89 protein-coding genes and 1 tRNA gene (1 of these 90 running past the window's edge) are annotated in these 115343 nt (G+C 33.5%); 31 read left to right on the forward strand and 59 right to left on the reverse strand.

Annotated features, from left to right (window positions below; all coding sequences use genetic code 11):
• Window positions 1-299: hypothetical protein (locus tag DG508_RS01595; RefSeq protein ID WP_159090594.1), on the forward strand; the 299-nt coding region annotated here is incomplete at its 5' end.
• 273 nt (window positions 300-572) lie between these two features.
• The gene (locus DG508_RS21230) at window positions 573-2720 is read left to right on the forward strand and encodes a lytic polysaccharide monooxygenase (RefSeq protein WP_234418152.1); all 2148 of its coding nucleotides are present in this window, start codon (window positions 573-575) and stop codon (window positions 2718-2720) included.
• Window positions 2721-3118: 398 nt separating this feature from the next.
• Here the strand turns inward: DG508_RS21230 and DG508_RS01615 are convergent, their stop codons facing one another.
• Window positions 3119-4141 (reverse strand): PorP/SprF family type IX secretion system membrane protein, encoded by a 1023-nt coding sequence (locus tag DG508_RS01615; protein ID WP_108866474.1) that lies wholly within the window; start codon window positions 4139-4141, stop codon window positions 3119-3121.
• Between the two features lie 249 nt (window positions 4142-4390).
• On the opposite strand from DG508_RS01615, the gene DG508_RS01620 reads away from it, so the two are divergent.
• The 4 genes from DG508_RS01620 to DG508_RS01635 all read left to right on the forward strand — a co-directional run bounded on the left by DG508_RS01620 (window position 4391) and on the right by DG508_RS01635 (window position 9047).
• Entirely contained in the window at window positions 4391-5302 is a 912-nt protein-coding gene (locus tag DG508_RS01620) for a NifU family protein (protein ID WP_108866475.1), read from the forward strand.
• A gap of 262 nt (window positions 5303-5564) precedes the next feature.
• Entirely contained in the window at window positions 5565-5765 is a 201-nt protein-coding gene (locus DG508_RS01625; RefSeq protein ID WP_108866476.1) for a dodecin family protein, read from the forward strand.
• 156 nt (window positions 5766-5921) lie between these two features.
• Window positions 5922-7955, forward strand: a complete 2034-nt coding sequence (locus DG508_RS01630; protein ID WP_108866477.1) for a thioredoxin domain-containing protein — start codon at window positions 5922-5924, stop codon at window positions 7953-7955.
• A 384-nt stretch (window positions 7956-8339) separates the two neighbouring features.
• The gene (locus tag DG508_RS01635) at window positions 8340-9047 is read left to right on the forward strand and encodes a hypothetical protein (protein WP_108866478.1); all 708 of its coding nucleotides are present in this window, start codon (window positions 8340-8342) and stop codon (window positions 9045-9047) included.
• On the opposite strand, the gene tsaB is transcribed toward DG508_RS01635, so the two are convergent.
• The 15 genes from tsaB to cyoE all read right to left on the reverse strand — a co-directional run bounded on the left by tsaB (window position 9001) and on the right by cyoE (window position 22702).
• The gene (gene tsaB, locus DG508_RS01640; protein WP_108866479.1) at window positions 9001-9663 is read right to left on the reverse strand and encodes a tRNA (adenosine(37)-N6)-threonylcarbamoyltransferase complex dimerization subunit type 1 TsaB; all 663 of its coding nucleotides are present in this window, start codon (window positions 9661-9663) and stop codon (window positions 9001-9003) included. The two genes, DG508_RS01635 and tsaB, sit on opposite strands and share 47 nt — an antisense overlap.
• A gap of 99 nt (window positions 9664-9762) precedes the next feature.
• Complete coding sequence (locus DG508_RS01645; RefSeq protein WP_108866480.1) at window positions 9763-11034, reverse strand: efflux RND transporter periplasmic adaptor subunit; 1272 nt, start codon at window positions 11032-11034, stop codon at window positions 9763-9765.
• Window positions 11035-11107: 73 nt separating this feature from the next.
• Complete coding sequence (locus DG508_RS01650; RefSeq protein WP_234418153.1) at window positions 11108-12622, reverse strand: TolC family protein; 1515 nt, start codon at window positions 12620-12622, stop codon at window positions 11108-11110.
• Between the two features lie 56 nt (window positions 12623-12678).
• Window positions 12679-13803, reverse strand: coding sequence for an efflux RND transporter periplasmic adaptor subunit (locus tag DG508_RS01655; protein ID WP_108866481.1), 1125 nt, complete (start codon window positions 13801-13803; stop codon window positions 12679-12681).
• 38 nt (window positions 13804-13841) lie between these two features.
• The gene (locus DG508_RS01660) at window positions 13842-15107 is read right to left on the reverse strand and encodes an ABC transporter permease (RefSeq protein ID WP_328515261.1); all 1266 of its coding nucleotides are present in this window, start codon (window positions 15105-15107) and stop codon (window positions 13842-13844) included.
• A gap of 71 nt (window positions 15108-15178) precedes the next feature.
• Complete coding sequence (locus tag DG508_RS01665; RefSeq protein WP_108866483.1) at window positions 15179-16408, reverse strand: ABC transporter permease; 1230 nt, start codon at window positions 16406-16408, stop codon at window positions 15179-15181.
• The gene (locus DG508_RS01670; protein ID WP_108866484.1) at window positions 16398-17102 is read right to left on the reverse strand and encodes an ABC transporter ATP-binding protein; all 705 of its coding nucleotides are present in this window, start codon (window positions 17100-17102) and stop codon (window positions 16398-16400) included. The genes DG508_RS01665 and DG508_RS01670 overlap by 11 nt, the downstream gene beginning before the upstream one ends.
• 207 nt (window positions 17103-17309) lie before the next feature.
• Entirely contained in the window at window positions 17310-17549 is a 240-nt protein-coding gene (locus DG508_RS01675) for a hypothetical protein (protein ID WP_108866485.1), read from the reverse strand.
• A 74-nt stretch (window positions 17550-17623) separates the two neighbouring features.
• Window positions 17624-18166: a DUF420 domain-containing protein gene (locus DG508_RS01680; protein WP_108866486.1), complete on the reverse strand. Its 543-nt coding sequence runs from the start codon at window positions 18164-18166 to the stop codon at window positions 17624-17626.
• Window positions 18159-18893, reverse strand: a complete 735-nt coding sequence (locus DG508_RS01685) for an SCO family protein (RefSeq protein WP_108866487.1) — start codon at window positions 18891-18893, stop codon at window positions 18159-18161. The genes DG508_RS01680 and DG508_RS01685 overlap by 8 nt, the downstream gene beginning before the upstream one ends.
• Window positions 18894-18933: 40 nt before the next feature.
• Window positions 18934-19587, reverse strand: a complete 654-nt coding sequence (locus DG508_RS01690) for a hypothetical protein (RefSeq protein ID WP_108866488.1) — start codon at window positions 19585-19587, stop codon at window positions 18934-18936.
• A 136-nt stretch (window positions 19588-19723) separates the two neighbouring features.
• Complete coding sequence (locus DG508_RS01695; RefSeq protein WP_108866489.1) at window positions 19724-20083, reverse strand: cytochrome C oxidase subunit IV family protein; 360 nt, start codon at window positions 20081-20083, stop codon at window positions 19724-19726.
• A gap of 21 nt (window positions 20084-20104) precedes the next feature.
• The gene (locus DG508_RS01700; RefSeq protein WP_108866490.1) at window positions 20105-21088 is read right to left on the reverse strand and encodes a cytochrome c oxidase subunit 3; all 984 of its coding nucleotides are present in this window, start codon (window positions 21086-21088) and stop codon (window positions 20105-20107) included.
• 139 nt (window positions 21089-21227) lie between these two features.
• The gene (locus DG508_RS01705) at window positions 21228-21809 is read right to left on the reverse strand and encodes a cytochrome c oxidase subunit 3 (RefSeq protein WP_108866491.1); all 582 of its coding nucleotides are present in this window, start codon (window positions 21807-21809) and stop codon (window positions 21228-21230) included.
• The gene (gene cyoE / locus DG508_RS01710; protein ID WP_199912743.1) at window positions 21800-22702 is read right to left on the reverse strand and encodes a heme o synthase; all 903 of its coding nucleotides are present in this window, start codon (window positions 22700-22702) and stop codon (window positions 21800-21802) included. Before cyoE ends, DG508_RS01705 begins: the two co-directional genes overlap by 10 nt.
• Before the next feature lie 237 nt (window positions 22703-22939).
• On the opposite strand from cyoE, the gene DG508_RS01715 reads away from it, so the two are divergent.
• A complete protein-coding gene (locus tag DG508_RS01715) occupies window positions 22940-23818 on the forward strand; it encodes an MBL fold metallo-hydrolase (RefSeq protein ID WP_108866493.1) in 879 nt (292 codons plus the stop codon).
• A gap of 140 nt (window positions 23819-23958) precedes the next feature.
• Here DG508_RS01715 and DG508_RS01720 read toward each other — a convergent pair whose 3' ends face one another.
• The 20 genes from DG508_RS01720 to DG508_RS01820 form a co-directional block, all read right to left on the reverse strand.
• A complete protein-coding gene (locus DG508_RS01720) occupies window positions 23959-24705 on the reverse strand; it encodes an energy transducer TonB (RefSeq protein ID WP_108866494.1) in 747 nt (248 codons plus the stop codon).
• Between the two features lie 112 nt (window positions 24706-24817).
• Window positions 24818-25543, reverse strand: coding sequence for an energy transducer TonB (locus DG508_RS01725; RefSeq protein WP_108866592.1), 726 nt, complete (start codon window positions 25541-25543; stop codon window positions 24818-24820).
• 132 nt (window positions 25544-25675) lie between these two features.
• Entirely contained in the window at window positions 25676-26098 is a 423-nt protein-coding gene (locus DG508_RS01730) for a VanZ family protein (RefSeq protein WP_108866495.1), read from the reverse strand.
• Window positions 26070-26453, reverse strand: a complete 384-nt coding sequence (gene gcvH / locus DG508_RS01735; protein ID WP_108866496.1) for a glycine cleavage system protein GcvH — start codon at window positions 26451-26453, stop codon at window positions 26070-26072. The genes DG508_RS01730 and gcvH overlap by 29 nt, the downstream gene beginning before the upstream one ends.
• A gap of 289 nt (window positions 26454-26742) precedes the next feature.
• The gene (gene sov / locus DG508_RS01740; protein ID WP_464115333.1) at window positions 26743-33945 is read right to left on the reverse strand and encodes a T9SS outer membrane translocon Sov/SprA; all 7203 of its coding nucleotides are present in this window, start codon (window positions 33943-33945) and stop codon (window positions 26743-26745) included.
• A 4-nt stretch (window positions 33946-33949) separates the two neighbouring features.
• Complete coding sequence (gene ruvA / locus DG508_RS01745) at window positions 33950-34531, reverse strand: Holliday junction branch migration protein RuvA (protein WP_108866498.1); 582 nt, start codon at window positions 34529-34531, stop codon at window positions 33950-33952.
• A 574-nt stretch (window positions 34532-35105) separates the two neighbouring features.
• Window positions 35106-35669, reverse strand: a complete 564-nt coding sequence (locus DG508_RS01755; protein ID WP_108866500.1) for an adenylate kinase family protein — start codon at window positions 35667-35669, stop codon at window positions 35106-35108.
• Window positions 35670-35712: 43 nt separating this feature from the next.
• Window positions 35713-38013 (reverse strand): NADP-dependent malic enzyme, encoded by a 2301-nt coding sequence (locus DG508_RS01760; RefSeq protein ID WP_108866501.1) that lies wholly within the window; start codon window positions 38011-38013, stop codon window positions 35713-35715.
• Between the two features lie 247 nt (window positions 38014-38260).
• The gene (gene queG / locus DG508_RS01765) at window positions 38261-39184 is read right to left on the reverse strand and encodes a tRNA epoxyqueuosine(34) reductase QueG (protein WP_108866502.1); all 924 of its coding nucleotides are present in this window, start codon (window positions 39182-39184) and stop codon (window positions 38261-38263) included.
• Window positions 39185-39718, reverse strand: a complete 534-nt coding sequence (locus DG508_RS01770) for a mechanosensitive ion channel family protein (RefSeq protein ID WP_108866503.1) — start codon at window positions 39716-39718, stop codon at window positions 39185-39187. It abuts the gene before it with no gap.
• A 115-nt stretch (window positions 39719-39833) separates the two neighbouring features.
• The gene (locus DG508_RS01775; protein ID WP_108866504.1) at window positions 39834-41165 is read right to left on the reverse strand and encodes a cytochrome P450; all 1332 of its coding nucleotides are present in this window, start codon (window positions 41163-41165) and stop codon (window positions 39834-39836) included.
• Window positions 41166-41190: 25 nt separating this feature from the next.
• A complete protein-coding gene (gene ruvB / locus DG508_RS01780) occupies window positions 41191-42213 on the reverse strand; it encodes a Holliday junction branch migration DNA helicase RuvB (RefSeq protein WP_108866505.1) in 1023 nt (340 codons plus the stop codon).
• A 270-nt stretch (window positions 42214-42483) separates the two neighbouring features.
• Entirely contained in the window at window positions 42484-44310 is a 1827-nt protein-coding gene (locus DG508_RS01785) for a cytochrome c oxidase subunit I (RefSeq protein ID WP_108866506.1), read from the reverse strand.
• Between the two features lie 42 nt (window positions 44311-44352).
• Complete coding sequence (locus tag DG508_RS01790) at window positions 44353-45429, reverse strand: cytochrome c oxidase subunit II (RefSeq protein ID WP_103864506.1); 1077 nt, start codon at window positions 45427-45429, stop codon at window positions 44353-44355.
• 31 nt (window positions 45430-45460) lie between these two features.
• The gene (locus DG508_RS01795; RefSeq protein WP_108866507.1) at window positions 45461-46804 is read right to left on the reverse strand and encodes a quinol:cytochrome C oxidoreductase; all 1344 of its coding nucleotides are present in this window, start codon (window positions 46802-46804) and stop codon (window positions 45461-45463) included.
• A gap of 44 nt (window positions 46805-46848) precedes the next feature.
• Window positions 46849-47523 (reverse strand): c-type cytochrome, encoded by a 675-nt coding sequence (locus tag DG508_RS01800; RefSeq protein WP_108866508.1) that lies wholly within the window; start codon window positions 47521-47523, stop codon window positions 46849-46851.
• Window positions 47524-47528: 5 nt separating this feature from the next.
• On the reverse strand, window positions 47529-48068 hold the full coding sequence (locus DG508_RS01805; protein WP_108866509.1) for a DUF3341 domain-containing protein: 540 nt from the start codon (window positions 48066-48068) through the stop codon (window positions 47529-47531).
• Between the two features lie 4 nt (window positions 48069-48072).
• Entirely contained in the window at window positions 48073-49812 is a 1740-nt protein-coding gene (nrfD, locus tag DG508_RS01810; protein ID WP_108866510.1) for an NrfD/PsrC family molybdoenzyme membrane anchor subunit, read from the reverse strand.
• 35 nt (window positions 49813-49847) lie between these two features.
• On the reverse strand, window positions 49848-52973 hold the full coding sequence (locus DG508_RS01815; RefSeq protein ID WP_108866511.1) for a TAT-variant-translocated molybdopterin oxidoreductase: 3126 nt from the start codon (window positions 52971-52973) through the stop codon (window positions 49848-49850).
• 58 nt (window positions 52974-53031) lie between these two features.
• Window positions 53032-54354 carry a c-type cytochrome gene (locus DG508_RS01820; RefSeq protein ID WP_108866593.1) on the reverse strand — a complete coding sequence of 441 codons (1323 nt, stop codon included), beginning with the start codon at window positions 54352-54354 and terminating at the stop codon, window positions 53032-53034.
• A 224-nt stretch (window positions 54355-54578) separates the two neighbouring features.
• Between DG508_RS01820 and DG508_RS01825 the strand changes: the two genes are divergently transcribed.
• Window positions 54579-55034, forward strand: coding sequence for an SPOR domain-containing protein (locus DG508_RS01825; protein WP_108866512.1), 456 nt, complete (start codon window positions 54579-54581; stop codon window positions 55032-55034).
• A gap of 624 nt (window positions 55035-55658) precedes the next feature.
• Here DG508_RS01825 and infB read toward each other — a convergent pair.
• The 3 genes from infB to rimP are packed head-to-tail and all read right to left on the reverse strand — an operon-like array spanning window position 55659 to window position 60277.
• Entirely contained in the window at window positions 55659-58484 is a 2826-nt protein-coding gene (gene infB, locus DG508_RS01830) for a translation initiation factor IF-2 (RefSeq protein WP_108866513.1), read from the reverse strand.
• Between the two features lie 44 nt (window positions 58485-58528).
• Window positions 58529-59761 (reverse strand): transcription termination factor NusA, encoded by a 1233-nt coding sequence (gene nusA, locus DG508_RS01835; protein WP_103864514.1) that lies wholly within the window; start codon window positions 59759-59761, stop codon window positions 58529-58531.
• 15 nt (window positions 59762-59776) lie between these two features.
• Window positions 59777-60277 (reverse strand): ribosome assembly cofactor RimP, encoded by a 501-nt coding sequence (gene rimP, locus DG508_RS01840; protein ID WP_234418155.1) that lies wholly within the window; start codon window positions 60275-60277, stop codon window positions 59777-59779.
• A 194-nt stretch (window positions 60278-60471) separates the two neighbouring features.
• Between rimP and DG508_RS01845 the strand changes: the two genes are divergently transcribed.
• The gene (locus DG508_RS01845; RefSeq protein WP_328515262.1) at window positions 60472-61305 is read left to right on the forward strand and encodes a universal stress protein; all 834 of its coding nucleotides are present in this window, start codon (window positions 60472-60474) and stop codon (window positions 61303-61305) included.
• 65 nt (window positions 61306-61370) lie between these two features.
• On the opposite strand, the gene DG508_RS01850 is transcribed toward DG508_RS01845, so the two are convergent.
• Window positions 61371-62618 (reverse strand): hypothetical protein, encoded by a 1248-nt coding sequence (locus tag DG508_RS01850; protein ID WP_108866514.1) that lies wholly within the window; start codon window positions 62616-62618, stop codon window positions 61371-61373.
• A 230-nt stretch (window positions 62619-62848) separates the two neighbouring features.
• On the opposite strand from DG508_RS01850, the gene DG508_RS20920 reads away from it, so the two are divergent.
• Window positions 62849-62989, forward strand: a complete 141-nt coding sequence (locus DG508_RS20920) for a hypothetical protein (protein ID WP_159090596.1) — start codon at window positions 62849-62851, stop codon at window positions 62987-62989.
• Between the two features lie 69 nt (window positions 62990-63058).
• Here DG508_RS20920 and DG508_RS01855 read toward each other — a convergent pair whose 3' ends face one another.
• The 6 genes from DG508_RS01855 to DG508_RS01880 form a co-directional block, all read right to left on the reverse strand.
• Window positions 63059-63808, reverse strand: coding sequence for a creatininase family protein (locus tag DG508_RS01855; RefSeq protein ID WP_159090598.1), 750 nt, complete (start codon window positions 63806-63808; stop codon window positions 63059-63061).
• Window positions 63809-64165: 357 nt separating this feature from the next.
• Window positions 64166-65488 (reverse strand): DUF4374 domain-containing protein, encoded by a 1323-nt coding sequence (locus DG508_RS01860; RefSeq protein ID WP_108866516.1) that lies wholly within the window; start codon window positions 65486-65488, stop codon window positions 64166-64168.
• 120 nt (window positions 65489-65608) lie between these two features.
• Window positions 65609-67981 carry a TonB-dependent receptor gene (locus tag DG508_RS01865; RefSeq protein WP_108866517.1) on the reverse strand — a complete coding sequence of 791 codons (2373 nt, stop codon included), beginning with the start codon at window positions 67979-67981 and terminating at the stop codon, window positions 65609-65611.
• A 7-nt stretch (window positions 67982-67988) separates the two neighbouring features.
• The gene (locus DG508_RS01870) at window positions 67989-68633 is read right to left on the reverse strand and encodes a hypothetical protein (RefSeq protein ID WP_108866518.1); all 645 of its coding nucleotides are present in this window, start codon (window positions 68631-68633) and stop codon (window positions 67989-67991) included.
• Window positions 68634-68714: 81 nt separating this feature from the next.
• Window positions 68715-69239 (reverse strand): RNA polymerase sigma factor, encoded by a 525-nt coding sequence (locus DG508_RS01875; protein ID WP_234418156.1) that lies wholly within the window; start codon window positions 69237-69239, stop codon window positions 68715-68717.
• 421 nt (window positions 69240-69660) lie between these two features.
• The gene (locus tag DG508_RS01880; protein WP_328515263.1) at window positions 69661-70020 is read right to left on the reverse strand and encodes a class I adenylate-forming enzyme family protein; all 360 of its coding nucleotides are present in this window, start codon (window positions 70018-70020) and stop codon (window positions 69661-69663) included.
• Window positions 70021-70485: 465 nt separating this feature from the next.
• On the opposite strand from DG508_RS01880, the gene DG508_RS01885 reads away from it, so the two are divergent.
• Window positions 70486-72564 carry a hypothetical protein gene (locus tag DG508_RS01885; protein WP_108866521.1) on the forward strand — a complete coding sequence of 693 codons (2079 nt, stop codon included), beginning with the start codon at window positions 70486-70488 and terminating at the stop codon, window positions 72562-72564.
• A gap of 56 nt (window positions 72565-72620) precedes the next feature.
• The gene (locus DG508_RS01890; RefSeq protein ID WP_108866522.1) at window positions 72621-74120 is read left to right on the forward strand and encodes a cytochrome c family protein; all 1500 of its coding nucleotides are present in this window, start codon (window positions 72621-72623) and stop codon (window positions 74118-74120) included.
• A gap of 342 nt (window positions 74121-74462) precedes the next feature.
• Here DG508_RS01890 and DG508_RS01895 read toward each other — a convergent pair.
• Window positions 74463-74535 (reverse strand) — tRNA-Gln (locus DG508_RS01895).
• Window positions 74536-74743: 208 nt separating this feature from the next.
• Between DG508_RS01895 and DG508_RS01900 the strand changes: the two genes are divergently transcribed.
• Together DG508_RS01900 and DG508_RS01905 are read left to right on the forward strand one after the other, a co-directional pair.
• On the forward strand, window positions 74744-78052 hold the full coding sequence (locus DG508_RS01900; protein ID WP_108866523.1) for a glycosyltransferase family 117 protein: 3309 nt from the start codon (window positions 74744-74746) through the stop codon (window positions 78050-78052).
• A 56-nt stretch (window positions 78053-78108) separates the two neighbouring features.
• Window positions 78109-78768 (forward strand): polysaccharide deacetylase family protein, encoded by a 660-nt coding sequence (locus DG508_RS01905; protein WP_328515264.1) that lies wholly within the window; start codon window positions 78109-78111, stop codon window positions 78766-78768.
• Here the strand turns inward: DG508_RS01905 and DG508_RS01910 are convergent.
• Complete coding sequence (locus DG508_RS01910) at window positions 78749-79045, reverse strand: thioredoxin family protein (RefSeq protein ID WP_108866525.1); 297 nt, start codon at window positions 79043-79045, stop codon at window positions 78749-78751. The genes DG508_RS01905 and DG508_RS01910 overlap by 20 nt on opposite strands.
• Before the next feature lie 71 nt (window positions 79046-79116).
• Window positions 79117-80355 (reverse strand): metallophosphoesterase, encoded by a 1239-nt coding sequence (locus tag DG508_RS01915; protein WP_108866526.1) that lies wholly within the window; start codon window positions 80353-80355, stop codon window positions 79117-79119.
• Window positions 80356-80743: 388 nt separating this feature from the next.
• Between DG508_RS01915 and polA the strand changes: the two genes are divergently transcribed.
• From polA to DG508_RS21140, 3 genes are all read left to right on the forward strand, one after another.
• Complete coding sequence (gene polA, locus DG508_RS01920; protein WP_108866527.1) at window positions 80744-83563, forward strand: DNA polymerase I; 2820 nt, start codon at window positions 80744-80746, stop codon at window positions 83561-83563.
• A gap of 288 nt (window positions 83564-83851) precedes the next feature.
• Window positions 83852-84571, forward strand: coding sequence for a collagen-like protein (locus DG508_RS01925; RefSeq protein WP_108866528.1), 720 nt, complete (start codon window positions 83852-83854; stop codon window positions 84569-84571).
• Window positions 84572-84977: 406 nt separating this feature from the next.
• Window positions 84978-85691: a collagen-like protein gene (locus DG508_RS21140; RefSeq protein ID WP_199912744.1), complete on the forward strand. Its 714-nt coding sequence runs from the start codon at window positions 84978-84980 to the stop codon at window positions 85689-85691.
• Window positions 85692-85784: 93 nt separating this feature from the next.
• Here DG508_RS21140 and DG508_RS01935 read toward each other — a convergent pair whose 3' ends face one another.
• Together DG508_RS01935 and DG508_RS01940 are read right to left on the reverse strand one after the other, a co-directional pair.
• Window positions 85785-86984: a serine hydrolase domain-containing protein gene (locus tag DG508_RS01935; protein WP_108866530.1), complete on the reverse strand. Its 1200-nt coding sequence runs from the start codon at window positions 86982-86984 to the stop codon at window positions 85785-85787.
• Between the two features lie 69 nt (window positions 86985-87053).
• Window positions 87054-89771 (reverse strand): DUF5916 domain-containing protein, encoded by a 2718-nt coding sequence (locus DG508_RS01940; RefSeq protein WP_108866531.1) that lies wholly within the window; start codon window positions 89769-89771, stop codon window positions 87054-87056.
• A gap of 284 nt (window positions 89772-90055) precedes the next feature.
• Here DG508_RS01940 and rplM point away from each other — a divergent pair, with 284 nt between their 5' ends.
• From rplM to asnS, 10 genes are all read left to right on the forward strand, one after another.
• Window positions 90056-90511 carry a 50S ribosomal protein L13 gene (gene rplM / locus DG508_RS01945; protein ID WP_108866532.1) on the forward strand — a complete coding sequence of 152 codons (456 nt, stop codon included), beginning with the start codon at window positions 90056-90058 and terminating at the stop codon, window positions 90509-90511.
• Window positions 90511-90897 (forward strand): 30S ribosomal protein S9, encoded by a 387-nt coding sequence (rpsI, locus tag DG508_RS01950; RefSeq protein WP_108866533.1) that lies wholly within the window; start codon window positions 90511-90513, stop codon window positions 90895-90897. The genes rplM and rpsI overlap by 1 nt, the downstream gene beginning before the upstream one ends.
• 131 nt (window positions 90898-91028) lie before the next feature.
• A complete protein-coding gene (rpsB, locus tag DG508_RS01955) occupies window positions 91029-91874 on the forward strand; it encodes a 30S ribosomal protein S2 (RefSeq protein WP_108866534.1) in 846 nt (281 codons plus the stop codon).
• A 171-nt stretch (window positions 91875-92045) separates the two neighbouring features.
• Window positions 92046-93011 (forward strand): translation elongation factor Ts, encoded by a 966-nt coding sequence (tsf, locus tag DG508_RS01960; RefSeq protein WP_108866535.1) that lies wholly within the window; start codon window positions 92046-92048, stop codon window positions 93009-93011.
• A gap of 454 nt (window positions 93012-93465) precedes the next feature.
• Window positions 93466-94173, forward strand: a complete 708-nt coding sequence (pyrH, locus tag DG508_RS01965) for a UMP kinase (protein ID WP_108866536.1) — start codon at window positions 93466-93468, stop codon at window positions 94171-94173.
• 47 nt (window positions 94174-94220) lie between these two features.
• Entirely contained in the window at window positions 94221-94784 is a 564-nt protein-coding gene (frr, locus tag DG508_RS01970; RefSeq protein ID WP_108866537.1) for a ribosome recycling factor, read from the forward strand.
• A gap of 89 nt (window positions 94785-94873) precedes the next feature.
• Entirely contained in the window at window positions 94874-97315 is a 2442-nt protein-coding gene (locus tag DG508_RS01975; RefSeq protein WP_159090599.1) for a DUF5686 family protein, read from the forward strand.
• An 84-nt stretch (window positions 97316-97399) separates the two neighbouring features.
• Entirely contained in the window at window positions 97400-99823 is a 2424-nt protein-coding gene (locus DG508_RS01980; protein ID WP_108866539.1) for an efflux RND transporter permease subunit, read from the forward strand.
• Between the two features lie 143 nt (window positions 99824-99966).
• The gene (locus DG508_RS01985; protein WP_108866540.1) at window positions 99967-100461 is read left to right on the forward strand and encodes a hypothetical protein; all 495 of its coding nucleotides are present in this window, start codon (window positions 99967-99969) and stop codon (window positions 100459-100461) included.
• A gap of 704 nt (window positions 100462-101165) precedes the next feature.
• Window positions 101166-102608, forward strand: coding sequence for an asparagine--tRNA ligase (asnS, locus tag DG508_RS01990; protein ID WP_108866541.1), 1443 nt, complete (start codon window positions 101166-101168; stop codon window positions 102606-102608).
• 288 nt (window positions 102609-102896) lie between these two features.
• Here the strand turns inward: asnS and DG508_RS01995 are convergent, their stop codons facing one another.
• The 8 genes from DG508_RS01995 to DG508_RS02035 form a co-directional block, all read right to left on the reverse strand.
• Complete coding sequence (locus DG508_RS01995) at window positions 102897-103679, reverse strand: matrixin family metalloprotease (protein WP_108866542.1); 783 nt, start codon at window positions 103677-103679, stop codon at window positions 102897-102899.
• A 764-nt stretch (window positions 103680-104443) separates the two neighbouring features.
• On the reverse strand, window positions 104444-105025 hold the full coding sequence (locus DG508_RS02000; RefSeq protein ID WP_108866543.1) for a hypothetical protein: 582 nt from the start codon (window positions 105023-105025) through the stop codon (window positions 104444-104446).
• Between the two features lie 9 nt (window positions 105026-105034).
• Window positions 105035-105490, reverse strand: a complete 456-nt coding sequence (locus DG508_RS02005) for an ankyrin repeat domain-containing protein (protein ID WP_108866544.1) — start codon at window positions 105488-105490, stop codon at window positions 105035-105037.
• 174 nt (window positions 105491-105664) lie between these two features.
• Window positions 105665-107122 carry a catalase gene (locus DG508_RS02010; protein WP_108866545.1) on the reverse strand — a complete coding sequence of 486 codons (1458 nt, stop codon included), beginning with the start codon at window positions 107120-107122 and terminating at the stop codon, window positions 105665-105667.
• Between the two features lie 156 nt (window positions 107123-107278).
• A complete protein-coding gene (locus tag DG508_RS02015) occupies window positions 107279-108040 on the reverse strand; it encodes a LytR/AlgR family response regulator transcription factor (protein WP_159090601.1) in 762 nt (253 codons plus the stop codon).
• Between the two features lie 4 nt (window positions 108041-108044).
• Complete coding sequence (locus DG508_RS02020; RefSeq protein WP_108866547.1) at window positions 108045-109058, reverse strand: sensor histidine kinase; 1014 nt, start codon at window positions 109056-109058, stop codon at window positions 108045-108047.
• Between the two features lie 44 nt (window positions 109059-109102).
• On the reverse strand, window positions 109103-111472 hold the full coding sequence (locus tag DG508_RS02025; RefSeq protein ID WP_108866548.1) for a TonB-dependent receptor: 2370 nt from the start codon (window positions 111470-111472) through the stop codon (window positions 109103-109105).
• 180 nt (window positions 111473-111652) lie between these two features.
• Window positions 111653-112414 (reverse strand): helix-turn-helix domain-containing protein, encoded by a 762-nt coding sequence (locus tag DG508_RS02035; RefSeq protein ID WP_108866550.1) that lies wholly within the window; start codon window positions 112412-112414, stop codon window positions 111653-111655.
• 325 nt (window positions 112415-112739) lie between these two features.
• On the opposite strand from DG508_RS02035, the gene DG508_RS02040 reads away from it, so the two are divergent.
• The 4 genes from DG508_RS02040 to DG508_RS02055 form a co-directional block, all read left to right on the forward strand.
• A complete protein-coding gene (locus tag DG508_RS02040; RefSeq protein WP_108866551.1) occupies window positions 112740-113135 on the forward strand; it encodes a type III secretion system chaperone family protein in 396 nt (131 codons plus the stop codon).
• Between the two features lie 6 nt (window positions 113136-113141).
• Entirely contained in the window at window positions 113142-113858 is a 717-nt protein-coding gene (locus DG508_RS02045; protein ID WP_108866552.1) for a PspA/IM30 family protein, read from the forward strand.
• Between the two features lie 271 nt (window positions 113859-114129).
• Window positions 114130-114834 carry a hypothetical protein gene (locus DG508_RS02050; RefSeq protein WP_159090603.1) on the forward strand — a complete coding sequence of 235 codons (705 nt, stop codon included), beginning with the start codon at window positions 114130-114132 and terminating at the stop codon, window positions 114832-114834.
• Window positions 114835-114839: 5 nt separating this feature from the next.
• Window positions 114840-115343: the beginning of a flotillin family protein gene (locus DG508_RS02055; RefSeq protein ID WP_108866554.1), read on the forward strand. 1596 nt of this gene lie beyond the right edge of the window; the window shows 504 of its 2100 coding nt (coding positions 1-504); it begins with the start codon at window positions 114840-114842; its stop codon lies beyond the right edge, outside the window.

Genomic DNA, 115343 nt, shown 5'->3' on the forward strand with positions numbered 1-115343 from the left:
TCATAAAATATAATTTAGGATTTATCATAGGGGGAGGGGTAATTGGCATATTTGGGATATACTTGTATAGCACTAGTATAGAAGAAAAAAAAATTATGTATTTAAGTTTGCTAACTACCCTATATGCGGCTATACTGTATAGGATAATGTGGAATTTGTTTGTCAAATGGTTTGGTAGAGAGCCAGAAGATACTTCTTTTAAATATCACGTTAAATTCCCAGGTGCCATGTTTGGTATTTTATATGGAATATTGATAACTGTTGTTCCCTTTTTAAGTATTGTACTGATAGGAGATTAAGGGGCTGGTTTTAGCAAATTAGGCACTTTTGGGTCTTATGAAGATGATTTTCTTTTACGCTAAATTCAAAGTATAACTGGTATAACCTTTTTTATAGCCTTTATTTATTGCAAATTGATCAGGGAATTTCAGAGGGTTTTACCTCTTAGAAATATTCATTGCAACTCTTATTTTATTTACTTTCAAGATATAAACCCAAACAGCATTCTTTATAATATTTTGTCTATTAATGAGTTAACTCATTAATACATAACTTTTAAATACCATTAAACCATGTTTAAAAAAACAACAAACTCAGTAATTTTTAATACAAGTAGCTGTTCCTGGCAACAGTTGATTTGTACGACCTTATTTCTAGCAGTAATTCTCTCTGTTTTCCCCCACGGTACAGTAACATACCCACCAAGTCGTGTTTGGAATTGTTTTCAAGAAGGCCCAGAAAGCCCAGATTCTCCTCCTTGTATTGACGCGGTAGCCTCTCATGGTACTCAAGCATTATATGATTGGAATGAAATTAACCAAGCAAATGCTAATGGTAATCACAGGCAATATATTATGGATGGAAATCTAGCTAGTGGTGGTAGACCTGAAAAATATGGAGGCATGGATCAAATTAGACCTGATTGGGTATCCACACTTGTATCTCCTGGACCACTTACAGTTACCTGGACAAACCATGCTCCTCACGCAACAGCTTATTATGAAGTATATATCACCAAAGAAAGCTGGTCTCCTGATCAGCCATTAACATGGGACAGTCTTGTTCTTCTAGTACGAACACCTCCAAGCGGACCCGAAAGAATTGTTAATATCCCTGTAACGCTACCTGCCAGAACAGGTAAACATGTTATTTATAGCATCTGGCAACGATCTGATAGTGCAGAAGCATTTTACTCAGCTAGTGACATCCATTTTGATGGAGGAGGTTCTGATACACAGGCGCCTTCTACTCCTACTGGTTTAGGGGCATCAAATGCTACCCAAACTACAGCCGATCTTTCTTGGAGTGCTTCTACTGATAATGTAGCTGTAACTGGATACGATGTATACCAAGGAGATACTGTTATTGCAACTGTAACTGGTACTTCATACCAAGTAACTGGATTAACGGCAAATACCTCATATCCTTTTAGAGTAAAAGCTAAAGATGCTGCAAATAATCAATCTGGTTTTAGTAATACTGTAACTGTAACTACACTAGGAGGAGGTTCTGATACACAGCCCCCTTCTACCCCAGCCAGTTTAGCCACATCAAATGCTACGCAAACTACAATCAACCTTTCTTGGAACGCTGCTACCGATAATGTCGCTGTGACTGGATATGATATATACCAAGGAAATACCGTGATTGCAACTGCAACTGGTACTACATATCAAGCTACTGGATTAACAGCGAATACCTCATATTCTTATAGAGTAAAAGCCAAGGATGCTGCTGGTAATCAATCCGGTTTTAGCAACACTGCAACTGCAACTACACTTCCTGATACTGGAGGAGGAAACTGTGCTGGAATACCACAATATGCAGCAGGAACTTCCTATAGCCAAAACGAAGAAGTACAAAATGAAGGAGCAAAATATTCATGTAAAACTTCAGGATGGTGCTCTTCTTCTGCAGCTTGGGCGTATGCTCCAGGTACTGGTACTTATTGGCAACAAGCTTGGACAAAAACAGGAGATTGTAGTGGTGGAGCTTCTGATACACAAGCACCTTCTGTTCCTACAAGTTTAAGCACATCAAATGCTACACAAACTACAGTAAATCTTTCTTGGAATGCTGCTACTGATAATGTAGCTGTAACAGGATATGACGTTTACCAAGGAAATACTGTTATTGCTACTGCAACTAGCACTACATATCAAGCTACTGGATTAACAGCAAATACCTCATATTCTTATAGAGTAAAAGCTAAGGATGCTGCAGGCAATCAATCTGGTTTTAGTAATACCGCAACCGTAACTACACCTCCTGGTACTGGAGGAGGGAACTGTGCAGGCATCTCACAATATGTAGCAGGAACTTCTTATAGTCAAAATGAGGAAGTACAAAATGCAGGAGGAAAATATACATGTAATATCCCTGGTTGGTGTTCTTCTACAGCAGCTTGGGCATTTGCCCCAGGTACTGGTTCATCTTGGCAACAAGCTTGGACAAAAACAGGAGATTGTAGTGCAACAGCATTATACACCCTATTCCCTACAGCAACACAAGATATCATCAATCTTACAATAAAGGCTGAGAATGCTTCATCAGTAAAAATAAAGTTATACGATTTTACTGGAAAACTACTAAGGTCTCATAAGTACCAAAGAACTCAAAAATCTATAATACAAGATTTATCTAACCTTAAAGAAGGTCTATATATATTTAAAATATATATAGATGATAAAGTGTATACAGAGAGAATTCTTAAAAAGTAATCATTAAAAATTATATTCGGGTAGCTAGTTTTCTATAACTACCCGAATTTAAGCTACAATTGATAATAGTATAGTATTATCTATACATGTTAAAACACCGAAGATTTAAATCTTCGGTGTTTTTTTTAATTTTAAATGCTTTATAGTAATACGAGTTATGGATAAGAATTTCGTATAAAGAGCTTGAATTATTTTGTGCTAGATTAAGGCATAAAATTAAAGAATAGCCTTAGCTATTGTTGAATTTTATAACACAGATATAGTGCAAAAGAAACAAACTACATACAAATTTTTATGTGTAAATCGTATAAGAGGTATCGTTAAAAAGAAAATCGTCTAAAAATTACTTTTCAGACGATCCTTTTTATGATAGTTATTATAGTATCTAAACTTGTTGGCTAATTATTTGCATTAACCGCTGGGCAATTACAGTTCCATCTTTCTTTACGTTTTCCAAAATCATACCCTAAAGTAAGCTGGTGAAAACCACCATCACTAAGCACTACAGAATTAGATTGATAGCTATAGGTATATCCTACTAGCCATTTCTTATAGTTAACTCCTAAAAACGGGGTTACATATTGTAATTGCTGACTCTTTATTGAGCTTCCATCTTCAGAATATTCTGCTCCATCCAAACTACGTCTATACGATAATCCTCCCCATAGAGTAGCTGTTCCTAAATTATAATACACTTTTGCATTAGCATCTACAGTACTTTCTTTGGTTTGATCTGTAGCTTGATACATAAACGATGGCTCTATACTTAATGGTGAGTTTCTTATGCCAAATAAATACCCCGTAGAAAAGATATACCTACGCTGATTGTTTGATTCTTGTATTGGAGTATTATTATCAAAAATATCTCGAGTCGTTGGCAAAATATTTTTTACGGTAAAATGTGCATACCATTCTAAAAAATTATACGATAATCCAACATCCATATTATAATACGAATCTTTTTGCACTCTATCTAAGATAACAGGATCGGGATCAAATACATCATCAAGTCCTCTGAGATCAACATTGGATTGTATAAATCCTCCGCTAAGCCCAAAAGATAACATATTCAAATCTGTTCTATCTCTAGAAAATAACAAATGATATGCATAGGTAAGGTAAATACCTGTTTGAGAGAATCGACCATTCTCATCTCTGTACAAAATACCACCTAAACCAGATTTTTCTCCTGCTCTAAAATTTACATTCAACGTTTGTAAATTAGGTGCATTACTTACATCAAACCATTGTTTTCTGGCAGTAAGTCTTACTTTATTAGCATTTGATGCTCCAGCCATAGCAGGATGAACCAGATACAAATTATCAGAAAGATAATCTGCATATACTGGAATTCCTTCTTGAGAATAGACAAATGGAGATACTAGTACTAATACTACTACATAGATTTTTTTTAAGTTCATTTGGGTACTATTATTTACTGGGGCTAAATAGAATTAGTGAATTCAAGCTATTAAAAATAATGTTTCAATAATTAGAATCCCACTATTATTTTAAAAATAATTATTGTATTTCAATCTCTCCAAAGATATAAATTTTTAACAGAACAATAGATTTGCATACCCTTGATTGTATTCGTTAAAAAATACGAGCATTCTGCAAACGATTCAGATATCGTTTTGCTTTTTAGTAAATTTGCCAAAAACAAACACATGGAAAAGAAATTTGAAGTAAAAATAGAAGCTACTTCGAACCCTGGAATAGTCAAATTCGAAGCAAACTATTTTTTAACACAACATACGAGTTATGAGTTTGAAAATATAGATCAAGCAAAAAACTCCCCTCTTGCTCAGCAATTATTCTATTTACCATTTGTAAAAAGAGTTTTTATTGCCCAGAACTTTGTTGCTATAGACAAGTATGATATTGTAGAATGGTCAGATGTGCAAGAAGAAGTAGCAGAACAAATAGAAAACTACCTAAATAGCGAACAACCAATTATTCTGGAGACTGAAACCAAGTCTACAAAAAAAGTTCCGATTACTATCTATGCAGAAAGTACCCCAAATCCTGCCGTATTAAAATTTGTTGCTAATAAAAAATTGGTAACTGCTGGACATGAATTCAAAAACATAGATGATGCCAGTGAATCACCTCTTGTAAAAGAATTATTTCATTTCCCATTTGTAAAAGAAGTTTATATTGATGAAAACTATATCTCTATAGGCAAATATGACATGGCCGATTGGAATGATATTACTTTAGAAATCAGAGAATTTCTACGCAATTACCTAGAACAAGGTAAAGAAGTTTTATCTGCCAATGCCACTGCAACCAAAAAAGAAGTAGAAAATCAGGTTCATACTGATTTTGAAAACCTGGATGATATCTCAAAAGATATAATAAGTATTATTGATGAATATATAAAACCTGCAGTAGCTAGTGATGGGGGAAACATACTATTTGATTCGTATGACCCAGAAAGTAAAGCTGTAAAAGTTGTTTTACAAGGAGCTTGTAGCGGTTGTCCTTCTTCTACTTTTACGTTGAAAAATGGAATAGAAAATATGCTTAAAGAGATGTTGAAAGACAAAGTTTCTACTGTAGAAGCTATAAATGGATAAACAGTTTACCTTATCTAAGCAAATTATAGCTGGGTAAGCTTACAAAATTCTTATTTGAAAAAAATTGACATTTATTGACTATAAAAGAAAAAAAACAAAGGAGAAAAATATCGGTTTTATCTATCGACATACAGTTGATCGATAAATTCATAGTTACATCGACAATCTCTATAAAATAAAGCATCTCATTTTTTAGATAAAGCATCGGTTTATCGTATCTTAGAGTCTCTTTATTAGATTTTTAACTTAAAAAACTCACAAAATGGCAATTATTAAAGTTATTGAAGTACTGGCTAACTCTGAAACAAGTTGGGAAGATGCAACTAGAAATGCAATAAAGCAAGCTAGTAAATCTGTAAAAAACATTAGATCTGCATATGTAGCAGAACAAAGTGTAGTGGTTAATGATAATGATGTAGCAGAATTTAGAGTAAACCTAAAAATTTCTTTTGAGGTAAAATAATTACTTCATTTTCTATTTTATAAAAAGCATTCTGAATTATTCAGGATGCTTTTTATATTTTTAGACATTGCTTATAAATACACTTCTGTGAAACATTCTTATAGCATCTTATTAATACTCTTGTTCATCACATGCACAAGTCAAAACAAGCCTTCTATGCAACAACATACATATACCAATGATTTGATTCATGAAACTAGCCCTTACCTATTACAACATGCTCACAACCCAGTGAATTGGAAACCTTGGAACGAGTCTACACTAGAACAAGCTAAAAAAGAAAATAAACTTATCATTGTAAGTATAGGGTATGCCGCATGCCATTGGTGTCATGTTATGGAGCACGAGAGTTTTGAAGATCCAAAAGTTGCAGAAATTATGAATTCGAACTATATAAACATCAAGGTGGATCGAGAAGAACGCCCTGATGTAGATCAAGTGTATATGAGTGCGGTACAAATGATGACTGGTAGTGGTGGCTGGCCGCTCAATGTTGTCACTTTACCAGACGGAAGACCTGTGTGGGGAGGCACATATTTTCCGAAAGCAAATTGGGTAGATGCTCTAAAGCAAATTTCTAATTTATATCAAAAACAACCTGACAAATTAGAAGAATATGCATCAAAACTAGAGCAAGGAATCAAAGCTATTGACCTTATCGAAACCAATACAGATGAAATTCATTTTGACAATGATTTTATAGCTACCTCAATAAAGAAATGGCAATCAACTTTTGATCATCAAAAAGGAGGAACAAAGCGTGTTCCTAAATTCATGATGCCCAACAATTATCATTTTCTTTTGAGATATGCATACCAGACAAAAGATGAGAAACTATTAGATTTTGTAAAAAATACCTTGACCAAAATATCATTTGGAGGGGTATATGACCACGTAGGAGGAGGTTTTGCACGATATTCTACTGATGAGAAATGGCACGTTCCTCACTTTGAGAAAATGTTATATGATAATGCACAACTGGTCAGCCTATATTCTGATGCTTTCTTGGTTACAAAGGATCAATGGTATAAAGATGTAGTATACGAGACATTAGATTTTATATCTAGAGAGTTCACTACTACAGAAGGGGCATTTTACTCATCACTAGATGCTGATAGCATGACTCCTGAAGGTGAATTGGAAGAAGGCGCATTTTATGTCTGGACCAAAGAAGAGCTAAAAAAACTTCTACTTGACGACTATTCTCTTTTTGCTGAGTATTACAACATAAACACCTATGGTTTTTGGGAAAAAGGAAATTATGTGTTGATTAGAAAAGATAGTGACCACAAGTTTTGCCTTGACAACAACATTAATAATGAAGAGCTGGCAAAAAAAGTACTTAGATGGAAAAAAATCTTACTACATACGCGAGAAAAACGTTCTCTACCAAGATTAGATGACAAAACACTAACCTCATGGAATGCACTGATGCTAAAAGGATATCTGGATGCGTATCGGGTATTTGGAGAGAAAAAGTTTTTGGAAGCCGCAATTCATAACGCACATTTTATTAAAGACAAGCAATTAAAAAAAGATAATTCATTATTTCACAATTACAAAAATGGAAAAAGTACTATCAATGGCTATCTAGAAGATTATGCAATTGTAATTGAAGCTTTTATCACTCTCTATCAAAATACATTTGATACAACATGGTTAAACATATCCAATCAACTTACAGAATATACCTTGACACATTTTTTTAATAAAGATAAAAATCTGTTTTATTTCACTTCTGATCAAGACCCTAAACTCATCACTAGAACTGTTGAATATACAGATAATGTAATTCCTGCATCTAATTCTATTATGGCCAAAAATTTATTCTTATTATCACATTACTATGATCGCTCAGATTATAAAGAAATAAGTAAGCGAATGTTGCACAACATAAAACCACAAATTGGTTCTTATGCCTCTGGATATTCAAATTGGTTGGATCTTATGCTAAATTTTTCTTTTGATTTTTATGAACTGGTAATCATAGGCAAAGATGCCAAAACCAAATTAAAGGAATTAAACAAAACGTATATTCCTAATAAATTAATTGCAGGAAGTTTATCTGATTCTGACCAAATATTACTCAAAAATAGATTTGTTGAAAATAAAACTCTATTCTATTTATGCGTAAATAACGCCTGTAAATATCCTGTTGAAGAGCTGAGCGATATCTTGCCCTTAAATTAACTTTTTTATTTTATCTAATCTTTATTTACATTTTAACAAATTATATCTCTAAGATCGCTATTTCATTTATAGCTAGATCATTATAAATAACACTAAAACTTAATATTTGTTAAATAAATTTAATTGAATTTTACAGTTTAAAAAACCATTACACAACATAAATCACATATTAGCAACGATTTACACTACAATAAATGTCTTTTTTTACGGTTTTTCCTCAGTGAAATTATGTGAAATATATGTTAAAACGTGTTTTTTATTGCTAATAATGAATCATTCCTCTTATTGCTATTAAATAATTCGTAATAATTTGAACAAAAATCAATATTATTTGCATTAATTGTGTTATTTCTTTAAATTGTTAACACCTAAATAAAGAAAACTATGAGAAAAATACTACTTTTATTATGTTTAGTGATTTCATCTTCACTTTTTGCCCAATTGCCCAGAAATTTATTGACACCTACTTCTAGAATTCATATGTATGATGAATACAATGGCAGTGTTTATATGAAAAGCAGGTACAAAGAATCAAGTGTTATTGATGAAAAATCGGGAACTTTTGATGCCAAACTCAAATACAATGTTTTTTCTGATGCTTTAGAATATAATTCAAAATCAGATTTATTTGAAGTTATTAAATCTCCCACGGTACATGCACGAATAGATGGCGATTATTTCTACTATTGTGACTTCAAAAACCAAAGAAACAGTGACCGAAAAGGATACTATGTATTGGTTGAGTTATCAGACAGATATCGCATTTATAAACGTTTTACACTAAAAATTAAAGATCCACCAGTAAAAACAGGTATTATAGACGGAATTACGGAGCCTGGATCTATTAGAATGATTACCACCTACTATCTAGAAGAGTCTGGTATTATCATGGAGTTACCTATGAATAAGAAAGAGATGCTTGCTACATTTAGCGATAAGCATGATGAGCTAAAAGCATATCTAAAAAAGGAAAGTATTCGCCTAAAAAAAGAAGAAGACCTTATTAGATTAGTAGCACGATATAATGCTTTAAAAAGCACAGATGCTACCCCGTCACAAAGTCTTTTAAGTAATAGGGGTCGAAATAACTAACATCCTCAAAGTCTTGTCTCAAAAATTTAGGATAACTTAACATTGCCATCTCATTTGCAGATGGCAATTTGTTTTGTATAAAAACAGCATTAACATCGTTACAAATTTTTGAAAATTTATCTACTCCGTTACCTATAAAATATACTTTTTTATCCTTTAAATATGTTTGAAAAGAAGTCTCAGTAAGGATCTCTGCCTTTGTTTCTCGAACCTCATCATACCTCATACTTTCAAAAACTGCTGAATACACCTCCATCCTACGAGCATCTATCATAGGAACTACATAAGCCCCTTCTTCTGTTATCTGTATGGCTAATGATTCTAAGGTTGGTATCGAAATCAAAGGAATATCCAATGCGTAACACAATCCTTTTGCCGCAGAAACACCTATCCTTAGCCCTGTATAAGAACCAGGTCCTTTGCTAACAGAAATAGCAGAAAGATCACTTATATCAATCCCAGCACCTTTGATTACGTCGTTTATAAAATTATGTAATCGCTCTGCGTGAGAATATGAACTATTATAATCTTCTTTGAGTTGAATTATTTTGTCATCCTTGGCTAATGCCACTGAGCAATTTGTAGTTGAAGTTTCTATACAAAGAATATAAGCCATCTATCAAATATTTTGAGCAAAGATAACTTAATTAAAAACTATTTTTTTGAACTAATTCTGTCTTAGTATAAAAAAGAATATACAATGCTAGATGTAGTTCTACTGCTTTTTGGGATCAGAGATCGTTACTTTATCACCTGATTTTAATATTTTGGTAACTATATTATAAGGCCCTGTAATAACAGACTCTCCTACTTTTAAACCGCTTACTACCTCAATATTACCGTCATCTTGAATTCCTGTTTTTATTACCCTCAGCTTTGCAGTTTCTCCATTTTTTATAAATACACATTCAAATTTTTCATCTGAATTTGAAGTTATTTTTTTCTCAACAGTAGTTTCTGTTATAGCCGTTGTATCATTTTTGATTACTATCGAACTTATCGGAACCCCAATGATATTTTCTCTTTTTTCTGTGATAACATCAACGGTAGCCGTCATTCCAGGTCGAAATGGAGAATAATTATCGGGTTTACCCTCAATAAGATCGGCATATGATTCTTCAAGAATTCTAACTTTTACTTTAAAATTAGTTACTTGATCGGCACTCATGGTACTTTCTGCAGAATTTGCAATTTCTGTAACAATTCCTTTGAATTTCTTTTTAAGATATGCATCTACCTCAACAATCGTAGCATCATTAATTTCTACTTTAACAATATCATTTTCATTCACATCCACCTCTACCTCCATGTTGTTCAGGTTTGCCACCCTTACAATTTCTGTTCCTGCCATTTGTTGTGTACCTACTACTCGCTCTCCCAACTCTACAGATAGCTTAGATATTGTACCTGTCATAGGAGCATAGATAGAGGTTCTACTCAAATTATCTTTGGCTTCATTTACCGTTGCTTGTGCACTTCTTACATTATAATACGCTGATTGTTTGGCCGCCTTTGCTCCTTCATATGAAGATATAATTTTATCCCATTCTGCCTTAGATATCACCCCTTTTTCAAACAGACCTTTATTACGCTCATAATTTAATTCTGACTCTTTTAAACTTGCCTCTGCTTGTCGTAACCCTGCTCTTATATTCTCTAGAGTTGCTTGTGATCGATTGAGTCCTGATTGAATAATATCTGGATTAATACGAACCAATAAGTCTCCTTTTTGTACTTGTTGCCCTTCTTTTATAGGTAAATCTATAATTTCCCCAGATACTTCTGAAGAAAGTTTCACTTCTACTTCTGGCTGTATTTTTCCTGTAGCAGAAACAGTTTCTGTAATAGCTATTTTCTCAATTTTTGCAACAGAAACTTCCTTGTAATTTCCACTTTTACCGAACCAACCTGATTTTTTTCCATATACCAGAAGGATCATTAGCAGGACTACTGCACCTAAAACAAAAAGTAATTTCTTTGTACTCATAATCTAATTCAATGTTGGTTCTATTGTATTCATATAATTACCTATCCTTACTCAAGAATCAGAAAACTATACTTTATAATTTTATATCAGCGATCTTTATTCCAAAATAAAGTTCCAATACTTTTAGTTTAAAAATGTAATCAAATTTATTACGCACTTCTTGACTTTGTGCATTTTCTAATCTAAATTTTGATTGACTAAAATCAAATGCATTGGTCAATCCTACATCATAACGATCTTTTGCGTACTCATATGCTCTTTCTTGTGCTTTTACAGACACCTGTGCAGCTTCGTAGGCCTCTGCCGCCCCTTTTGCATCTAAATAAGCTTGATATACATTACTATCTAGGTCTAGCTCTGCTTGCTCCAATTGAAACTCAGTACGTTTTACATTTACTTTACTTCGTTTAACAGAACTTCTTACTGTAAACCCATTAAAAATAGGTACTGAGAGTGACAAGCCATAAGAAATACCATCATTGGTATACAACTGATCTATAAATGGTGCTGCATTTTGTTCTGCAAGAAGAAAATTTGGTGTTTGACTAATTACATTTTGCCCAGTTCCTTCTACTACCCCAATATTTTGTGTCAATACAGGATTGTTTGCATCTAAAACTCTAGCAAAAGGCTTTGCTCCTGATTCTCTGGTATTATAATTAAACGTACCATTTAATGTTGGGTAATATGCCCCTCTAGATATTTCAAGATTTTTTTCTGCAATCAATTTATTCTGCTCTGCTATCTGCACTTCATACCTAGACTCTCTAGCTTTTGCAATTACTTGATCTATAGGCTTATTTAATATTTCTGATGCAGGAACCAAATATTCTTGTTCAGCAATATCAAAATCTGCATAATTTTTGATCAGTAATCGTTGTGCTAATCCTATTAATGCTATTTGTACAGCATTCTCTGCTTGTACGATTCTTGTTAACTCATCTGCAGAGGTAGCTTCAATCTCTAATAAGTCTCCTTGCGGCAATACTCCAGCATCTACTAAATCTTTGGTACGTTGTAGTTGCTCTAAAGTAATCTCATGTTGCTTCTCTATCACTTTTAGTGATTCTTTATTCAACAACACTTGCAAATAACTATTTGCTATAAACAGTACTATATCATCTTTGGTCTTACCAAGATTATACTGGCTTAGTAATTGATTTAGCTTTGCTCTTTGAAAGGTTTTTATATTCCTTAAACCACTAAATAATGTTACCCCCATAGACACTCCATAATTTGAACTTCTAAATGTTTGTGTCTTATTTTCATTTGTAATTGGGTCTGGAGTTAAACCTGAACTCCAAAAATTTGATACATTCGCATTTAATGAGGGCAAAAAATTACCCATTGCATCTAGCTGATCAATCTTTGAAGCCTCTATATCTAGTGCAGATTGCTTTATAGAAATATTGTTTTCTAATGCATATTCTACACACTCTCTTAGTGTCCATTTCTTTTCTTGTGCTTGCATACTTGTAATTCCAAAAAATGCGATACACAAAATTAAAATCTTACTTTTCATAAGTTTAGAATTTAAAGCTTCTTTATATAATGACAACCTGCTTAAATCTCTTACTATTACTTTCATACTATGGTATTGGTATATGATTGACTGATGTTGTTACAGATTATTAGAAAATTATTTTAGTCTTGACTTTCTTTACTTTCCTTTTTGATAGGTTCTGTTTTATTCCAGACTTTAATATTTTCTTTTTCAGTTATTCCTGATAAGATTTCAACATTAATTCCATCAGAAAGTCCTATCTCTAAGTCTCTTCTTTCAAACTCTTGATCTCCTGTTTCTATCTCTACATAAGGATCTTCTGTTTCTTTATCGAATTGTAACAATGCTTCTTTTATAGCTAAAACATCTTGCTTTGTATCTAATACTATTGAGGCATTTGCACTATATCCTGCTCTAATAAAATATGATTCATCTAGAAATACCTCTCCTTCAATTTTAAATTGAACAGCCCCTTGTTCTTCACTTCCCTTGGGTGCAATAAATTTTAGTTTTGCATCAAATTCTTTATCTCTTATTGCTCCTAGACTCACATTGAGTGGCATATCTATTTTTAATTTATTTACCTCTGCCTCATCTACTTTTCCTTCAAAAATCATTTTATTTAAATCTGCTATAGTAGCAATGGTTGTCCCATCATTAAAATTATTACTTTCGATTACCTGATCTCCTTCTTTTACTGGTATCTCTAGGATAGTTCCTGATACAGTTGCTCGAATATTGGTGTTTGCCATAGAGGAGCCTCCTGCAGACCCTACTCGTATAATTTGAAGATCACTTCTTGAATTAGACAAATCCTGCTTTGCTTGATTGTATTGTAAATTTATATTATTAAAATCCTGACTAGAAATAACCCCTTTATCAAAAAGTGCTTTATTTCTATCATATTCAATTTTGGCATTATCCAAAACGATTTGGGAGTTTTTTACTCGACCTCTGGCACTGTTTAATGATTGCTCATTGGGCACCACTTTTACTTTTGCTATTAGATCTCCCGTTTTTATGGAAGCTCCTTCTTCGACATAAATTTTTTCTATAATTCCTGAAATCTGAGGTTTGATCTGTACTTCATCTTCTGGAACTACTTTTCCTGTTGCAACGGTTTTTTCTTCAATCGATGTTCTAAATGCTTTTTCGGTAGTAAATACAATTGGTGATTTACTATTAGAATCGATTAAGTATTTTCCTGAAAAACCAAGCGCAACTACTAATAACACTACTAACAGGATTTTAAAAAACTTTTTCATCTGATTTCTGATTGATTTAATTATTCTAAATTATTAATTTATTCTTCTCTTAATGCTTCTATTGGCTTAATACTTACGGCTTTTTGTGCAGGAATAAGACCTATTAAGGTCCCTAATAATACAATGGCTAATAGTGCTCCTGTTGCTGCAAAGAAATCTACTGTTGGATTTAAAATAGGTATATCGTCATTATTACCTATTGCAGTATTAATTCCCCAAAGCAATAAAGTTCCAAAAATAAAACCTAACAATCCTGCTACAAAGGTGAGCATGATTGACTCCAACATGATCTGTCCTCTAACTTCTGCAGGAGTTGCTCCTAGTGCTCTACGTACTCCTATTTCTCTTGTACGCTCTTTTACAGTAATCAAAAGAACATTACCTATTGCAATTACACCTGCAATAAGAGTGGCAATACCGACAATATAGGTAATCAATCTCATCCCTGATAAAAAACCATTTACCTTTGCTACCTCTTCACCCAAATTAAAACTTCCAAAAGCTTGTGTATCTTCTGCATGTACATTATGCATTCTTTTGAGCAATGTTTTTATAGTTTTTTCTGTATCTACAATATTTCTATCTGCTTTGGCTGTAATAACCATCCAGGATATATCTTTTCCCTGATTAAAAATTTTCTGAAATGTAGTGAATGGTAAAAAAATAGAATCATTTCCTTCAAATCCAGTTTGTGTGGGCTTGTACACTCCTATTACTTTAAAATAAATCCCGTTTACCTTAACATATCCTCCTATTGGGTCTTCATCTTTTTCATAAAACTGTTTATAGATATCTTCACCTATAACACAAACCTTACGCTCGTACTTTATATCTTCTTCATTAATAAATCTTCCCCCGTCAAATATTTTTTTCTTTGATACCTTATCTATCGTTGGATAATCTCCAAATATTTTAAAAGCACCAGATTTAGATCCTTTTACAAATTGACCAGGTGGTGTTCCCCATTGTCCTGTAACATTACGTGGGGTGATATACTCTATAGCTGTTACTTTTGATTTTAATGCCTCGACATCATCTAATGTAAGTTGCATTCTGCGCCCTCTTTTGAATCCTTCATTAGGCATACTGGTTTGTTGCCCCCAAAGAAACATTGTATTGGTTGCAAAGTCATTAAACTGACTTCTAAAGCTATTATCAAGGCCTTTTGCCATTCCTAAAAGGAATACAAATAAAAACACCCCCCAAGTCACCCCAATAACTGTAATTATCGTTCTGATCTTATTTTTGCGAATCGCGCCATAAATCTCTTGCCAAGTATCTCTCTCAAATATAAATTTCATCATGTTATATCTATGGGTTCATAATTGATAAACAACATTACTTACGCAATATTTATCTACCTATTGGTTTTCTACTATTCATCTCTCAAAGCAATTATTGGTTTTATTCGTGCTGCTCTTCTTGCTGGGATATATCCCGCCAAAAGTCCGAAAAAGATCAACACCATTGTTGCAACCATGATCACCCCTGTATCAACTTTAGGATTAAGAATAAAAAACTTCTCAAGATTATTTCCTATTAGTTTTAACACCAAAATCCCCAAGATTAATCCTAGATATCCAGCTATTGATGTTATTAAGACAGATTCTTGTAATACCATTGCTATAATTGATCTTGGTGATGCTCCTAATGCTTTTCTGATTCCTAATTCCTTGGTACGTTCTTTTACACTAAAAGTCATAATATTGCCTATCCCAATTACTCCTGAAATCAGGGTACCTATACCAATCACAAATATGATCATATAAATCCCTCCTAGAATCACCATCGTCTCTTTGATGTCTTCTGCAAAGCTTTGTACTCTAACACCGCTTTGATCTTCTGGTGCTACCTTTAATCTTTCTTTGAAATCTTCTTCTATTTTTTTTGAAAATGCAATGGCTTGCTCTGTACTCATTGCCATATTATAGGATAAGTTTATCTGACTTACATGATCATTATTACCATAGAGTAATTGCACCGTTTTATAGGACATATAAATCAAACGTTCTTCATTATCTCCTCCACTATCTTGAAAAACACCTATTATCTTATAGGGTATTCCATCTATATCCAACATTTTCCCCAGAGCATCTTCTTTCTTAAACAGATCTTTTTCTATAAGTCTTCCTATAACAATATTCTTTGTACGGTCTTTAATATCTGCCTGATTGAGATATCTACCTTTCATCATTATAGTTTTCTCAAGATATTGATGATCTGGGTTGACTGCCCTTATATTGTATGTCCCTGATTCTTTTCCATATCTAGCTGTACCTCCTCTATACACTCTAGGAGTTACAAATTCCACTTGACCAGGGTAATTATCTTTTATAAATTCTAAGTCTTCGTTTTTAAACTGAATTTTCCTGTTTTCTTGAAAACCTTTGTAAGCCTTAGATGTATTCCCACTACGAACAAATATGATATTTTGAGCATCATCAACAAAACTGCTTAAAAAACTATTAAGAAGGCCATTACCTAATCCTAATAATATAGTAAAGATCAAAATCCCTAATGCTACTGTAAATCCAGAAAGAAACGTACGTAGCTTATTTTTTCCTATTGCTTCAAATATTTCACTCCACCTATCTCTATCGAACATATTGTGAAGCTCTTATTTGTTCTACTTTTTTATCTTCTACAATAACACCATCTTTGAGATGTACAATTCTTTTGCACATATCTGCAATATCAGGTTCATGAGTGACTACCAGTATTGTTTTACCTTCATCGTTGATGGTTTGTATAATATCCATTACTTCATAAGATGTTTTACTATCCAATGCTCCTGTAGGTTCATCTGCCAATAATACTTTTGGATCAGCTGCCAGTGCTCTAGCTATAGCAACACGTTGTTTTTGCCCACCAGAGAGTTCACTTGGTAAATGCGTTGCCCATTCTGCCAAACCTACTTTACCCAAATACTCCAATGCTTTATCAATTCTTTCTTTGCGTTTTTTGCGTTGATAATACAATGGCAAAGCCACATTTTCTAAAGCTGTTTTGTAATTAATTAAATTGAAAGATTGAAAAACAAATCCTAAAAACTGATTACGATATTGTGCTGCCTTGGTTTCGTTTAATCCTTCGATAGGAACGTTATCCAAAAAATAGGTTCCGCTATCGGCTTCATCAAGCATTCCCAAAATATTCAGTAATGTAGATTTTCCTGAACCAGATGATCCCATAATTGCTACTAATTCCCCTTCTTTTACATTAAAATCTATTCCTTTTAATACATGAAGCGAATTGCTTCCCATTTGGTAAGATTTATGTAAGTCTTTTATTTCAATCATAATACCGGATTAAGATTTGCAAGGCATAAAATCACACCTTAATAAAACTAAGACTCACTAACAAGATCACTTATTATATTTGGTTCATCTTCTAATTTCCCCTTGAAGATTTTTGATAGGTTAGTGTAGTCATGTTAGATAAGACTATCAAGGTTACATTTTTGTTACACTAAATTCTGTTAGGGAAATGTTAAAAAATTAAGAGTCCTATAAAGATTTATTTTTCGAATTGGTAGATTTCTTTTTATTTCGATAAATAAAATACCCTACAACCCCTATTAACACATAAGGGATAATCATCAAATACACAATTCCATTATTAATACCTTTTGCAGCTTCTTGCCCTTCTTCGTTTTGCAAAACGGCTCTACACATTGCGCACTGTGCCTCTGCAGGAACAACACACAGTAAAAACAAAACTATGACACAAAAAACTTTTACTCGCATATGTACTATTCTTTTTGTTTTTATAACACCTCTTATACTACATGTCGTTTTTTACAAAGACATTACCTTTTTTTTCAAGCGTAGTAAGGCGATATCATAAAATACACAACCACACCTGTAATAGCTACATACAACCAAATAGGAAAGGTCACTTTTGCTATTTTTCGGTGTTTGTCAAATCTTTTAGCTAGTGCTTTTACATAAGTAATTAACACAAAAGGGATCACTGCAATCGATAATATAATATGGGTTATCAATATAAAATAATAAACATATCGTATCATCCCTTCTCCTCCAAACTTTGTAGAATCACTGGTCATATGATATGCAATATACATCAACAAGAACATCACAGAACATATGATTGCTGTTTTCATAAGTTTTTCATGCAATGCAATATTTTTATTTTTTACTGCCCATAAAGCCGCTATTAATACTAGTGCTGTTATGCCATTGATCGTTGCATAAATAGGGGGTAAAAAAGTAAGTGGTTCTACATCAAAACCCAATCTTCTTAAATTGACACCAAACAATATTGCTACCGCAAGAGGTATCACTATCGATAGTATTACAATCCACTTATTATATTTTTTCTCTACTGCTGAAAGGTTACTCATTTTCTTTTAATAATTTCTTTATATCCTCTAATAAGATTGTAATCTGCTCTTCTTCTCCATTTTCATCTTCTTTCTCATCCACTCCTATGGTCCCTCTATAATATATCAAAGGATTCCCCGAGGCGTCATATCTAGATCTTATATACCCTTGTTGATCTATCAATGCAAAGTAGCCATTATGTTCAAATCCTCCAGGCACATCAGGGTTTTCTGCTGCATAGATATTAAACCCAGTATTAGCCAACTCATAAATATCTTCTCTATCACCAGTAAGAAAATGCCAATCAGGGTCTGTTACCTTATAGTTCTCTGCATACTGTTTAAGTCTTCTTGGAGTATCGATTTTAGGATTAATCGTAAAGGAAGCTATCCCAAATTTATCATGGTCCTTTAACTTATTCTGAAGATAGACTAAGTTTTTATTCATCCTTGGGCATATTGTAGGACAACTAGTAAAGAAAAACTCAACCACATATACTTTTCCCTTATAATCATGGTTGGTTATCAACGTACTATCCTGATCCAAAAAAGCAAATTCAGGTATTTTTTTTAATGCATCATTAATCTTGATATACCCCAACTTCTCATTAGCTATAGGATTACCAGCGCTCATTCTATCATTTTTCACAATAGAAGATCCTTTTACCCTATCTACAATTTTGGGAATGAAAATTATACCAAAAATCAATATGATAAACGATATACCAACGTATGAATACTTTTTCATTGTTTTCTTTATTAGTTTAATGAAGTAGTGTTCTCAAAATTTATTTCCCTTTACGATCTGCCTTATACTTCTTTAATGCAAGGCGATATTCGGCAAGAACCACTTTTACATCATCAACCATTACATTTGATAAATCGGCTACCGAACTGGCATCATATCCATACACCATTTCTTCTCCTTCTTTAAGAGTACCATCTCTACCTCGTAATCCTTTATTTTTATCTATTATGTAGACATATTGCGTCGCTAGGTTAGCATCTAATTCGTGTGGAGCCTTAAGGCTCTTAAATAAGCTATTTACACTCTCAGGAGTTCCAAAAAGAAAATTCCAACCAGAAACATCTGCTATATTCCCTAATTCATCCAGTAACTCCTTTGCTTCTTCTTCACTACCATATGGTAAAACCATTACAAATTGGAAGTCTCTAAATTCATGGTTTTTTTTATAAATCTTCTGATTTAGATTAAATGCATTCCCTTGCTTATTATAAATATCTTTTCCTAAAAAGCCTAAAACAGTAATTTTATCATCAAAACTAACCTCTTTAGCATGTAAGCTTTCAAAACTTTTAAGATCTCCTATTGATTTGGTAAGTATAGGGAGTTTTGCAAAATTATGTACCCCAGAAGCAAAAAACAAATAAGCTACTAACGGTAATATAAATAAGATTCCTAAGACAAGAATTTTTTTCATTTGACAAACAAAAAATTTGAAATTATCTCTGAATTACACTCAACAAGAACTAGTTCAGAACAATGGTACAAAAATAAAAAAGACGGTTCAAAAAACCGTCTTTTTACAATGCTTTTAACTTATATCATATCAGCAATTAAAAGTCCCAGCTTTTATAACCAGCTCTAAAAACTTCATACACATAATCTCCTTCTGTCAATAGAATAAATATCAAATAACAGATTAAGAAAATACCTGTCCAAACAACTGACCTTCTTAAGCCTTTTGTCTCTCCATCCATGTGCATAAATGACCAAGTAATATAATATGCTTTATAAATTGTAAGAATTATAAAAATCCAGTTTAATAGTTTCATACTAATAAAAGTAGTGTCTATCAAAAATGCAGGTTTTATAATACCTAAAATAACTTCTACTATTGTAACAACAGATAACAGTATAAATACTTTCCATATTTTTCCTGTATTCGATTCGTGATGCGCTATATCGTGTGCCATTTTATATCTACTATATTTTTATTAAACAAGGTAAAAGAATGTAAATACAAATACCCATACCAAATCTACAAAGTGCCAGTATAAACCAACCTTTTCTACCATCTCGTAATTCTTTCTTTTCTCATATGTTCCTAGAATTACATTTATAAAAATGATGATATTAATAATTACTCCTGAAAATACGTGGAAACCATGAAAACCAGTAATAAAGAAAAAGAAATTGGCAAATAGTGGATTCCCATATTCGTTATGCACCATATTGGCTCCTTCTACAATTCCTATCACATCTCCATTCAACCTCTTTAAAGATTCTTCTCTTGTCAAAATAGTTTTTGCTCCCTTTTCTGTAAGTATTTGAGTTCTCAACAACAAATCCTTATTTTTAGAAAAACCAGCTTTTATTTCTTCAACGCTAAACGCAGGAAGTACTTTTTCCTTATCATACCAAACACCATTTTTATTCTCATGCTGAACTCTTTCATTATGGGTATTTACTATGGCAATATCTTTTAGCGCTACTCTATGACCATCTGTATCTACAAATTGCAATATTTGCCCACCTTTGGTCTCTAGTGCTCCATATTCACCTTTTATAAAATTCTTCCACTCCCATGCTTGTGATCCCACAAAAATAAATCCTCCTATAATCGTTAAGAACATATAAAGGATTACTTTTTTCTGCTTCATATGATGACCAGCATCTACTGCTAATACCATTGTTACAGATGAAAATATAAGAATAAAAGTCATCAATGCTACATAGTACATTGGCGCATCTACTCCATGTAAAAACGGAAAGTGATTAAAAACCTCATCAGCTATTGGCCAAGAGTTTATAAATTTAAATCTTGAAAATCCATATGCGGCAAGAAAACCCGAAAATGTAAGTGCATCCGAAAGGATAAAAAACCACATCATCATCTTACCATAACTTACCTTGAGTGGCTCATTGCCTCCTCCCCAGATTTTATCTTCAGTACCTGTTTTAGTAACAGCTGTTTCCATATAAAGAATTTGGTGTTGTTAAATTTTCCACAAAAATAATCAATTTTATCATTTCATCTGCTCAATTTTATTTTTTAATTGCTGCAAATGTTATTCTTCAAAACAATCTCTTTTATAGCATTACATCGATATAAAAAGATCATTTCACAAAATACAAGAACAAAAATAGATAAACCCACAGGAAATCAACAAAATGCCAATACATTGCACCTAGCTCTAACCCTAAAGTCTTACCTGTTTTATACTTTTGTTTAAAATGATTATAAATTACAATTAAAAGCACAATAATCCCACCTATTATATGTGCCAAATGAGTTACCACAATTACAAACATAAATGTAGAAACAATATTAGAGGTAGGCCCTGTAAAGTGATACCCTTGTCGTATGATGTCTCCAAAACCTTCGAACTGCAAAAACACAAACACAATTCCTAAAGCTAGTGTAGACAACAATAGAAGAGAAGCCAACTTACGGTTATTATTTTCTATAGCTTTTTTGACATAATGAAATGTAATACTACTTGCTATGATCACTATAATACTATATATAAAAGCATTAGGAAACACAAGATCTGTTGCCCAATCCTTTCTGCTTTTACTTACCACATAAGCACTAGTAAGTCCTGCAAAAACCATTGCCATACTAATCATAGCAAACCACATCATTGTCTTTTTTGCTCTATCAACTTTTTCTTGTATTGTCCCTTGTGTTAAATCCATATTCTAATAAATTTATCTGCTACATAAATAACCTGCAACAATGTAATATACAAGACACTCATCAACATTAATCGTTTTGCTGTCTTTGCATCTCTAATTTTATATAAATTAATGGCAGATTTTAGTAAAACAAAGCCTAGCAGCAAAATAATCACTCCCGAAACTGGTGTGATATAAAGTTTTCCTGTAACTCCAAATACAGGTATTAACGATGTTACCACTGTCCATGCCGTATAAATAATAACTTGTACCGCTGTTCCTTTATCTCTTTTTCCTGTAGGAAGCATAAAAAAGCCTCCTTTTTCATAATCATCATACAAGAACCATCCAATAGCCCAAAAATGAGGGAATTGCCAAAAAAACTGAACCATAAATAATGTCCCTGGCTCTATCCCAAAATCATTGGTTGCTGCTACCCACCCTAACATAAAAGGGATTGCTCCTGGGATTGCTCCTACAAAAACAGATAATGGTGTTTTTGTCTTTAATGGTGTGTATAAACTAACATATAAAAATATAGAGATCGCCCCAAACATTGCTGTTTTAGGGTTTATTGAATAGAGCACTGATATTCCAGCAATAGTAAAAATAGTTGCAATAGCAAATGCTGTATTTACCGTCATTCTACCAGATGGTATTGGTCTATTTCTAGTCCTATCCATCAATTTATCTAAATCTCGTTCTATAATCTGATTAAAAGCATTGGATGCTCCTACCATAAAATATCCCCCTATAGCCAGAAGAATAAGGGTACTCCAAGAAACAGTATCAACTCCTAGTAAATATCCCGCAACAGAAGAAAAAACAACACTTAAGGCCAAGCGCATTTTTGTAATTTCCTTAAAATCCTGAACTACAGATATTTTTGAAGTATTTATTTGGGTCACGCTCAAGTTTTGCACGTTTTCTAAAATAGCATTTTTTAAAAGTGGTGCAAAGATATACCTTAAAAGCATTTTAGACAACTTATAACTACTTATAATTCACCTTTTAACAACTACGCGTACTCAAGACAACATATCTACAGACTCAATCCGCAGAACATTTTGATAATCAAACTAGTATAGAAAGTAATTTTTTTATTTAATCCACGACAAAAAGATACAAGAAGAACTTAAACATGTTTTCATATGAAAAATTTACTGTTTCTTGGGGTAATATTTTTATCCCTTACCTCTATAGCACAAAAACAAAGTCAAACCATCATTATTGATTCAATATCCAAAAACATTTATATGCTTACTGGACAAGGTGGTAACATTGCCATCTTCAAAAACGAAAAAGGCTTATTTATCATAGATGATCAATTTGCAAGATTATCCAACCAGATCCTTTCTAGTTTAAAAACGATAAGCGACCAACCTGTTACCACAGTAATTAACACTCATTTTCATGGTGACCATACTGGAGGTAATGAGAATATGGCCAATAATGGCGCTACAATTTTTGCTCAAAAAAACGTGAGATCAAGAATGAAAAAGCAACAACAGCAAAAAGGAAACATTATTCCTTCTTCATTACCTGTAATCACTTTTGATGAAGGCTTGCAACTATATTTTAAAAACGAAAACATTAATGCTTTCCACGTGCATCATGCACATACAGATGGAGATGCCCTTATCTATTTTGCAAACGGAAATGTATTACACATGGGAGACACATATTTTAATGGCCGTTACCCATATATAGACATAAAATCTGGCGGAAGCATCAAAGGATACATAAAAGCAATAGAAAAAGCTTTACTCATTGCCAATGAAGACACCAAAATTATTCCTGGACACGGTAAGCTATCAACCAAAAAGGAGCTTAGAACATTTCTACAAATGCTAAAAGAAATCACTAATTCTATTCAAAAAGAAATAGAACTTGGCAATACTAAAGAGGCGATAATAAAAAACACTTCTCTCACTAGCAACTATGACACAAAAGGATATGGTGATGGCTTTATCAGTTCTGAACAGATACTAAAAACTATTTACACTAGCTTAACCAAAAAAGAAGAATAGTTAAGACTTTATCTCAAAAGTAGTTCGGCATACACTTTACTTTTTTCTAAAGCAAAAAACTTATGACCGCACTTAAATGCCCCAAAGAAGAACTGGTATCACAAAAAAACCTGCTGATTCACACAGCAGGTTTTATAATTTTAATTTTGTACTTTAAAAACAATTGGCAGCTGATACCTAACTGTTACCGCCCTATCTCTCTGCATACCTGGAGTCATTTTAGGAAATTTTGCAACCACTCTTTTAGCTTCTTTCTCTAGTGAAGGGTGCGGAGCTCTAGCCATAATATTTTTTATTGTTCCGTCTTTATACACCTCAAATTGGACATAAATACGTTGCAACCCTTTTAAACCTAAATCTTCACCTAAGTCTGTATTGAATTTTTTGGAAACCATCCTTTTAATCTTATCAGAAAAACAAGAAGCTCTTTCTGAGTTTGTTTTTAGTTCTTCACAACCTGGAAAAACTGGAACATACTCTACAGCTACAAATGGCAACACTTCTGGTTCATCAATACCATCTGGCTCTACATCTACAATAGAACTGGGATCTATTGGATCTGAACTTACAGGATCATTTACAAACTCTTTCCTTACCTCACTTATCTTCTTATGATCATCTATTACCGTAAACTTCTCTGGGTCTGCTACTGGCTTTGATCGCCTCTCAACAACCTCTGCTGACTTAGGAGCCTCATAAACCTTATAAACCCCACTCCAATCAGCAATAGGTTCATCAATAATAAGATTTTGTTCATTACTTACTACAATTGGCGTAGCAGTATACACTTCAAACATTACATAGGTAAATAATAGACTTGCTATAAGTCCGATCTGAAAGTTTACCAATGCACTTTTTCGTACATTAGCATCATGCTTGTTACTCATACTATTTAGTTTTAACGTTACAATTAAAATCTAAATCAACAAGCATACCAAAAAAAAGAATCCCGTCTACATAATTGTGACGGGATTCTCATATATAAGAAATATTTTTTATCTAGTCCTGCACTTGGAAAACTATAGGTAAAGAGTACAATACTCCTACTGCTTTTCCTCTTTGCTTCCCTGGAGTCATTTTAGGTAATAACTTTACCACTCTCTGTGCTTCTTTTTGTAATCTTGGGTGTGGAGCACGTGCTTTAACACCAACAATATTACCACTTCTATCTATCTTAAACTGCACATAAATTCTATTTACACCAGAAAGACCAAGCTCACTACCAATATCTGTATTAAATTTACGGTTAACAAACTTCTTAACCTTATCACTCATACATTTTTTCTTGGCATTATTATTTCCTGCGCCTTCACAACCAGGAAATACTGGTACATTTTCAATAACTGCAAACGGAACATCTGCGATCACTTCTTCTTCTTCAGTATCTTCTATCTCTTCAACTTCAACAATTTCTTCTTTCAGATCTGTTTCGGTATCATCAATAATCGTTTCTTCTACTTCTGCTTCATCCTCAACTACATCTATAACCTCTGGAGCAGGTGGCGGTGGCGGTGGAGGTGGTGGCGTATTCAGAGTCTGAGTAATTGGCACGTCTTCTTCTTCCAATTCATCAAGATTAACCTGACCAATATCTATGGCTGTTCTCTCATAGGTTTTCCACTCTATTCCTTGCCATGTTATAAAAAGTACTAAAATAAGTCCTAATTGAAGGAATAAGATACTTTTTTTAGTTAAATCTGCTTTTGGATTTTTCTTTGGTTCCATATTTATAATCGTTATAGGATTGCTAAAATAGCTAAATTCTTTTGTAATTTCCAACTAAAGACAAAAATGTAAATCAAAAAAATATTTTTTTAACTTTTATCTTCGTTTTTTTTTGATCAAAAAAAGTTTTATCTAATTGATCTTCTGCTTATTTCGTTTATATTTTCTTATTGTAGCTCTAAACATCACAATAACAAGAGCAACAAAAACCGTTCCACTTGTGTTTGCAACTACATCATACCACTCAGGGCTACGATAAGTTGTAAGAAAAGCTTGCAACAATTCCATCAGCATACCATACAATACACAGATTACTGAAGCTATCAACAAACTTTGTTTTAAATTTTTATTTACTTTTTCTGAAAAAAACAAAAATAAAAACCATGCTCCACAAAAAACAGCATAAGCAATAAAATGTCCAATCTTATCACTTCCTTCAACTTTAAAATCAACTGGGGTTACTAGCTTTGCCAGTGACACCCAGGTTAATAATATTGTAAGGATAATAAGTTGGCACAAAAGAAATTTATGCCCCAATAACTTCTGTATAATCATCGGCAGATAGTAATAGATCAGCTACTTTAGAAACATCAGATATTTTTACTTTTACCATCCATCCAGCTCCATAAGGATCACTATTCACCAATTCAGGCTCACTTTCTAAAGCTTCATTAAACTCTATAATTTCTCCTTTTAATGGTAAAAACAAATCAGATACAGTTTTTACAGCTTCTACTGTTCCAAAAACTTCTTGTTCTTCTAGTTCTTCACCAACTGTTTCTACTTCTACATACACGATATCACCTAATTCGCCTTGTGCAAAATCAGTAATTCCAATTGTAGCTACATCACCGTCAATTTTGATCCATTCATGATCTTTCGTATACTTTAAATCTGCAGGAATATTCATTCGAAAAATTTTATGAGTTGTTAATATTATGAGGACGAAAATAAATCTATTTTATTAAATTACAGAAAAACATGATAAAAAATTATCAAAAAACAATTATCTAGCTTTTCTTCTAAAAAAATAAACCTCCTTGAATTTAAAATTTATTGTTTTTTAGATAGAAATTCCGATCAAAACATCATCACAAAGTAGCATTATTTATATGTGATCTAAACCAACATCAAACACTATAATAATACAACAACCATAAAGAGTATTCTTTTTTTGAATCTAAAGAAACTTAAGGTAATTAGTTACCAAAATTATATCTCAATGTAAATCCTCCTCTTATAGTTGTCTGTGGGAACGCTGTAGAAATAGAATACTCAGAAAAAGTATGATCATAAAAGAACAATGCTGTCAAGTTCTTACTTAATGAATAATCTGCGGTAAACTTTATCCCATAGATATCTTGCCCTGCTGTTATTTGGGTGTTCTCCAAGTCAAGATACCTGATTAACGTTTCATTCTGTCGTAGAGATAAATCTGCTCTAAAATTTAGATCACTTTTCAGTACTTTCTTCCTTCCTCCAATCTTAGTTGCAAAAGTAAGGTCCTTTAACCTATAACCAAGTCCTATTATATATTCATTACCTTGTATTTCGGTAAGTAAATTATTATCAAAACTCAATGATAACGCTCGATCTTTTTTCCATTCAGCTAGAATTTTTATTGAGTTTTTCATTTCCATATCCAAACGTACAAGAGGACTAAACTGCTCTGTTAAGTTTACATTAGCAAATAACAAAGGATTCTTAAAGTTACCTCCTTCATCAAACTCACTGTTTTTACCATATTCTAGATTGGTCTGAAACTGATTGATTGTATAATTAGCACGATATCCATGAGCTACAGAGAATCTTTTGAAACGTTTTTTAAACCATTTCACTCTCATCAACCCTGTATATTTTATATCCCAATTTGGCAAAGGAATATCTCTGAATGCTCCTTTTTGAACCTTTTCTGCATCCCCTCCAGAATATGCTGCTAAAAAGGCTGGTAATAGTACTGCCTGATTTGTTTTACCATATCCTATAGGAAAACCATCTTGATCTGTGTCATTAGGGTTTTTATTATTATCAATTGCCAAACGCCTTGCTACAGTAAGCCTGTTCTCTCTAAACTTATCAAAAGCTTCTGACGAGAACATATCGCTTTTCTTAAACGCTGTTTTTATAAGTAATGTTGATATAGTAAAATTACCAAAGGTATTTCCTGTAAGAGATTCATATGGATCGTCTACATTTATATTCCCTTGACCATCTGTATTTACATTATAATTTTCTGTATATGTCTCAGATGAATTTCTTGTTGCACTAATATCTATTTTAAGATCTTTGAGTAATCCTACGGTAGCCTGTACATTAAGTTGTTTCCCTATAACTTCTTGATATTGTTGATTAAACTCATCATACAAAGTAAGCCATCCGTTACGTGCAGCAAGATGCCTAATATCTGACTGACTCCCAAAGGTAAATCCTAAAGTAGGTTTTAATGTACCTACAAAACCAGGTTCCCTAAGATATCCTGGTAGAAAAATCCCGTTATCTTGTTGATAATTTACATTTACCTTTTTTACCGCTGTAACCAGCCCAATAAGTGTATTATATGCTTTATCGCCTGCACTTAATTTACTTTTACCTCTTTTCTTTTTACTCTTAGCGTTATTTTTGGGTTGTACTCCTGCTACTCCTTTGGTCTCTTTTAATCCTTTGTTTTTACCCTTCTTTCTACCTGGTTTTATTTTGGTCAACCCTGCATATTTATACAGTGTATTCATATCCAACGATCCATTGAGTGTATGAACACTCGCATTCTGAACAGAGTTTCCTAAATCAGGAATCCCTTCTAAGGTTTTCAAAGCTTCACTACCTTTTATCCATTGAAAATCTGCATTGTATGAATAAGTAGCTCTCATAAATTTTAATACAGGCACTTTCTTAAAAGGCACTTCATAATTAACCTGTAATTGCTGACTATGCGTATTAGGGTCTCCTATATCAAAGAAACCACTCCATATGTCTATTGTATTATCTACATTATTATTTTCATCAATAAAGTTTTTGACAATACGATTATTAGCAGATGTAAAAGCAAAGTTCAATGACTTGGTCAAATTATAATTTATACCATATTGCCAATCATACAGAAAATTACGTTGATACAATACTGGTAAGATACTTCCTTCATCTAATGTAATATCTCTAAATACTTGCTCATTATATCGTCTATTAATATTAGAATTTACAGAAACACTTGTAGGGAGAAGGTTTACGTTGAAATCTTTAATCAAATCAAAATACTTACTTTTTCCTAAGAATTTCACCTTCTTAAATGGTTCAATCTCTTTAGGCTGAAAACTAAAATCATATGTCCCTCCCAGTCTTACTGTTTGATCTAATGATTTTTCTATTTCAAAATCACGGTGGTCTGTTTGATTATAGGTTCCAGAAAATGTAAAATTCTCTACATCATAAGGCATCGGTTTTTTATCTCCTGTTCGTTCCTTACGCAAGCCTATCACATTAAAACTTTGTCTTTTTGTATAATCGGTTGATTGTTTTTCTACTCGTTCTTTTTCACTAGGGTCCGTTATATTATCCAAGCGATCCTGAAGTTCTAAATCTTGAAATTCAGGGTCAAATTGTGGGGTAATCAATTCCTCTCCTCTACTGTAATTAAATGGTACTTGAACCCCCCATTTTTTAGGTAATAATTGTCCTAAATTTACATTGGTAGTCAAATCATATTGCTTAATATCCTCTCTACTACGTTCATTTGGTCCTTGTTCTATACCTCCAAATCCAATAGTACTGATCCTTCCTGACGCACTAACGTTTGCAAAATCTGCAACATTAGCATCCAAACTACCTACAGCAGCCCATCCCCCTCTATTTTTTAAATCACTAAGACGCATCTCATTAAACCAAACTGTTCCAGATTGATTTGTAGTACTCTCATTTTTGACACCTATCATCATCACTCGTATGTCTCCAAAATTAGGATTACCCTTGATTGCTAATCTTACGCTTCCAGGAGTCAGATTTGCAGATGGATTAGCATCAGGGTTTTCTCCATTAGCATCAAAAAACACCAGAGTATTAGCATCAAAATTTGAAGACCCTAAAACTGCAGATTTAATTTTTTGTAATAAACTCAAATCCAAATTAAGTTTATTTGCAACTGGCCAAACATGATCCCTATTACTATTATTGAGGTCAGAGACTTGTAATGGTATTTCTACTTGATAAAAATTATTTGTAAAATCATTACCCATTCTTACAAAAGCGGTAAGGTCTCCATCATTCAGCGTTCCATTTGGTATTGGCTCGGCATGCAAAAACAATTCTAGATTTTCATATTGACGCATATCAACATTAAAATTCTTATATACTCCACGAGAATCTTCTGATTGAAGATCATTTACAGTAAGGGCAAGAGAACGTTCATCTTCTCTAATAATATTGTTATTATTATTTAATTGTTCTCTCACAACTCCTGGTGGAGTATTATAATTTGGAGTTTCTTCTTCACTTACAGAAGTTACTACCACCTCGCTATCACCAAATACATTGATACCACTAGTTGGGTCATTGGTTTGATTACCTTCTACAACATACCTTCTGTAATCTCCTCGCACCAAATCCATATTTGCAAATCGCAATAAAACAGGTTGAGAAAAATCAGTAAGATACATTCTCATAAATCGTATAGATCTAAAGTCACTAATGTTTATTGACTTGTCTGGGTCGTAGATAGGTATTTTAAATCGCACCCATTTGGTTCTTATTTCTTGTCCAGAAACTTCTATTGGTATATCTCTAACATCAGAGATATAACCTGTTCCTCCGTCATTACCAACACCCATCCCTTTAAAAACAGGAATCTCATACTCAAAATAACTATTAATAGTATTCATTGTATTATCCCTATTTACATCTTCTGCTGTAGGAAATGTAGTATTTCCTCTATCTGTATTAGACACACTAGTAGGTGAATTTCCTTCTGTACCATTATAATCAGCATACCTTTGCAAAACGTCACCATCTGCCTGAAGAAAGTATCTATAATTATCTCCCGAAGGATCATCCAACGACTGGAAATCTGGAAACTTTTGTTTTTCATCTGCATCCCCTAGACCATCAAAACCTGCATCTTGTTGAACTCTTGCTTGCCCCTCTGAATCAAAAGCATAGATCAAAGATTGATTTGCTGGCACTGTTGCATACTCTGTCTCTACGACATTTTCATTTTGCCCTGTTCCGTCTGGTAATCCATTCTCGTATTGTTTTCTACCATCTCTCAATACATCTTCACTTATATTACCAAGGTTCATAACAATAGTTCCGCCTGGATTGTCTATATCATCATATTCAAAAGGATCCATCAACCAGAATTCTACAAATTCAACATTGGACTGCTCAAAATTTGTAGATGTCAATTGCCTTGTTATTCCTGCAAAATTATTTTTGGGATCAGGTTGCGAACCAGGGTTAGCTCCAGGAGCATGTGCTGGATTAAAGTTATAAGGCCCTCTTGTTGTAGGATCATAATTTAAATCTAATGTAAACAACGCTAGTGATTGGCCTTGTACAATATCTGTATCAGGAAAAACCTCACTAATAAATACTCTTCTGGTAGCATTAGATGCTAAATCCTGTTCCGTAACCCCGCTTGGTCGTCCGTTACTATAAAAAACAGGATCTATAGAATACCAGGCTAGTTTTGCTCGCCTATACCCTGACTTCAATCCTTCGACCATATTGTCACTCGTAGGGTTATCAGGGTCTCCAAACCCTATAGGAATACTAGAAAGCTCCCAAGAAAGAGGTGAACTCACATCTATTCTTGTTTGCGCTCCTTCAAAATCATCTATATAAGTAGTTACTTTTCCATCAAAATCTGCTCCTTTAGGCGCTCCTGCAATAAGATATGCTCCTTCTGCTCTAATAGATACATTAGACGGCACATCTGTATCTATATTAGGTAATTTATTAGCCATTCTGGTCAAGAGAGGAACTTCAGTCGCATAGGCTACATTAAATCCAAGTATCGTATTATTAATTGGCTCAAAACTGTAGTTAGACTTTTGAGTTATTGGTCTTTCATTAAGATTCAAAAAGGTACCACCCACTATAAAATCATCACTAAACTTATGCTCAATATTAACTCCTGTAAATCTTTTGGTTTGTTGACCAAACACAGCATTATTCTCTGTAGAGACTTGTATAGGTGTATTTGATGATAATAACGCATCATCTAGAATACTCACTCTCCCCAATTGATAGTTTACTGTATAATCAACTCCTTCTTGCAGTACTCTACCTCCTGCGGTAACGGTTACTGATCCTTGAGGCACATTGAATGCTCCCAAAGGAATTCCATCTTGTCCTGATGATTTATAACGCCCTTTTAACTGGAACTTATTTTTATCTGCTGATCTTTGCTCTGCTACAACTTTGGTTTGATTATACAGGTCTTGAAATACATATTTTGCCTGATTGGCATTATAAGTACTTGGATCAGTATAATTCGCCCCTGCTGGCCCATTATCTAGTTTATCAAAAAGGTGTTCTCCAAAAGGCTCTACTGTGGTAAATATAATTCTTCCGTTTTGTGAGTCTACTGTAATGGGAGGGGTATGGACATAATCAAAAAACCCATCTCCTCCTTGTACGGGATCTCCATTAGGGTTAAGACGATCAAGATTAAATACCTTTAATAAGGTTGTTTGTTCTACATCTGCTGGCAATGGTACCGAAGAGCCTTCTGCTGTAGTAATATAATTTACAGGTGAAGGGTCTACATATAGTATATTTAATCTAAAATCACTTTGTTCTAATCTAAATGCACCTGTACTATAGATGTTTTTCATCATCAAGTCCCAAATTGGCAAATCCACATTAGTAATAGGACTTTTAATCATTTTTACAATCAAACTCTGACTTGCTCCTACATCTACATTTGTATTTCCTGTCGTATCTCCTATAGTAGCATCAACTCCTCCATTTGCAAATTCACCTACTTGAAAAACTTCTCCTCCTACGGTATACTGAAATGCTACCCCCAGAACTTCATCATTATTCAATCGTTGGTTTAGTGATATATATCCTAATTCTTGGTTAATCGTATATTCACTCTCATTTAATTTTCTTGCATTTTCTAAGATTGCATAATCAAACCCCTCATTAAACCCTGCTATAGGACCAATAAAACCTTGCTGCACAGTAGACACTTGTCTTATTGCTTCTGTGATCGGACCTCCAGGTCCAATTTCTGTTGGATCTAGGTCATTATTTGCATTTTTAGGAAATGCTTTCGAGTCTGTTGTATTAAACAAAGAGGCTGGAATTGTAAAATTACCAGCACTAGGAGCTTCTCCTATATCTTGAAGCGCCACAATATTACGTGCATTTGTAAGCGTTTGAGCACTTGTTGCTCTATTGGTTACCCACACTTCTATTCTTGTAATCTGAATTCCTCTATTATTAATAAAAGGATAGTTTTTTAATGAAGCATTATACGTATCTCTAAAATAATGTGATAAAAAGAAGTGCCTATTCTCATCATAATTTGATGCAAAGAGTTCAAAATCTTCTACTGTACCGCCTCCTTCTACATTAACTGATCTTGTTTCTGATCGCTGTTCTGAGTATACTCCTGTTACTGTTGTCTTACCAAACTGTAATCCCATCTTTACTCCAAACAAGCTTTGTGCTCCTTGTATCAAGGAACTATTAAGAGGCATACTCACATTACCTACTTCTATACTTTGAATGATATCGTCTTCTGTTGGGGTGTATTCTAACTTTAATTGATCTTGAAAATCAAAAGTGGCTTCTGTATCGTAATTTGCTGTCACCTTAAGCCTTGTTCCAATTTTTCCTAATAAGCTTAAACTTATTCTCTGATCAAAATCGAATGTAAAATTACTTCGGTTTCTTGGTGAAAAAGCGGGGTTGTCTTGCTTGGTATATAATAATCCCAGATCCATTTCTACAGAACCTTGTGGTATAATCTCTATTTCACTTCCTCCAAAAATAGATTCAAAAAAGTTAGAATTGACATAAAAAATAGGAAGTAAATTCTTCCTTTTTTCTTCACTTCCATCTTTTTTACCACTAAAAGCTTCCATCTTTTCTTTAAAATAAGCTCTTTGCTGTTCTTCTTCTACCATCGCTACATATTCTGATGGTGTTAAAAAGAGTGGATATCTTACATTAAAATCACCTAGCATCTCTCTATAAATATACCTATTTGTTATTGGGTCATATTCATATTTGGTTACAATACTATTTGGGTCTGGCAATGAGAGTTGCCCCCAAGAAAAGGTGGTACTTGTAGAATCTCGAACAGTTTCATTCTCTTGACCGTGTAAAACCCCACCGTAAAGTATCGTGAAACATACTAATATTCTAAAAAAATCAAAACGAAAGTGATTAGACAAACTCAATGCTTTATAAATTTTTCAGTGCTTGTTTAATAATATTTTCTACTGTTTCTTTGGGGGTTACTTTTAGAACTCGATCAATAGCTTTTTCTGCAATCTTTCTATTAAATCCGAGAGTTTCTAAAGCAGATAACGCTTCATCTTTGTTAGTATTGCTTTGAGACACTGAAACTTCGTCGATATTATACACTTTAAGAATTTTATCTTTTAGATCAATGATAACACGCTGGGCTGTTTTGGCCCCGATACCTTTAATTGATTGAATGGTAGCTACATCATTGGTAGCTATCGCTTCTTTTACCTGATCGGGATGTAATGAAGATAACATTGTTCTTGCGGTACTAGCTCCTATTCCAGAAACTGAAATCAAAAGCCTGAAAATTTCTCTTTCAGATTTTTCTACAAAACCAAATAAGGTATGGGAATCTTCTTTAACCTGTAAATGCGTATATAGCTGTAATACTTCTTCTTCTGAAATCAAAGAAAATGTATGTAATGAGATATGTAATAAATATCCTACCCCATTACAATCTATTACGACATCAGTTGGATTTTTTTCTACAAGCCTCCCCTTGATATGTGTGATCATGTATGTAAGTTGATGTTAAGTAACCAAATGTAGTAAAATTCTACTATATAGCACTTACTAAAATGCCTTCTCTAAAAATGTTACACTTCTATATCCTTGGTATTTTTATCTTAAACAAAAGCATATTTTCTATATTTTATTATTATTTCTTCTTAACAGCATGTACAACAAACAACTGGAGGATTATACTTTATTACGATATTATGTTCCAAATTTGAGACCTTATGTCTCAACGTTGGGGTTCTTCTACCATATGATGGAGCGATTTTACCTTCTGTTGGGTTAATTTGATGAAAATTTAGACTTAGGAGGCTCAATTTTAGAGTAACGAGTCCCAACGTTGGGACTTGATTGTCTAAAATTGGGTGGTTCTTCTCTAATTTTGGAAGGTGAAAGTCTAATTTTGAGACATCCGAGTCTAACGGAGCGTCTTTTTGGTGGACTGGAAGGTCTTTTTGAATAAAACCTTCTTTATACACCAAAACTACTTCAAAAGTAAGTTTTAATGTATAAAGAAGGTCAAAATGTGTTGTTTCCTAAAAGTATTTACAAGGTTAAATACATGAATATAAAACTACAAACTAGCTTTTATTCGTTTAGTTATTTCCTCAATTGTTCCAAGTCCGTCAAAAGTCAAAACTTTGATTTTCGATTTCATATATTCAACAGCAGGTCTTGTTGATTCTTCAAACACCTCGATTCTTTTTGTATGAATTTTAGGATCTTTATCATCTTTCCTATTCGAAGTCTCTGCTCTTTTTTTAGCTCTGATTAAAAGTTCAGGTTTTGGCACATCAATATTGAGTACTTTTCCAATTTTCATTTTTTTTGAGCACACAAGTTCAAGTAAATCATCTACTTGAGCTTTTGTTCTTGGATACCCATCTAATATTATCCCACTATTTGATTTATTTTCGTCTAGGATTTCACTAAAAAGATCTTTCATAATCGAGTCAGGAACCAAATCTCCTTTCTCCTCATATTCAGACATTATTTTTCCGATACCTGTCCCATTTTCCTTCTCAAGTCGACACCTATCTCCTGTAGAAATATGTTTAAAATTTAATTGTTTATTTAGAAGTTCGCATTGCGTTCCTTTACCAGAATAAGGAGGCCCTGTAATTATTAATATCTCCATTTATTTTTTTATTCAGCTTATTTACAACAAATACTTTATCAACTTAAGACAAAGGTGCTAGAGGTGTATCTCTTTTATCTTTCTCCTGAGCATCAATTACAGCCACTGCAGCCATATTGATTATCTCTTCTACACTTGCTCCTAGTTGAAGAATATGAGCTGGTCTATTCATTCCCATCATAATAGGACCTATAGATTCTGCATTATTTAGCTCACTTAATAATTTATAATTACTGTTTGCTGAATCCAAATTAGGAAATACCAATGTATTTACTTTTTGCCCATTAAGCTTAGAAAACGGAAACTTATCCTTTCTCATTTTTCTATTTAAAGCAAAATTCATTTGTAATCCTCCGTCCACAATTAGATTAGGATAATACCTATGTAAATAGGCTACAGCATCTTGTACTTTTGTCGCATCTGGATGTTTTGATGATCCAAAATTAGCATAAGAAATCATTGCCATTACAGGTTTTACTCCAAACATCTCTACAGTTTTAGCCGTCATTTGTGCAATCTTAGCTAATTCTTTTGAAGAAGGGTCAATATTGATCGATGTATCACTAATAAACAAAGGTCCTTTTTCTGTCATCATTACATTCATGGTCGCAATTCTAGTTGAGCCTTTTGCCAAGCCTATAAGATCTAACATTGGTTTAACAACGGTTGGATAACTTCTAGAATATCCTGAAAGTAACGCGTCTGCATCTCTCTCATTGACCATCATTGCTGCAAAATAATTACGCTCTCGCATTAATTTTTCTGCATCATACAGTGTAATTCCTTTACGCTTATTGGCTTCCCAATACTTTTTGGCATATTTATTTTTACGCTCACTCTCTTCATCTGCTTTGGGATCAATGATTTCGATATCGGTAGGATCAAAATCAATCTCTTGCATTAATTCTAAGATAATATCTTTACGTCCTAACAATACAGGGTAAGCAATACCTTCTTCTTTTACTGTTTGAGCTGCTTTTAACACATCTAAGTGATCTGCTTCTGCAAAAACAACTCGTTTTGGGTTTGTTCTTGCTCTGTCCAACAATAATCTTACTAATTTGTTATCGTTACCCATTCGCTCCAACAGCTCATTTTCATATTTCTCCCAGTCAGTAATAGGTGCTGTTGCCACGCCGCTCTCTATTGCAGCTTTTGCTACCGCAGGAGGTACTTTGGCCATCAATCTTGGATCAAAAGGTTTAGGTATTATATATTCTTTTCCAAAATTAAGACGTGTTTCTCCATACGCTATATTTACCTGCTCAGGAACTGGCTCTTTGGCTAATTCTGCCAATGCTTTTACAGCTGCCATCTTCATTTCCTCATTAATTGCAGTTGCTCTTACATCTAGTGCTCCTCTAAAAATAAATGGAAATCCTAATACATTATTAACCTGATTAGGATGATCACTTCTACCAGTTGCCATAATAACATCTTTACGCGTTTTTATCGCCAAGTCATATTTTATTTCGGGATCTGGATTAGCCATTGCAAAAACAATAGGATTATCTGTCATCGATATCAACATATCTGGCGTCACCAAATTGGCCATTGATAAACCTATAAATACATCTGCATCTTTCATAGCATCTTCTAAACTATTCAAGTCTCTTGATGTAGCAAATTCAGCTTTTTCTGGGGTAAGATTATCACGATCTTTACGGATCACTCCTTTACTATCGGTCATTACGATATTCTCTGACTTTGCACCAAAGGCTTTATATAATCTGGTACATGATACTGCTGCTGCTCCTGCTCCACTAACTACAATTTTAACTTCTTCTAGTTTTTTCTCTGCAATTTCTACAGCATTCAATAATGCCGCCGCAGAAATTATGGCTGTCCCATGTTGGTCATCGTGCATTACAGGAATATCCAACTCTTCTTTTAAGCGTCTTTCTATCTCAAAAGCTTCAGGGGCTTTGATATCTTCAAGATTAATTCCTCCAAATGTGGGGGCAATATTTTTAACCGTTTCTATAAAAGCATCTACATCTTTGGTATCCACTTCTATATCAAACACATCAATGTCAGCAAAAATCTTAAACAAAAGCCCTTTACCTTCCATCACTGGTTTTGAGGCTTCAGGACCTATGTCTCCTAATCCTAAAACGGCAGTACCATTTGATATTACAGCAACTAGATTTCCTTTTGCTGTATATTTATATACATCTGATTTTTCTTTCTCTATTGCTAAACAGGGTTCTGCTACTCCAGGAGAATATGCTAACGATAAGTCTCTTTGGGTCGCGTACTTTTTAGTAGGAACGACTTTTATTTTTCCGGGGGTAGGCTTAGCATGATATACTAATGCCTCTCTTCTTTTACTTTCGATACTCATACGCTATCAAGATAAATTTGTGAATATAAATTAAATGTAATACCATTTCTCAATTGAGAAATGGTATAAAAACATTCATTGAATACATACAAAGGTACAAGTCTGTCTGACATGCAAAAATTAATGTAAAAGAATCTTCAAAAAATCATCTTACACTACTGATTTACAACACTTATACAACTCTATAGATCTATAAAAAGTAATATCCTGTATTTAAGTGAATTAATTTTCTAAAAAAATGGTATGGTTATTTAAGGAATTTAATATTTCTACTCAATCCAGAAAACTTGGTTCTCTTTACTGCAGATTTCTGAAATACTTTCGAGAATACCTCTTGAGTAATCTCTTCCCAATCTTTTTTTGACATCTCCAATAGTTCGGGTTTTGGATCAAAGAGAGGTTCGTTATGTGACTTAGAAAATCGATTCCATGGGCATACATCTTGGCACACATCACAACCAAACATCCAATCATCAAATTTTCCTCTATACGATGATGGTATTTCTTCTTTAAGCTCTATAGTAAAATAAGAAATACACTTACTTCCATCAACTACATAAGGTTCTACTATAGCCTGCGTAGGGCAAGCATCTATACATGCTGTGCAGGTACCACAGTGATCGGTAACAGGAGTATCATATTCTAAATCCAGATCAATAATAAGTTCGGCTATAAAATAAAAAGAGCCAACTTTTTGCGTAAGCAAATTACTGTTTTTGCCAATCCACCCCAATCCACTTTTTGCTGCCCATGCTTTGTCTAAAACTGGTGCCGAATCAACAAAGGCTCTACCATGCACTTCTCCTATTTCTTCTTGAATAAAATGTAATAAGTGCTTTAATTTATCTTTGATCACAAAATGATAATCTGTGCCATAGGCATACTTAGAAATCTTTGGAGCATCTGGGTCTTTTTGAATTTCTGAAGGAAAATAATTGAGCAGTAATGAGATTACACTTTTTGAGTCATCAACCAACTTAGTTGGATCCAATCGCTTATCAAAATGATTCTCCATATAATACATCTGCCCATTCATATTTTGATTGAGCCACTTTTCTAATCTAGGCGCTTCTTCTTCTAGAAATGCTGCTTTAGAAACACCACAAGACAAAAAACCTAAACGTTTTGCCTCTGTTTTAATAAGTTCGGTATATTGGGATTTAAAATTCAATTATACTTCTTCTTTATCATCAATTTGCCCTTCTGGAAGTTTACTCATTATCTGAATACCTTTTTGGATAACCAATGAAGTTGGTAATGTTATATTTTCTCCTGTATCTGTAATCATAAATAGATAAAAACCAGTAATATCTTTAACTTCTCCTGTCCAGTCAAAATCTTTATCCAACACTCGTATTCGATCTCCTATTCTTACTGGATGGCTAAAAAATAAAATAATACTAGCCGTAAGATTTGATAAAATTGACCATTGTGCAAAAAAAGCGACTCCTATAACAGCTAATATTGAAGATATAAAAACACTAAATTCTTCAAACTTAACTCCCCAAACAACAACTAAAGCAATTCCTGCAATAAGATAATGAAACAGATATGAAAGGTTACGTATTAATTTTCTTCGATTTGGATTTATAGCTCTTAAAATTGAAAATTTCTTAATCACCTGTTTTGTAATCAACAACACAAAAAACAATAGCACTACTATTATGACTGTCAATAAAATCTCATCTCTGTAAACAAGTATCATATCGTTTGATTAATAAAAACTTCATCGTTTTTGTAAAAATACCAAATACATAAAGATTAAAAGAAATAGTATATAACTATTGCAAAAAAGAACTGATTCGATACCAATAGACCTTCTATCTAGGTACAAGTTTTATGATTGCATTCTCTGGCTTTAGAGTAATCAAAGGTTTAATTTCAATTTCTTTGAGATGTGTAGTGATATGGTATTTTTTTATCAAAGTACTTATCGCCAGAATCATTTCATACATTGCAAAATTATTACCAATACACATTCTGGGCCCTGCGCCAAAAGGAAAATAACAATCTGAATATTGTTTTTTATCTATATTGAGACCAAATCTATCTGGATCAAAGGTAGATGGGCTATCCCAAAATTGTTGATGCCTATGAATTTCATAAAACGAAATCAAAATCGTATCGCCTTTTTGTAGTTTACTATCATTATAGGTATCATCTTCTATCGCGACTCGATCAGAAAAATATGCTGGCGGGTATAGCCTCATTGCTTCTTCAATACATTGTTTGGTATATTGATATTGTCCTATTTCTTCTATTATAGATTCGTATTCTGCAGTTATAGAGACTTCATTAAATACCTTTTCCTGAATCGAGGGGTGCAATGCCAATAATAACAATGTAAAGGTTAATGCATTTGATGTTGTCTCATGACCTGCAATAAACAAGATTAAAATTTCATCAATCAATTGCTCATTATCCATGGAGCTTCCATCTTCGTATTTTGCTGTTAACAACATATCCAAAAGATCATTGTGGCTTTGATTTGATTTTCTTCTATCTTCTATAATAACAGTAAGAATATCTCTTGCCTCTTGTGTTAACTGAAAAGTCTTTTTTATCTTTCCGCTAAAGCGAAACCACCATTTTTTATAGGGCTGTCTTATTTCTTTAATCAGAGATTCTTGTGCCTTTTCTGTTATATATTGCAATCTACTTATCGTATTTCCTGTATCAGTATATCCAAATAATGATTCTGCAACCACTCTAAAAGCCAAATCACTCATTGCAGGAAAAATATCTGTATTTTTTTCTGTAGTAATTCTAGAGACTTCTTCCTCAATAACTTCTTTGATTGTTCCTATAAGTAGTTCCAACTTTCGTTTATGAAATGCTGGTTGGATCAAACGTCTTTGCTTTAACCATTTTTCACCACTAGAAGTAAGTAAGCCTTCTCCTATATATTTGGCCAAATCTTTTGTTTGTAATGCAGACTTTGTATATTTTCTGTGCTGTTTTTGTAGCATATGTTTAGCAAAACCTGCATCTCGAATAAAAATTGCTGATTTTCCAAACCCTAATTTGACTTTGAAAATATCTCCTGATTTTTCAAAATTCTCTCGATGAAAAGGAAGTGGATTTTTGAGAATACGACTTGCATTCTGAATTACCTTAAAAAAAGAAACTGTTGGGATTTCTCTGTACCCCATATGATATACTTATTAGATTATTTGCTTAAAACAAACCTCCCTGAATTCCTCCTTTTACTCTTCCTAGATGTTTGTAGGCTGCTTCTGTTACTTCTCTACCTCTGGGAGTACGCATGATAAACCCTTGTTGAATCAAAAAAGGCTCATAGACTTCTTCTATAGTTTCAGGGCTTTCACTTACCGCTGTAGCTATTGTAGTTAACCCTACAGGGCCTCCTTTAAATTTATCTATCATCGTCATCAAAATCTTATTATCCATCTCATCCAAACCATGTGCATCAACATTCAATGCTTTGAGGCCAAACTTAGAGATTTCTATATCGATCTTTCCATTTCCTTTAATTTGAGCAAAATCTCTTACTCTACGTAATAAAGCATTTGCGATTCTTGGTGTTCCTCTACTTCTACCTGCTATCTCAATAGCTGCTTCCATAGAAATAGGAACATTTAGGATATACGCACTACGTTGCACTATGGTAGATAATAATTCTGTGGTATAATATTGTAATCGTGATTGTATCCCGAAACGAGCTCTCATAGGTGCTGTTAACAATCCCGAACGGGTTGTTGCTCCTACCAATGTAAATGGGTTAAGATTAATCTGTACTGTACGTGCATTAGGACCACTCTCGATCATAATATCGATCTTATAATCCTCCATAGCAGAATATAGATATTCTTCTACAATAGGGCTTAATCGATGTATTTCATCAATAAACAAAACATCTCTATCATCTAGATTTGTTAATAAACCTGCTAAATCTCCAGGTTTGTCCAAAACTGGTCCTGATGTAACTTTGATACCCACCTCTAATTCATTTGCCAAAATATGCGCCAATGTCGTCTTACCTAGACCAGGAGGGCCATGGAATAAGGTATGATCCAATGCTTCTTCTCTTAAATTCGCAGCCTTAACAAAAATTTCCAGATTTTCGAGAACTTGATCTTGTCCAGCAAAATCATCAAAGGCGAGAGGCCTTAATGCTTTTTCTATATCCAGATCTTCATTAGAAAAATTGTCGTTTGTTGGATCAAGGTTTTCGTTCATATGTTGAATTGAATAAAAGGTATGTATAGATCATATTTAATCAATACAAAGATACTAGAAAAACCTGAGCCTTATCGATTACCTATAATACCAATTACACATTAAGATATAGCTTGATTATAACACTAAATGGTAAAGCATCTGTTGAGATATTACTAAACCACGCATATCCTAACAAAAAAACGCTCAGAAATTGAATTTCTGAGCGTTTTTATTCTATAAGGTTAACAGCTAGTTCATATTTGTACTGTTATCCTGTCTATTATTTTTTTAATGATGCATTTCTTCTTCTCCTTCTTGCAGAGGAACAGTTTGTGGTACATAATCTTGTCCAGCTATAACATACTCTCCATCCTCATTGGTCTTACTATAATCATAAGGCCATCTATGTACTATTGGGAGTTCTCCAGGCCAGTTACCATGTGTAGCTTTTACAGGAGTAGTCCACTCAAGTGTATTAGAATTCCAAGGGTTTTGTTCTGCTTTTTTACCGTAAAATATAGAGATAATAAAGTTATATAAGAATATCAATTGAGCAAAAGCTGCAATAAATGCAAATACTGTAATTAATACGTTTGTATCTGCTAAATCATCAAAATACGGGAAGTTAGAATTGGTATAATAACGTCTTGGCAATCCTGCCATTCCAACAAAATGCATTGGGAAAAACACGCCATATGCTCCAATTGCTGTTATCCAAAAATGTGCATACCCCAAGTTTTTATTCATCATTTTACCATACATCTTAGGAAACCAATGGTACACTCCTGCAAATAATCCATACAGTGCAGATATACCCATTACTAAATGGAAATGCGCTACTACAAAATATGTATCATGTACGTTAATATCTAATGTACTATCTCCTAAGATAATTCCTGTAAGTCCTCCTGTAATAAAGGTAGATACCAACCCTACAGAAAATAACATTCCTGGGTTAAATTGTAAATTACCTTTCCACAGTGTGGTTATATAATTAAATGATTTTACAGCTGAAGGAATTGCAATCAATAAGGTTGTAAACGTAAATACAGAGCCTAAAAACGGATTCATTCCTGATACAAACATATGGTGCCCCCATACAATTGTAGATAAAAATGCAATCGCTAATATTGAAGCAACCATCGCACGATATCCAAATATAGGTTTACGTGAGTTTGTCGCAATAATTTCTGATGTAATACCTAAAGCTGGTAGTAATACAATATATACCTCTGGGTGTCCTAAGAACCAAAATAAATGTTCAAAAAGTACAGGAGACCCTCCTTGATTATGTAATACTTCTCCTTGTATATAAATATCACTTAGATAAAAAGAGGTACCAAAACTTCTATCCATAATCAACAATAATGCTGCTGATAATAATACTGGAAACGAAACCACACCTATAATAGCTGTTACAAAGAAAGCCCATATTGTAAGTGGCATTCTTGTCATTGACATTCCTTTGGTTCGTAAATTAATTACTGTTACCACATAATTTAAAGAACCCAATAAAGAAGAGGCTATAAATATTGCCATAGACACCAACCACAACGTCATCCCTGTACCAGATCCACCAATAGCTTGTGGCAATGCACTCAAAGGAGGATAGATTGTCCATCCTGCTGATGCAGGTCCAGCTTCTGCAAATAGTGATAAAATCATGATTATACTACTCAAAAAGAACAACCAGTAAGACACCATATTCAAGAATCCTGATGCCATATCACGTGCTCCAATTTGCAACGGAATAAGAAGGTTACTAAACGTACCACTTAACCCTGCAGTTAATACAAAGAATACCATTATAGTACCATGTATTGTAACTAAAGCTAAATAGATTCCTGGATCCATAACTCCATCTTCACCAAACTTACCTAATAAAACTTCATAAGCCGTAAATTTATGATCAGGCCATGCTATTTGCATTCTGAACAATAGAGACATTGCAATACCAATGATTCCCATGATTAAACCAGTAATCAAATATTGCTTAGAGATCATTTTATGATCTTCACTAAAGATATATTTGGTAATAAATGTTTCTTTATGATGATGTCCGTGATCGTGAGCATGGTCTTCTGCGTGATCGTGTACGTTTGCTATTGCTGACATATCCTTATCTATATTTAATATGATATATTATTATTATCTTTCTTAATTGCTTGCTTGTGCTGATAACTGCTCACCAAAAGTAGTTTGCTCTTTTATCCAAGCTTCATAATCTTCTTCAGATTCTACGATAATCTTCATTTGCATGTTATAATGTGATACTCCACATATTTTATTACACAGCAAATAATAATCAAAAGTATACTCTTCTAAAGCTTCGTCTCCTGCTTTAACCAATTTTTTACTTTTCTCTTTTCTGATTTTGTTGATAGTAGCAACTTTCTCTATCATAAACTCACTATTTCTCATCTCCTCAGAAGTAAGAGTTGGTGTATATGCAAATTCAGTAATCATACCTGGAACAACATTCATTTGTGCTCTAAAGAAAGGCATGTATGCAGAATGCAATACATCTTGAGATCGCATCTTAAAAATTACTTTTCTATTTACAGGCAGGTGTAGTTCATTTGTTATTTTATCATCTTTTCCGTAACCATCAGAGACATCCAATCCTAATGTATTAATACCTTCGATAAAACGCACATTAGCTTTACCTAATTCATTATCTGCACCAGCATATCTTGCACGCCAGTCAAACTGATATGCATATAATTCTACGATTAATGGATCTCCTTCATTCTCATCAATATTCATGATATCGGTCCAAGTAAATAATCCATATATAATTAATCCAGCAAGTACTATTACTGGAATAATAGTCCAAATAAATTCTAATTTATCATTATCTGCAAAGAACAATGCTTTGTTTTCTTTTTTACCTCTGTATTTGTATGCAAAAAAGTGCAACAACCCTTGAGTAAGGATTTGTACAATCATAATCAACACCATTGATATCAGCATCAATCTATCATAATCTACTCCATGTTCTGAAGCTGATTCAGGTAAAAAATATGAGTTATACTGAATAAAACAATATGCCATCAATATATAAAAAAGCACTACAAACACAAGCATTAACTTACCTTGTAAGTTATTATCCTTATCATTTGCTACTTGAGAGTTATCTTCTCCACTTACTTTTGACAAATTCAATATTTTTGACATTTGCCATAAGGTGATTCCAAAAAGCGCTATAACTACTATGGTTAAGAATACAGTCATTTTTATCTATCTTCTTTTTTTACAATTCAAATTAATAATGGAAATGCTTACTTTCCTCTATATATGGGTTTCCTTTAGCTAACAAAGGTGCTTTGGTTAATGCTCTAAACACTACAAACAAGAACAATCCAAGGAATAATAACACAGCACTAATCTCGCTGATTCCTATAAACCAAGATTTACCAACAGTTGCAGGCATTATCATGTTAAAAATATCAATATAATGTCCACAAAGAATAACAATTCCAGCCATTACAACAAACCAGTTTACACGTTTAAAATCACTATTCATTAACACTAATAATGGGAAAATAAAGTTCATCACTAACATTCCGAAAAATGGTAAATTATAATCTTCTATACGAGTAATAAAGTACGTTACCTCTTCTGGAATATTTGAGTACCATATCAACATAAATTGTGAAAACCAAAGATATGTCCAAAAAACACTGATACCAAACATAAATTTAGCTAAATCATGAATATGGCTATTATTAACAAATTCTAAATATCCTTTAGATTTTAAATAGATAGTTAACAAAGCTATTGTGGTAATTCCTGATACAAATAAACTTGCAAATACATACCACCCAAACAACGTACTAAACCAGTGTGGATCAAAACTCATAATCCAATCCCATGATGCCATAGATTCTGTATAAATAAAGAACACTAAAAAGGCTGCTGATATTTTAAAACTTTTCTTATACCATTTATTACCTGTTGAATCCTCATCCTGCAATCTTGAATATTTTACTGCAAAATGACGGTATAACATCCATCCTGCCAAAAAGAATGTAGCTCGAATAATAAACCATGTGCCATTTAACCAACTTGCTTTACCTTGAAGAAGTGCATCGTGTTCTACCACTTTAGGATCTGCCCAAACAAATAAATGGTTGATATGAAATCCTGATAATGCCAAGATTACAAAAAGCACAATTCCACCAGGTACTAGGTATGCTGTAATAGCTTCCATAACTCTAAAGAGTACTGGGGACCAACCTGATTGTGATGCAAACTGTATTGCATAAAATGCCAATACACCTAAGGCTATCATAAAAAAGAAAAATGCCGCTACATATAACGATGCCCAAGGCTTGTTTTGTAATTGATGTAAAACATGCTCATAATGTGCATCTCCTCCATGAGCATCTTCTTCGTGTGCTTTTTCACCATGAGTTTCTTTTCCATGGTCGCTTTTTTCTGCATGTGATTCTCCATGACCACCGCCGTGAGCGTCGTGCGCTGCCATCATTTCTTTTACTTCCTGTATAGATCCAGGCCTTTGTGCAAATCCAACAACAAGACCTACTAGACCTACAACCATAAGGATGATAGAAAATAATCTTAATCTATTTGATAGCGTATACATATCTTTATAATATCGTTATTCTTAACTTTTTTACTAATGCACTATTAATGTGCGTTACTATGATCTTTTGCTGGTTCTTGATGATCGTTTGCTGGCTCTTCATGCTTTTCATCTACAACTACTTCTACCACTTCTACAACCTCTGTATCAATTCGAGGTGTTTTACCTTCTAGATCAGCTTTTAATTTTTGCACATATTGAACAATTTGCCAACGCTCATGTTCGCTTGTCTGAGAAGCATAAGATCCCATTGAATTAATCCCGTAATACATTACATGATAAATACTACCTTCTGTAATTGCTCTACCTACATCTGAATAAGTAGGAACTCCAAGAATTTTTTCTCTTTTTACCAATGTTCCTTTACCATCACCTTTTCCTCCATGGCAAATTGCACAATAGATATCATATAATTCTTTACCTGCTTCCTCATTTTCTTTGGTATAACGAATAGGGTTTTTCAAACTATCCTTAGCCTGAAGATATCCATTATTTGAATTTTCATATTCATATGGCATCCATCCTCTAGGAATAGATCCCTCTACAGGCAACATAGCTTCCTGACTATCTGGAAAAACCTTATAATCCCCATAAGTTTCATAACTTACTGGTTCATACATATTAGGCATATACTGATAATTAGGTTTTGATTTGTTTTGACAAGAAACAACACAAATCATCACTACTGCCGCTGCTAATATTTTTATAGTATTCTTCATTATTACTAATGGTTATCTTCTTCCTTATCTATTACTTTAATTTCTACTGCTCCGGTATCACCCAAGAAACTAATAAGATGATCTACATCATGACTCCCTGCATCAACCTCCATCAAGAAATAATCATCTGTAGTTCTTACATCAGGATTTTCTGCTTTCTTAAATGGCCATAACTTACTTCTCATATAAAAAGTTATTACCATTAAATGCGCCGCAAAAAACACGGTAAGCTCAAACATAATTGGCACAAAAGAAGGCATATTCTCAAGGTAGCTAAAACTTGGTTTTCCACCAATATTCTGAGGCCAATCTTCTATCATGATATGATTCATCATTACAGTTGCTATAGTCAAACCGACACAACCATATAAAAAGGCTGTAATAGCCAAACGTGTATGAGGTAATCCCATTGCTTTATCTAGCCCGTGGACTGGAAAAGGGGTATAAACCTCTTCGATATGATAATGTTCTGTTCGAACTTTCTTAACGGCATCCATCAGGATATCGTCATCAATATATAGTGCATGTATAACTTTTGATGCCATACTCTTAGTTATTTTTTAGTTGTTGTGCCTGACCAGCCCAATCATCACGTTGTGCTCTACCAGGGAAAGATCCTGTAATACTATCTAATATATCATACTCTGTAGCGGTCATTTTACTTACTTGATCAAAAGTAAATATTCCGATCTCATTAAGTTTCTTTTCCATTACAGGGCCGATACCATTTACTTGCTTAAGATCATCTGCCTTTTGAGTAGATGGGTCAAAAGATCCAAGATTTCCTAATAAATTATTAATATCATCTTGACTTGCTTCTACTGCTACATCTACATCCTCTGAAGATGTCACATCTTCTCGAATTATTTTTACCTCTCTCTTAGGAAGCTCATCTCTATGATCTTTTCCTGCATCTCTTAATCTCTTATATTTCTCACCAGAAGATTTTAGTATTGATTTCACCTCTGCCTGAGCAATAACAGGGAAACTTCTTGCGTACAGTAAGAACAATACAAAAAAGAACCCTATCGTACCTATAAATATCCCTATATCTACAAAGGTTGGAGAAAACATCGTCCATGAAGACGGTAAATAATCTCTGTGTAATGAGGTTACGATAATCACAAAACGCTCAAACCACATCCCTATATTTACTACAATAGATATAATAAAAGAGAACATAATACTTCTTCTCAATTTTGGGAACCACATAAACTGTGGAGAGAACACATTACATGTCATCATCGCCCAATATGCCCACCAGTAAGGTCCTGTTGCTCTATTAAGGAATGCATACTGCTCATACTCTACTCCAGAATACCATGCTACAAATAACTCAGTAATATAAGCTACTCCAACTATAGACCCCGTAATCATGATTACAATATTCATCAACTCTATATGCAAGATGGTAATGTAATTTTCTAGATTCGATACCTTTCTCATAATAATAAGAAGGGTGTTTACCATTGCAAATCCAGAAAATACTGCTCCTGCAACAAAATATGGTGGAAATATCGTGGTATGCCATCCTGGAATTACAGAAGTAGCAAAGTCAAAAGATACAATCGTATGTACAGAAAGTACAAGTGGTGTTGCTAAACCTGCAAGAACCAAAGAGACTTCTTCAAAACGCTGCCAGTCTTTTGCTCTTCCACTCCATCCAAAAGAAAGTAAACTATAAATCTTTTTATTAAATGGTGTAATGGCACGGTCTCTAATCATTGCAAAATCAGGTAAAAGACCCGTCCACCAGAAAACTAATGATACCGATAAATACGTTGATATCGCAAATACATCCCAAAGTAATGGAGAGTTAAAGTTCACCCATAATGATCCAAATTGATTTGGTATAGGCAATACCCAGTACGCCAACCAAGGACGTCCCATATGTATAATCGGGAATAATCCTGCTTGAACTACGGCAAAGATCGTCATTGCTTCTGCAGAACGGTTAATTGCCATTCTCCATTTCTGACGGAATAATAATAGTACCGCAGAAATAAGGGTTCCAGCGTGACCAATACCTACCCACCATACAAAGTTGGTGATATCCCAGGCCCATCCAACTGTTTTATTTAATCCCCAGGTTCCAATACCTGTAGAGACTGTATATATTATACAACCCATACCCCAAAGGAACGCAATAAGTGAGATTGAAAACACAATCCACCAAGACTTATTTGCTTTTCCTTCTACCGCTGCTACAACATCTAATGTTACATCATGATATGTTTTATCACCGGTTACTAAAGGTTTTCTTATAGGTGCTTCGTAATGAGACATAATCCTTTATAATTGAATTGATTCTTTATTTTAGTTAATTAGGCTTCTGTAGTATTTCTTACTTTAGTCTGATATACTACGTTTGGTTTTACTCCTACATGCTCTAATAAATGATACGCTCTGTCATCTTTTACTAGCTCTGCAATTTTACTACCTTCTTCATTTACATCTCCAAAACGCATTGCTCCTGATGAACAAGCTGCTGAACAAGCACAAGAATCATTAAACTCTCCTGCTTCTACCATTCTTCCTTCACGTTTTGCTTTTAAGATAATTGCTTGTGTAGACTGGATACAGAAAGAACACTTCTCCATAACTCCTCTAGAACGAACAGTTACATCAGGATTAAGGACCATTCTACCCAAGTCATTATTCATGTAATAGTCAAACTCGTCATTGTTATTATACAAGAACCAGTTGAATCTACGCACTTTATACGGACAGTTGTTTGCACAATATCTTGTACCTACACATCGGTTATATGCCATATGGTTTTGCCCTTGTCTACCATGTGATGTTGCTGCCACAGGACATACAGTTTCACAAGGTGCATGATCACAATGTTGACACATTACTGGTTGGAATACTACCTGAGGGTTATCTGATGGATTTTCCATCTCACCAAACTCAGACAACGAACTTCCTAACCCTGCAATATCATCTTTCTTTTGATTATCACCATCAAAGCTCTCTTCTGAAGAGTAATAACGGTCAATACGTAACCAGTGCATATCTCTAGATCTACGCACTTCTGATTTACCAACTACAGGCACATTATTTTCTGCATGACAAGCAATAACACATGCTCCACATCCAGTACAAGCATTCAAATCAATAGAAAGATTAAAGTGATGTCCTATTGATGGATCAAATTCATCCCAAAGATCTACCTCTGGTGAAGTAACCTCAAACTCTATATGATTTTTACTTACTTCAGGAATTGCGTTCCAGTAATGCTTATCTTTTGTATTAAATACTTCTAATGTAGTTTCTTTTACAATATCTCCACGCCCCATTAACGTATTATGCAACTGCACACACGCAAATTCATGAACTCCTCCTACTGCTGCAATAGAAACACTTTGAACGTCGTTAAAGTTTTGATATAAAGGATATGCATTTACCCCAACTTTCATATCTTCTTTAACTCCTTTTATTTTACCGTAACCTAAGGCTAATCCTACAGAGCCTTTTGCTTGTCCTGGCTGTATAAGTACAGGAACAATAAGCTCAGATTTACCTACGGTTATTTTTGCATAACTACCATTTAAAGCTCCATTAGCAACATTTTCATTTGTCAACCCTAATGCATCTGCATCTGCTTTAGAAACAGTTAAATAATTATCCCATGATGCTCTAGAAATTGGATCTGGCAACTCTTGCAACCAAGGGTTATTTGCTTGTTGACCGTCTCCTAAAGCAGTTTTTGTATATAATGTAAGCTCAAATTCAGCTGATTTTGCAGTAGATAATCTTCTTGCTGCTGAAGCCACATCAGGACTTGTAGATTTTACCGAAGCTTCCTCTACAACATCTCCTTCAGGCATCGCTATTGCATCTACCAATTCTTGTTTTGCAAGAGCTGGTTTCTCTAACACCCCATCATGCAAAGCTTGATTCCAAGAAGTACCTCCTAAAATCCCAGTCCATGCATCTTTTATATACTCATGATACGTAGCTGTATTCCCATTCCATTTTAACAATGTTTCCTGAAATTGTCTTGTATCAAACAATGGTCTAATTGTAGGTTGCATCAAGCTATAGCTACCTTCCTTTAATTCGACATCTCCCCATGATTCTAAATAATGAGGTGTCGTCGCTATATAGTTACACAACTCTGCTGTTGCATCATTATGCATACTAAATGCAACTGAGACATCTACTTTTTGAAGACCTGTCTTAAACTCTTCTGTATTTGGTAATGAATATACTGGATTAACTCCAGCAACTAACAAGGCACCAACTCGCCCTGCATTCATACTTTTTATTAATTGCGCTACTCCTTTAGCATTACCCTGACGTATTGTACGAGGGGTTTTCTCATTAAATGCCTTACTATGTATTGCTTTATTAATTTCTAAAACCAACAACTGGGCATCAACATCCTGAATTCCACTAACTACTACTGCATTACTTCCAGCTTTCTGTATTTGCTTTGCCGCTTTTACAACCTGAGCATCCAATCCTGAATCCAAACCTCCTTTGGAGCCTCCTGAACCAGTAACATATTTATACAATGCTGCTAGTACTTGCTTTTGCTGTGACGGAGTAGCTTGTACTCTTTTATCTGCATTAGCACCAGTCAAAGACATATTTGCCTCAAACTGGACATGCCTAGACATTTTTCCATTCTTAGGAATACGACCTTGTGCATAACCACCATCGTATCCTCCACCTTGCCAATCTCCTAAAAAGTCTGCAGCTATACTTACAATCGTATCTACTTTTGAAAAATCATAATCCGCAAGCGCTCTTTTACCATACATTAATTGATACGCATCCAACGCTTCATCATTGGAAATCGCATCATACACCACATGTCTTACGTTCTGATGTTTTGCTTTGAATTCAGAAATCAGTTTTGCAGTAGAAGGACTAGCATATGTTTGTGTTAACAACACAAGTTCTTTACCTCCTAAGTTATTCAACTTAGCACTTACTTCTTTATCTAAAGCATCCCAGCTAATATCTTCATTTCCCTTTTTTGGACCTTGAAGCCTTGTACTATCATATAATGACAATACAGAAGCGTGTACTCTTGCATTGGCATCAGAATTAGTTTTAGCTAGATTGTTTTTTTCTATTTTTATTGGTCTACCTTCTCTAGTTTTTATTAAGACACTAGCAAAGTCATACCCATCTGCAATTGTAGTAGCATAATAGTTTGCCACACCAGGAACAATTCTGTCCGGCTGAACCACATATGGTATCGATTTTTTAACGGGACCTTCGCATGCTGCCAACGAAGCAGCTGCTGTACTAAAACCTACATATTTAAGAAAATCACGACGTGATGTCGAAGAATTCTCTAACGATGTTTTATCACCTAAAAACTCATCCGTAGGGATTTCCTTTACGAATTCATTTTGTTGTAGCGTCTCAACAATAGAGCTATTTTCGTTTAGCTCTTCAACACTTTTCCAGTATTTCTTGTTTGATGACATATATAATTGATATTAGCTTCTTACTATTCTTCCAATTACGGAAACAATTTTTTTATTATTAATAATGGCACTTACCACATTCCAAACCACCCATCTGAGCAGCTGTCAACTGATCTACACCATATTTCTTAGAAAGTTCTTTATGAATTTTCTCGTAATATTTATTGTCTGCAACTTTTACATTGGTTTCCCTATGACAATTAACACACCATCCCATTGTAAGTGGAGCAAATTGATACATAACTTCCATCTCTTCTACAGGACCGTGACATTTTTGACACTCTACTCCTGCCACAGTTACGTGCTGAGAGTGATTAAAGTATGCAAAGTCTGGCAGGTTATGAATTCTAATCCATTTTACGGGTTCTGTTTTACCTGTATATGATTGCGAATCTGCATCCCATCCAACTGCTTTATATAACTTCTGGATTTCTCCATCATAAAATTCTTTTGAATGCTCTGCTGTTGCGGTAGCCTCTGCCACTTCACTTATAGATTTATGACAGTTCATACATACATTTAGAGATGGAATCCCCGATGTTTTACTTACTCTAGCAGAAGAGTGACAGTACTTACATTCTATCTCATTATCTCCTGCATGTATTTTATGCGAATAATGTATTGGCTGAACTGGTTGATATCCTTGATCAACTCCTACCTGCATAAAGTATCCATACACATAGTACCCACTAGCCAGCATTAATAAGACTACTGTAACAAGCACCAAGAATTGATTCTCTATAAAAGCTTTCCATATTGGAGTTTTTCCTTCTGACTGCGGCAATACTACATTGTTTGCTTCTGCAAAATTCCTTAGTGTTTTGTTTACCAAAAACAACACTACTACAAGCATCAAGAACACCAACGCTAGTATTGCTAACATCACATTAACAGAAATACCAGAACCGTTACTCTCTGAAACTTCAGAACCTGTTCCTGGTGGCGGTGTTGGCGGATCAGCTTTTGGCACCATTGCATATGCTACTATATTATCTATATCAGCATTAGACAACTGTGGAAAAGCATTCATTGCAGTCTTGTTATATTCCTCATAGACAGCAATAGCCTGCGCATCACCAGAGGCAATCATTGCAGCACTATTCTTTACCCAAGAATATATCCATTCTTTCTCATACTTATCAGCAACTCCAAAAAGCGCAGGACCTGTCATTTTCTTATATCGCTTATGACAAGCTGCACAAAGTGATTTAAACAACTCTTCTCCTTTGGCTACATCTCCTCCAGATGAAGCTTCAGTTGCAACAGCAGCATCAACAGCTGGTGCATCCTGTGCGTACACAGGATTAAAAAAAGTAAATAAAAAAACAGTTCCTAGGATTAGGATTTTAGAGGCTGAATTTCGGTGTTTCACCTGTTTCATATTTTCAAGTAGAATTATCGTCTTAATTTTGGTATGGTTTTTTCTTTTATCTTTAACAAAAAGACATAAAAACCGGCACATTTAATTCGATGACAAAAGTACTACAATAAGTCGATTTTAGAAATGTTAGAGAACCGTTAACTATTAATTTATATTAATTCTAAATAAAACAAAATAACAATTTTAAACTATTAAACTTTACCTTTGCATTAAATCAATTTGTAATGAGAATATTAAACACTTCGAACTATACACCCTTATTTAGTTTTTTCTTTTTAATTATCAGCACTTTAAGTGCTCAAGATGATACAGATCAAACCTCAAATCAAAACACTTTTGTTCAAGCAAACACGTATTCACAACCAGAAGCTTCTGTCACTATCAACCAAGATCCCAAAATAAAAATGCTTCTTGACATAAAGTCAAAAATGGAAAAAGACGGAGAGTTTAGCGATCGTTATAAAATCCAGCTATATTATGGAAGCTTAAACAAGGCAAATGAAATTGTAAGAGCATCTAAAGAAGCTTTTCCTGACTGGGATTCATCTATCCAATGGGAGACTCCTAATTATAAAGTATGGATAGGGAATTATCGCACAAGACTAGAAGCTGACAGAGCTTTAAAAGAAGCACACACAAAATTCCCTAACGCATTTATATTTAAACCCGAAAAAAAGTAATAAGACATACCACATATAGAAAAACTCCTGAAAGCAATTTCAGGAGTTTTTTTATTCCGTTTACTTCAACAGAAACACCCTCTTATTTACATATCTCAAAAACCATGAATTCGTATAATTTTACCTAAAAAAGATAGCCAAATCAAGTGATTCTTTCTGAAACGAAATAAAGAAAACCTATCCAAAAAAACCAGTTTTTATAACAAAAGACAATACACCCTCATACTTTTTCTTTTTACGAGTCAAAAAAATACTTAAAAAACACAGTTTCTTGACACCAAATTAAACAAGAACACCCCATAATAATACCACTTAGTTTCCCGAACTCACAACAACTATATAAACACAAAAACCATTAAACAAAGTGGTTTTTAAAAAGAAAATAGAGAGAATATATAGATATTAAGGTTTTGAAATAAACAACCTATTCTTAATGCATTTTTCTAATCTCTATAAATCAAGAAAACACTCTAAACAACAAAGTTTCTTCAAACGAAATCAGTCTAGCACCACTTCTTTTAAACCACAAAAGCTAATCAATCTTATCATACTACCCTAAGAAAAAGCGAAAAGGCCAATAACTTTCGTTATTGGCCTTTTTTAAATTTATAGTTAAAAGAAATATTACAATTTCTTTTTCACTGCTACTTCTTGATATGATTCTACCACATCACCTATTTTTATATCATTGTAATTCTTCACCTGTAATCCACAATCGTATCCTTTAGCCACCTCTTTTGCATCGTCTTTAAAACGTTTAAGCGAAGCCAATTCTCCTGTATAAACTACAACTCCTTCTCTAATCAATCTGATTCCAGAATTACGATAAATCTTACCTGTCAATACCATACAACCAGCAATTGTTCCAACTTTAGAGATCTTAAATGTCTCTCTAATTTCAGCTGTACCCGTAACTTCTTCTTTCATTACTGGAGACAACATCCCTTCCATCGCATCTTTAAGATCATTAATAGCATCATAAATAATCGAATATGTTCTGATGTCTATTTCTTCCTTGTCTGCAACTTGTCTTGCATTTCCAGCTGGCCTCACATTAAATCCAATAATAATCGCATCAGATGCAGATGCTAATAACACATCACTTTCTGTTATTGCCCCTACCGCTTTATGGATTATATTTACATGAATTTCTTCTGTAGATAATTTCTGGAATGAATCTGTTAACGCTTCTACAGAACCATCTACATCTCCTTTTAGAATTATATTAAGTTCTTTAAAGTCCCCTAACGCAATTCTACGTCCAATTTCATCAAGCGTAATATGTCTTTGTGTACGAACAGATTGCTCTCTATGTAATTGTGCTCGTTTTGATGCTATATCTTTTGCCTCTCTCTCATCTTCTAATACATTAAACTTATCTCCTGCTTGTGGCGCACCATCAAGTCCTAAAATAGAAACTGGTGTAGAAGGCGCTGCTTCTTTTACATTATTCCCTCTCTCATCATGCATTGCTTTTATCTTACCACTATTCTTACCTGCAAGAACGTAATCTCCTATACGCAGTGTACCTGTCTGTACTAATATTGTAGACACATACCCTCTTCCTTTGTCCAAGAACGCTTCTACAACTGTTCCTGATGCCAAACGATTTGGATTTGCTTTAAGCTCAAGTATTTCCGCTTCAAGAAGCACTTTTTCTAATAATTCTTTTACTCCTAATCCTGTTTTTGCAGAAATATCATGGGATTGAATTTTTCCTCCCCAATCTTCTACCAATAAATTCATAGAAGCTAATTTTTCTTTTATCTTTTCAGGGTTTGCTTCAGGCCTATCTACTTTATTTATAGCAAATATAATTGGAACTCCAGCTGCTTGTGCATGACTTATTGCTTCTTTAGTCTGTGGCATCACATCATCATCTGCTGCAATCACAACAATCGCCAAATCCGTTACCTGAGCACCACGAGCACGCATTGCTGTAAAGGCTTCGTGACCTGGTGTATCTAAAAAGGCTATTTTTTGTCCATTATCTAACTGCACCCCATACGCTCCGATATGCTGAGTTATTCCTCCACTCTCTCCTGCAATTACATTTTCTTTTCTAATATAATCCAGCAACGATGTTTTACCATGATCAACATGACCCATCACTGTTACTATTGGAGCTCTATTCTCTAAATCTTCTGGCGCATCAACAACCTCCTCTATAGCTTCTTCTATATCAGCTGTTACGAAATTCACTTCATACCCAAACTCATCTGCTACTATAGACAATGTCTCCGCATCCAAACGCTGATTCATCGTCACCATAATCCCAAGAGACATACATGCTGAGATTACTTCTGTAGTAGATATACTCATCATCGTTGCTACTTCTGACACAGTAACAAATTCTGTTACCTTAAGCACTTTACTTTCTTGTTCTTGCTGCGCTACATCATCCTCAGCTTTTTGACGGTGTTGATCTCTTTTATCTCTACGATATTTTGCTGCTTTAGATTTATTAGATTTCCCTTGTAATTTCTCAAGAGTCTCTCTTACTTGCTTTTGTACTTCTTCTTCACTTGGCTCCTCTTTAACAACAGCAGGTCTTTTTCCTTTTACAGGTCCTCTTCCACGGTTTCCACCTCCACGGTTTCCGCCTCCTCGATTTCCTCCACCAGACTGGCCTCCAGGTCTACCGCCACCTGAACCTTGGTTTCCATCTTTACTTATTCTTCTACGACGTTTCTTTGCAGCATCTCCAGCAGAAGATTTTTTATCTGATTTATCATCTTTCTTTTTAGCAGGCTTTTTAAACTGAGTTAAATCAATTTTTTGACCTGTAAAATTAGGACCATCTAGTTTTTTATACTGCGTCTTAACTTTTTCTGGCTCTGAGGAAACTACAGGTTGTTCCTCTGGCTCTTTAGGCTTTTCCTTTTTGCTCACCTCTGGCTCTTTAGGTTTTTCTTTCTTCACTTCTTTTGGCGCAGGAGGTGCCTGTTTTGTTATTTTCAAACCTTGCTTTTTTGGCCTATTTGAAATCATCTCAGGTTCAGAACTTTTAACTTCTTCTTTCTTAGGAGTTTCTTTAGCAGAAGAAGTTTCTTTCACTTCTTCTTTTTTAGGCTCTTCAACCTCTTCACTCTTTTTACCCCCTAATTCTATTTTACCTACCTGTTTAGGTCCGTTTAATTTAGCCTTAGCTTTCACAACTTCACGAGCCTCAGCACGCTTACGTCTTTCTTCCTGCTCATGTTCGATTTGCACTCGCAATGCTTCTTTCTCTTTCTTCTTTTCTTCTCCAACTTCTTTTGAAGCCACCTTTTTACTCTTATCTGTTTGAAATTCATCAAACAAGAGCTTATAAATTTCTGAAGAAATTTTTGTAGTAGGACGCGCATCAATCTCGTGACCTTTTGAATTCAAAAAGTCAACAGCTCGATCTAGCGAGATATTGAATTCGCGTAATACTTTATTTAGTCTCATTGTTCCTGCTTCAGCCATAAACGCCTTATTATTTAATGCTCAAATATAATTAATTGTGATTATTAATCTTCAAATTCAGATTTTAAAATTCTAATCACTTCGCCTACTGTCTCTTCTTCAAGATCAGTTCGCTTTACTAAATCACTAATATCCTGTTCCAAAATACTCTTAGCAGTATCTAATCCTATCTTAGAAAATTCTTCTATAATCCACGAATCTATTTCATCAGAGAACTCTGTTAATTCTACATCTTCCTCAACACCCTCTCTAAACACATCTATCTCAAAACCTGTAAGTTGACCCGCTAATCTTATATTATGACCACCTCGCCCTATCGCTTTTGAAACCTCTTCTGGTCTCAACATAACTTCTGCTCGGCTAGTCTCTTCATTAATTTTTATAGAAGTAACTTTTGCAGGACTTAGCGCCCTTGTAATAAATAATTGTAAATTATTAGTATAATTAATAACATCAATATTTTCATTACCTAGTTCTCTCACTATACCATGTATACGTGATCCTTTCATACCCACACACGCTCCAACTGGATCTATTCTATCATCATATGAATCTACCGCTACTTTTGCTTTCTCTCCTGGTATCCTCACTACTTTCTTAACACTGATTAACCCATCAAATACTTCAGGTATTTCAGATTCAAATAGTTTTTCTAAAAACAAAGGAGATGTTCTTGACATAATTATAGATGGCTTATTACCTTTAAGCTCTACAGATTCAATAACTCCTCTTACATTCTCTCCTTTTCTAAAAAAGTCTGAAGGGATCTGTCTATCTTTTGGCAAGATAATCTCATTTCCTTCATCATCCAACATAATTATCGCTCTATGTCGAATATGATGTACTTCTGCCGTATATATTTCTCCTTCTAACTCCTTAAACTGCTTATAAATATTGGTATTATCATGTTCGTGAATTCTAGAAATCAAATTCTGCCTCAATGCCAATATAGAACGTCTCCCCAAATCAATAAGCTTCACTTCTTCTGACACATCTTCTCCTACCTCAAAATCAGGTTCTATTCTTCTAGCTGCTGTTATTGATATTTCTTGATTATCATCCTCAACTTCTCCATCTGCAACAACGATACGGTTTCTCCATATCTCTAAATCTCCTTTATCAGGATTTATAATAATATCGAAATTATCATCACTACCAAACTTCTTCTTAAGAGCATTTCTAAACACATCTTCCAAGATCGACATCAATGTAACACGATCTATAAATTTATCATCCTTGAATTCTGAAAATGATTCTATTAATGCGATATTTTCCATATCAATATATTATTATTAAAATGTTATCATAACTTTTGCTTCTACAATATCTTTATAAGCTATAGCCGCTTCCTTAGTAACTGTTACCTTACCTTTACCAACAGGTTTTGGTTCTCTTGCTTTCCAAGTTAACTCAATTACATCTTCTGTTGCCGAAACAAGTTCTCCTTCTATAGTTTGCTCAGTTGTTTTCACTTTCAGCTTTCTACCAATGTTCTTCTTGTACTGGCGAACATGCTTAATCCCTTCTGAAACCCCTGCTGACATTACTTGAAGAGAAAAATCCTCTTCTTCTCTATCCAAATTATGCTCTATTGCTCTACTTATAGCAATACAATTTTCTACAGTAACACCCTCATCACCATCAATAATAATCTCAATACTATTACCTGAGTTAATCTTACTTTCAATTAAGAATAAAGACGGATTCTCTTGAAGCGCCTCATCTAATAAATTCTGAACTTTGTCCTTTAATGGCATAAATAGATAAAAAGAGGGGACTTCTCGTCCCCTCATCCTGGTTTTTTAATTTCAACGGTGCAAAGATAGTAATAATATCTTAGATACAAAATATCGCTGAGAATGAATTTATTCGTAAATTTAAGATACCATAGTATAGTCTCTTTTTCTTTAAGCTTCGATCTAGACAAGATTGAGATTCTAAATTCACAAAAACGGCAAACATACACACCTTACAAAAAAGTTATATCATGATAAAAAATATACTTGTACCTACCGATTTCTCAAGACAAGCAGAAAGTGCTCTGAAAGTTGCTGCCCAAATTGCAAAAAGAAATGATTCTAAAATCTTTTTGCTACATATATTAGAACTTCCGATTCACTTAACTGACTTGATGTCATCTGGCTCACCTGCTCCTGCACCAGAAGCTGTATTTTTTATGAAACAAGCTCATAAAAAATTTGAAGAAGTGCTCCAACAAGATTATCTGCAAGATATCGAAGTTATAGAAACAGTAAGTTTTGAAGATGTAATGCATGGTATTATCAACTCTAGCACCAAAAACAATGTTGATATCATTATCATGGGCTCTCATGGCTCTACTGGTTTTGAAGAATTATTCATAGGTTCTAATGCTGAAAAAATAGTTCGTACATCAAAAAAACCAGTCTTAGTAATTAAAGAGGATTGTGATATTTTTGAAATCAACGATTTTGTATATGCTACAAATTTTGATGATGAAGACAAACCTTGTCTGCAAGCTGCTTATGAGTTTTCAAAATCTATCAACGCAAAGCTTCACCTTGTATGGATCAACACAGCAAACGGCTTTAAGACCACACATGAGACTGAAGAAAAAATGAACAAAATGACCTCTTCTCTCTCCATACAAAACCATACCTTAAATATATACAACGATATTACTGTAGAAAAAGGAATCCTCAACTTTGCCAATTCAATTAATGCTGGCATGATTGGCATCAGTACCCATGGAAGAAAAGGAATATCACACTTTATAAACGGAAGTCTTGGAGAAGATGTTGTGAATCATGCAAAACGCCCAGTATTAACATTTAAGATATAATCGAAGTTTTTTTAAGACTAACCAGAAATTACAGACTCCTGCTCATTTGTTTCTAAGTAAAATTGCTACCAAAGTTTTGCTATATGTTGCATTGTCCCCCCCTTGTGAGAAGAAACAACTTTAAAATCATCAAACCCATCTTGTCTAAGGAAAAATGAAAACTCTGTGTCTAATGCTGAATCAGTGTAACCAGCAAAGAAATATTTTGCCCCATCAATTGTATTATTAAATTGAGTATAATCATAATCTACATCAAATCCTGTGAATGGGGTTACTTTCAGTGTTTTCAGATCCAGTACTACTGTCTTAAAATCTCCTCCTCCATAAATCGACCACCTCTGATCATATGAGTCTGGGTGGTTATACTCCTTAGCATCTACATAAGTAAAAACAAGCTTATTATCTAACATAAAGGTACTAGAAGCATAAAATGTAATTGGAAGGACATTGGACAGATCAACATAAAAATCTGAATCAAACGTTCCATCATCATTGAGTTTTAGTAAAGCAAAAGGATTTGGCAGGCTTGAATCATTTTCCTTAAAGTAAGGAGCTACAAAAGCATTTCTTCTTCCAGGAGCTAAATACTTTGTGCCTTCCTCATCTGAGAGAATATCAAGTCCGTTTGAATATAATCGGTCGTCCTTACTATATTCGATAGCACTAGTAGCTGGGTCAAAAATTGCTACCATTGCACCTGGTTTCACATAGTCCAAACAACAGGCAACAGGTGTTCCAAATTCAATAGACATTAAAATTTTTCCATTTGAAAGAGGGTATTTGAACCAATCTTTATACCAATCGATTTGTACACCAACATCAGGGAGTGCATCTACATTGTGAACTTTTGTGATCTTCATACTAGAAGGGTTCCACTCCACGATCACTCCTTCAGCAAGCTTAGAAAAAAAAGCCTGCGTATCTGATAGAAAAACGGGAGGCGCAACATCTCCTGAAATACCTAAATGTGCAAAATTAATAACTCCGTTCTTTGACACTTCCAAGGTAACCTTGTCTACACTCCATTTGGTTATAGTTGTATCATCACGACTCCAAGTATAAGGGTGCTCATTATAGGAATAAATTCTATTGTTTAACCCCAATTCGATTGCTTCAGACACCTTACTCTTAGATGGTATCTCTTCATGAACTTCCATATAATAAACTCTTCCTTCAGGTGTTTCCATTCGATAAGCTAAAACATGAGCTGATTCAACCTCAGGGTTTCCTGAATTTGGCTTACTCGAATTACCTTTGCCACAACCATTGAATAGCAGCACTAATATGGATATTACACTTAAAAATTTAATCATCCCCTCTTATTTTTATAGAGTTCAAAATTACATAATTATTTAAGTTAAAACTTTGTTGTTAGCTTTATAAAAATACTTCTACTTGGCTATTAACTCTAAAGTAATCAAAGGTCTTTATACTTGTTTGATTTTGTAGTTCCAATGTAAAGGGTTTTTCTAGTTTAGTAAATTCAAAAACATAGGACATATTAGACATGAGTTAATTGACCTATCACTTAAAACCCAAAATTATGCAAACTTGTATTTTATCAGCCAATATATACAACAAGAAAAGGCAAAAACAGATAGATCATCCTACACTAAATAAACGTATTCAAATTCGTAATGTATATTATCATTGGCCAACAAATAGTATCTGTGGTATAGGGTAAGACTTGGTTTTACCACATTCAACCACACTATTTTAATAAGATGAAGAACTCCTGCTTTTATATAAACTTTTATTCCTCCTTCCTAAAAGCTTTTATGTGGTTTTTAATTTCTTCTATATACAATTTAACCCTTAAATCTGCATATTGTCGTCCATCTTTTGTATTGGCTTTTCTAGGGTCACCTGAGACTCCTCGATGATCAAGTTGTGCATTTCCTCCCTTAATTGTATCACCTATGTCAAACAAATCTGGCCGAACATGCTTTTTTGAGATAGACATTATTTCAGAAACATCCCAATGACCACCATGTCCTCCTGCCGCTATGTTCCGTTTTTTAATTGACTCTTCAATTATCTCCCTTGCTTTTGCATAACCGCTACCTGCATAATACACATCTACTTTTTGGTTTCTATAGCTTGAGGCAAGTGTATCTGCCAATTGCCTAAGAGGTTGTTGACTATTATAATGGTCACACATTAAAATAATATGCGTAAAACCACTCGATATCATACTCAATGCTATTTCTTTATTGACATTATAAAAGGTTTGCTCTTCAAGAGATATTGTTCCTGGGAACTTTTTTAAGCTTATATGATTTGGAGCAAAAGGTATTATTGGAACAACAAGAGTCTTTCCTACACCTTTAGCAACCCTTTGGGCATAAGATTTCAATTTGAAGTTATGTTTTCCTAGTACCACATGCGGTCCAGTTGCCTCAGTTCCTCCGCTATAAATTAAAACAGTGGAATACCCTTCTTTTATTTTTTTATTAAGTTCTGCTGTTGTTAAATCTTCTATAAAAACAGAGTCATTAATCACCGGTTTATTTTCCCGTGCACAACAAGTTAGTATCAGCAAAAGAATGCACACGACTGATCCAATACTATTTTTAAAAATTTTCATTTTATTCATTATTAGTTTGTATTTCGACATGATTCACTTGTTGTTGTTGTTGTTGTTTGCAAACAGACTTATAAAATTCTAAATACTTTATTTAATGTGAGGATTAAATTTAAAGTAGAACAATGCATATTACTAGAATAAACCTTATCCAACAGTACACCTCAACCTAACTACTCTCCTTTGTTTCCAACAATAAAACAGCATTCTGCAGCATCTTTGACAAAACAAAAAAATCGCCTAGAAAGTAATTTCTAGGCGACCTATTGTTACTCCTTATTTTTTATTCTTCTTCGTTCCTTCATCCATTCTCATTAGACCTAGAATATCTCTACCTTCTACTGTTGCTCCCTTAGTAGCTGTACCTGTAGCAATATCTATCTGATAAATAGCTACCTCATTTTCTGCAACTATAGTAGGATACGCTTTTCCATCCTCAACAAATAAACCTGTTGCAAAATAACCTGATCTAAACAAAGGAATTCCGTCTATAACAGATACTGTTTCTTGAACTAGATCTACAATCGCAAGTTTCTGATTGAATACCGTATTATAAGCAGACCATAGATCTCCTACTTCAGGGTTGGTAATAATTGTAGCGAGTGCCTTATTGTTTCCTAGATACGCAAGACCAAATAGTTTTCCTTGTGCTTTTTCTTCAATATTAAAGAAATAATTTGCATCAAAATCCGTTTCTCCGTTTTTGATTTTCAATATTCCTGAAGGTTTTGTAGCTGGATCAGGATTAAAGCCTGCTCCTTTAGCTCCACAAGACAAGGTATAGATATCATCACTTTCGGTTTTTATAAGCGTAGACATGGATGCATTTACACCAATATTACAAGTTCTATCATCCTCGATTATTTTTAATGGAGTTTCTCCAATATTAGGATATGAATAAACAGCCATATAAGCTTTATTTGGTCTTAACGTTTGCCACTTCCCTTCTGCATCATGAACTTGATATGGTACAAACAAGTGGTTACCTCTTATCATAAGACCTGTGGGCATAGCCACTAATCCTTCTACCTCATCTTTCCATACATCTGTCTTTATTTTCTTTGTTACACGCACATCCTCCGCATCTACAAAGTATATTTCTCTCTGTAGGAATCCAGCTCCTTGTGGTATCTCCATTGCCAACACCGTTTTCTCATCTTCAGAAACCGTAAATCTCTGAAAAACATCGTCATACAAAAACGGCTTATCACTGACCACAACTTCACCACCATCATTTACATAAGAAATACAATTTAGGGTACTACTGGTATATCCAAAAGATAATAACGAAGAGTTCCCTACTGGCACACCAAATCTATATCCACTTGGCGCTTCTATACCTTTTCCTTCTGCAGATAATGTTCCAGACATAAGCCCATCGATATCATCAACACTTATTACATAGGTTTGACTTGGTTTGCTTTGATTTAAAAAAAGCTGCATAACTAGGCGAGATTTGTTCTCTGAGTCTGGATCAGGATTCGAGCCTACTGGCGCATCGTCATCCCCACTACATGAAGACAATAATATCCCTGCCATTAGAAATACTGACAGTGCTTTTGTTTTTATTTTATCACTAAATTTGCTGTTTATTTTCATCTTTATTTATTTTTAATTGTAATTAGACCTTCTAAAATTCAGGCCACTTATGATTCACTGATTTTTTACCGTTTATATCTTTAATTATTTCATATTTTTTTTAATTGTTTTTAGTTTTCTTTAATTCAGTACATTAAAAATTAGTTTTACGAAAAAGCTCCGTCCTGGTTTTTGTATCCTAAAATTATCATAAGCCTCAGTATCAAAAATGTTCAAACACGAAAGTGAAACATTGTAAGTATCCTTTTTTATGGAATATGCCAATGTTATATCATTAACAAACTGTTTAGGAATAACATTCTTAGTGCTTACATCTCCTAAGCCTTTCCAGGAAAGGAAAAAATCCTTTACATATCTACTATCAAAATAAATGGATAATTTGTTCTTTTTCTGGGCATCAAAAGGATGCACTGTTAATCTGGAATTTGCAAATAGGTATGGAATATTAGGAACTTCATTGTTATAATTTTCATTAGGCAGATCATTAACCGTCTTTGTTCTTTCTATAATTCTCTGATAAGTACCATTCAAATCAACAGAAAAATGTGGGTTTATTTTAAAGTTCAAACTAGCTTCAACACCTTGAGATCTTACGTTATTGATATTATTATATCTACTGTAAGGTCCTCCAACTGCACCTAGTTGAATAAAATTCTCTGAAAATCTCAAAAAAAGATTTGCTTCTGCCTTCAGGCGCATGTCCTTAAATCTTGTGGTATACAAAGCTCCAAAATTGATATTGTTGCTGTTTTCAGATTCTAGGTCTGGATTGTAAGTAATAAATGCCCCGTCTCCCAGAATTTCGTAATCATTAGGCAATCTATATGCTTTCTCAAAAGAAGTCTTTAAAAAAGTACTCTTAGCAACCTTATAAGAGAGTGTCCCTCCATACCCCGTTTTGTTTATTTTTGGCTCCGTAGATGTTAGTCGTCCATTTTGTTGTTCCTGAATTTCGATCTTTGCATTGTAAACAAATCTTTTTACAAATACTGATGCCCTGAGTTTATCATTTTGGCTTTTGTGGTCGTATGAAACACCCCCATAAATTTTATTTACATAGTTTGGGGTCTGAAACGTATTATTGAATTCATCTACCCTATCCTTACCTTTTCTCTTCAGATGGTTTTGAACAAAGCTTAGATTTATAGAATTCTTCTTGTTAATATGATAAGAAGAAGTTACAGTACTTCTTATAATATCGTCTGTGATTATAAAGAACCTTTTTCTATTATACACCTCTCCTTCGGGCGAGTCACTGCTTCTGAGGAAAGACTCTGCCGCCCAGTTGTATCTAAGTGATGAAGTATCTATAATTGTTCTTTTAACTCTACCTTTTAATATATTACCTTTTAAATCGAGTTTTCTCCATTTCTTCTTGTAGTGAAGCGAAAATAGATTTGTTTCTCCTTTGGAATGAAAATCTCCATATACAGTCTCAACATTAGTCTCTGGGTGTTGGTATTCTTTTTTGTTTTTACTACCTGTGTAAGCAACATATAACACATCTGCATATTTTTTACCTTTAACACCTGCTTTTCCGTTAAACATATAAGACCTGTAACTATCGTGAAATCTCCTAGTGGAAATGGTCTCTTCAAAATTTCCTAAATCAAGCTCATAGACATTCACATCATCCATTCGATAATTATTATCAGAATGATTATAAAACCCTGAAGCAGTGGCAAAAAGCCCTTTCTTATTTATATATTGACCATTGAGTGATGCTCTTTTAGTGCCAAAGGACCCCATAGAAACAGAACCGTTTAAGAATGATTTTTTTAGATCAATCGTGCTTATATTTATAGCTCCTCCCAAGGCATCTGACCCTAATTCTACAGGAACAACCCCTTTATATACCTCCATTTTTTTTATAAGATTTATAGGGAAATTATTTAGAGTCAAAGAAGAACCAAAATTCTCCATAGGTATACCATCCAAGAAATACCTTATCTTATTTCCCGAAAGACCGTTAACGTATAGTTCAAAACTTGAACCCATGCCACCACTTTCTCTAACCAGAATACCTGGAGTCTTTCTTATTACATCAGTAAGACTAAAAGGTTGAGCTTTGTATATATCAGCTTTAACAATGTCAATCTTATAACCAGTTTTTTTAACTTTCCGCTCCTCCGTTTCAACTAAAGATCTTACGATGACTTCATCTAGAGTACTTAGATCTTCGACAAGCACAAAATTGATTGTCTTCGTATCATTTGATACATCAACCGTTTTTTGTAAGGATTTATGTCCCAAATGTTTCGCTTCTAAATAATACGTTCCTTTCTCGAGGTCGTTGAAAGAAAAGTATCCCAAAGAATCAGTAATTACACCCTTACTTTTATTTATAACAATAGATGCATATTCTATAGGTTCACCCTTCTGATCACTAACTCTTCCACTAATGGATCCAGATTGAGAAAAACAATCAGTTATATAAACATTAGATAAGATGAATAAAAATATTATTATGTACGACTTTCTAAACAAACTCATTTTACTTTTAACTTTTTAAACATATCTTATAATATTTTGATGGTATTTCATCTTCTGAAAAGTTATCAAATGCTAATGGATTATTAAGCTCGTAAAACCCCTTGGATGGTGAACTCATAAGATAAACTGCTTTATTGGATTGCAGTACCATTTCTACCCCATTGCAGGTTACAACCTGCTCTCTTTTAGTTTCATTAAACAGACGAATTGAGCCTTCAAAGTTTATACCGTATCTATCAACAATAACTTTTTGAGATTTACCATTTATGGTGGAGACATAGAGCGTTGATTCTTGTTCAGGAAAATTATTTTTTGCTATTTCTTCATTTCTTTGTTTCTCAAAAGAATTCGGAAACAAATCTTCTGCAAAATAAAAGACCAGTGCCAAACATGCGGCTATAGAAATTTTAGTAACCATTCGACAAGTCGAAGAAGAAAAAACTTTCTGAATAGAATTACTTATCGGATACTCTTCATCTATATCTTTATAAATCTTTTTAAGTACTTTGTCACGACTGAAGTGAAATGAAAAAACATATTCTAATTCTTCTTCATTATAATTAGTATCCAACCATTTTTTTACCTGCTCTTTTTCTGAAGGGGTACATTTATTGGCTACATATCTTTTTAGTAATTCCTGCGAAATTTCCATCCTAAATTTAAATCACTTTTCCGTTATTTAATTAGGTAGACGAAAACAAATCAAGTACCACAAAAAAAGTTTTTTTTTTTTTTAAAAAAGAACGACTACATTTTTTCTAAGTAGTTTTAATGCTTTACTGATTTGATATTCTACAGCTCTTTCCGAAAGATTAAGTTTATTGGCTATTTCTTTATTAGAAAGTGATTTATGACGGCTTAGAAAAAAAATGTTTCTTGATATCCTTGGTAGTTTTTTGACTAAGTTAAAAATACTGTCTTTGGTATTTGTATAGATCAAATCATCCTCTGGAGATAGATTTGACTGTTTTTCAAACTTGGTATCGAAAAAAAGTACTTTTTCTTTTTCATGTTTGCGCCAGTAGTCGATCAATTTATTTTTTGCTGCTCTCAATAAGTAATTCTCAATAGGTCCATTGACCTCAATAGCCTTTCTTTTTAACCATAATTTTGAAAATATCTCTTGAAGTAAATCTTCTGCAATTTCCTTATTCCCTCTCAAGTTATATATAAAAAAACTTAGAATTTTAGGACCATGTAGATCATATAGTGCGGTAAACCCTTCCAAAGATTTAAGATCGAGAACCTGTTTTTTCATTTTTTCCATTTGGACCAGTTTCTTTTTTCGCAAAGTGGATAACTCATTACCTAGCGTTAAAAAACAATATTTACAAAATTAAAGTCCAAATAGACTGTATCCTAATTTTATTTAGATTAATTAAAAATAAAATATTTTCCTAAAAAATCTTAAAATCCAAATAATAAACACAATAAACTATATGCCAACACTTAACATTTAAAAAAGTATTTTTATTTCACCTTAGCACACTCATCAAAAAAACTTATTGATATTCTTCGATTGATACAATATCAAACGAAGAATATCAATTGAATTAGATTTTTTTAACAAAAAAAGAACTTCTTTTTAGCTATATACATCAAAACCATACAATACAGCTTTATCTATGAATCAAAACAAACCTAAGAAGTACATCACACATTAAAAAAGAGAAAAAGGTTTAAGGAATTTTAAGGGACTGAATTTTGTTTAATCTACTATAGTCTATTTTACCATTAGGAGTTAAAGGAAACTCATCTATAATGGATAATTTAACCATACGGGGACTAATTTTAAGTTTAGACTGCACAAATTTTTGTAGTTTCTCTAAAGTTACTTCTGTAGAAGTCGAAAACACCTTTAGTTTCTCATCCTTAATATTAGTACAGGCAAGTGGAGTTTGGTGATATTCATTTTTTAATAATTGCTCTATTTCATCCAAATTATAACGGAGACCTGCTAATTTTATAATTCGTTTTATACGTCCTGTAATATAATAAAACCCTTCTGCATCTACCTTTGCTATATCTCCTGTAGACAAAACCTTAGGTTTGACATAAGGTTGAAGATCATCTTTGTTTTCTGCGTATCCACCAAAAATATTGGGACCACTATAACACAATTCACTAGTAACAGGGTCGATTTGAAAGCTTCCATTTAAAATAGGCTGACCTATTGATCCTATTTTTTCTAACTAAATAATGGAGTAATAATATTCGTTGCTACTAGGATCACATCGAATATATCTAAATACATAAGACTGGAACACATAGAAAGATTCAATATTACTAATCCATCATCTTCAACAATAGATTCTATCAAGAATATTTATCTCTGGTTTAATAAATCGTTCTTACAATACACAAGTTAGCAATGGTAACCCCTCTTTACATACTAGGGAAAACCCCTGAAACCCCTATCCACAAGACACTTAACCGCCTCAATATTAGCTTTAATCACCTTTTATTTATAACTTATTACTAAACAATTTTAACCAATATTAATTATGAGCACAAAAGATTCGATTTTTGCGGTACAATCGTACCCAGATCCAACAACAGGAGCAGTCACTTTCAAAACGCCTGCAGAAATTCAAGATTTTACAAACGCTCCAGATAAGCAAAAAAGATTAAATGTTTTATGGAATCAAAACTTGAATGGGTTTACAGAACAAGGTATGATAGGAAACCCCTGGAATACAGAAAACACTCCTCCAACAACCAATTATTTTAACCCAACAAAAGACACTAAAGAATACACTACAGCCCCTATTCAATGGTCACCATTTCCTGGGCGATTGGCATACAATTATCCATCCCTCAATGACAGTCAGCTTAATGAATTAGCAGACAAAGGAAACATGAGCCAAAAGATTGCAGAAAACCCATGTGATTCTAGTGATCAAAAAAAGATTCCCTATTTTCCCTATGGCCCTCGTGGTTGGCAAGACGAATATTGCGAATGGGTTGTAACACGGGATCCATCAACAAACAAAATCACAAAAGTTCAGTTTACATGTGAGAACCCAGAATACTGGAACAGTCTTTGGAAAATTGATCCAAATAAAGTACTTAACATTTACAAAGAACTAACTGGAAACAATACTATTACACTTGAAGAATTGAGTCTTCCAGGAGTAATCGACCCTTCAACCTCTCAACCTGCCTATAATCCATTAAATAAATATAATACTGGACCAGATGGAAATACAAACAATGGAGGAGCAATTCACTTAACAAGCACCCCCAATACACTTCAAACAGAAATCGGATTAGCTACAGCAGCAACGATTATGCGTAATAACCCATCAGGATCAACTGGAAATACACTCTGGCCACAACGTCAATTCAATGATTTATTGTGTGATGCTCAATTTGGTCAAAAAAACAGAAACAGCGACCCTAATATTGGAGGAAATGTAAACCTATTGGTAAATGACAACACCACGAGTATGGTTAGCCTTGCAAACCCTCCAGGATTATACATTCAAACACCAAATTTCACAAATTACATAACGCCAGATAACTCTGATCCTTCTTCGTGGTGGAAAGTAATTCGAGGAACCAATTCTATAGATGGCCTTCCAGGAGATTTTATTCTACATGCTGTATTCGAAGCACCTGAAGATTCTGATTATGTTGTAGGAGATGTTAAAATTGGATCCGAAAACATTGAGTGGGGAAGCCAAATTGCACGTACTTTTCAGATGCATATTATAGGAGCAGCATATGCAGGAGAGAAAGGGCCCTCATATAATGCCGTAGTAGACAAGCCTAATCCACTTGCTCAACCGCTTCAATTATTTTACAAGGATGTATTTGAATCGATGTATAATACTTCAGTTCCAAACCCTGTAAAAAACCCTATTTCTTTGTTGAGTAACTCTACCTACATTCCTCCAACCATTAATTTAGGTGTCACGCTAGCAGAAATGGTTATTACTACAGCAACATGTAATGCAATTGCTGGTAAACAGTCTACTTATCCTACGGTCACGTTTAATGATCCAGCAATTTCTGTTGAGATTACAGATGTAAAAAATGATGTTTATTACGCTGTACCCGGAAACAGTCAACCAAGTAATAACACCGCAATTTTCATTAAGGTAAGTATTGGCAACAATGCAACTCTAGGCGTAAAATCTATACAAATCATTAATCATGATCAAACAGAAAGCACCCCTTTTCCTGCATCACTTGTCGTTAATCCAGTAACAGTTTGTTCGTATCAAGGATGGCAAAATACAGGGATTACAATCCCTGTAGGAAAAACTGCAAAAATCACATATAGTAGCGGAGAATGGACCGCAAACCCAAATAGTAATGGTGGGAATTTGTACGACGCCAGCGGAAACCCTGATCAGATCCCTTCAAAATCGGGATACACATTACCAGGTGCCAATGAAGGTGCTCTTATAGGAAAAATTGAAAATGGTACTCCTTTCAATATTGAGGATAATGCAACAACTCCAAGTGGAGAAGCTGGAGAACTTTCTCTATGTATCAATGATGACTTAAACAATCAATACGGTGCAGGTCTGGCAGATAATATTGGTGAGATCGTTGTAACGATTACCATCAATTAATACTCATATCATCTAAAAGGGGGAAATTCATCCCCCTTTTTTAATATTTCAAAACCATGAAACATCTATATAAATTACTGTTTACTTTGCTTGGGGTAACAGGAATCATCTTGCATTCTTGCGCAAAGGGTAAAGTAGAAAAAACAAAAGTATTGTTCAATAAATTCACCAGCCCCCAATGTAATTGTTATAAAAACAATGTTGGAGATGGATTGACTATCAATTTTAACGATTCTGTTCCTGGAGATTTATTAGTTTTTGATCAGACCAAAGCAAACTGTTTTGCATGGCAGTCTTTCATTTCTTTAAACTGGCCAACAAACGGGAGTAACTTCTTTGGCAAACAAGGAGACAAATCCTTCGTGCAATGGGAAACATTTATGCCCAAAGATGTACTTTTTAATGCCCAAGGTACCAAACCACCAAACTGGGGAACAATGATCTCTAAAGAATACATCCAAAAATTTGATTCCCAACGTTCTCTTCTTAATAAACAAAACACAAAACTCTTAACCTTCGTAAAAAAGGCAACCACCTCAGATACTTTAGAGGGATTAGACATTAGCCAAGCTTTTCCTGGTAATGCCCCCAACTGGTTAGGTGCTCAAAACCGTACCAATGTATGGTATGAGATTATGTTGAACAAGGACTACTATGATTTTGTTGTTGAAAAAGGGTATTACAACGCCGCAACACAGCACGATTCTATTTTGGCTGGAATTCCGATCAATTTTCCTCAAGGAGAATATGGTACAAACGGTTTTGACGGGGCAACAGGTGCCATTGAACTAAAGGCCGCATGGATGGAAGTTACAGACCAAGGGAATAAAAAATGGAACCGGTATAAACTATCAAAAGCAACAGTACTAGATCCATATACATCAAAGCATCGGGTAACAACAGTAGCACTGGTAGGGCTACATATTTTGCATAAAACACAAAATCAGCCAACATGGGTTTGGGCTACCTTTGAACATGTAGACAATGTTCCTGGCTCATCAGACTCAAGTAGTTATAATTTTTATAACGAGAATTGCACAGATACAACTGTGACTTTAAAAAACGGAAAAACAGTTACGGTAACATGTAAAGCAAATACACCTCCTCCATATTACTTAACAGATGCACCTCCTGTACCGATCCAAATCACTCGACAAAACCCAATTGATCCCAATAATGCAAAACCAATCAACAAAGAAATACAACAAGCCATTGATTCCTTGTATAATAAATCTGTGTACCAATACTATGAACTCGTTGACGTAATTTGGGCACAAGCATATATGGCCGACCCAACAACCCCTGTAACTAGTCCACGTAATATAGCTCCAGCAACGATGACTAGCGGAGCGAATATTGTGGCAAATACAACGATGGAAAGTTATATCCAAAATACTACATGTTACCAATGTCATGCGAGAAGCACTATTGCTCCTTTCCCTCCTGATTCTCTAAAAAATAATATTTTTGCAGATTTTAGCTTTGCAATACGTTTCGCTGGGTATACCAAATTTCAAAAAGAACATTGGAAATCTTCAGCTAAAAAAGAAGAATAGTATTCTAAAGTTAAAATGTCTAGAAGCTATTTTTACCGGCCTTTGCTTTTCTTGAAAAAATCAAACTGTAACCATTTTTTTGAGGGTTACTAGTGAATGTTGTGATTCTCAAATGTTAAAAAAGTATCGATTCATGACAAAGAATGGATCAAGATAAGAGCAGGTTTTTCAATTTAACTATGGAATTACAGAAGCACTTAAAAAACTCTTCAAACATTTTGCAATGTTAAATCAGTAAAAAATCTTTATATAGAAAACTAGTATCACAACAGAAGAAAATCGACCAATGTTGTTCAAAAAAAACGAAAGCCCTAAGTGATTGAATACTTAGGGCTTTTTCCGTTGGTCTACTAGGGCTCGAACCTAGACTCTTCTGGACCAAAACCAGACGTGTTGCCAGTTACACCATAGACCAATAAGTGATTGCGGGTGCAAATTTAAAACTTTCTTTCATCTCTGCAAACATTTTTTTAATTTATTTTATTTTATTTCACTTCTACGGTTTCAAAAACAAAATAACAGGCTTTAAAATATAAACTTCTGTTAAGCGTTTCCTAAAAAAAACAAGGTTAAAGTATTTTTATTACTAAATTCGCCACACGTTATATAACCTAACAATTCTTATGAGTACATTCAACTTTACCAAGTGGAATAAAATAACAGGATGGATCGTTTTTGCGATTGCATTATGTGTTTACGGAATGACTGTAGAGCCTACTGCTAGTTTTTGGGATGCAGGAGAATATATTGCTACTTCATCAAAATTACAAGTTGGCCACCCTCCTGGAGCGCCTTTATTTCAAATGATAGGAGCTTTTGCTTCTTCTTTTGCAACAGATCCAACTCAAATTGCATTAATGGTAAATATGACATCTGCTTTTGCAAGTGCTTTTACTATTTTATTCATGTTTTGGTCAATAACCATTCTTGTAAAAAAGATAACTACAAAAGAAGAAGAACTGACCAGCGGAAAAGCGATTGCAATTTTAGGTAGTGGACTTGTTGGATCATTAGCTTTTACATTTACAGATAGTTTTTGGTTTAATGCTGTTGAAGCAGAGGTGTACGCCATGGCTACCTGTATTCTATCTGTACTTTTCTATCTAGGGTTATTATGGGAAAGAGATATGCATACTCCAAGGGGAAATAAATGGTTGATATTGATCTCCTTTATTGTTGGACTCTCTTTTGGTGTTCACTTTATGGGACTACTATCAATTCCTGCAATCGGATTACTATATTACTTCAAGAACTATAAAGAGATTACTGTCAAAAATTTTATAATTGCTAATATTACAGTAGTTCTCATACTACTATTTATATTCAAGCTTTTATTGCCCTCTACATTAAAATTCTTTGGTATTGCCGAAGTCTTTTTTATAAACACTATCGGCTTGCCGTTTAACTCAGGAACTATCATTGCAGGGCTTATAATAATTGCTGTTTTCTACTTCAGTATAAAATACACTAGAGAAAAAAACTACACGCAAGTAAACACTTTGCTACTTTGCATTATGTTTATACTTATTGGGTTTTCTAGCTGGATTATGCTACCTATTCGTGCAAATGCAGGAACTGTAATAAACGAAAACAACCCAAACAATGCTCGAGAGCTTCTAGCATATTACAACCTTGAACAATATCCTGAAACTCATCTTTTTTATGGCCCACAATTTACAGAGATATACGCTCATTTAGATAAAGATAATCCGTATAGAGACGCAAAACCTAAATATGAAAAAGACCTTAAATTAGGAAAATACATTATTGTAAACGATTGGGAAAATGCAAGGCAAAATCTTGATGATGCTCATAAAGCTATTTTACCAAGAATGTGGAGTACAGAGCACATTGCTAACTACATGGAGTTTACAGGGCCTATTAAATTCACTATAAAACCTGAATACCAAAGTGAAGAAGAGCTTCTTAAAGCTGTTACACAATTTAAAAGAGAATATGCTTCAGGCAAACTAGATAATGACGATTACAATAAATTTCTACAATCTTTTGGTAATTATATTGATGTAGAGAAACCTTCCTTTTGGGACAATGTCGTCTATCTATTTGATTACCAAATGGGCTATATGTATTGGCGTTATTTTATGTGGAATTTTGTAGGAAGACAAGATGATAACCAAGGTAAGCTTACTGATCTTGAAGGAAACTGGTTAAGCGGTATTACTTTTATTGATGAGATGAGACTAGGTTCTCAAGATAACCTACCTACTGATGTGCTTAAAAACAAAGCAAGGAATACTTATTACTTCTTGCCATTACTTCTTGGGTTAATCGGTTTTATGTTTTTATTACAACATGACAAGAAAAAATTCTGGGTTCTACTTGTCTTTTTCTTATTTACTGGATTGGCTCTAAAAGTATATCTTAACGAAAGGCCTTTTGAACCAAGAGAACGAGACTATGCGCTCGTAGGATCTTTTTATGTATTTGCCATCTGGATTGGGATTGGAGTATATGCTTTATTTGATTTATTCAAAAAACACCTAAACCCTAAAATACTTGCTCCAGTAATTACCACAGTATGCTTGCTAGCTGTACCTGTTCTATTGGCCTCTCAAAACTGGGATGACCACGATCGATCTAATCGATATACTGCACAGGCAATGGCAAAGATGTATCTACAGTCCTGTCAAGAAGATGCCATACTATTTACCATAGGAGATAATGACACATTTGCTCTATGGTATGCACAAGAGATCGAAGGCTACCGTACAGATGTTAGAACCGTAAACACAAGTCTTTTTGCTACAGATTGGTACATCGACCAAATGAAAAGAGCTGCATACAAAGGAAAACCTATTCCTTCTCAGTTAACCCACGAATTCTATAGATACGGAAACAATGATGCAATCTATTATAAGAAATACCCTAAAATACCCGACACCTTAGACATAAAATCTTGGATGAGTTTTATTCAGAGTGACAACCCTGTTACTAAAGGAGATTTACAAAGTGGTAAAAAGGTAAATACATTTCCAGCTAAACACATACGAATCCCTGTTGATAAAAAAGCTGTATTAAAAAATGGTATTGTTGCTCAAAAAGATGCACATCTTATTGTTCCTTATATCGACATTCACTTAAAAGGGGATCTGTTATTCAAAAACCGCCTTTTAATGTTAGATATTATTGCCAACAACAACTGGGAACGACCTATTTATTTTACAGGAGGTAGCTATGGCGACGATGATTTTTTATGGATGAAAGACTACTTACAACTAGACGGGGTCACCTTTAAACTAGTCCCTATTCGTACCAAGGTAAACCCTCGAAACCCTTTTGAAATGGGTCGAATAGATACAGATCTTATGTATAAGAATGTAACTAGTTGGGATTGGGGTAATAGTAACGATCCAAATATATACCATGATCCAGAAACTAGAAAAAATGCGATTACATACCGTAGTAATCTAGCTAGGCTTGTAGAAACCTTAATTCAAGAAAGTAAAAAAGATAAAGCCAAAGAAATTCTGGATTTGGCAATGGATAAAATGCCGATAGAATATTATGAGTATTACACTTTGATAGAACCTTATATCACTGGATACTATGAAGTAGGTGAAAAACAAAAAGCTCGTGACCTTTGGTCTAAACTTGCCAAAAAATATCAAGAACAACTCAATTATTTTGGTAGTCTTGAGCTTAAAGATCAATACCGTTATGCTGAAGAAATTGTAACCAATGTAGAACGTTATCGTGGTGTCATTGATCTATTACTCATTAGTAAAGACAGAGAAATGATCGAAGAAAAGGCAGAAGAGTTTAACAAATATCTCAGGCTATTTAAAAGACTATACTCTTCAGATGAAGAATATAGTGACGAAGAAACTTTACGTAAACAAGAAGAAGAGTTAGTTAAAGAATCTCAGGACCAAGAAAAGCCTCTGGACTCCTTAGACAGTATACCAAATTAACAACTAAAAGGAGGCTCTTAAAAACAAGCCTCCTTTTTTTATACAATCAAATACAGGTGATCCCAACAAAAACTCCTAAAATCCTCAAAAGACTGTTCCCTGATTACGTATGGGACATTCCTTGTGATCACAAAAAGAAATTATATCTTACTTTTGATGACGGCCCTATCCCTGATGTTACAGAGTTTGTTCTTAATCAATTAAAACGTTATAACGCTAAGGCTACTTTTTTTTGTATTGGTGACAATATTAGAAAACATCCTAGTATCTTTCAACAAATCGTATCAGAAGGTCATACAATAGGTAACCATACTATGAATCACCTCAAAGCATGGAGGAACAATCTCGAAACTTACATTTGTAATACTATTGATTGCCAAAAAATGATTTCAAAATACACCCCTAAAGATTACCCACAATTATTATTCAGACCTCCTCACGGGCAGATAAGTCAAACCAAATTGAAAGAATTAAAAAAACTAGGGTATTCGATTATATTATGGGATGTTTTATCAAAAGATTGGAAACAAAATATATCTCCTGAAATTTGCACTCAAAACGTTATTAAGAACGCAAAAGAAGGAAGTATCATCGTTTTTCATGACAGCATAAAGGCTTCAAAGAATCTTAAAGAAGCGTTACCTAAAGTCTTAGAATATTTTACTGAATTAGGGTATACTTTTGAATCTATCAAACTCAAACATACTCCTTCATAAGACCTATGAGCGTATTAGCATCCTGCTCTCCACTTTGTCTCCATACCATTTCTCCTTTTTTATAGATCATTAAGGTAGGAAGCCCTTTGATACGTAATGCTGTAGCTAGTTCTTCATTTTTATCTACATCTATTTTTATAACCCTTCCCTTGTCACCAAGTGCAGCGGCTACATCTTTTAACACAGGATGCATAGCCAAAGAAGGCTCATTCCATTCTGTGAAAAAGTCTAATAAAACAGGTACTTCAATACCAATCAGATCTCCAAACTTAGACATGTTTAAAAACTTTTATGTTTGAGGCTTATTAGTAAGCACTAAACAGTTGTAAATATAACACTTTCTCTGAATTAAACAGGTTTAGTGCCTTTTCGCAATTCAATAATAGTAATTTCTGGCCATATCCCTACTCTCCCAGGAAAAGCATGAAAACCAAAACCTCGATTTACATTCAGATAACGTCCCATCTCATTATACATACCCGCCCATTGCTTATACACATACTGCACTGGACTCCATCTTATAACCCCTGGGATTTCAATTCCAAACTGAAACCCATGAGTATGCCCACTCAATGTAAGGTGATAATGATCACTATGTTTCTTTACCTCGTATTCCCAATGTGAAGGATCATGGCTTAACAAAATTTTAAAATCATTTTTTGCAACTTTCTCTGATGCTTTCCTTAAATCACCAGCTTTCTTAAAATTATGTCCCCAATTTTCTACTCCAATTACAGCAATACGCTCCTCTCCCTTTTCTACAAAAATACTGTCATTAAGTAACAGATTAAAATCGATTTTAGTATGAATATCTTTTATTGCTTCAAAATTCGCGTCTTTTTCTTCCTTAGTATTCCATGTCACATACTCTCCATAATCATGATTACCTAAAACAGAATACTTACCATATTTCGGAGTTTTAACACGCTTAAAAGTATCGATCCAATCGTCCATTTCGTCAGCTACAGTATTCACAATATCACCTGTAAATAGTAACAAATCCATTTCTTGCTCATTAATTAAATCAACCGCATATTCAATCTTTGAAGCGTCATCAAAACTACCTGAATGAATATCTGATATCTGTGCCAACCTAAATCCATCAAAACCAGAAGGAAGATCTTCATAATACAATACATGATGCAATACTTTAAAATTGTATTTACCTCTAAAAATACCATGTAATAGCCCTGCAAATGGTATTGCAGCTACCCCTAATGCCAATTGACTAATAAATTTTCTGCGGTCTGGCATATATTTACTCACCTTACCTTCAAAAAAAGTAGTTGACAAATAATTATACCCTGTAACACAAATCCTAACGACATCTTCTCCAAATAAAAATAACACCATAGCTAATTTAGGAACTATGGTCAATAACAACAAACCACTAGCTCTCAATGTGTACTTGGTGGGGCCAACACTACGATCATAATTAGCAAATATATAAATCGCATATCCCAAGATAAGCAATGACACTAATAGATACCCTATTTGCACCCACATGCTTTTGGTGATCGTTTTTATCGCTTGATAAGCATAAACTTCAATACATATATATAATATAATAGGGAGTAACCAACGCATAGTGTATTCTAAATTCAATTTGCAACAAAGCTATTTCTCCTTTTTAATTCTCCACCGTTTTTTAAGTAAAAATTAACGATAAATAAATTTTATTGACTAAAACCGTTAAAATCATAAGGATATCTAAGATAAATCTTAATATTTTATTTCAGAAGTAAAATATTTATTTGTAACTTCGTTCCGTATTACTTTTAGGGCTTATTACCAATCATAGAAGAAATCAAATTTATATATAAAAAATTACTATCGTATTTATAGCAGTTGATACATTGTTATCAATTTTATTTTGGGGCGAAATGCCGTCAGTTTTTGACGGCATTTCTTTTTTTGTTTTTGGTACAAATTTAAATAGTCTTCTTATTATATTGCATTTCTAAAAATTAAACTCATCATGTCACAAAAACGCCTTTTTCTTCTAGATGCTTTTGCTCTAATTTTTCGAGGATATTATGCACTGATCAAAAACCCAAGAATCAATTCTAAAGGTCAGGATACATCTGCTATATTAGGATTTGTAAACTCTTTATTTGATGTTATCAAAAGAGAAAAACCAGATCATCTGGCCGTTGCTTTTGATAAAGAAGGGAGTCGAGATCGATTAGAAATCTTTCCTGAATACAAAGCTAATCGCGATGAAACACCAGAAGCGATTAGAATTGCCGTGCCAATTATTCAAGAAATACTAAAAGCTATGCACATTCCTATTATAGAACGTGCGGGTGTAGAAGCCGACGACTTGATTGGTACAATTGCTAAACAAGCAGAAAAAGAAGGGTATAAAACCTATATGGTTACTCCAGATAAGGACTACGCACAGTTAGTTTCTGAAAATATTTTTATGTATCGCCCTGCAAGAATGGGAAATGGAATTGAAATATGGGGGATACCAGAAGTTCAAAAAAGATTTGAGATAGAACGACCAGAACAAGTAATTGATTATTTGGGAATGATGGGAGATGCTGTTGACAACATCCCAGGCTTACCTGGAGTTGGTGATAAAACCGCCAAAAAGTTTATAGCTGCCTATGGTTCTATGGAAGGGCTACTTGCCAATACAGACCAATTAAAAGGAAAAATGAAAGAAAAAGTAGAGGCAAATGCAGAGTTAGGCCTTCTTTCTAAAAAACTTGCAACCATAATTATTGATTGTGATGTTACCTTTAATGCAGATGATTATGAGTTTACCAAACCCGACAGTCAAAAAGTTCATGAGATTTTTGAAGAACTAGAATTCAGAAGACTTGCGGATCAATTTATTAAAATTTTTAATCAAGATAGCACTACACCTACAGACCAACCATCTTCTAAAAAGAAAGCAACCCAAGCTGGTGCAGGACAATTCTCTTTATTTGGAGAGCCTAATGAAGCCTCTGACACGCCTACATTTTCTTCTAGAAAAACAATTGCTACTACAGAACATTTCTATCAGAGTATAGCTCCAGGGATGGCAATGAAACTATTTTTGCAAAACTTACTAAAACAGAAAGAGGTTTGTTTTGACACAGAAACTACTGGGCTTAATCCGCTTACTGCTGAGCTAGTAGGAATTTCTTTTTCTTGGGAGTCTGGAAAAGGCTTCTATATATCATTTCCTGAAGATCGCAATAGCGCACAAAAGCTAATCGAACAACTTCGACCTTTCTTTGAGGACGAAAATATTACAAAAATTGGTCAAAACTTAAAATACGACATCAAAGTTCTTGCTAAATATAATATAGATGTAAAAGGAACTTTATTTGACACCATGCTGGCTCATTATCTAATTAATCCAGATATGAGACACAATATGGATGTACTTGCAGAAACCTACCTTAATTACACCCCTGTATCAATTACGGAGCTAATTGGTAAAAAAGGAAAAAATCAATTATCATTTAGACAGGTCCCTATTGAGAAGCAAACTGAATATGCCGTTGAAGATGCTGATATTACTTTTCAACTAAAAGAACATTTTGCCCCTGAACTCAATGAAGCTAAGACACTATCCCTATTTCAAGATATCGAAATCCCATTACTAAGGGTTTTAGCTGATATGGAAATCGAGGGCATCAATCTAGACAAAGCATTTTTGCAATCCTTGTCAGAAGAATTAGATAACGATATCAAAACCTTAGAAAATAAAATATACACAGAGGCGGGAGAAAAATTCAATATCGCTTCACCCAAACAACTTGGTGTTATTTTATTTGAAAAAATGAAATTGGTAGACAAACCCAAAAAGACTAAAACAGGACAATATTCTACCGCAGAAGATGTGCTATCCTACCTAGCTAAAGACCATGTGATTATCCAAAACATTTTGGATTTTCGTGGTTTATCTAAACTAAAAAGCACTTACATAGACGCGTTACCTTTGCAGATTGATGAAAATACAGGACGAGTACATACAGATTATATGCAAACTGTAGCCGCTACGGGAAGACTAAGTTCCAACAACCCCAACCTACAAAACATCCCTATTCGTACAGAAAGAGGAAGACAGGTAAGAAAAGCATTTGTTCCCAAAAACGAAGAATACACCTTGTTAGCGGCAGATTACTCTCAAATAGAATTACGCATTATTGCTGCATTGAGTAAAGAAGAAACCATGATCGAAGCTTTCAAAAACGGAGAAGATATTCATGCCTCTACCGCCGCAAAAGTATTTGATGTAGCCATAGAAGATGTAACCAGAGAACAACGTAGCAATGCTAAAACAGTCAATTTTGGAATTATTTATGGGGTTTCTGCATTTGGATTAAGTAACCAAACTAACCTTTCTCGTAGCGAAGCCAAGGAATTAATAGAAACTTACTACAAAACATACCCTAAGCTACGCAACTATATGAGTGAGCAAGTTGATTTTGCCCGAGATAATGGATATGTACAAACAGTTCTAGGAAGGCGTAGATATCTTAAAGACATCAACTCGGCCAACGCAATTGTACGTGGTGCAGCAGAGCGAAATGCCGTTAATGCTCCTATTCAAGGTAGTGCGGCGGATATTATAAAAATTGCAATGATTAACATTCATAAAAAATTAAAAGAAGGCAACTATAAAACCAAAATGCTACTACAGGTACATGATGAATTGGTTTTTGATGTATTCAAACCAGAACTAGAAAGTATTAAAAACCTAATCAAAAATGAAATGGAAAATGCATACGCCCTAGATGTACCTCTTGATGTAGATCTTGGATTGGGTAATGACTGGCTTGAAGCACATTAGAGGATTCTAAAAAAATCAGCTCTCTTACACATCTCACATACTTCAAATAGTATGTGAGATTTTTTTTTAAATAAGAATTTCATTTTACTCAAAAAAACCAACTCACTCCTAATTATATCACATCCATAACTACCATTGATCAACGATTTGCTCAAGCATTAATCAAATAAAATAACACATTCATAAAAAAACAAACCTCTCTTGCAGAACTCACACCATAGTGTATTTTTGCCGCTGTTTTTTTAACATACAAACAACCCATATCAATTAATTTAAAAACAAAAAAAGATGAAAAATTTTTATTTAAAAACCATTTTAATCTGTTTCCTAAGTATTACCCTTGTCAATTGTGAAGGAGAAGATGGTGCTATTGGTCCTGCTGGAGAAAGAGGACAAGATGGAATTAATGGAACTGACGGAACAAATGGAACTGATGGAACAAATGGAACCGATGGACAAAACGGAGTTGGGTTTGATGAATTGGTGAAATACGGAAGTATAAAAATCAATTTATCAGGAACCAGATCTGATGGCGTTGCGTTTACTGATGCATCAGAATTTAAGTTCAGTCCTGCTGGAGGTAGCGACCTATATAACGCTTCTTCTAAAAATGTTATTAATGAAACTACTACACGATATGAACTCTATAGATTCTTAAGTGCTCCTGATGACGTATACCAAGAAGCTACCACTCGTATCAACTTAAATACCATCAATGCAGGTGAAGCAAATCAAAGTTTTGAATTTCAGTTAGACATTTACAATTATGGTGTTACCACTGATGATCATAAGTATTTTAGAATCTCCGACAATTTTTCTGACACGAATCCCAATGTAACTAATGTTAGTATCACAGATTACAATTTTGACGAAACTACTAACAATCTTACTTTTTCGTTTTCTTTTGACGTAGCCAGCGCTTCAAACGACACTGGACATGACCTTACCGTTTCTGGAGAAGTAAACACTATTGTTTTGGAAGCTATTAATAATAATACCCCAATATAAAAAGTACTTACTCATTATTATGTTACCAACCCCCTATTGATAGTCATCAATAGGGGATTGCTTTTTACTCTTCAAAGCACCAAAAACACTCTCACAATAATTAAAAAAGGTAATCACACATTTTAATTATACTTACCAAAAAATCACCCTACCCCCTTTTTTCTCCAGTCTCAACCCCCTGAATAACTACAAATTAACTATATATCAGAATACTTATTTATACAAGTATCTACCTGTAAACAGGAGGTGTGTTTTTACGGTAAATCGTGTTTTCTCGACCCGCATTCTCCCTCATCTTTGCCCTGTAATTATGATCATACAAAAGCAATTGCAAAATAAACCGATACTATCAATGCATGATCAGAAAACATACCAATACAAATTATTAATTATAAACAAACAAAAAATGAAAAATTACCTAAAAACAATAGCAACATGTGCATTAGTAGCATTCTTTTGTAGTTGCGAAGGAGAAGACGGTGCAATTGGACCTGCTGGAGAAAGAGGTCAAAATGGAATTGATGGAGTTGATGGTACTAATGGAGCAGACGGACAAAATGGAACCGATGGACAAAATGGAGTTGGATTTGACGAATTGGTTAAATATGGGAGTATCAAAATCAATTTATCTGGAACTACTCCTGATAACACCGCATTTACAGATGAATCTGAGTTCAAGTTTACACCTACTGAAGCAAGTGATTTATTCAACTTCTCCTCAGTAAGTATAGTAAATGACAGTATTACAGAATACTCACTACGAAGATTTTTAAGCGCTCCTGATGATATATTTCAGGAAACTACTGCTCGTATCTTTTTAAGAGTTATCAATCCAGGAGAAACTACCCAAAGATTTGAGTTCAACCTAAACATTAATGATTATGCAATTGTTACTGATAACCATAAGTTTTTTAGATTTTCTAACGGTTTCTCTGACACAAATTCTAATGTAACTAATTTCAATATTACAGATTATAATTTTGATAGCACCACTCACAATCTTACTTTTTCGTTTTCTTTTGACGTAGCAGGAGCTGCAAACGACACAGGAAATGACCTTACTATTACTGGAGAAGTAAACACCATTGTTCTTGAAGGAATTAACAATAATGCAGAATAACCATTTGATTATGGTATTATTTACTCATTAAGTGAGATTTTAATACTTGGAAGTAGCTTACTAAAGACCCTGTTGATAGCTATCAACAGGGTTTTAGCTTTTATTCTTTAAAGTATCAAGATAAAAGTCATAGTAATTTAAAAAAGTAGGGATCACAGGCCCGTTAAATGGGTTTGGCGCATTAAATAACACACAGATACCAATACCATTCTCTGGATCGATTAATAATTGTGTCTTATACTGATTTACATTCCCACCATGATATACTACCCTACGTCCTCTATAGTCCAAAATACGCCACCCCATAGCATAATAAGAATCGGTAACCCCATCCCACAAATTAACATAGGTACTTTTGGTACTTGTACAAATAACAGGGTTAAAAATAGTGGCAAGGCTCTTTTCTGAAATAATATCAGCGCGATGCCCTAGCAATACTTTGAGATATTCTCCCATATCAGAAATAGATGCATTGATTCCTCCAGCCGCTGCTACATTATAGTAATTCTTATGAAGCTTACTAAGCTTATATTTTTTTGAATAATGATGATACGAATGCGGCAACGCTACATTATTATTAGCACTTATTGCCCCATAAGTACTAGAAGCATTCTGCATTCCTGCAGGATCAAATATTCTTTCTTTAAGAAGTGTATTGAATGGTATTGTTGTTTGATTCTCCATTACTTTTTCAACAATAGAAAACACTGCATTCTGATACCCATAATCAACTCCTTCTCTAGCAACAACCCCTTTTCCTTTAAAGCTTCCTATAATTCGATCTACAGATAATCCTTTTTGAATAAGTTTTGTAAATGTATATTTATACAAACCAGAAGTATGCGATAATAAATGACTTACGCGAATACGCTCTGCCTGCTCTTTATCTTTCAAATTAAATGCATGCACAGATTCTTTAACCTTCTGATCCCAATTTAGCTCTCCCCTATCCACCAAATTTCCTGATAAAACAGCAGTAACTCCTTTTGACAAACTTGCTATCCTAAAAACTGTATTTACATCAACAGAATCCTGCGTATGAATTTCTTTAACTCCAAAACCTTTTTTATAAACTACGGTAGAATCTTTAACTATCACGATCGCCGCTCCAGGGCATTCAGAAACATTAAAATTTGTTGCAAAAAACTTTTCATAATGATCTAAAAAGAAAGATAATGAATCTGCTCTAGCCTCATCAGATTGCTCAGCAATCAACACCACCTTTTCTTTTGGTTTTGAGGTAGTACATGATACTACAAAAACTACACTAAATACTATATAAAAAAACTTCATATTACGACATCTTATTACAGTCGCAAAATACGTTTAAAATCAGTTATTAGACATAAACTTTTTAAGAAATTACAATACAAATCGATAAGTTGCCTTGATCAAAAACGTATTCTCAGGCTGCTTGTCGAGAATTTGATTGTTTAACCCTCTAAATAAGTGATTAGAAGAATCCCCATCTCCTGTAATTCCTTGTGACCACACCAAGAATATTTCAGACCCAGGAATGTATTCCCAGCGCACCACTAGATTAGAACGAAATTGAACGAAAGAAAAATCTGGATTATCAAACGTGTAATCAACCACTCCATTTCTATCTTCGTCTACAGAGTATGTATCATCTGCAAAAGAAATCTGATTTTGATCAAATAAAGTTACCCTATCATTAAGATCATTAGCAATCGAATTATTAACGTAATTAAAATCTTTATACCTTCCTCTAGATATAAAGGGCTGTCCGTAATATTGAATTGTTAAATTAGGATTAATACTATAATTCAAACGTAAACTAGCACTTAATGTTTGCTGATCAATATTAGCTGTTATATATCTAGACACCCCATTAAAATCCTCCTTAGTAACATATTGTGTTTTATTAGGATTCTGCTCAAACTCAGGATTCAGAGATACACTTAATGAATTAAATGGCTGATAATTAAGTCGCAACACATATCGCTTAAAGGAAAAATTATTCTGTCGTGTCCAGGAATTCACATGTCCCATAACAAAATTGAACTTCTTTCTTCGATCAGACCCAAAAAACAATACCCCTATATTCTCTTGAGAGAATCTCCAACGAGGCCCTCCTCGTAAAATAGTATTTGTAAAGATTCGAGGTTTGTGTATAAAATTAGCTTCTGTCCACCAATTATTTTTATAATTAATCTCTCCTCCTAAAGAGTATTCAATACGATTATAATTTCCTTCAAAATCAAATGCCGTAAATTGATTTGCTCTAATATTTGCCTCTCTATAAAACTTTGTTGGTTTCAAAAACAAGTATCTAATATTTGCAAATTGCCTAATATCATCAGCTTGCCGCAAAAAACCAATATCATTCAATTCCAATTCAGGAGAACGCCAAAAAACCCCCGCTTCATACCTCCAGTTTCCACCTCCTGATTTCCCACCAACAAGCTTACCACCTGTTCCTGTAAGTGATGTACGATCAGGATCTAATTCAACATGACTTGCATCTACACGCTGAAAAAGATGTGTTAACGACTCTTGCGTATCTTTGATCGCTTCTTTAGAACCTTTTACATGACTGGTTACCAAATTACCTTCTATAAAATACTTTCTGTTTCTCCAGTTATGCCTAAAATCTATACCTCCTGTATAAGCAGATTTCCTTAATAAATTAAGGTTATTTTCTCTAAGATTCGTTAACTCTGAAGTTTCATCAGTCTCAGAATTATCATAATCTATATTCAATATATCACCCAAATCTCTATTGGTAGCAGTAAATATACCCCCGATAAAAGAATTACGATTATTAAAATCTTTTTGCAACCTACCCACAATATAATTTGTCAACGGCTCTACAACAGCCTCTCTTTTATTACCCGCGTCATCTTCTATCTTAGAGACTTCTCTAGCTGTAACACTCTCTAACAAGCCTATTGACCATCCATCTTTTGTTTTCCCACTAAACTTTACCGCTCCAAGAATAGTTGTATTAACAGGAGAATCAATATACTCATCATTTACAGGATCAGAGCTACTAATTGGATTTTCTCCTACTGTTCCTTGAGGACTCCTACCGATCCTACGTGAATAAAAAAGATTATCAACTCCATTAGCAAAACGGTAATCAAAAATATTTTTATTCTCTACAAAAAACGGACGTTGCTCTCTAAAAAACACTTGAAACCCATCTAACGCAATTGCAGCAGGATCCGCCTCTACTTGACCAAAATCTGGATTCACAGTCAAATCCAATGTAAGATCATTGGTAATCCCTATTTTTGCATCTAGCCCCCCATTCAACTTAAAATCTGTTCCATCTCTAAAAGGGTTATTTTCTTCTTCTGGATATGTATCCAACTGTGTTACAGCAAATGGCTGAATCTCTAACTGTTTTTGAGACTCTATATCAATTAACCCATGTAGTTCCCCAAACTCACTAATAAAGCCAGGAGCATCTCTAGGAACACGTTGCCAAACGGATCGCTCATCTTTACGAAAAATCATTCTACTTACTTGTAATCCCCATATTTGTTCTTTGCTTTTACCAAATTTTACTTGACTCAAAGGTATTTTTATTTCTGCAGTCCAGCCTTCACTATCAATTTTACTAGCCGCATACCAAATAGGGTTCCAGCTTTCATCCCAGTTATCACCATTTTGCGTTACAAACTCATCTCCTTTGACACCCGCCGCAGTAATTGTAAAAGAAAAAGCTGTTCTTTTATCATGATATGTATCTAAAATAAGAGTAATACGATCTCCTGCAAAGCCATCACGTCTAGACAGTCTTTTCTCAATTTTTTCAGGAGCTGTATCATAACAGCGATACGCTACATACAAATATTTTTGATCATATAATATCTTAAATTTGGTTTGTTGACTTGGTGGAGTATTCTCATCGGGTTGACTTTCAATAAAGTTTTCTGCCCATGAAACCACATCCCATTCAGATTCATTGATTAATCCATCAATCACAGGTTTCTTTTCACCTAGAAGAGGTTCTGTTTTATAAATTCTTTTTTTTACAACACTGATAGAATCTTGTGCAATGACAGTAATCTGAAACAAAAAAAATACCAAAATATAGGTATAGCTTTTCATAGTTATTAAGGGGTTTTGAATGATTGGAATCTTTAAATATGATAGAATTTATTTTACTTCGTTACACTTTCTGTTTTTTTTAGTAAAAAATTAACATGATTTTGAAGATATCTTTTATGTAAAAACAAACAATAGTACACAATTTTTATAACCTATCTAAAAATCAATATATCATGAGTCAAAAATAATATCAACTTGCTGTTTGCTATATAAATATATAATTGTACATTTGCACCCCTATTTTATATAGGAAAAGGAATGTTTAATTAGTAAAAAAAATTAGTGTGGACACATTAAGTTACAAAACAGTATCTGCCAATAAAGCTACCGTTACAAAAGAATGGTTGCACGTAGATGCTGAAGGACAGACTTTAGGCCGTCTTTCTTCTGTAGTTGCAATACTACTAAGAGGTAAGCACAAACCAAGCTTTACCCCACACGTTGATTGCGGTGATAATGTTATCATTACCAATGCCGAAAAAATCAACTTAACAGGAAAGAAGTGGACAGATAAATCGTATATCCGTCACACAGGCTACCCAGGAGGGCAAAGAAGTCTTACTGCTCAGGAATTGTATGACAAAAACCCAGAGCGTTTAATCGAAAAAGCGGTAAAAGGAATGTTACCTAAAAACAAATTAGGAGCAGCTTTATTCCGTAATTTAAAGGTACATGCAGGAGCAGAACACAATCAAGAAGCTCAGCAACCTAAAACTGTTAACTTAAAAGAATTTAAGTAATGGAAGTTATTCACAAAATAGGTCGTAGAAAAACGGCTGTAGCTAGAGTATATCTTAAGGATGGTTCTGGTAAAATTACGGTTAATAAAAAAGATCTTGCTGATTATTTTACTACCGCTACTTTACAATACAAAGTAAATCAACCTCTTACTTTAACTAGTAATGAAGATAAATACGATGTAAATGTAAACGTATACGGAGGTGGAATCACAGGTCAGGCAGAAGCTGTTCGTTTAGCAATTTCTAGAGCTGTATGCGAGCTAGACGAAGAAAACAGAACAATCCTTAAACCAGAAGGTTTATTGACCAGAGATCCAAGAATGGTAGAACGTAAGAAATTCGGGCAGAAAAAAGCACGTAAGAAATTCCAGTTCTCTAAACGTTAATTTATTAAAACAGTATTTGTTGTTACCTCTATATGTAAGAGGGTTAGTTTAGCATCTAAATGTACAAGGTCGTATTATACACATAGCCACTTATACATTGCTAATTCAACAGAACGTAAACTATTACAAAAATGGCAAACAATATCGAAGTAAAAGAATTACTTGATGCAGGTGTACACTTTGGCCACCTTACAAGAAGATGGGATCCAAACATGGCACCGTATATCTATATGGAGCGTAATGGGATTCACATTATCAATCTATACAAAACTGCTGCAAAAATCGACGAAGCTACTGAAGCTTTAAAGAAAATAGCAGCCTCTGGAAGAAAAATACTTTTTGTTGCTACCAAAAAACAGGCTAAAGAAATTGTAGCCGAAAAAGCAAGCAAAGCAAACCAGCCTTATATCACAGAAAGATGGCCTGGAGGAATGCTTACTAACTTTGTTACTATTCGTAAAGCTGTTAAAAAAATGGCTGCTATTGATAGAATGAAGAAAGATGGTACTTTCAACACTTTATCCAAAAAAGAACGTCTACAAGTAGATCGTTTAAGAGCAAAATTAGAAAAGAACTTAGGTTCTATTTCTGATATGACTCGCTTACCAGGAGCCCTTTTTGTTGTAGATATTACTCGCGAACACATCGCAGTAAAAGAAGCTCAGAAATTAAACATTCCTATTTTTGCAATGGTAGATACCAACTCTGACCCTCGTCAGGTACAGTATGTAATCCCTGCAAATGATGATGCTTCAAAATCTATCGACAAAGTAATGACTTATGTAAGTGATGCTGTTATAGAAGGATTAAGCGAAAGAAAAGCAGCAAAAGAAGCTCCAAAGAAAGAAGCTCCAAAGAAAGAAGCTCCTGCCAAAGAAGTTCCAGCTAAAGAAGTTCCAGCTAAAGAAACTACTCCTGTAGCGGCAAAAGCTGAAGCTCCTGTAGTGACTGACACTGCTAAACAAGAAGAAGAATAAACAAATAGATATACCAATCTATTAAATTCGAGGTTACATTTTTGTTATTATAACAAAACTTAACTTTAGCATAAATTAATAAGTCGTTTAGTTCTTTACTTTTGCAGTATTGCTAAACGACTTGTTTTTTACATAAACAATACATTTTACACATTAAATATTTTTAAAGATATGGCAAATATTACAGCGGCCGAGGTAAGTAAATTACGTAAGGCTACAGGTGCCGGAATGATGGACTGCAAAAAAGCTCTTGTTGAAGCTGAAGGGGATTTTGACAAGGCTATAAAAATCCTTAGAGAAAAAGGACAGAAAATTGCTGACAAAAGAGCCGATAGAGAGTCTTCTGAAGGTGCTGTTATCGCAAAAGTTAATGACGCTAAGAACAAAGGTATAATCGTTTCTCTAAACTGTGAAACTGATTTCGTAGGAAAAAACGATTCTTTTGTTTCTCTAGCTAAAGAATTAGCTGAAGTAGCCTTAAATACTTCTTCTAAAGAAGAGCTTTTAGCTGCAGATTTTAATGGTATGACTGTTCAGGAAAAACTTACTGAACAAACTGGTGTTATTGGTGAAAAAATCGAAATTGGTGATTTCAAAGTACTAGAAGCTCCTTTTGTTGGATCCTATATTCATGGTAATAAAATTGGTGCTCTTACAGGTCTATCTACAAAAATAGACGATGCAGAAACACTTGCTAAAGACATCTCTATGCAAGTAGCTTCTATGGGAGCAACTACATTGTCTTATAAAGATTTTGACCCAGAATATGTTGCCTCTGAAACACAAGCAAGAATCGCTGCTATCGAAAAAGAAAACATTGAACTTGGTCGATTAGGAAAAACATTAAAAAATATTCCTCAATTCATTTCAAGATCTCAATTGACTGACGATGTAATTGCAAAAGCAGAAGAAAATCTTAAAGCTGAACTTAAAGCTGAAGGGAAACCTGAACAAATCTGGGACAGAATTCTTCCAGGAAAACTTGAAAGATTTATTTCTGACAACACAACTTTGGATCAAGAACAATGTCTTCTTGACCAAAATTTCATCAAAGATGAAAAGAAAAGTGTTGCAGATTACGTAAAAACACTTGGTGATGTATCTGTAGTTTCTTTTGAAAGAGTTTCTTTAGGATAATCAACAATCCAAAACAATATTTTCAGTTTTTCTGAAAAAAATAAAAACCGCTTCTTTGTCAAGAAGCGGTTTTTTTCATCTTCATTTTGAAAATATCTTTTATTAAATAAACACTTACAAGCTTTTGAATCTCTCCAAGAGCTTACCCCCAAAATAAAAGACTAATTCCCCAATTAGTCAGTCATGAATTAATACGATAAGATATCAATACATTAAAAGCGTTTACATTATTTCAAAGATATTTTCTCACCCCACATTTACTGTTTTTCCTTCGTTACAAACCTATAACATAATCCCACACCAATCAACACCTATTACAGGGGAAAATCACCCTTTTTCTTTAAACCATAAAAATCTTACTCCAAAACGACTAGTATAAAAACGCACCTTTATAATTCAAACTATTTTCTAAATTAAGAATATCATTATATTTGCATCACAGTTAAATCTCACAATGAAATATAAAAGAATATTACTAAAATTGTCGGGCGAAGCCCTAATGGGTGAACGTCAATACGGAATTGACCCTAAAAGACTAGCGGAATACGCTAATGAAATCAAACAAATCACCGAAAAAGGAGTGCAAGTTGCAGTAGTTATCGGAGGGGGTAATATTTTTAGAGGTGTTGCAGGGGCCAGTAAAGGAATGGACAGAGTTCAAGCAGATCACATGGGCATGCTAGCAACTGTTATTAACGGATTGGCCCTACAAAGTGCTTTAGAAGACGCTGAAATCCCAACCAGACTACAATCTGCTGTAAAAATCAATGAGGTTGCAGAACCTTTTATTCGTCGCAAAGCTATGCGTCATCTTGAAAAAGGAAGAGTTGTAATTTTTGGTGGAGGAACAGGGAACCCATATTTCACTACAGATTCAGCTGCAGTACTAAGAGCTATTGAAATCCACGCTGATGTAATTTTAAAAGGAACTCGAGTAGATGGAATTTACACTTCTGATCCTGAAAAAAATGCTGACGCAACAAAATTCGATTTTATATCGTTTGATGATGTATTACGAAAAGGATTAAAAGTAATGGACACTACTGCGTTTACATTAAGTCAGGAAAACGAATTACCTATAATAGTTTTTGATATGAACAAAGAAGGAAACTTATTAAAAGTAGTTGAAGGAAAAGCTATTGGCACACAAGTAAACCTTTAATCATATGGGCTTATTTTTTGGTTAATCAAAAGAAAAGAATAAAAAAAATGAATGAAGAAATAGATTTTATTATCGATTCTACTAAAGAAGCAATGCAAGCAGCAATTGCACATTTAGAAAAAAAACTACTTAACATTAGAGCTGGTAAGGCATCTCCTGCTATGCTAGGAGGCGTAATGGTAGAATACTATGGCTCTTCTACCCCTTTGAATCAGGTAGGTAATATCAGCACACCAGATGCTAGAACAATTACCATTCAACCATTTGAAAAATCATTAATTACTGAAATCGAAAAAGGCATATTGGTTGCCAATTTAGGCTTTAATCCTATGAACAATGGAGAAAGTGTAATTATCAGTGTTCCCCCTCTTACAGAAGAACGCCGTAGAGATTTAGTAAAACAAGCTAAGTCTGAAGCCGAAGACTCAAAAGTTGGAGTGCGTAATGATAGAAAAAATGCAAATAATGAAATAAAAAAACTGGAAAAAGATGGATTGTCTGAAGATTTAGCAAAAAATACTGAAGTAGACATTCAAAATCTAACAGACACATATATTAAAAAGATTGATGAAATGCTTAGTGCTAAAGAAAAAGAAATCATGACGGTTTAATTTTTCTCATACTAACATGAAATATGAAGCGTTTTCTTATTAGAAACGCTTTTTTTGTATCTTCGTTTTTTTTGAACCTATTTGGTATAATGCAGAACAAATTTTTTTGTTTATTATTTCTTACTCCCTTTATTTTAATTTCTCAAATTAATATTAATGGTATTGTAGTTGATAAAAACTCTGGTCAAGCACTTCCCTTTGCTACAATAAAAACGAATAATTCATCATATGCGTTAAGCTCTGTCAAAGGTGAATTCTCTATACGATGTAACACATACCCTACTCAGCTTACCGTAAGCTATCTTGGGTATCAAAACGAAACTATACTTATCACAACAAAGAATTCTGAAAGAATTGAAATTAGACTCAATCCAAAAGAAGAAAATCTTGCTTTAGTAAAATTAAATTCTCTTGAGAATACTGCAATTGATATCATTTCAAAAACAATACGTAGAAAAAATAAAAACAATCCAAAAAAACTACAATCAGGTTATAGTTACAAAACCTATAATAAATTAAAGATAACTGAGGATAATCAAGCTCTATTAAATATAATAGATACTAGTAAAGTTGACATTGAACATTTATTTAACAAAGCGCATTCTTTTTTATCAGAAAAAGTAAGCCTGCATCAATACAAAAAAAATAACAGTGAAAAAGAAACAGTTTTAGCTACTAGAATGACTGGTTTTCAAAAACCTGTATATAATATTTTAGGCATCAAAATACAATCCAACTCTTTGTATGATGAAGACTACACCATTTTTAATAATCAATACATAAGTCCTTTATCAAAAAGAGGGCATCGAAATTATTATTATAAAATTCTGGATACCACAAAAACCAAAAAACCTGCTTATATCATTCTTTTTCAGCCTCGAAAATCTAAAGACTTTGCTAGCCTAGAAGGTGTGTTACATATTGATATGGAAACACTAGCCATTCAAAAAGCCATTATAGAATTAAGAGGAGAACTCAATGTTACTGCCACTCATAATTTTAAATATTTTGATGAGATCAAAAACTGGTTTCCTACACAACAAGAAATTACTATCAGGCCTGGCAACGGGAGACAAAAAGTAAGTTTATTTGGTGGGCAAATTTCTGTAGGAAGGATAGGAAGTAATAAAAAACATTTTTCTGGAGCTAATGACTTTTTAATTTCTACTACAGATATTTTTGACATTGAACTTGACACCAAACAGAACGTAAAACAGAATCAGCCTGCTATTCAAATTGCCTCCAAGGCCAGTAATCGCTCTGAAAGTTTCTGGAATCAATACCGAACCAGTGCAATCACTGAAAAGGACTTAAATTCATTTCAAGTAGTGGATAGCATTGTAAAGGCACAAAACATAGAGCGAAAAATTAATGTTATCCAAAGTTTTAATATTGGATATTACCCGATAAGCTTCTTTAATTTTGATCTCACTTATCCTATAAAATACAACAATTACGAAGGGCTTCGTATAGGATTAGGAGGACTTACCAATTCCAAATTCTCAAAACGATTTAGACTAGAAGGCTACTATGTTTATGGTTTTAAAGATTCAAAATCCAAATATGGTGCTGGTGGAGGTTTTTTACTAAATAAGAATACAAGTTCATGGCTAAATGTAAATTACACTGATGATATCAAAGAAGTAGGTAGTTTTCTATACTTGACAGACAGAAGAGTGTATTCTCTATTTGAACCGCGATTAGTAAATATAGATTTTTACTATAAACACAGAACATGGAGCACCATCTTACAACAACAACTATTACCTCGATTAATTTCTGAAACCCAATTCTCAGTAAGCAATATTAACCAAACAGGAAGGTATCAATTCACAAAAGATGACAAACAGTATTCTTCGTATAAATTGGCAGAAGCTACAATCGCATTGCGATGGAGTCCATTCAGTAAATTCTTAAAAACTCCAAATCACTATAAAGAAATTCACGACGGATACCCCAAAATCACAGCTCAATATACACAAGGGCTTAAAGGAGTATTTGACAGTGATTTTTCTTATTACAAAATAGGATTAAAAGCGGAATATATAATCAACAGAATCAACGAATCAAAAACAAGTTTCTTATTTGAAGCTGATATAGCTGATGGCGACATCCCACTTACTCATTTGTATCACGCATACCCTAATGCTCCTACAAAAGAAACTATCTTGCAAAGGTTTTCTGTAGCAGGAAGAAGAACCTTTGAAACGATGTATTTTGGTGAGTTTTTTAGCAGTAAATTAGCTACATTACAGATAAAACACAGGATAAAACCTGTAAAAATAACGAGCTGGTTCAAACCAGAACTTGTCTTTATTACTAGGTATGCAATAGGAGATATTCATTACCCAACAAATCATCAAGGTGTAAACTTCTCTTCTCTACAACATGGTTACCAAGAATCAGGCTTCGAAATCAACAAACTTTTCGCTGGTTTTGGACTGAGCTTTGCTTACAGATATGGAGCATATCACCTACCTCAATTTGAAGATAACATCTCTGGTAAGTTTACTTTTTATTTAAAATTATAGTCTTTATATAATAAATCATTTTCTTTTCTGAAATTTATAAATAATCCTCTTCCAATCCTTACATTTGCACTAGGAAAATAAAGAATGGCAAAATTATTCAGTTTCGGGTTTTGGAATGCACTAGCTGGGATTATTCTACGTAATAGAGCAATCATATTTCTAGCAATTATAGGGATTACAGTTTTTTTAGGTTTTCAGTGGAAAAACATGAGGTTTTCTCACTCTGAAGCCAATATGTTACCCGACGATCACGAAGTAAATCTACTCTATCAAGAGTTTCTTAATAAATTTGGAGAAGAAGGAAACTTAATTGTTATGGCTGTAAAAGACAGTACTCTTTTTACTCCTAAAAAATTAAAAGCCTGGAATGATTTTAACAATTCATTCAAAAAATATGAAGAGATTGATCTTGTAGTTTCTCTTGCAGATCTTAAAACTCTAAAAAAAGAAGATAACCCTTCTAGATTTGAGCTCGTTCCTTTTATCAATGATTCTTCTTTTGATCAAAAACAGGTCACAGAATACAAAGAGATACTATTCAATAAGTTGCCTTTTTATGAAGGACTTGTTTATAGTAGAAAATCTCAAACCATTCAGAGTGCAATTTATCTCAAAAAGGATATTGTAAATACCAAACAAAGAAAAAAGTTCATCGAAAACGTCGTACAGCCCGCTGTAATTGCTTTTGAAAAAGCGTATGATTTAGACGTAAAAGTATCGGGTATGCCTTATATCAGGACTTTGAATTCTCAAAACATTATGGATGAGATCGAAGTTTTTATCCTTGCAGCTTTATTGGTTACCTCTTTAATTTTCTTTTTCTTTTTTAGGTCATTGAGAGCAACTTTTATATCTATGACTGCTGTGATTATTGGTGTAATGTGGGCATTTGGTATTTTGGGTCTTTTAGAATATGAGATAACCGTACTTACAGCAATCATACCTCCTCTTGTTATTGTTATTGGTATACCCAATTGTATTTTCTTGATCAATAAGTACCAACAGGAGATAAAAAAACATGGCAATAAAGCAAAGTCACTTCAACGTGTAATTACCAAGGTAGGTAATGCTACATTAATGACCAATGTAACTACCGCATCTGGATTTGCTACTTTTGCTTTGACAGAGAGTAAATTACTTAAAGAATTTGGTATTGTTGCTTCTTTAAACATCATTGCTTTATTCATCCTTTGCTTATTAGTAATTACTATTATATATAGCTACATGCCTCAGCCCAAAGAAAGGCATTTAAAACATCTGGGGAAAGGTTGGATTGAGCGACTAATGGACTGGATGGAGAATATGGTAAAAACCAGACGAGTAACGATCTATTTTTCTTCTGTGATCATTTTGATTGTAAGCATCATAGGTATATATACCATAAAGGTTTCTGGAAGCTTACTAGAAGACATGCCTAAAAGTGCAGGATTCTATAAGGATATTGAATTTTTTGAAGAAGAGTTTGATGGTGTTATGCCATTAGAGATACTCATCGATACCAAAAGAAAACAGGGAGTTCTGAAACTCTCAACGTTAAAACGTATGGAGAAGCTTCAGGAACTACTCGAAGAAATGCCTGAGTTATCTAAACCAATTTCTATTGTTAACTTGGTTAAATATTCTAAACAAGCTTTTTACAATGGTAATCCAAAATATTACCAAATACCAACCAGTCAAGAGCGAAATTTTATTCTGCCTTATGCAAAAAGTTTTGAATCCAAAGCTGGAGTAATGAAGAGTTATGTTGATTCTACTGGACAATATGCCAGAATCACAACTTTCATGAAAGATGTAGGAACAGAAGAGATGGAACGTATTGAGGCCACTCTTGAACCACAATTACAAAAGATATTTCCAAAAGACAGATATGATGTCTCTTTTACTGGTAAGGCATTAATTTTTCAAAAAGGAACTAAATATCTGGTATGGAATTTATCTCTTTCTTTAGGATTAGCAGTTGTTCTTATTGCCCTTTTTATGGCTTGGATGTTTCGATCCTGGAAAATGATTGTTATATCACTTATCCCTAATTTACTACCCTTACTTATGACTGCAGGTCTAATGGGGTATTTGGGAGTACCTATAAAACCATCAACCATATTAGTATTTAGTATTGCCTTTGGTATTTCTGTCGATGATACTATACATTTTTTAGCAAAATACAGACAAGAATTAAAATCAAATCATTGGAGAATAAGAAAATCTGTTCTTGCATCTCTAAGAGAAACAGGAGTGAGCATGTTTTACACTTCAACTGTATTGTTCTTTGGTTTTTCTGTATTCATGATATCTAGTTTTGGAGGAACCAAAGCATTGGGTGGTCTAGTATCTACTACCTTACTATTTGCTATGCTTGCTAATCTTTTATTGCTTCCTTCTCTATTGCTTTCGTTAGAACGAAGTATTGCAAACAAAAAAACATTAAAAGAACCCACCTTAAAAATCATTCCTAACGACGAAGAATTAGTAGAAAACAAAAAGAAAGGGGATAATATTACAAATGAGTGATCTTATCATCGCTTTTATATATTGGTAATATTCTTATATTGTGTACATGTTATCTATATAAAAGGATTGTATCTATTTACTTCCTTTTAACAACCATGCCTTTTTAGCCAAAAGACATCGGTTTAATAATATATACAATAAGAATGGAAGAAAATTTAATTAAACTACACTCCTCACGAGCCAAACTAGGAATTAATTTTTCAATAATTGTAAGTGTCAGTTTACTATATATTGCATTTAGAATTGGCTCACAAGTTTTTAAAACTATTGATAATTCTCATGTTATTTTAATTCTTCTAATTCCAATACTTATTATCAGTTGTATTTGGTATTATTTTCATGCATTTCTAGGGTATTTGGATTTAAGTAATAATCAAGTCATTTTCAAAAAACCTTTCCGAAAAAAAGAATGGATTGTAAAACTTGAAAATATTTCTGTAGTTGACACCGTTAGTTTTCCAATCATAAGTCGTGCAAAGCATATAAAAGTAACTTTCAAAAATAAAAATGGAAAAATGTCTGATTATTACTTATGGAAGAGCAGTAAATTTATGGGGCTTGGAGGAGATGAAGATGAGATATTATTTGATGCAGTACTAAAAAGAAAACAAGAACTACTCAGTTCTGAAAGCCTGTAAGGCACAATACGCTTAAGAAAACCAATCCCACATGTATTCTACAAATTTGCTCTGAAGCTATCTTCCTTTACTATTCTATATACAAATAAATTTATTTGTTTTTAATACAAAAAAAGTCCCACTATAAATTAGCAGGACTTCTGTAAGATAGATTACCCCAAAATCTATCGAACTAAACTAAACTTAACGTAAACACAATCGTCATAATTGCATATATGCAAGATACTGTCCCTTTCTATATTTTAAAATACCTAGTGGGGGGGAAAAATCCCCTTTTTTTGGAGATATCGTGAAATTTAACATTATTTAAGTAAATAAAATTATCAACAAATTCACAATACACTGATAAACAATATATTACACGCTTAGCCAAGCACTTATTATTTCTCTTATTTTTTTAAAAAAACATGAATAACGTAAGATTTTAAGGCAAAAATGTATTCAGATACGGTTTTTGCGTAGAATTGGTGTTTAAAAAGATGTCAGATTTACAAAACTTCTCTTCTTAAATTTATTGCTTTTAAAATCAGTTTCAATACTATTTTACAGCATATTATTTTGAGTTTTTAAGATTATGCTTTCAATCAGATTAAAAAAATTATCTTTGCTACCTCAAAATTTGTACATTTTTTATTTTGTACTTCTTTTATACATTAAAGAGTGCAAAATATGGTCATAAATAATATTAGAAAACAGAATATATAATGAAGCATACTAAAGTAATAGAGGTACTACAAAGTGATAAACTATTACAGCCTGTCATCGTAAAAGGTTGGGTTCGTTCTTTCAGAAATGATCGTTTTATTGCGATTAATGATGGATCAACTATTAATAATATCCAGTGTGTTTTAGAAGATACTACCATAGATGCTTCAATCCAGAAAAGGATAACCGTTGGTGCTGCAATTGTAATAACAGGTACTCTTGTAGAGAGTCAAGGAAAAGGGCAACGTGTAGAAATTCAAGTATCTGATGTTCAAATCGAAGGAGATTCAGATCCTGAAGAGTTAAAGCTTACGATATTATCTCCTAAAAGGCATAGTCTAGAGAAGCTAAGAGAGCAAGCACACCTTAGAGTACGTACCAATACTTTTGGGGCCATTATGCGAGTGCGTTCAAAGTTATCTTTTGCAATCCATGAATATTTTCAGAAAAACGATTTTTACTATGTACATACTCCTATAATTACAAAGAGTGATGCAGAGGGAGCTGGAGAAGCTTTTAAGGTCACAAACCTTGATCTTACCAATATCCCAAAAGATGAAAATGGCGCTATTGATTATAAAGAAGATTTTTTTGGAGAAGAAACGAATCTTACTGTTTCGGGCCAGCTAGAAGGAGAAACCTATGCAATGGGACTAGGGCAGGTATATACTTTTGGGCCAACGTTTAGAGCAGAAAATTCTAATACATCTCGTCATCTTGCAGAATTTTGGATGGTTGAACCTGAGGTCGCTTTTTGTGATCTTGATGGCAATATGGATCTTGCCGAAGATTTTATAAAATATGTTATTCAGTTTGTTCTAGAGAACTGTCAAGATGATCTTGAGTTCCTAGAAAATCGTTTGATACAGGAGGACAAACAAAAACCTCAAATAGAACGTGCTGAAATGTCATTGCGTGATAAACTAAAGTTTGTTCTTGAAAACAATTTTAAGCGTGTTAGCTATACCGAGGCAATCGAGATACTTAAAAATTCTAAACCAAATAAGAAGAAAAAGTTTAAATTTCCAATTAATGAGTGGGGTGCAGATTTACAAAGTGAGCATGAGAGATTTCTTGTTGAAAAACACTTTAAATGTCCTGTAATTTTATTTGATTATCCTGCAGACATCAAATCATTCTATATGAGGCTTAATGAGGATGGCAAAACGGTAAGAGCAATGGATATATTATTCCCAGGAATTGGTGAAATCGTTGGTGGTTCTCAACGTGAAGAACGCTTGGATGTTCTAAAAGAAAAAATGGCAGCCCTTAATATTCCAGAAGAAGAACTATGGTGGTATCTAGATACTCGTCGTTTTGGAACATGTACTCATAGTGGTTTTGGACTTGGTTTTGAACGTCTAGTATTATTTGTAACTGGTATGAGCAATATTCGAGATGTAATTCCTTATCCTAGAACACCTCTTAATGCAGAGTTCTAGTATAATCCAGATAATTTTTATAAAAAATAGCCCTGAAACAAGTAGTATTGTTTCAGGGCTACGTTTTTTTACTATTTTGTACTTGTTAAAAAAAGAGGTACAAATTATTCTATTCAAAAGTTAACTCCTTAATCAATCTAATCTGTGGGTTAATTTTTATTCTCTACTATGTATCAATGATTTTTATATTTCCAAACATTGATGTGATTTAATAAGCTATTTTTTTAAGTATTTTTCTTACAATAATTATTGTGTTTTGAGGTTAGTTTATTTCTATTATAATCGTTACTAATGAGTATGTGATATCTTACCAAATAGATTAATTTGATCGATTCTTTTCTTTATTTTTTCTTCTTGATGTGCATTAAAATGATGTCTAGAATCTCTTTCTTGAGAGTTCATAATATTTTCTGTTTCATGAATATGAAATAATCCTAATGCATGACCTATTTCGTGTGGTGTTGTTGATGTAAACAAGTTTTCATCTGTTAACAATACTCTTTGATCTCTACCGATCCCTGCAATACCTCTTATATTAGATCGTTTTATAATATAAATATTAATTTTATCTTGGTCATACGATTTTTTGGATTGCATAAAAAAGGTTCTTGGTTCTGACCCTTCATTATCTCTAAGGTCATATAAATCTTCATTTACCATATTCATTGAGCTTTCTAATTCTAAGCCAATTCCTAATCTGTGAAAGTAATACCCATTCAGGTAATCCATAAATTCTTTCTCATTAAGATCATAAGAAGACTTATTTCCAGACTCATTAGATTCTACATAAATGATTTTGATCTTTACAATTCTTTCTGGGCTGTCTACAAAAATAGGTTCTACAGGGACTGCACTTAGTTCATCTCCTGTACTACAGGATAAAATCAACGGTAATGATAGTATAAATAATACTATTTTACAGGTTACAATAAATTTATCTATATAGCTATTATCCTTTGTACCAGATAACCGATTGATAAAGTTTGTACTAATTGTTTGATTAACTATTTTTTTAATTGGATCTATACATTTTGATACGGTATAGGACGTAGGTTTAGTAGTTTTCGCCATCGCTTCATATTATTTTGGGTCATACTTCTTGGGCATTGAAGTATTAGGTATTTTAAAAAAAGAGACTTCTTTACATTAATTTGGTCTTTTCTTTTAAACCATGTTAAACATTCTTCTTGGGGCTGTAGAAGATTATGAACATTTTGACGTATTTACCTTCAATATTGAACTAAATAATAAATTGGTAATTAATTCTATGTAAAGGTAGGGGCAGATACTTAATATCCGAATACGGTAAACACGTAATATTTTTACGCAACATCTGAAACACAGCGTATTTCAACGACAAACAGCTTTATTTTCACTAAATTTTAACATTTAAATCATTAAATATGAAGGTTTAATACTACAAATGTTAATGGATTATAGGGGTTTTTTCCCCTGTTTTCATTTTAAAAAAATGACTAAATCATACATTTTTATGATTTTTTTTCTTCAAACCTTAACTGATATTTGTAATTTTTGAGAGTTTCAACAAAAAAGCTCGTTCTTTTTATGAAAAAACGAGTTTTTAATATAATCCAGCTTTTTTTTTAAACAAATTCATAAAATAGGCAAATCATCAATTTAGAATCCAAACATCATTTTATAGGTTCTTATCAATCATAAAATATTAGATTCAAAATAATACTATTTACACTTTGAATTTAGTATAACTGATATAATCTTTAACTTAATAATAAATAAGAGAAAATATAAAAGTGTAGTTTTAGAAAATTTAAAAATGAAGATTTGTAATTATACAAACGCTATGGTGGATTTAATTAGTTAGAATGTTTTTTTAATAAAACTTCAGAAATCAATTTTTTAATAGCTATTTCACTTTTACTAGGTTTATGACCTTTGCTTTTTGCTCTCTTTATTTTTTCATAGTGAGGAATTTTGCCAGTTTTATCTAACTCCTTAAAAACTTCTTCAAAAAAACCATTGAGAGCTGGAATTAAAAACCTGCTAGATTGGTGTGTTTTTTGAATATGAATAAACTTCTTTGTATAAGCCAAGAAAATTTGAGGATAATAAGAAAAGGTAATTAATGCTTCACAAAAACTTTGATACACCTCTTCTTTAGTAAGATTATTTCTGAACTTTAATTTATCGCGATTTATTTGAGTAAGCGTATATAACAACATACTTTCTTTAATAAAGAGACTGTAATCATTTTCAGAAGAGTAATATACTTCCATTCCTATATTAGTATTAATTACCAATACTTCATTTCTTATACTTTCACTCAAAAAAGTTTCAAAAACTAATACAGTCGAAGAGGACATTAGTAATCTTCTTTTGATATCAGTAGACCTTATATTTACTGACTTAATATTCTTTATACCTTGGTTCTTATCCACTAGATATGTTTAAAAAAGTTCTTGAAATTTTAATCCTTGATTTTTGGCGTGCATTTCTGCGGTATACCCACGATTGTCTTTTACAGATATATCAGCACCATTTTCTACTAGTAATTTAATGATTTTTTTCTGCCCAAAGGTTGCCGCAAAAATTAAAGCAGTCGCTCCATTATAATTTTTCTGATTTACATTGGCTCCAGATGCAATCAACAACCTCACTATATCGTAATATCCTTTGAAACATACTCCCATAAGTGCTGTATTTCCTGAACCATCTTGTGCATCTATATCTGGAGAGTACTCCAAAATTGATTGTGTTATATCTTCAAGTCCATAATATGATGCTAATAATAAAGGGGTTGATCCTCTGGTATCTTTTGAATTTACTATTTCGGGGTTCATATTCAAAATCGCCTCTACTTCATTCAATTCTTCTGATCGAATAGCATTAAAAATGTCTTCCATATATATATTTATTAAAAAAATGAATAGATATTATTACTTTGAAACAGTGCTAATAAATTTAATTTCTATATGCACGATTACCAAAGTCAAAATGATACAAGCAGATTGGGGTTCTTTTTTTTGAATTTCAAAGATCCCCAATCAAGCTCTAACCAATAAAACTAAATTGTTAATTTAATATGTATTTTGTGCATTGATGTTTAGCGCTTTACGAACACCTTTTCCATATGCTGGATCCGCTTTATCAAAATGAGCTAGTTGTTTTTCCACAATCTCCATAGAAACACCGTCCATTGCTGCTGCAATATTATTAAAAAGTCGCTCTTTTTGTTCATCATTAAATAATCTAAAAAGATCACCTGGTTGCTTATACTCTCCGAAAGTATCATTTTCTTCATACCTAAGTACATCTCCACTAATTTTCATAGGTGGTTCTGCTACACTAGGGTCTTCTACAGGTCCTCCTTTTGTATTAGGCTCATAATACGCATCAGGATTGGCATTGTTATTATCAAAAAATCGCATAGCTCCATCCTTGTGATAGTGATTTACCTCTGCCAATGATGCATTTGCTGGTAAAGCTTCATAATGTGTCCCTAGTCTATATCTATGTGCATCTGCATAAGAAAAAATTCTGGCTTGTAATACCTTGTCAGGAGAGAAACCTATTCCAGGTACAACATTAGATGGTGAGTATGCTGCATTTTCTACATATTGAAAATAGTTATCTGGGTTTTTATTGAGCTCAAATTCTCCTACTTCAATCAATGGGTAATCAGCATGAGGCCAAACCTTGGTAAGATCAAAAGGGTTATATGGTGTTTTTTCTGCATCAGCTTCTGGCATAATTTGTACCATCATTTTCCATTTAGGAAAATCTCCTCTCTCTATAGCTCCATAAAGTTCTTCTTGAAATTTTTCTCTTGTCTGCCCTATTATAGTTGCTGTTTCTTCATTGGTATAGTGTTTATGCCCTTGTTGTGTTTTCATATGAAACTTCACCCAAAATCGCTCTCCATCTGCATTCCAAAATGAAAAAGTATGAGAACCATATCCATTCATATGCATGGGTGTTTGTGGAATCCCCCGATCACTCATCAATATAGTAACCTGATGTAAGCTTTCTGGAGTCTGAGACCAAAAATCCCACATAGCTTCGTTAGATCTTAAATTTGTTTTAGGGTGTCTCTTTTGAGTACGGATAAAGTCTGGAAATTTATATCCATCTCTAATAAAGAATATAGGGGTATTATTACCTACCAAATCCCAATTACCTTCTTCTGTATAAAATTTTAAAGAAAAACCTCTTACATCTCTCTCTGTATCGGCGGCACCTAACTCTCCAGCTACCGTAGAAAATCTAGACAATAATGGAGTTTGTTTTCCTACTTCAGAGAATATTTTGGCTCTGGTATACTTGGTTATATCATTTGTTACTGTAAATGTTCCCTGAGCTCCCCAGCCTTTGGCATGGACTACACGTTCTGGAATACGCTCTCTGTTCTGGTGAGCTAGTTTCTCGATTAATTGATAATCTTGCATCAAGACAGGACCTCTTTGTCCCGCCGTAATAGATCTTTGGTTATTTGAGATTGGGGCTCCTGCTGAAGTCGTTAATTTTTTCTTTGTCATTATTATTTATTTTGCGTGGATACTCTTTTTTATAAAGATACAACCATATACCACACAAAATCAACATCTTAAATTGATTGTCGCAATAAAGCGATAATCAAAACTTATTGATGCAGAAAAATTAATCACTATAATCTATCTATCATATACTTACGTTTATTCTATCCACTTCCTAAAATCTGAAGTATTTGATGAGCTTGTCATTACTTTATCATTGACTCCTTTCATTTTAATCAACAATCTATTCTTGAAATGGTTTTCAATAGTTTCTATATACTTAATATGTATAATTTGACTCCTATTAATTCTAAAAAAGTTTTTTGGACTTAATTGTTCTGTAATTACTCCTATCTTTTGAGATATTGGGTATTTTTTTCCGTTAGCATCTACTCCAACACAAAAATCACCAGATGCCTCGATCATACTTATATCTAAGACATTCAACAGTTGTATTCCATTAGTTCTTTTGATTACAAACCGTTTTTTGTATTGCACTTGTTCTTCTTGTAGTGCTGATTTTAAAATATTGATTGTAGAATGATCCAACTTTTTATAAGAACCTTGGTTAAAAAGTGATTGATACTTTTGTAACGTTTTTTCAAAATCGTTTTGAGAGTATGGTTTCAAAATATACGCGATCCCATTTGTATTAAAAGCTTGAAACAAATACTCATCATGCGCCGAACAAAAAATTATTGGGCAATCAAAAGTTACCGAATCAAAGATATCAAACGATAATCCATCTAATAATTGAATATCAGATAGTAAAAGATCATAAGTATTAGTTTCTAGAAACGTTTTTCCATCTATTACAGAACGAGCCCAATCATGAATAATTTCATTATCAAAATATGCTTCCAAATATGATATCAACTTTTGATATGCAGGGATTTCATCTTCTAGAATCAGTATTTTCATAGCCTTAGGATTCATCACTTAGTTTAATAATAGGTATAGCAACTTCAAACAATGATGTAGTATTAGTAATATGTATTTTTGTATCAGACAATAACTTATAACGCGTTCTCAAATTCTCTAACCCAGTGCCAAATGATTCTTCTTCTGAATACCCCATGTACTTATCATTTCTTACAGTCAACCATTTTTCTTCAATCTGGATAACAACATCTATAATAGTATCATGAACAGCTTTATTATGTTTAACTACATTTTCTAATAACGTTTGTATTGCTCCAGTAGGGATAAACTTATCATCAAGAGATACTTTTTTCTCTATTCTAAAATTATAACCTTTCCCAAATCTGGTCTGCATTAAATAAATATAATTTTCTGCCAAATTAATTTCTTCTGAAAGCTCCATCACCTCAGCATCTTTGGTTAGAATCAAATATCGGTATATCAAAGATAATCGATTGATATATTCTTTGGCTTTTATGGCATCTCTATCAATCAATGCATCGAGGGTATTAAGGTTATTGAATAAAAAATGCGGATCTATTTGTGACCTCAACAACTTTAGTTCATTTTCTTTTTGTTGTTTTTGAACCTTAAAAAAGTGCACTTGATTTTCATAAAACTTTTTAGTCAATAATACTCCAAAAATAAGCCCTGAATCACTTGAAGCGTTAGATATACTGATCAAGATTAGATTATGCCATCTAGGAAACTTACTCCAATGATTATCCCCAGACCAAAAGCCTACTATATATTCAATACTTCCAAAAAAACAGAGTACTACAACTGCAAAGACTATGAATTGTACATATTTAAGTTTTTTTATTAAATAATTGGGTATTAACCAATACATAAAGAGTAAAACAACGCAAAAAGATGTAATAGTAGCTGTTGGGATATCTACAAAATATTCTATTAAACTATGATCTCTTTTATAATAGTCAATACAATTCATCAACGCTGATATTACATAAAAAGCTACTATTAGTATGCAATCCGTTTTATTAAGTTTTGTATTCATATAAAATCTTATTTCTTTTGTAATAATATTCTTTTAACTATTGATTAATTATCATCATCTATCCTTTCTTGCTCTTCTTTAGAAACATTACTTCTCTTTTTATTTTTACCAAATTTGGAACCAAAGCTATAATGTAATTGCAAATATATATTTTGTCGAGTCCAATCATTCTCAATAGTTGCATTTACATTATCATAAGTAACAGCTCCTAGGAATTTCCTATTCAAAACTTCTTCAAACTCTAGACTTACTTTTAATTGGTCATTCATAAATTTCTTACTTATTGCCAGATCAATACCTGCCATCCACTCATGCTCTATTTGCCCTTCTAATCCTCCTGTTGTATAATATCCAGATATTTCTGAATTAACCCCCCAAGGCAACTTATATTCTGCACTGGTATACCAAGTCAAACTCCATTGTGATAAATCCAATGCAGGAGTTAATTTTTTTGATGTATATTCATTATAATTTACGATAAGCCCAGAAAACCCGTCTAACCCTTTTATAAAATCTAATGGTGCAAAAATACTGGCACCAAAACTTTTATTTTCGGCAAGATTGATCACTGAACGAGAAGTTTCTGCTGATGTATCGTTTTGAGTGATAATTTCAAATAATGCATCTGTTGTTTCTTTATAATTTACACTAAAAAACGGCTGATTCTCATAGGTAAGATTAAATCTAAAACTATTTGTAAATGCAGGTTTCAGATTAGGGTTCCCTTCTTCAAAAGTATATGGATCATAATAGTATACAAAAGAATTTAATGAATTATATGATGGTCGTTGTATTCTATAGCTATAGGCAATTGATGTTCCTAATTCTTGGGTTATTTCTCTACCAATACTCAGGCTTGGAAATAGTTTAGAAATTGTTCTTGTTCTCGTTTCATTCTGGGTTACTGATATTCCTTTGGTATCACTTTCTTCCCAACGTAAACCGCCTGAAAATGACCATTTATCAAGTTTAGTATTCAATTTTGAGTAGACTGCTATAATATCTTCATCTATCAAAAATCGATTTGTCTGGTCATTATTATTTACAAAAACACCTTGATCATTTTGAGTAAATGATTGTAGGTCACTATCCGAATCTACTTTTGAATATTTTGCTCCAACACTCCAATCAAAATTATCATTTTCTGTACGCTTATAATCCCCCTTATATGTAAAAATCTTATATGCTGCTTCTTGATAATAACGCTGGTTGCGATATACTATAGAGCTCTCTCCTACTTTGAATAAATTATTTTGGTTATTATACTCATAATCTATATAATTGAAATCCAAGGTTATTTTATTTTTTTGATCATCATATTCATAATACGGACTCACTGTAAAAGTGCTTCTATCTCTATCAAAACTATTATCTGTAAACAGACTGGTTGCAGTACTGCCATCAAGAATAGTAGTTGTGTTGGCTGTTACACGATCCGATTGTGAGTCAATCCTATTTACACTTACTCCCAATGTGTGTTGATTCGTAAGATAATAATCAATCCCTCCTCGTACACTAAATGTTTCTGGATCATAGGGGGAAATAGATGTTTGGTCATAGGTTTGATCCAAAACCGTACGAGAGATTATTAAATCTTCTCTCCATGATGATTTTGTATATCCTGCACTGGCCTGCCAATTCAGTTTATTCTTATAACTAGCAATTGATGCACTAGTGCCATACATAACATCTTCTACATATCCCACCGTACTCTTTATACTGCCATGCGTTCCTAATTTGGTATTCTTTTTTAAGATCACATTAATAATAGGCCCAGATCCCTCGGCATCATATTCTGCTCCTGGTTGTTGGATTAGCTCTACACTTGCGATATTATCTACTGGCATTTCCCTTAATAATGCAGCCATATCTATAAAATCTGTGGTTTTGCCATTAATTAGTATACGAATATTCTTTTGCCCTCCATAATTCAGTTTTCCATTAGTAACAATTACACCAGGAATCTTTTTCATTACATCTTGTAGATTGGTATTTATCATTTCTGATTTTTCGATATCTACAATCAGTTTTTCTGCAGTTTGTCTAATAATCGGTTTTTTATAAGTAAGAACAACCTCATCTAGTTGTTCTGAATCTAATGAGAAGTCAAATGATAAATTCATTGTACTTTTATCACACTTAAAGACCTTAGAAACCTTCGTTTTATATCCTATCATAGAAACCTCAATACGATATTGTCCAGTTTCTACATTCTCAAAAAGATAAATCCCATCTTCATTGGTAGCAACAGCAAAAATTGCTGTATTTGTTTTATCTGCGTATAAAATAGCATTGGCAAAAACCAAAGAAGCATTATTGTTGTCTACTATTTTCCCTGTAATACGGTGTTGCCCATAATTGTAAGTAATTCCTAATAGCACTAGGGAAAGAAAAATTATTTTTTTGAGTTCCATCTTTACTTTATTTGTTTCACTTTAATTATAGAAACAAAACTATAATGGGTCTTTTATTTTATAAAGTAGATTCTGTCGAAACAGGATTAAAAAAAGATGAAACGGGTTTTTTTGACGATAGAATTATTTCTCAAAAAACTAAAGAAACTGAATACGTAATATATACTCTCTTCAGCCAATTTACTCAGGCAATCGATTTTTCATTTTCAACAACTCTTGTTCTATAAGCAAGATTTTGTCTTCTACATCATCTCCAAAATCAGGTATTCTTCTAAAAAAAACATATCGTACTCTCCACATTTCTTTGATATCAGAGAGTGCATATTTTTCATCTTCTATATTTTTGTGATCAGCTCTTAGGATAACATTTCCTTTTGCTACATAAAGTCTTCTAAAAATTAGTTTCTCCTCTACTACTACAAAAACCAATGTTCCATTATTTAACTTTTTTATTACCGTAGAAGGCACTTTTTCTCCAACAACAATATCCTTGGGATAAAACCCTTTATCATGTGAAGTCATTTCGAGATTACTCACGGTATATCCTCTAAATTCTTTAGTAACATTCAAAGGTAATTGTAAAGTAGGCAACTCTTTTACAAACCCTTCCTTATCATATAAAGCAATATAATCATGAGCTGTATTTTCTGTTATACAAGGAATACTGGCAAATTTCTCTCTTTTCAGATCCTCGGCATATGTAGTAAGATCACCTTTGAACTTCAACAGTTGATTTACTGTCAACTCACTTGTTAGCAAATCATCAATTGCAATGCTAAAATAATTAGCTACTTTAATTAGCGTTTCTATTTTGGGTTCACTTCTCCCCTCCTCATATGCCCCCAGAGTTCCTCTTTTTAAATCAAATAGCTCTGCAAAGCTTTGCTGGCTTAACCCTTTTACACTTCTAATTTTCTTTATATTTTTTCCAAAAAAAGACATTTTTGCTAATTTTATTTGCAATTATAAAAAATAATTGTACTTTTACACTAACAATATTAGCTAATACTTTTTAAAAATGCTAATTTTAGTAGAAATACTTTTTACACACCGCCCCCATCATAATAAAAAAGATAATTACTAAAATTTTTAGCAACTCAATCTTGTTATTAACTTTAAAATCATCATTACTATGATAGTCATTGCGTATTACCTTGTTAATTTAACTATAAACTATATAGAGAATCTATACTGCTTTTTGTAATATTGATATACCCCAAACAACATTAAAACAATTACTAATTATCACAAAAAAATAAACCACCAAATGCAAGATTATTTTCAACTGGTAAAAGATTATTTACTACAACTCAACTATAATATCACTCATGAAAATATAAGCGAAGGCATTATTATGATTAGTAAAGAAAATGAAGGAATCAAAAATATGATTCTAGGTGTTGCACCTCCTATTCTAATTATGGAACAACATATTTTCAATATTAAAAATAAGAATGAAGTTATCTACAGAAATTTACTTCAGAAAAATCGAGACATTGTACACGGGGCCTTTGTTTTGGATGAGTCTGGCGAGAAAGTAATCTTTAGAGACACACTAAGAATAGAAAACTTAGATCTCAATGAATTAGAAGGTTCCTTAAACTCTCTAGGCTTACTTCTAAGTGAATATTCTGACCAAATTATAAATTATTCAAAATACTAAAATACTATGAACTTTTTTAAACGATTATTTAAAATAGGAGAAGCCGAAGCACATTCTGCAATTGATAAAATGGAAGACCCCATAAAGATGACTGAACAAGGAATACGGGATATGAAAACAGATTTAGAAAAAAGTCTTGAAGCATTGGCGCAAGTAAAAGCATTGGCTATAAGAGCTAAAAATGATACAGAAGAATTTGTTCTGAAAGCAGAAGATTACCAACAAAAAGCAATGCTTATTCTAAAAAAAGTTCAAAATGGAGACATAGACTCTGCAGAAGCAGATCGATTAGCCAAAGAAGCGCTCATAAAAAAAGAAGAAAACTTGCAACATAGTAATCGTAGCAAAGGTGAATCAGAAAAATTTGACACTTCTGTTAATCAATTAGAGAAAAATATACAAACGATTAAACAGAATATTAGTAAGTGGGAAAATGAGCTCAAAACATTAAAAGCACGCGTAAAAGTATCTACAGCTACAAAAAATGTAAATAAACAAATGGCAGAAATAGATAGTTCTAGCACTGTCTCTATGCTCGAACGAATGAAAGACAAGGTCAATCAAGAAGAAGCATTAGCAGATGCTTATGGAGACATCGCAAACACTTCAAAATCTATTGACGACGAAATTGATGCTGCTGTAGACACTACAAAAACAAGTGCAGAACTTGATTTGGCCAAATTAAAAGAACAACTGGGTATTGACTCCTCAAAAAAAGAATAGTACAAAATATATACTATCCAATGGTAATAAATATTAGGCTAATGACATTAACACTCAGGATAACAACAAGAAATGATAAAAATCGATTCTATGTCTATCAAAATAGCCTAATGATTGTATAAACAAAACCCCATAAAACAATGTGATACTCACGAATAGTTATCACTATATACAGTGACCTTATAGCGGGTAATATTATCTATTTTTGACATATTAGGATTATGATAAAACTCGTATAAAAGTTTCTAATTAATACTAAAAAAATGAACCCTTGAAAGAATTATTTGACATAGCAATCTCAATAGTCAATCTACCATTGACTGTTCTCTTTGGATTACTGATCGTATATTGGTTTTTGACCACACTTACAGGACTGGATTTAGATTTCTTTGATGCAGATATAGATATCGATACAGATGTTGATATAGATTCAGATTTTGACGCCAGAGGTAATTTGGATATTCCTGAAATATCCAATACAGAGGTAAAAAAAGAAGATGTAATTCGCCGCCGAGGTAAATTGAATTTTTTTCAAGTATTCTTGATTTATTTTAATTTTGTAGGGCTTCCATTCATGTTCACTTTTTCTTTCTTTGTATTATTCTGGTGGGCAATCACAATGGCAGGAACCTCTATAACACATAGCTATAATAATGATTTTGGATTTGTATTTTTCTTTGGAGGAATCATCCCAGCATTATTTCTGACTAAAATTTTTACAATTCCTTTCAAAAGATTCTTTACCAATTTCAATAATAAAGGAGAGGATGCACTAGAATTATTAGGCAGACAAGGAATTTTACAAAGTCCTATTTCTGGAGAAAAAGTAACAACATTAGAGATAAAAATTCAATCTGATCCCATCAAAGTAATGGTAAAATCTAAAAACGGAATAGAAATTCCTGCCAATACTCCTGTAGAGATCATAAATCAAGTAAAAAATAAACAACTTTATATCATTCAACCTTTAAATTAATATTTATGAGCAACCTTGCAAATATTGCCATCATAGTGGTGGTAGCCTTAGTACTTCTCATCGTACTATACTTTATAATAATCGCTATATTCTACAGAAAAATTCCGCAAGGAGAATCTCTAGTTCGTACTGGTTTTGGGGGTACATCTGTAGCTTTTGACAAAGGATTATATGTAATCCCTGTATTGCATAAAATTGAAATCATGGATATTTCTATCAAAAAAATAGAAATCGAACGAACGGGTGTCAATGGGTTAATTTGTAAAGATAATATCAGAGCAGATATCAAAGTAGCTTTCTTTGTACGAGTGAATAAATCTGTTGAAGATATTATTAATGTTGCTCAAACTATTGGTTGTAACCGCGCATCAGAAATAGACACACTACGTAGTCTTTTTGATGCCAAATTCTCTGAAGCACTAAAAACAGTTGGAAAAAAGTTCGAATTTGTTGAATTGTATGAAGCCAGAAGAGAATTTAGAGATGAAATCATAAATATTATAGGAACT

It is taken from the genome of Aquimarina aquimarini (assembly GCF_900299535.1).
Taxonomy (GTDB): domain Bacteria; phylum Bacteroidota; class Bacteroidia; order Flavobacteriales; family Flavobacteriaceae; genus Aquimarina; species Aquimarina aquimarini.

Excerpts from the sequence above, each read along its gene's own strand:
- DG508_RS21230 (WP_234418152.1), top strand. The coding sequence starts at position 573 with ATGTTTAAAAAAACAACAAACTCAGTAATTTTTAATACAAGTAGCTGT.
- DG508_RS01615 (WP_108866474.1), bottom strand. The coding sequence starts at position 4,141 with ATGAACTTAAAAAAAATCTATGTAGTAGTATTAGTACTAGTATCTCCA.
- DG508_RS01620 (WP_108866475.1), top strand. The coding sequence starts at position 4,391 with ATGGAAAAGAAATTTGAAGTAAAAATAGAAGCTACTTCGAACCCTGGA.
- DG508_RS01625 (WP_108866476.1), top strand. The coding sequence starts at position 5,565 with ATGGCAATTATTAAAGTTATTGAAGTACTGGCTAACTCTGAAACAAGT.
- DG508_RS01630 (WP_108866477.1), top strand. The coding sequence starts at position 5,922 with ATGCAACAACATACATATACCAATGATTTGATTCATGAAACTAGCCCT.
- DG508_RS01635 (WP_108866478.1), top strand. The coding sequence starts at position 8,340 with ATGAGAAAAATACTACTTTTATTATGTTTAGTGATTTCATCTTCACTT.
- tsaB (WP_108866479.1), bottom strand. The coding sequence starts at position 9,663 with ATGGCTTATATTCTTTGTATAGAAACTTCAACTACAAATTGCTCAGTG.
- DG508_RS01645 (WP_108866480.1), bottom strand. The coding sequence starts at position 11,034 with ATGAGTACAAAGAAATTACTTTTTGTTTTAGGTGCAGTAGTCCTGCTA.
- DG508_RS01650 (WP_234418153.1), bottom strand. The coding sequence starts at position 12,622 with ATGAAAGTAATAGTAAGAGATTTAAGCAGGTTGTCATTATATAAAGAA.
- DG508_RS01655 (WP_108866481.1), bottom strand. The coding sequence starts at position 13,803 with ATGAAAAAGTTTTTTAAAATCCTGTTAGTAGTGTTATTAGTAGTTGCG.
- DG508_RS01660 (WP_328515261.1), bottom strand. The coding sequence starts at position 15,107 with ATGATGAAATTTATATTTGAGAGAGATACTTGGCAAGAGATTTATGGC.
- DG508_RS01665 (WP_108866483.1), bottom strand. The coding sequence starts at position 16,408 with ATGTTCGATAGAGATAGGTGGAGTGAAATATTTGAAGCAATAGGAAAA.
- DG508_RS01670 (WP_108866484.1), bottom strand. The coding sequence starts at position 17,102 with ATGATTGAAATAAAAGACTTACATAAATCTTACCAAATGGGAAGCAAT.
- DG508_RS01675 (WP_108866485.1), bottom strand. The coding sequence starts at position 17,549 with ATGCGAGTAAAAGTTTTTTGTGTCATAGTTTTGTTTTTACTGTGTGTT.
- DG508_RS01680 (WP_108866486.1), bottom strand. The coding sequence starts at position 18,166 with ATGAGTAACCTTTCAGCAGTAGAGAAAAAATATAATAAGTGGATTGTA.
- DG508_RS01685 (WP_108866487.1), bottom strand. The coding sequence starts at position 18,893 with ATGAAAAAGTATTCATACGTTGGTATATCGTTTATCATATTGATTTTT.
- DG508_RS01690 (WP_108866488.1), bottom strand. The coding sequence starts at position 19,587 with ATGAAAAAAATTCTTGTCTTAGGAATCTTATTTATATTACCGTTAGTA.
- DG508_RS01695 (WP_108866489.1), bottom strand. The coding sequence starts at position 20,083 with ATGGCACACGATATAGCGCATCACGAATCGAATACAGGAAAAATATGG.
- DG508_RS01700 (WP_108866490.1), bottom strand. The coding sequence starts at position 21,088 with ATGGAAACAGCTGTTACTAAAACAGGTACTGAAGATAAAATCTGGGGA.
- DG508_RS01705 (WP_108866491.1), bottom strand. The coding sequence starts at position 21,809 with ATGGATTTAACACAAGGGACAATACAAGAAAAAGTTGATAGAGCAAAA.
- DG508_RS01715 (WP_108866493.1), top strand. The coding sequence starts at position 22,940 with ATGAAAAATTTACTGTTTCTTGGGGTAATATTTTTATCCCTTACCTCT.
- DG508_RS01720 (WP_108866494.1), bottom strand. The coding sequence starts at position 24,705 with ATGAGTAACAAGCATGATGCTAATGTACGAAAAAGTGCATTGGTAAAC.
- DG508_RS01725 (WP_108866592.1), bottom strand. The coding sequence starts at position 25,543 with ATGGAACCAAAGAAAAATCCAAAAGCAGATTTAACTAAAAAAAGTATC.
- DG508_RS01730 (WP_108866495.1), bottom strand. The coding sequence starts at position 26,098 with ATGATTATACAGAAGTTATTGGGGCATAAATTTCTTTTGTGCCAACTT.
- gcvH (WP_108866496.1), bottom strand. The coding sequence starts at position 26,453 with ATGAATATTCCTGCAGATTTAAAGTATACGAAAGATCATGAATGGATC.
- ruvA (WP_108866498.1), bottom strand. The coding sequence starts at position 34,531 with ATGATCACACATATCAAGGGGAGGCTTGTAGAAAAAAATCCAACTGAT.
- DG508_RS01755 (WP_108866500.1), bottom strand. The coding sequence starts at position 35,669 with ATGGAGATATTAATAATTACAGGGCCTCCTTATTCTGGTAAAGGAACG.
- DG508_RS01760 (WP_108866501.1), bottom strand. The coding sequence starts at position 38,013 with ATGAGTATCGAAAGTAAAAGAAGAGAGGCATTAGTATATCATGCTAAG.
- DG508_RS01770 (WP_108866503.1), bottom strand. The coding sequence starts at position 39,718 with ATGATACTTGTTTACAGAGATGAGATTTTATTGACAGTCATAATAGTA.
- DG508_RS01775 (WP_108866504.1), bottom strand. The coding sequence starts at position 41,165 with ATGGGGTACAGAGAAATCCCAACAGTTTCTTTTTTTAAGGTAATTCAG.
- ruvB (WP_108866505.1), bottom strand. The coding sequence starts at position 42,213 with ATGAACGAAAACCTTGATCCAACAAACGACAATTTTTCTAATGAAGAT.
- DG508_RS01785 (WP_108866506.1), bottom strand. The coding sequence starts at position 44,310 with ATGTCAGCAATAGCAAACGTACACGATCACGCAGAAGACCATGCTCAC.
- DG508_RS01790 (WP_103864506.1), bottom strand. The coding sequence starts at position 45,429 with ATGACTGTATTCTTAACCATAGTAGTTATAGCGCTTTTTGGAATCACC.
- DG508_RS01795 (WP_108866507.1), bottom strand. The coding sequence starts at position 46,804 with ATGTATACGCTATCAAATAGATTAAGATTATTTTCTATCATCCTTATG.
- DG508_RS01800 (WP_108866508.1), bottom strand. The coding sequence starts at position 47,523 with ATGAAGAATACTATAAAAATATTAGCAGCGGCAGTAGTGATGATTTGT.
- DG508_RS01805 (WP_108866509.1), bottom strand. The coding sequence starts at position 48,068 with ATGGCATCAAAAGTTATACATGCACTATATATTGATGACGATATCCTG.
- DG508_RS01815 (WP_108866511.1), bottom strand. The coding sequence starts at position 52,973 with ATGTCATCAAACAAGAAATACTGGAAAAGTGTTGAAGAGCTAAACGAA.
- DG508_RS01820 (WP_108866593.1), bottom strand. The coding sequence starts at position 54,354 with ATGAAACAGGTGAAACACCGAAATTCAGCCTCTAAAATCCTAATCCTA.
- DG508_RS01825 (WP_108866512.1), top strand. The coding sequence starts at position 54,579 with ATGAGAATATTAAACACTTCGAACTATACACCCTTATTTAGTTTTTTC.
- infB (WP_108866513.1), bottom strand. The coding sequence starts at position 58,484 with ATGGCTGAAGCAGGAACAATGAGACTAAATAAAGTATTACGCGAATTC.
- nusA (WP_103864514.1), bottom strand. The coding sequence starts at position 59,761 with ATGGAAAATATCGCATTAATAGAATCATTTTCAGAATTCAAGGATGAT.
- rimP (WP_234418155.1), bottom strand. The coding sequence starts at position 60,277 with ATGAGGGGACGAGAAGTCCCCTCTTTTTATCTATTTATGCCATTAAAG.
- DG508_RS01845 (WP_328515262.1), top strand. The coding sequence starts at position 60,472 with ATGATAAAAAATATACTTGTACCTACCGATTTCTCAAGACAAGCAGAA.
- DG508_RS01850 (WP_108866514.1), bottom strand. The coding sequence starts at position 62,618 with ATGATTAAATTTTTAAGTGTAATATCCATATTAGTGCTGCTATTCAAT.
- DG508_RS20920 (WP_159090596.1), top strand. The coding sequence starts at position 62,849 with ATGCAAACTTGTATTTTATCAGCCAATATATACAACAAGAAAAGGCAA.
- DG508_RS01860 (WP_108866516.1), bottom strand. The coding sequence starts at position 65,488 with ATGAAAATAAACAGCAAATTTAGTGATAAAATAAAAACAAAAGCACTG.
- DG508_RS01865 (WP_108866517.1), bottom strand. The coding sequence starts at position 67,981 with ATGAGTTTGTTTAGAAAGTCGTACATAATAATATTTTTATTCATCTTA.
- DG508_RS01870 (WP_108866518.1), bottom strand. The coding sequence starts at position 68,633 with ATGGAAATTTCGCAGGAATTACTAAAAAGATATGTAGCCAATAAATGT.
- DG508_RS01875 (WP_234418156.1), bottom strand. The coding sequence starts at position 69,239 with ATGAAAAAACAGGTTCTCGATCTTAAATCTTTGGAAGGGTTTACCGCA.
- DG508_RS01885 (WP_108866521.1), top strand. The coding sequence starts at position 70,486 with ATGAGCACAAAAGATTCGATTTTTGCGGTACAATCGTACCCAGATCCA.
- DG508_RS01890 (WP_108866522.1), top strand. The coding sequence starts at position 72,621 with ATGAAACATCTATATAAATTACTGTTTACTTTGCTTGGGGTAACAGGA.
- DG508_RS01900 (WP_108866523.1), top strand. The coding sequence starts at position 74,744 with ATGAGTACATTCAACTTTACCAAGTGGAATAAAATAACAGGATGGATC.
- DG508_RS01910 (WP_108866525.1), bottom strand. The coding sequence starts at position 79,045 with ATGTCTAAGTTTGGAGATCTGATTGGTATTGAAGTACCTGTTTTATTA.
- DG508_RS01915 (WP_108866526.1), bottom strand. The coding sequence starts at position 80,355 with ATGCGTTGGTTACTCCCTATTATATTATATATATGTATTGAAGTTTAT.
- DG508_RS01925 (WP_108866528.1), top strand. The coding sequence starts at position 83,852 with ATGAAAAATTTTTATTTAAAAACCATTTTAATCTGTTTCCTAAGTATT.
- DG508_RS21140 (WP_199912744.1), top strand. The coding sequence starts at position 84,978 with ATGAAAAATTACCTAAAAACAATAGCAACATGTGCATTAGTAGCATTC.
- DG508_RS01935 (WP_108866530.1), bottom strand. The coding sequence starts at position 86,984 with ATGAAGTTTTTTTATATAGTATTTAGTGTAGTTTTTGTAGTATCATGT.
- DG508_RS01940 (WP_108866531.1), bottom strand. The coding sequence starts at position 89,771 with ATGAAAAGCTATACCTATATTTTGGTATTTTTTTTGTTTCAGATTACT.
- rpsI (WP_108866533.1), top strand. The coding sequence starts at position 90,511 with ATGGAAGTTATTCACAAAATAGGTCGTAGAAAAACGGCTGTAGCTAGA.
- rpsB (WP_108866534.1), top strand. The coding sequence starts at position 91,029 with ATGGCAAACAATATCGAAGTAAAAGAATTACTTGATGCAGGTGTACAC.
- tsf (WP_108866535.1), top strand. The coding sequence starts at position 92,046 with ATGGCAAATATTACAGCGGCCGAGGTAAGTAAATTACGTAAGGCTACA.
- pyrH (WP_108866536.1), top strand. The coding sequence starts at position 93,466 with ATGAAATATAAAAGAATATTACTAAAATTGTCGGGCGAAGCCCTAATG.
- frr (WP_108866537.1), top strand. The coding sequence starts at position 94,221 with ATGAATGAAGAAATAGATTTTATTATCGATTCTACTAAAGAAGCAATG.
- DG508_RS01975 (WP_159090599.1), top strand. The coding sequence starts at position 94,874 with ATGCAGAACAAATTTTTTTGTTTATTATTTCTTACTCCCTTTATTTTA.
- DG508_RS01980 (WP_108866539.1), top strand. The coding sequence starts at position 97,400 with ATGGCAAAATTATTCAGTTTCGGGTTTTGGAATGCACTAGCTGGGATT.
- DG508_RS01985 (WP_108866540.1), top strand. The coding sequence starts at position 99,967 with ATGGAAGAAAATTTAATTAAACTACACTCCTCACGAGCCAAACTAGGA.
- asnS (WP_108866541.1), top strand. The coding sequence starts at position 101,166 with ATGAAGCATACTAAAGTAATAGAGGTACTACAAAGTGATAAACTATTA.
- DG508_RS01995 (WP_108866542.1), bottom strand. The coding sequence starts at position 103,679 with ATGGCGAAAACTACTAAACCTACGTCCTATACCGTATCAAAATGTATA.
- DG508_RS02005 (WP_108866544.1), bottom strand. The coding sequence starts at position 105,490 with ATGGAAGACATTTTTAATGCTATTCGATCAGAAGAATTGAATGAAGTA.
- DG508_RS02010 (WP_108866545.1), bottom strand. The coding sequence starts at position 107,122 with ATGACAAAGAAAAAATTAACGACTTCAGCAGGAGCCCCAATCTCAAAT.
- DG508_RS02015 (WP_159090601.1), bottom strand. The coding sequence starts at position 108,040 with ATGAAAATACTGATTCTAGAAGATGAAATCCCTGCATATCAAAAGTTG.
- DG508_RS02020 (WP_108866547.1), bottom strand. The coding sequence starts at position 109,058 with ATGAATACAAAACTTAATAAAACGGATTGCATACTAATAGTAGCTTTT.
- DG508_RS02025 (WP_108866548.1), bottom strand. The coding sequence starts at position 111,472 with ATGGAACTCAAAAAAATAATTTTTCTTTCCCTAGTGCTATTAGGAATT.
- DG508_RS02035 (WP_108866550.1), bottom strand. The coding sequence starts at position 112,414 with ATGTCTTTTTTTGGAAAAAATATAAAGAAAATTAGAAGTGTAAAAGGG.
- DG508_RS02040 (WP_108866551.1), top strand. The coding sequence starts at position 112,740 with ATGCAAGATTATTTTCAACTGGTAAAAGATTATTTACTACAACTCAAC.
- DG508_RS02045 (WP_108866552.1), top strand. The coding sequence starts at position 113,142 with ATGAACTTTTTTAAACGATTATTTAAAATAGGAGAAGCCGAAGCACAT.